Annotated in this window: 97 protein-coding genes, 1 tRNA gene and 1 pseudogene (2 of these 99 running past the window's edge); 24 read left to right on the top strand and 75 right to left on the bottom strand. The window is 38.7% G+C overall.

Going from position 1 to position 115,343, the window contains the following annotated elements; all coding sequences use genetic code 11:
• On the bottom strand, positions 1–3,633 hold the 5' portion of the coding sequence (locus AOB46_RS00765) for an N-6 DNA methylase (protein ID WP_062696141.1). 1,791 nt of this gene lie to the left of the window's left edge; 3,633 of the gene's 5,424 nt are visible here — the first part of the coding sequence; the start codon lies at positions 3,631–3,633; its stop codon lies beyond the left edge, outside the window.
• Positions 3,620–4,057, bottom strand: coding sequence for a DUF1896 domain-containing protein (locus AOB46_RS00770; RefSeq protein WP_062696142.1), 438 nt, complete (start codon positions 4,055–4,057; stop codon positions 3,620–3,622). Before AOB46_RS00770 ends, AOB46_RS00765 begins: the two co-directional genes overlap by 14 nt.
• A 227-nt stretch (positions 4,058–4,284) precedes the next feature.
• Between AOB46_RS00770 and AOB46_RS00775 the strand changes: the two genes are divergently transcribed.
• From AOB46_RS00775 to arsB (AOB46_RS00790), 4 genes are read left to right on the top strand one after another with little or no spacing between them, the layout of a single operon-like run.
• On the top strand, positions 4,285–4,614 hold the full coding sequence (locus AOB46_RS00775; protein ID WP_062696143.1) for an ArsR/SmtB family transcription factor: 330 nt from the start codon (positions 4,285–4,287) through the stop codon (positions 4,612–4,614).
• 58 nt (positions 4,615–4,672) lie between these two features.
• On the top strand, positions 4,673–5,137 hold the full coding sequence (locus tag AOB46_RS00780; protein WP_062696144.1) for a DUF6428 family protein: 465 nt from the start codon (positions 4,673–4,675) through the stop codon (positions 5,135–5,137).
• Positions 5,138–5,156: 19 nt separating this feature from the next.
• Positions 5,157–5,771: a protein-tyrosine-phosphatase gene (locus tag AOB46_RS00785; RefSeq protein ID WP_062696145.1), complete on the top strand. Its 615-nt coding sequence runs from the start codon at positions 5,157–5,159 to the stop codon at positions 5,769–5,771.
• 3 nt (positions 5,772–5,774) lie between these two features.
• The gene (gene arsB, locus AOB46_RS00790; protein WP_062696146.1) at positions 5,775–6,809 is read left to right on the top strand and encodes an ACR3 family arsenite efflux transporter; all 1,035 of its coding nucleotides are present in this window, start codon (positions 5,775–5,777) and stop codon (positions 6,807–6,809) included.
• A 51-nt stretch (positions 6,810–6,860) separates the two neighbouring features.
• Here the strand turns inward: arsB (AOB46_RS00790) and AOB46_RS00795 are convergent, their stop codons facing one another.
• The 32 genes from AOB46_RS00795 to AOB46_RS00955 all read right to left on the bottom strand — a co-directional run bounded on the left by AOB46_RS00795 (position 6,861) and on the right by AOB46_RS00955 (position 55,552).
• Positions 6,861–8,027 (bottom strand): YhcG family protein, encoded by a 1,167-nt coding sequence (locus AOB46_RS00795; protein ID WP_062696147.1) that lies wholly within the window; start codon positions 8,025–8,027, stop codon positions 6,861–6,863.
• 51 nt (positions 8,028–8,078) lie between these two features.
• Positions 8,079–10,166: a type IA DNA topoisomerase gene (locus tag AOB46_RS00800; protein WP_062696148.1), complete on the bottom strand. Its 2,088-nt coding sequence runs from the start codon at positions 10,164–10,166 to the stop codon at positions 8,079–8,081.
• Positions 10,167–10,172: 6 nt separating this feature from the next.
• Positions 10,173–11,642 carry a DUF3945 domain-containing protein gene (locus tag AOB46_RS00805; protein ID WP_062696149.1) on the bottom strand — a complete coding sequence of 490 codons (1,470 nt, stop codon included), beginning with the start codon at positions 11,640–11,642 and terminating at the stop codon, positions 10,173–10,175.
• A 96-nt stretch (positions 11,643–11,738) separates the two neighbouring features.
• The gene (locus AOB46_RS00810) at positions 11,739–12,029 is read right to left on the bottom strand and encodes a helix-turn-helix domain-containing protein (protein WP_062696150.1); all 291 of its coding nucleotides are present in this window, start codon (positions 12,027–12,029) and stop codon (positions 11,739–11,741) included.
• A 25-nt stretch (positions 12,030–12,054) separates the two neighbouring features.
• The gene (locus AOB46_RS00815) at positions 12,055–12,408 is read right to left on the bottom strand and encodes a helix-turn-helix domain-containing protein (protein ID WP_062696151.1); all 354 of its coding nucleotides are present in this window, start codon (positions 12,406–12,408) and stop codon (positions 12,055–12,057) included.
• A gap of 248 nt (positions 12,409–12,656) precedes the next feature.
• Complete coding sequence (locus AOB46_RS00820) at positions 12,657–13,502, bottom strand: RteC domain-containing protein (protein ID WP_062696152.1); 846 nt, start codon at positions 13,500–13,502, stop codon at positions 12,657–12,659.
• Between the two features lie 417 nt (positions 13,503–13,919).
• Positions 13,920–15,647 (bottom strand): sodium:solute symporter family transporter, encoded by a 1,728-nt coding sequence (locus AOB46_RS00825; protein WP_062696153.1) that lies wholly within the window; start codon positions 15,645–15,647, stop codon positions 13,920–13,922.
• 3 nt (positions 15,648–15,650) lie between these two features.
• A complete protein-coding gene (locus tag AOB46_RS00830; protein WP_062696154.1) occupies positions 15,651–16,808 on the bottom strand; it encodes an aldose epimerase family protein in 1,158 nt (385 codons plus the stop codon).
• 27 nt (positions 16,809–16,835) lie between these two features.
• Positions 16,836–18,332: an L-arabinose isomerase gene (gene araA / locus AOB46_RS00835; protein WP_062696155.1), complete on the bottom strand. Its 1,497-nt coding sequence runs from the start codon at positions 18,330–18,332 to the stop codon at positions 16,836–16,838.
• Positions 18,333–18,370: 38 nt separating this feature from the next.
• Positions 18,371–19,081: an L-ribulose-5-phosphate 4-epimerase gene (locus tag AOB46_RS00840; RefSeq protein ID WP_062696156.1), complete on the bottom strand. Its 711-nt coding sequence runs from the start codon at positions 19,079–19,081 to the stop codon at positions 18,371–18,373.
• A 33-nt stretch (positions 19,082–19,114) separates the two neighbouring features.
• Complete coding sequence (locus AOB46_RS00845) at positions 19,115–20,815, bottom strand: ribulokinase (RefSeq protein ID WP_062696157.1); 1,701 nt, start codon at positions 20,813–20,815, stop codon at positions 19,115–19,117.
• Positions 20,816–20,941: 126 nt separating this feature from the next.
• On the bottom strand, positions 20,942–22,933 hold the full coding sequence (locus AOB46_RS00850; protein WP_062696158.1) for an alpha-L-arabinofuranosidase C-terminal domain-containing protein: 1,992 nt from the start codon (positions 22,931–22,933) through the stop codon (positions 20,942–20,944).
• A gap of 84 nt (positions 22,934–23,017) precedes the next feature.
• Complete coding sequence (locus tag AOB46_RS00855) at positions 23,018–25,756, bottom strand: T9SS type A sorting domain-containing protein (RefSeq protein ID WP_062696159.1); 2,739 nt, start codon at positions 25,754–25,756, stop codon at positions 23,018–23,020.
• Positions 25,757–25,907: 151 nt separating this feature from the next.
• A complete protein-coding gene (locus AOB46_RS00860; RefSeq protein ID WP_062696160.1) occupies positions 25,908–28,430 on the bottom strand; it encodes a glycosyl hydrolase 115 family protein in 2,523 nt (840 codons plus the stop codon).
• Between the two features lie 17 nt (positions 28,431–28,447).
• The gene (locus AOB46_RS00865) at positions 28,448–29,668 is read right to left on the bottom strand and encodes an SGNH/GDSL hydrolase family protein (RefSeq protein ID WP_062696765.1); all 1,221 of its coding nucleotides are present in this window, start codon (positions 29,666–29,668) and stop codon (positions 28,448–28,450) included.
• Positions 29,669–29,716: 48 nt separating this feature from the next.
• A complete protein-coding gene (locus AOB46_RS00870) occupies positions 29,717–31,654 on the bottom strand; it encodes a glycoside hydrolase family 97 protein (RefSeq protein WP_062696161.1) in 1,938 nt (645 codons plus the stop codon).
• A complete protein-coding gene (locus AOB46_RS00875; RefSeq protein ID WP_062696162.1) occupies positions 31,651–33,033 on the bottom strand; it encodes a glycoside hydrolase family 43 protein in 1,383 nt (460 codons plus the stop codon). Before AOB46_RS00875 ends, AOB46_RS00870 begins: the two co-directional genes overlap by 4 nt.
• Before the next feature lie 248 nt (positions 33,034–33,281).
• A complete protein-coding gene (locus AOB46_RS00885; RefSeq protein WP_062696164.1) occupies positions 33,282–35,723 on the bottom strand; it encodes a TIM-barrel domain-containing protein in 2,442 nt (813 codons plus the stop codon).
• Positions 35,724–35,767: 44 nt separating this feature from the next.
• Positions 35,768–36,640, bottom strand: a complete 873-nt coding sequence (locus AOB46_RS00890) for an alpha/beta hydrolase (RefSeq protein WP_062696165.1) — start codon at positions 36,638–36,640, stop codon at positions 35,768–35,770.
• Positions 36,641–36,742: 102 nt separating this feature from the next.
• Positions 36,743–38,350: a glycoside hydrolase 43 family protein gene (locus tag AOB46_RS00895; RefSeq protein WP_062696166.1), complete on the bottom strand. Its 1,608-nt coding sequence runs from the start codon at positions 38,348–38,350 to the stop codon at positions 36,743–36,745.
• A gap of 142 nt (positions 38,351–38,492) precedes the next feature.
• Complete coding sequence (locus AOB46_RS00900) at positions 38,493–40,211, bottom strand: glycoside hydrolase family 43 protein (RefSeq protein WP_062696167.1); 1,719 nt, start codon at positions 40,209–40,211, stop codon at positions 38,493–38,495.
• 49 nt (positions 40,212–40,260) lie between these two features.
• Positions 40,261–41,535, bottom strand: coding sequence for an MFS transporter (locus AOB46_RS00905; protein ID WP_062696168.1), 1,275 nt, complete (start codon positions 41,533–41,535; stop codon positions 40,261–40,263).
• Positions 41,536–42,171: a bifunctional 4-hydroxy-2-oxoglutarate aldolase/2-dehydro-3-deoxy-phosphogluconate aldolase gene (locus AOB46_RS00910; RefSeq protein ID WP_062696169.1), complete on the bottom strand. Its 636-nt coding sequence runs from the start codon at positions 42,169–42,171 to the stop codon at positions 41,536–41,538.
• A complete protein-coding gene (locus AOB46_RS00915) occupies positions 42,168–43,166 on the bottom strand; it encodes a sugar kinase (protein ID WP_062696766.1) in 999 nt (332 codons plus the stop codon). The genes AOB46_RS00910 and AOB46_RS00915 overlap by 4 nt, the downstream gene beginning before the upstream one ends.
• Before the next feature lie 4 nt (positions 43,167–43,170).
• The gene (gene uxaC, locus AOB46_RS00920; protein WP_062696170.1) at positions 43,171–44,589 is read right to left on the bottom strand and encodes a glucuronate isomerase; all 1,419 of its coding nucleotides are present in this window, start codon (positions 44,587–44,589) and stop codon (positions 43,171–43,173) included.
• Positions 44,590–44,828: 239 nt separating this feature from the next.
• Entirely contained in the window at positions 44,829–45,644 is an 816-nt protein-coding gene (locus AOB46_RS00925) for an SDR family oxidoreductase (protein WP_062696171.1), read from the bottom strand.
• A gap of 32 nt (positions 45,645–45,676) precedes the next feature.
• Positions 45,677–46,852 (bottom strand): mannonate dehydratase, encoded by a 1,176-nt coding sequence (gene uxuA, locus AOB46_RS00930; RefSeq protein WP_062696172.1) that lies wholly within the window; start codon positions 46,850–46,852, stop codon positions 45,677–45,679.
• An 80-nt stretch (positions 46,853–46,932) separates the two neighbouring features.
• A complete protein-coding gene (locus AOB46_RS00935; RefSeq protein ID WP_062696173.1) occupies positions 46,933–48,891 on the bottom strand; it encodes a RagB/SusD family nutrient uptake outer membrane protein in 1,959 nt (652 codons plus the stop codon).
• Positions 48,892–48,904: 13 nt separating this feature from the next.
• The gene (locus tag AOB46_RS00940) at positions 48,905–51,799 is read right to left on the bottom strand and encodes a SusC/RagA family TonB-linked outer membrane protein (RefSeq protein ID WP_062696174.1); all 2,895 of its coding nucleotides are present in this window, start codon (positions 51,797–51,799) and stop codon (positions 48,905–48,907) included.
• Positions 51,800–51,891: 92 nt separating this feature from the next.
• Positions 51,892–53,220: a xylose isomerase gene (xylA, locus tag AOB46_RS00945; RefSeq protein WP_062696175.1), complete on the bottom strand. Its 1,329-nt coding sequence runs from the start codon at positions 53,218–53,220 to the stop codon at positions 51,892–51,894.
• A 106-nt stretch (positions 53,221–53,326) separates the two neighbouring features.
• Positions 53,327–54,811 (bottom strand): xylulokinase, encoded by a 1,485-nt coding sequence (locus tag AOB46_RS00950; protein WP_062696176.1) that lies wholly within the window; start codon positions 54,809–54,811, stop codon positions 53,327–53,329.
• Between the two features lie 15 nt (positions 54,812–54,826).
• Complete coding sequence (locus tag AOB46_RS00955) at positions 54,827–55,552, bottom strand: NUDIX hydrolase (RefSeq protein ID WP_062696177.1); 726 nt, start codon at positions 55,550–55,552, stop codon at positions 54,827–54,829.
• A gap of 674 nt (positions 55,553–56,226) precedes the next feature.
• On the opposite strand from AOB46_RS00955, the gene AOB46_RS00960 reads away from it, so the two are divergent.
• Genes AOB46_RS00960 through arsB (AOB46_RS00980) form a run of 5 tightly spaced genes read left to right on the top strand, consistent with a single transcriptional unit; the run spans position 56,227 to position 59,245 of the window.
• On the top strand, positions 56,227–56,553 hold the full coding sequence (locus tag AOB46_RS00960; RefSeq protein WP_062696178.1) for an ArsR/SmtB family transcription factor: 327 nt from the start codon (positions 56,227–56,229) through the stop codon (positions 56,551–56,553).
• A 58-nt stretch (positions 56,554–56,611) separates the two neighbouring features.
• On the top strand, positions 56,612–57,085 hold the full coding sequence (locus tag AOB46_RS00965; protein ID WP_062696179.1) for a DUF6428 family protein: 474 nt from the start codon (positions 56,612–56,614) through the stop codon (positions 57,083–57,085).
• A gap of 14 nt (positions 57,086–57,099) precedes the next feature.
• Positions 57,100–57,711, top strand: a complete 612-nt coding sequence (locus AOB46_RS00970) for a low molecular weight phosphatase family protein (protein ID WP_062696767.1) — start codon at positions 57,100–57,102, stop codon at positions 57,709–57,711.
• A 1-nt stretch (position 57,712) separates the two neighbouring features.
• Entirely contained in the window at positions 57,713–58,204 is a 492-nt protein-coding gene (locus AOB46_RS00975; protein ID WP_062696180.1) for a GNAT family N-acetyltransferase, read from the top strand.
• A gap of 9 nt (positions 58,205–58,213) precedes the next feature.
• Positions 58,214–59,245, top strand: coding sequence for an ACR3 family arsenite efflux transporter (gene arsB, locus AOB46_RS00980; RefSeq protein WP_062696181.1), 1,032 nt, complete (start codon positions 58,214–58,216; stop codon positions 59,243–59,245).
• A gap of 286 nt (positions 59,246–59,531) precedes the next feature.
• On the opposite strand, the gene AOB46_RS00985 is transcribed toward arsB (AOB46_RS00980), so the two are convergent.
• From AOB46_RS00985 to AOB46_RS00995, 3 genes are all read right to left on the bottom strand, one after another.
• A tRNA-Arg gene (locus AOB46_RS00985) sits at positions 59,532–59,603 on the bottom strand.
• Positions 59,604–59,876: 273 nt separating this feature from the next.
• Positions 59,877–61,646 carry a TonB-dependent receptor gene (locus AOB46_RS00990; protein ID WP_062696182.1) on the bottom strand — a complete coding sequence of 590 codons (1,770 nt, stop codon included), beginning with the start codon at positions 61,644–61,646 and terminating at the stop codon, positions 59,877–59,879.
• Positions 61,647–61,705: 59 nt separating this feature from the next.
• Positions 61,706–64,669 (bottom strand): tetratricopeptide repeat protein, encoded by a 2,964-nt coding sequence (locus AOB46_RS00995; protein ID WP_062696183.1) that lies wholly within the window; start codon positions 64,667–64,669, stop codon positions 61,706–61,708.
• A 175-nt stretch (positions 64,670–64,844) separates the two neighbouring features.
• Here AOB46_RS00995 and AOB46_RS01000 point away from each other — a divergent pair, with 175 nt between their 5' ends.
• Together AOB46_RS01000 and AOB46_RS01005 are read left to right on the top strand one after the other, a co-directional pair.
• Positions 64,845–66,521, top strand: a complete 1,677-nt coding sequence (locus AOB46_RS01000) for an APC family permease (protein ID WP_062696184.1) — start codon at positions 64,845–64,847, stop codon at positions 66,519–66,521.
• A 125-nt stretch (positions 66,522–66,646) separates the two neighbouring features.
• The gene (locus AOB46_RS01005) at positions 66,647–66,991 is read left to right on the top strand and encodes a DUF962 domain-containing protein (protein WP_062696185.1); all 345 of its coding nucleotides are present in this window, start codon (positions 66,647–66,649) and stop codon (positions 66,989–66,991) included.
• 165 nt (positions 66,992–67,156) lie between these two features.
• Here the strand turns inward: AOB46_RS01005 and AOB46_RS01010 are convergent, their stop codons facing one another.
• Positions 67,157–67,615, bottom strand: a complete 459-nt coding sequence (locus tag AOB46_RS01010; RefSeq protein WP_062696186.1) for a lipocalin family protein — start codon at positions 67,613–67,615, stop codon at positions 67,157–67,159.
• Positions 67,616–67,882: 267 nt separating this feature from the next.
• Between AOB46_RS01010 and AOB46_RS23775 the strand changes: the two genes are divergently transcribed.
• Entirely contained in the window at positions 67,883–68,494 is a 612-nt protein-coding gene (locus AOB46_RS23775; RefSeq protein ID WP_082376990.1) for a DUF4377 domain-containing protein, read from the top strand.
• Positions 68,495–68,618: 124 nt separating this feature from the next.
• Here the strand turns inward: AOB46_RS23775 and AOB46_RS01020 are convergent, their stop codons facing one another.
• Both AOB46_RS01020 and AOB46_RS01025 read right to left on the bottom strand, forming a co-directional pair.
• Positions 68,619–69,551 carry an SPFH domain-containing protein gene (locus AOB46_RS01020; protein ID WP_062696187.1) on the bottom strand — a complete coding sequence of 311 codons (933 nt, stop codon included), beginning with the start codon at positions 69,549–69,551 and terminating at the stop codon, positions 68,619–68,621.
• A gap of 261 nt (positions 69,552–69,812) precedes the next feature.
• Positions 69,813–71,168 (bottom strand): deoxyguanosinetriphosphate triphosphohydrolase, encoded by a 1,356-nt coding sequence (locus tag AOB46_RS01025; RefSeq protein ID WP_062696188.1) that lies wholly within the window; start codon positions 71,166–71,168, stop codon positions 69,813–69,815.
• A 70-nt stretch (positions 71,169–71,238) separates the two neighbouring features.
• Here AOB46_RS01025 and AOB46_RS01030 point away from each other — a divergent pair, with 70 nt between their 5' ends.
• Positions 71,239–71,976: a DNA-formamidopyrimidine glycosylase family protein gene (locus AOB46_RS01030; protein ID WP_062696768.1), complete on the top strand. Its 738-nt coding sequence runs from the start codon at positions 71,239–71,241 to the stop codon at positions 71,974–71,976.
• Positions 71,977–72,053: 77 nt separating this feature from the next.
• Here the strand turns inward: AOB46_RS01030 and AOB46_RS01035 are convergent, their stop codons facing one another.
• Together AOB46_RS01035 and AOB46_RS01040 are read right to left on the bottom strand one after the other, a co-directional pair.
• Positions 72,054–72,776, bottom strand: a complete 723-nt coding sequence (locus tag AOB46_RS01035; protein WP_062696189.1) for a LytR/AlgR family response regulator transcription factor — start codon at positions 72,774–72,776, stop codon at positions 72,054–72,056.
• Positions 72,773–73,849, bottom strand: a complete 1,077-nt coding sequence (locus AOB46_RS01040; protein WP_062696190.1) for a sensor histidine kinase — start codon at positions 73,847–73,849, stop codon at positions 72,773–72,775. The genes AOB46_RS01035 and AOB46_RS01040 overlap by 4 nt, the downstream gene beginning before the upstream one ends.
• Before the next feature lie 251 nt (positions 73,850–74,100).
• Between AOB46_RS01040 and AOB46_RS01045 the strand changes: the two genes are divergently transcribed.
• Entirely contained in the window at positions 74,101–74,472 is a 372-nt protein-coding gene (locus tag AOB46_RS01045) for a hypothetical protein (protein ID WP_241489140.1), read from the top strand.
• A gap of 157 nt (positions 74,473–74,629) precedes the next feature.
• Here the strand turns inward: AOB46_RS01045 and AOB46_RS01050 are convergent, their stop codons facing one another.
• A complete protein-coding gene (locus AOB46_RS01050; protein WP_062696191.1) occupies positions 74,630–74,965 on the bottom strand; it encodes a DMT family transporter in 336 nt (111 codons plus the stop codon).
• Between the two features lie 1,027 nt (positions 74,966–75,992).
• Between AOB46_RS01050 and AOB46_RS01055 the strand changes: the two genes are divergently transcribed.
• The 4 genes and pseudogenes from AOB46_RS01055 to AOB46_RS01070 all read left to right on the top strand — a co-directional run bounded on the left by AOB46_RS01055 (position 75,993) and on the right by AOB46_RS01070 (position 79,554).
• Complete coding sequence (locus AOB46_RS01055; RefSeq protein WP_062696192.1) at positions 75,993–76,712, top strand: AAA family ATPase; 720 nt, start codon at positions 75,993–75,995, stop codon at positions 76,710–76,712.
• Positions 76,709–77,434: pseudogene (locus AOB46_RS01060) on the top strand (YggS family pyridoxal phosphate-dependent enzyme); the annotation flags it as partial. The gene AOB46_RS01055 and the pseudogene AOB46_RS01060, both read left to right, overlap by 4 nt.
• An 892-nt stretch (positions 77,435–78,326) precedes the next feature.
• On the top strand, positions 78,327–78,506 hold the full coding sequence (locus AOB46_RS22840) for a hypothetical protein (protein ID WP_082376991.1): 180 nt from the start codon (positions 78,327–78,329) through the stop codon (positions 78,504–78,506).
• Between the two features lie 475 nt (positions 78,507–78,981).
• Complete coding sequence (locus AOB46_RS01070; protein ID WP_062696194.1) at positions 78,982–79,554, top strand: hypothetical protein; 573 nt, start codon at positions 78,982–78,984, stop codon at positions 79,552–79,554.
• Positions 79,555–79,645: 91 nt separating this feature from the next.
• Here AOB46_RS01070 and gcvP read toward each other — a convergent pair whose 3' ends face one another.
• From gcvP to tpx, 24 genes are all read right to left on the bottom strand, one after another.
• Positions 79,646–82,504: an aminomethyl-transferring glycine dehydrogenase gene (gcvP, locus tag AOB46_RS01075; protein WP_062696195.1), complete on the bottom strand. Its 2,859-nt coding sequence runs from the start codon at positions 82,502–82,504 to the stop codon at positions 79,646–79,648.
• Between the two features lie 665 nt (positions 82,505–83,169).
• Positions 83,170–83,817: a J domain-containing protein gene (locus AOB46_RS01080; RefSeq protein WP_062696196.1), complete on the bottom strand. Its 648-nt coding sequence runs from the start codon at positions 83,815–83,817 to the stop codon at positions 83,170–83,172.
• Positions 83,818–84,101: 284 nt separating this feature from the next.
• The gene (locus tag AOB46_RS01085) at positions 84,102–84,359 is read right to left on the bottom strand and encodes a hypothetical protein (RefSeq protein WP_062696197.1); all 258 of its coding nucleotides are present in this window, start codon (positions 84,357–84,359) and stop codon (positions 84,102–84,104) included.
• A 92-nt stretch (positions 84,360–84,451) separates the two neighbouring features.
• Positions 84,452–84,784 carry a hypothetical protein gene (locus tag AOB46_RS01090; protein ID WP_062696198.1) on the bottom strand — a complete coding sequence of 111 codons (333 nt, stop codon included), beginning with the start codon at positions 84,782–84,784 and terminating at the stop codon, positions 84,452–84,454.
• A 13-nt stretch (positions 84,785–84,797) separates the two neighbouring features.
• Positions 84,798–85,376, bottom strand: a complete 579-nt coding sequence (locus AOB46_RS01095; RefSeq protein ID WP_062696199.1) for an RNA polymerase sigma factor — start codon at positions 85,374–85,376, stop codon at positions 84,798–84,800.
• Between the two features lie 174 nt (positions 85,377–85,550).
• Positions 85,551–87,557 carry an alpha/beta hydrolase family protein gene (locus AOB46_RS01100; RefSeq protein WP_062696200.1) on the bottom strand — a complete coding sequence of 669 codons (2,007 nt, stop codon included), beginning with the start codon at positions 87,555–87,557 and terminating at the stop codon, positions 85,551–85,553.
• A 188-nt stretch (positions 87,558–87,745) separates the two neighbouring features.
• Positions 87,746–88,204, bottom strand: a complete 459-nt coding sequence (locus AOB46_RS01105; protein ID WP_062696770.1) for a DoxX family protein — start codon at positions 88,202–88,204, stop codon at positions 87,746–87,748.
• Between the two features lie 166 nt (positions 88,205–88,370).
• The gene (locus AOB46_RS01110) at positions 88,371–88,811 is read right to left on the bottom strand and encodes an SRPBCC family protein (protein WP_062696201.1); all 441 of its coding nucleotides are present in this window, start codon (positions 88,809–88,811) and stop codon (positions 88,371–88,373) included.
• A gap of 63 nt (positions 88,812–88,874) precedes the next feature.
• The gene (locus AOB46_RS01115; RefSeq protein ID WP_062696202.1) at positions 88,875–89,303 is read right to left on the bottom strand and encodes an SRPBCC domain-containing protein; all 429 of its coding nucleotides are present in this window, start codon (positions 89,301–89,303) and stop codon (positions 88,875–88,877) included.
• 70 nt (positions 89,304–89,373) lie between these two features.
• Entirely contained in the window at positions 89,374–90,207 is an 834-nt protein-coding gene (locus AOB46_RS01120) for an SDR family oxidoreductase (protein ID WP_062696203.1), read from the bottom strand.
• Positions 90,208–90,267: 60 nt separating this feature from the next.
• A complete protein-coding gene (locus AOB46_RS01125; RefSeq protein WP_062696204.1) occupies positions 90,268–91,134 on the bottom strand; it encodes a VOC family protein in 867 nt (288 codons plus the stop codon).
• 102 nt (positions 91,135–91,236) lie between these two features.
• Positions 91,237–91,485, bottom strand: a complete 249-nt coding sequence (locus AOB46_RS01130) for a DNA-directed RNA polymerase subunit alpha C-terminal domain-containing protein (RefSeq protein WP_241489141.1) — start codon at positions 91,483–91,485, stop codon at positions 91,237–91,239.
• 35 nt (positions 91,486–91,520) lie between these two features.
• Positions 91,521–91,934, bottom strand: coding sequence for an SRPBCC family protein (locus AOB46_RS01135; protein WP_062696206.1), 414 nt, complete (start codon positions 91,932–91,934; stop codon positions 91,521–91,523).
• A 76-nt stretch (positions 91,935–92,010) separates the two neighbouring features.
• Positions 92,011–92,442, bottom strand: a complete 432-nt coding sequence (locus AOB46_RS01140; RefSeq protein ID WP_062696207.1) for a VOC family protein — start codon at positions 92,440–92,442, stop codon at positions 92,011–92,013.
• Between the two features lie 75 nt (positions 92,443–92,517).
• Positions 92,518–93,294, bottom strand: a complete 777-nt coding sequence (locus tag AOB46_RS01145) for an alpha/beta fold hydrolase (RefSeq protein ID WP_062696208.1) — start codon at positions 93,292–93,294, stop codon at positions 92,518–92,520.
• Positions 93,295–93,297: 3 nt separating this feature from the next.
• Complete coding sequence (locus tag AOB46_RS01150) at positions 93,298–93,822, bottom strand: hypothetical protein (protein WP_062696209.1); 525 nt, start codon at positions 93,820–93,822, stop codon at positions 93,298–93,300.
• Positions 93,823–93,958: 136 nt separating this feature from the next.
• Positions 93,959–94,420 carry a DinB family protein gene (locus AOB46_RS01155; RefSeq protein WP_062696210.1) on the bottom strand — a complete coding sequence of 154 codons (462 nt, stop codon included), beginning with the start codon at positions 94,418–94,420 and terminating at the stop codon, positions 93,959–93,961.
• A 275-nt stretch (positions 94,421–94,695) separates the two neighbouring features.
• Positions 94,696–95,106 (bottom strand): VOC family protein, encoded by a 411-nt coding sequence (locus tag AOB46_RS01160; RefSeq protein WP_062696211.1) that lies wholly within the window; start codon positions 95,104–95,106, stop codon positions 94,696–94,698.
• Between the two features lie 45 nt (positions 95,107–95,151).
• The gene (locus AOB46_RS01165; RefSeq protein ID WP_062696212.1) at positions 95,152–95,559 is read right to left on the bottom strand and encodes a VOC family protein; all 408 of its coding nucleotides are present in this window, start codon (positions 95,557–95,559) and stop codon (positions 95,152–95,154) included.
• Positions 95,560–95,637: 78 nt separating this feature from the next.
• Entirely contained in the window at positions 95,638–96,228 is a 591-nt protein-coding gene (locus tag AOB46_RS01170) for a Crp/Fnr family transcriptional regulator (protein WP_062696213.1), read from the bottom strand.
• Between the two features lie 302 nt (positions 96,229–96,530).
• On the bottom strand, positions 96,531–97,742 hold the full coding sequence (locus AOB46_RS01175; protein WP_062696214.1) for a DUF763 domain-containing protein: 1,212 nt from the start codon (positions 97,740–97,742) through the stop codon (positions 96,531–96,533).
• Between the two features lie 177 nt (positions 97,743–97,919).
• Positions 97,920–98,324, bottom strand: a complete 405-nt coding sequence (locus AOB46_RS01180) for a glyoxalase superfamily protein (protein WP_062696215.1) — start codon at positions 98,322–98,324, stop codon at positions 97,920–97,922.
• Between the two features lie 31 nt (positions 98,325–98,355).
• Positions 98,356–98,709, bottom strand: coding sequence for a VOC family protein (locus tag AOB46_RS01185; protein WP_062696216.1), 354 nt, complete (start codon positions 98,707–98,709; stop codon positions 98,356–98,358).
• Positions 98,710–98,795: 86 nt separating this feature from the next.
• Positions 98,796–99,299: a thiol peroxidase gene (gene tpx, locus AOB46_RS01190; RefSeq protein ID WP_062696217.1), complete on the bottom strand. Its 504-nt coding sequence runs from the start codon at positions 99,297–99,299 to the stop codon at positions 98,796–98,798.
• A gap of 154 nt (positions 99,300–99,453) precedes the next feature.
• On the opposite strand from tpx, the gene AOB46_RS01195 reads away from it, so the two are divergent.
• The 3 genes from AOB46_RS01195 to AOB46_RS01205 all read left to right on the top strand — a co-directional run bounded on the left by AOB46_RS01195 (position 99,454) and on the right by AOB46_RS01205 (position 103,363).
• The gene (locus AOB46_RS01195) at positions 99,454–99,906 is read left to right on the top strand and encodes a T9SS type A sorting domain-containing protein (protein ID WP_062696218.1); all 453 of its coding nucleotides are present in this window, start codon (positions 99,454–99,456) and stop codon (positions 99,904–99,906) included.
• 15 nt (positions 99,907–99,921) lie between these two features.
• Positions 99,922–101,037, top strand: coding sequence for a hypothetical protein (locus tag AOB46_RS01200; protein WP_062696219.1), 1,116 nt, complete (start codon positions 99,922–99,924; stop codon positions 101,035–101,037).
• A gap of 106 nt (positions 101,038–101,143) precedes the next feature.
• The gene (locus AOB46_RS01205; protein ID WP_062696220.1) at positions 101,144–103,363 is read left to right on the top strand and encodes an NADP-dependent isocitrate dehydrogenase; all 2,220 of its coding nucleotides are present in this window, start codon (positions 101,144–101,146) and stop codon (positions 103,361–103,363) included.
• Positions 103,364–103,541: 178 nt separating this feature from the next.
• Here the strand turns inward: AOB46_RS01205 and AOB46_RS01210 are convergent, their stop codons facing one another.
• The 3 genes from AOB46_RS01210 to AOB46_RS01220 all read right to left on the bottom strand — a co-directional run bounded on the left by AOB46_RS01210 (position 103,542) and on the right by AOB46_RS01220 (position 106,055).
• Positions 103,542–104,543, bottom strand: a complete 1,002-nt coding sequence (locus tag AOB46_RS01210; RefSeq protein WP_062696221.1) for an aldo/keto reductase — start codon at positions 104,541–104,543, stop codon at positions 103,542–103,544.
• Positions 104,544–104,639: 96 nt separating this feature from the next.
• Positions 104,640–105,536 (bottom strand): helix-turn-helix domain-containing protein, encoded by an 897-nt coding sequence (locus AOB46_RS01215; protein WP_062696222.1) that lies wholly within the window; start codon positions 105,534–105,536, stop codon positions 104,640–104,642.
• Between the two features lie 93 nt (positions 105,537–105,629).
• A complete protein-coding gene (locus AOB46_RS01220) occupies positions 105,630–106,055 on the bottom strand; it encodes a hypothetical protein (RefSeq protein ID WP_062696223.1) in 426 nt (141 codons plus the stop codon).
• A gap of 154 nt (positions 106,056–106,209) precedes the next feature.
• On the opposite strand from AOB46_RS01220, the gene AOB46_RS01225 reads away from it, so the two are divergent.
• Together AOB46_RS01225 and AOB46_RS01230 are read left to right on the top strand one after the other, a co-directional pair.
• Positions 106,210–107,484 carry a hemolysin family protein gene (locus tag AOB46_RS01225; protein WP_062696224.1) on the top strand — a complete coding sequence of 425 codons (1,275 nt, stop codon included), beginning with the start codon at positions 106,210–106,212 and terminating at the stop codon, positions 107,482–107,484.
• Between the two features lie 150 nt (positions 107,485–107,634).
• Positions 107,635–107,922: a GNAT family N-acetyltransferase gene (locus tag AOB46_RS01230; protein WP_062696225.1), complete on the top strand. Its 288-nt coding sequence runs from the start codon at positions 107,635–107,637 to the stop codon at positions 107,920–107,922.
• Between the two features lies 1 nt (position 107,923).
• Here the strand turns inward: AOB46_RS01230 and AOB46_RS01235 are convergent, their stop codons facing one another.
• On the bottom strand, positions 107,924–109,042 hold the full coding sequence (locus tag AOB46_RS01235; protein ID WP_241489142.1) for an MBL fold metallo-hydrolase: 1,119 nt from the start codon (positions 109,040–109,042) through the stop codon (positions 107,924–107,926).
• Between the two features lie 149 nt (positions 109,043–109,191).
• Here AOB46_RS01235 and AOB46_RS01240 point away from each other — a divergent pair, with 149 nt between their 5' ends.
• Positions 109,192–110,730, top strand: a complete 1,539-nt coding sequence (locus AOB46_RS01240) for a S41 family peptidase (RefSeq protein WP_062696226.1) — start codon at positions 109,192–109,194, stop codon at positions 110,728–110,730.
• A gap of 120 nt (positions 110,731–110,850) precedes the next feature.
• On the opposite strand, the gene AOB46_RS01245 is transcribed toward AOB46_RS01240, so the two are convergent.
• The 4 genes from AOB46_RS01245 to AOB46_RS01260 all read right to left on the bottom strand — a co-directional run.
• Positions 110,851–112,842 carry a M4 family metallopeptidase gene (locus AOB46_RS01245; protein WP_062696227.1) on the bottom strand — a complete coding sequence of 664 codons (1,992 nt, stop codon included), beginning with the start codon at positions 112,840–112,842 and terminating at the stop codon, positions 110,851–110,853.
• 559 nt (positions 112,843–113,401) lie between these two features.
• Complete coding sequence (locus AOB46_RS01250) at positions 113,402–114,220, bottom strand: hypothetical protein (RefSeq protein ID WP_062696228.1); 819 nt, start codon at positions 114,218–114,220, stop codon at positions 113,402–113,404.
• A gap of 9 nt (positions 114,221–114,229) precedes the next feature.
• Entirely contained in the window at positions 114,230–114,736 is a 507-nt protein-coding gene (locus tag AOB46_RS01255; protein WP_062696229.1) for an RNA polymerase sigma factor, read from the bottom strand.
• 159 nt (positions 114,737–114,895) lie between these two features.
• Positions 114,896–115,343: the 3' end of an NADP-dependent glyceraldehyde-3-phosphate dehydrogenase gene (locus AOB46_RS01260; RefSeq protein ID WP_062696230.1), read on the bottom strand. Its footprint extends 1,181 nt past the window's final position; only the last 448 of its 1,629 coding nucleotides appear in the window; the start codon falls outside the window, past its right edge; the stop codon is at positions 114,896–114,898.

The raw sequence follows: 115,343 nt of genomic DNA on the forward strand, positions 1-115,343 counted from the left end.
ATCAAAAGAATGAATGCCCTGTTTTTCCAATGCCCGTGGTCGCAGGTATTTGAACAGCAGATACAGTTCTGTAAGCGAATTACTGATAGTTGTACCTGACAGAAAGGTAGCTCCCATATCCGCATTTGTTCGTTCCTGAATAGTACGGATTGCAAAGAGCAGGTTCAATGCTTTTTGGCTTCCGTCCACATTGCCCAATCCAGCTACCCTTGTATGCCTTGTGTTGAACATCAGGTTTTTGAATTGGTGGCTCTCATCAACGAACAAGTGGTCAATGCCCATCATCTTAAAATCCACCACATCATCTTTGCGGTTTTCAATATCGTGTTTCAGGGTTTTGAGCTTGACTTCGAGGTTTTCTTTCCGCTTGATTACTCCGGCAAGCATACCTCTGGTAACTTCCTTGCCTTGCGATTGCAGTGCATCGAGGTTACGTTCTACACTGTCTAATTCGATTTCGAGTATTTCCTTTTGTATTTCGGGCGATTGCGGTATCATTCCGAATTGGTCGTGCGTTAAGATGACAGCATCCCATTCGTTATTCTTAATATCCCCGAAAATCCGCAGGCGTTTTTGGGGCGTAAAATCTTCTTTACCCGGAAATAGGATTTTTGCGTGTGGGTAGGCTGTACGGTAGGCTTCGGCAATTTCGTGAACATTGCTTTTCAACCCAATAATCATCGGTTTATGGGCTAACCCCAACCGCTTCATTTCCTGTGCTGCGGTACACATTACCAACGTTTTTCCTGCACCTACTTCGTGGTCGCAAATTGCCCCGTTGTTCAGCTTTATCATCCAAACGGTGTCCTTTTGGCTGGAATACAGGTCTTCAATGCCCAATGCCTTACGGTCTAATCCCGGAAAGTCCTGATGGCTGCCGTCATAGTTCGGTCGAACGAAACAGTTAAAGGTATCGTTGTACTGGTTGGTCAGCCTGTTTTTAAACTCATCGTTTTGGGCGTGAAGCCAATCGGTAAAGGCGGTACGGATTTCGTCAATCTTGGTGTTTGCCATTTGTATGGCTTCCATATCCCGTACTTTGACCTCCTGGTCGCCAACCATCACTTTTTTGGTAATATCAGGCGTGGTATTGACAAGGGCGTGTTTGAGCAGGGCAATCCCGTCAAACGTCCGACTTTCTGCTTTGACAGCGTATTTTTCCCATATATGCAAATTCTTACGGTCGCACTTTACGGAAAAGTCATCGGAGCTTTCAGAGTAATGAACGAGTACATCTGTATCAAAAAGATGTGAAGCAAATCGGGCGTAAATACCTGTGGGCATCCAGCGTTCGCCCAAATTAAAATCGAGTTCCTCAAATTCGATACGTCTTGGTCTGGCTTCTTCCAAAACGGTAAGGCTTGCTTTGGCTTCGCTGTCATCGGGATTGCGTTCGAGGTAGGTTTTAACCTCTTGGGCTTTTTCCACTATGTTACCTGCAATCCAGCGTTCGGATATTTCATATTCCTTTTGCAGAGGATTGTAGTAAATGCGACCGTGTAAGGCTTTTTTCAAAGCATCATCGGTCATACCGCTTATTTCGGACATATAGTCCAAATCCACGCTTCCGTATTTATTCAGCGAAGCCGCTAATGCTTCTTCGGGATTATCCGTTGCTATAGTTATGGTAGAAAAACTAACAGGTCTGCTGAATATATCGGCTTTGTGTACCACGCCACCAATAACACGTTCCAAATAAGGGATTTCCTTACCGGAACTGTCGGTTTTAATCAATTTGGCATTATCGGCACTGTTAAGGTTGCCGTACTTTTTAACAAAAGCATCGTAAAGGCGATTAAGGTTTTCCCTTTCTTCCTTGTATTCAGTCTGATGCTGTGCCTCTTTATTGTAAAGCTGTTGGTAAACATCACGCACGCCGATATACGCTTCGGCTCTCGCTTTCTGTAAGGTCGGTAACTGTAAAGAGTGGAATACAGCCGTACCGTCTGACGTATCTACATCTTGCAGATGACCAACCCAACCATTATCCACCACAAGGCAATCGTTGCGGTGGAACGATTGCAGTTCGCGACTGTACGGAGCAGGTTCAGGAATGGTGTCGGGAGCGGCTGGCTTATCAGTTTGGCCATTCCCATTGATACTTGAAAACAGGTCACCGATAGCATCCTGTTTTTTGCCGTTGGCTGATGTATTTCCATTGGTAGCTCTATTAGTAATAGGAGATGTATAGGGCTGCTGCGTCGCACTGAACAGGTCTGTCTGGCGAGATATTGCACCTCTTTTTTTGTTGGTACTTTGTCTTTTAACTTGTGTTGTTCTTTTGGGCGGAGTAGCAACCATTACAGGCTCGTTCGCATTTTCAAACAAGTCGAAGATGCTTAGTTGCTTTAATTCCTGTAGGCTTTCCCGATGGTTTACAGGCGTGGGTACAGGTTGCGGTTTTGGCTGAATGCTTACAGGTTCGATAATCGGAGATGTAACCGTTGGCGTTATCGAAGTTTGTATAACAAGTTCATCGTTCCGTTCGCCTTTGTATAAATTCAAATTCAGGTGCTTGCCAAAATCTTCGGAAAGCATTTGTTTTAAATCTTTGGCAATTCCCTCAACGCCGCCTTTATGCGTATAGATTAATGCAGGTTGTCCGTATGGGTCGGTATCTAATTTGCGATCGGTATAAACAATCCTTGTGCTGTCTTGAAAGAGTGCATTACCAGGTGTATTGTATGCTGTTTGCCTGCTTTGGCAAAACAGATCTTCCCTTTCGGTCAGATTTTGTTTTGCCGTATTCCTTTGCAGGATAATCAGGTCGCTTCCGACTTCCGTACCTGCATATTCCGTAAACAGGTTGTTAGGTAAGCGAACAATTGAAATCAAATTATTATCCTGCATCAAAGCCCTGCGTATCGGTTCGTTCTTCGGACTGTTTAAAACGCCTTGTGAAGTAATGTAAGCCAACAAACCACCCTCACGAAGCATATCACCACCTTTCAGGAAAAAGTAATTGTGTATGCTTCGAGCTGCCTGTACTTTTGCACTGTCCTTGCTTCGAGAATAGGATAAATCAAAGACGGAAGTATCGCCGAATGGTATATTACTGGCGATTACATCATAGCTGTTTTGTTCCTTTTCGGGTATTTCCTCAAAACCACTTACACGGATATTGCTATCGGGATAAAGCTGTTTTAAAACCTTGCCTGTGAGCAAGTCTTTTTCATAAGCGGTAACACTTTGTTGGTTTTCCGAAAAGGATTGTATAAAAGAGCCGATACCTGCGGAGGGTTCAAGGAATTTATCAATGTTCAGGCCACTTTCACGCAAGGTTGTGGAAATCGCATCTATGACCTGTGGCGGTGTATAAAAAGCCGTAAGTACGGAGCTTTTCATACTGTCCACATACCTACGGTATTGCTTTTCGTCTTCGGAGTTTTCTTTGAGTAGTTGGTGTAGTTCCTGCGTAATTGGGAAAAGGTCGTGTTCCGTTTTTCTCCAATTATTGATGTCTATTTCATTTGCTATGGGGTTCAGAACGAATTTAAGACCGCCAAATCCGCTATAAAGCATCATTGACAGTCTTTCGCCTACGGTGGCTTGCCGTTTCTCCTTTTCCAGTTTAAAAGCAATTCGCAGGGCATCAATATTCTGTTGGAGATGTTGCTTCTTATTGAAGCCCATTTTCCTGTATCCATATTGCGATGGTTCCCGTTATTTCAGTATAGAGCATGTCGTACTCTGTGTTATAAGCGAAATCATCGGTTAGTTTATAGCCAGAGAAAACAGGCTCGCAAACAGGGAACATTTTTAAGGCGAAAGGTCGCAGTTCCTCATCTGCCATTATGGTATCAAATTCATTAAAGACCACCTGAAAAACGGTGTCGAATTTGGAGAAGTACAAGCCCTCAAAAAGTATATAATTGGCTATTTCGTTGCACTTTTCAATATCATTTCCCGAAATAAAAGCCCCCTCGTAAGCATTACCAGCCCACGAAGAACGTTGCTCAATAAATTTTTGATCGTTTGCTTTTTCGGGAAAACTTGTGTTGAGTAATTCCTGTAAACGCAATCTGAAATACGATAGGTCTTTTTGCTGTGTGCTCATACTATAATATTGTTTAGAATTTTATCTGAAACCTAAAATTATAGCAGTAAATAAGTGCTTTTGCAAAAGTGGCAGAGTTTTTCTTTGATAGGTAGTATTTGGCTATGTACAATAGAGAATTGGAATGATAATTTATACGGAATTGGTGCTTAGAGATATTTTTTTTCACAAACTCTTTTTTGGTTTAAATATTTATCGTAATATTGCGATATATTATTGCAGATAAGATGGGCGTAACAAAAACAGAAATATTTACAGAACAGCAAAACAGCTTAGCAACCACATTAAAGGCATTGGCTCATCCTGCCCGTATAGCTATCCTGCAATACATTGTTAAGCAGAATGCCTGTATTTGTAATGACTTAGTGGAAGAATTAGGATTGGCTCAGGCTACCATTTCACAACATTTAAAAGAGCTTAAAAACATTGGTATCATCAAAGGAAATATTGAGGGGACAAGTGTTTGTTACTGTATTAATGAAAATGTTTGGCAGCAGATTAAAAAGGAACTCAATACTTTTTTTATAGATAATGTAGGGGTTGATAAATGCTGTTAAGCATTTTTTTTAAGCACATTAATCGCAATAAAGCAATATAACAATTAAATAAAAAACAATGAAACTATCAAAAATCAAAGAAATTTTGCAGGCATTAGATAATGTTGAATTTCAATTAGAGAACGGAACCTTTGTACCCGAACACTTTCACGTTACGGAAGTAGGTGTTATCACAAAACATTTTATTGATTGTGGCGGAACCATAAGAAATGAAAAAGTTGTCAATTTCCAATTATGGAATGCCAACGATTTTGAACACCGGTTAAAACCAACCAAACTATTAAACATCATCAAACTATCCGAAGAAAAATTAGGTATTGAGGATGCAGAAATTGAAGTAGAATACCAAAGTGAAACGATTGGCAAATACGATTTGGATTTCAACGGAAACCATTTTGTACTGAAGAACAAACAAACCGCTTGCCTGGCCAGTGATGCCTGCGGTATTCCTGCTGAAAAACAGAAAGTGAAATTATCTGAGCTTAATAATGCTTGCTGTACACCAAATTCGGGATGTTGTTAATTACTAAAAACGAAATAAGATGTATCAAAAACTAATCGAAATCATTAACAACAAAATTGATGTTCACAGTATCAGCGAAGAACGTAAAACCATATTACAGCCGTTGATAGATTTTGTACAGCAAAAAGTAAACAACAGGCAGGATATAAATATCAATTTCATATGTACCCACAATTCCCGAAGAAGCCATTTATCACAGGTTTGGGCACAGGTAGCGTCAGCACATTTTAATATGCCAAATGTAAACTGTTATTCGGGTGGTACAGAAGAAACAGCACTATTCCCGAAAGTCGCAGAAACATTAACCAATCAGGGATTTAATATTTTCAAAATAGCAGACACCAACAACCCTGTATATGCTATAAAGTACAGCGACAATGCTTTGCCTGTAATTGGTTTTTCAAAAAAGTACGATAGTCCTTTTAACCCTGTATCAGCATTCTCAGCCATTATGACCTGTTCGCAGGCAGACGGAGGATGCCCGTTTATTGCGGGTGCAGAAAAAAGAATACCTATCACTTTTGAAGACCCAAAAATTTCGGACAACACACCAGAGCAATCACAGGTATATGCAGAAAGAAGTTTGCAGATAGCAACAGAAATGTTTTATGTCTTTTCAAAAATCATCAAATAGCCAATGCAACCAAAACTAAAATTCTTAGACAGATACCTAACCTTATGGATATTCCTTGCAATGGCAACAGGCATAGGGTTGGGACATTTCTTTCCGGGTATTTCAAAAATCACGGATAGCCTATCAGTAGGCGCTACAAACATTCCTTTGGCAATAGGTTTAATACTGATGATGTACCCGCCATTAGCAAAAGTAGATTACACATTATTGCCCCAAGCATTTAAAGATAAAAAAGTAATTGGCATATCCTTAATGCTGAATTGGGTTATCGGTACAGTATTGATGTTCGGATTAGCCGTTTTGTTTTTAAGAAATGAACCCGATTATATGACAGGCTTGATACTGATAGGATTGGCAAGATGTATCGCAATGATAATTGTATGGAGCGATTTGGCAAAAGCCAACAGAGAATACACCGCTATGTTGGTAGCTTTAAACAGCATCTTTCAGATAATAAGTTACAGCTTCCTTGTTTTGTTGTTCATTAATGTATTACCAAGCAAATTAGGCTTAGCCAATTTCAATGTAAGCGTATCAGTGAAAGACGTTACCGAAAGCGTATTGATATACTTAGGTATTCCATTCTTAGCAGGTTTTTTAAGCCGTTACTTCCTTATCAAATCAAAAGGTACAGAATGGTATAACCGAAAATTTGTACCCAAAATATCGCCCATTACATTATATGCTTTACTGCTTACAATCGTATTAATGTTTAGTCTGAAAGGCGATAAAATAGTAGAGTTGCCAATGGATGTGGTAAAAGTTGCCATACCGTTAATCATCTATTTTGTACTGATGTTTTTTGTGAGCTTCTTTATCAATAAATCCCTAAACATTCCTTACGACAAAAACGCATCCATCGCATTTACAGCCACAGGAAACAATTTTGAATTAGCCATAGCCGTAGCAATAGCGGTTTTTGGTATTCACTCACCACAAGCATTTGTAGGTGTTATCGGTCCGTTGGTAGAAGTTCCGGTACTGATATTATTAGTAAGGGCAAGTTTATGGTTAAAGAAGAAATATTATCCAAATTAATTCTAAGACCATTTTTAATGATAACCCCTCCGAACCTGGAGGGGTTATTGCTCATTTTGTGTTTCTTAATTCGTTATTGATAAAAGCTTCCAGTTTTGCTTTATCAGGTAGTTGCAATTGATATTTACTTACAAAAATATCGAGGTCGCTATCGGCAATTGCATATTCTACAAGTGCTTTGTTCTGATTGGTAACGAGCAATATCCCAACGGGTGGATTATCATTACTTTCCTGAATATTTTTTTTGTAATAGTTGAGATACGATTTCAGTTGCCCGATGTGTTCGTGTTTCGCATTTTCCGTTTTCAGTTCCACTAAAACGTGGCATTTCAAAATTCGATGATAAAAAACCAAATCAATAAAGTAGTATTCATCACCAATCAGTAATCGTTTTTGCCGGGCTTCAAAACAAAATCCATTTCCGAGTTCGATAATAAATTGTTGCAAATGCTCGATAAGACCTTGCTCCAGCTCACTTTCTTCTATTAAATGCGGTTGCCGAATATCAAGAAACTCAAAAAAGTAATGCGATTTCACCAAATCAGTAATCTGTTGTGGCTTTATTTTTTGCATTACTTCATCAAATGAACCTTTGTGGTCGCCCGACAATCCAACTCTTTCATAAGTTAGTGTATTGATTTGTCTTTTTAGCTCTTTAACAGAAGGTTGCGTTTGCAAAATTAGCAACTCGTAAAAATGTCTTTTCGTAGTATCATCTATTTTTATGAGTTCTACAAGATGTGTGAACGATGTAGAGAAGATAAATTTGTGGAGATGATTATCCTTATTTTGAGATTGGTCAGTCAGCAACTGACTAATCTCATATCCGGATCTTTGATCGTTGAATTCTTGGGTTGCCGACCCAACAATTGTATTTTGTTGATTTTCAAAAGAAAAGCCTTCAAATAAATTACCCGGAAAAAGGTTTTTGAAGTCTTGGGTTATCAACCCAATAATTTGAGGATAAGTGTTATAAAACTGGCGGCAACGGGACAGTTCCGGAGCTGAAAGTCCTCTGATGCTGATGTTTTTTGCAAGATTTTGGAGTAGTTTGGCTCCATATTGTGCCCGGTCGCTTCCGTTTTGCTCAAACTCCACAATGTAAAAACCGATAAGCCAGTTTCTGAGCGTAAGATTTATATTTACTGCTTTTACGGCATTTTGCTGTAAAAAATCATTGGTTTGCTGTATGCGAAAAGCTAATTTTTCAAAATTCATAACTCACTTATTCTTAATAGTTGTAAAGGTAATAAAACCGAAAAAGGAATATTATTTCTTCCTGGTTTTGCTTTTCTCAAACTCAAAAGAAGTACTGCAATCGGCATTCAAAACGATATACGCATCAAATTTCTTTCCGGCTTTGCTTTTCATTCCTTTGATAAGGCTGGTTTTCCCTTTGTTGACAAGGCTTTCAATATCGGCTATACCGATTTGTACACCACACACATTGCGAAACTGTACCCAACTACATGCTTCATTAGGACATTTTGCAATCTTTTCACGGATAGTTAACTCGTGACTTTTGCATTTAGGACAGACCAATTTAGGCAGGTTGCTTTGGACAATGGAAGTTTGAAGCAATTCGTTGGTTATAGATGAGGCATAATTTTCCATTTCCTTTTGAAACGCACCTGCATCAACTTCGTTGTTTTCGATTTTCTGCAAAGCCACTTCCCATTCAGCGGTCATGGCCACATCAGCAATTTTTCGGTCTTTGACCAATTCATATACCTGCAATCCTTTTTCGGTGGGGATTAAGGACTTCTTTTCTCGTTGGATGTAGTTACGGGTAAACAGGGTTTCAATGATTGATGCCCTTGTAGCCGGTGTTCCGATGCCGATATTTTGCAGGGCTTTCCGTTCGTCTTCATTTTCGATTTCCTTGCCTGCGGTTTCCATAGCCGACAAAAGGCCGGCTTCGGTATAAAGCACCGGCGGTTTGGTTTTCTTTTCGAGAACAGAAACTTCTTTTATTTTGAGCTCATCACCTTTTTTAAGTTCGGGCAAGTCCTGTACTTGCTCAGCTTCATCATCCGAAAAATTACCCCTTATAGACCGCCAACCTGCTTCCAGAATTTTACAGCCTTTTGCCGTAAAATCATAATGCAATGTCAGTAATGAAACATCGGTTATTTCTTTGATGCAGGATTGTGAAATGGCTTCGAGCAAGCGAAAGGCAATCATATCATAAACCGCATTTTCGTCTGCACTCAAAACAGACGGAATTTTGTCTGTAATCAATAATCCGTGATGATCTGTAACCCGCAAATCGTTTACAATACGTTTATTAAAACGACCCCATTTAATTTTTGACAAAGCATCTTCGCAGGCTTCCCTGTTTTGCAACGCCCTTACGAGATTTGGGATTTCGGTCCACACATCTTCGGGAATGTATTTGCTTCCGGTGCGTGGATAGGTGATGAATTTCTTTTCGTAAAGACTTTGGGCAATATTCAGTGTTTTTTCGGCAGACAGGTTCAATTTTTTATTGGCTTCCTTTTGCAAGCCTGTCAAATCAAATAACAAGGGTGGCTGCTCTGTTATGTTTTTACTTTCTACGGAAGTAACGATTACCGAATTGCCGCTTCTTTCGATAGACTTTAACGTATCTTCTGCCAGTGTTTTATCCTGCCATTTGGTATTAGAAATGCTTTTAAAATCAATCTGCTCTTTGTGGTGTAATAACTGAATTTGCCAGTATTTTTGTACCGAGAAATCCTTGTTGGCCAAATAGCGTTTACAGATTAAAGCGAGCGTTGGTGTTTGCACCCTGCCTAGCGAATAGATCCCATTGCCTGCGGCTATGGAAAGTGCCTGCGTAGCGTTGATGCCTACCAGCCAGTCGGCACGGCTTCTGCCTTGTGCTGCCTGATACAATCCGTCAAATTCCTCTCCGTTTTTTAGGTTGGCAAAGCCTTGTTTGATGGCTTTTTCGGTAAGCGAGCTTATCCAAAGGCGTTCAAAGGGTTTTCGGCATTTCAGATATTCATAAATGTATCTGAAGATGAGTTCGCCCTCACGTCCTGCATCAGTAGCAACAATAAGGCTTTCACTTTGATTAAACAGTTTTTGAATAATTTTTAACTGCTTTAACGCACCAGTATCGGTGGTGTATCCCTTGTCTTTTTTAACCTTACGAACGGTCAGCATAAATGGATTGGGCAATATCGGCAATGATGCCTTATCAAATCCCGTAACGCCGTAATCTTCGGGCATTCCCAATCCGATTAAATGACCGAATGCCCACGTAACAAAATAACCGTTACCTGTAAGATAGCCGTCCTTTTTATCGGATGCTCCCACAAGTCCGGCTATTTCTCTTGCTACGCTTGGTTTTTCTGCGATAATTGTTTTCATATTATTTTACACTTTTCTGCCTTTGGATTTTGCAGGTGCTTTCGGTTTTTCCTGTTGGTCCTGCTGTTGTTTGTTTTTAGGAGATTGCTGTCCTGATTTCAAAGGCTCGTTGATGTTCTTGGTCGCCTCATTGGTTTTTCCCTCAGAATTGACGGCAGCTTGTGTTTTATGGGCTTCGGTAGGTTTTGCCTGAGCCTTAACCTGGCTTGGAAACTGAAAATTGGTTTTTCCTGTTTCCGCATTGAATGTGATATAACCCTGATACGGTTGCCCTTTTTTGTCTTTCAATCCATCAATGTAAATGGTTTGCCCGGCTTTGAAATCCTTGTATTGCTCATCGGTCAGTTCCTTGCCTCTGAAAGTTTTAGGGGCTTCCTGCAACTGGCTTTGCTGATTACCCTGTTCGTTTTTTTGTTGGGTGTTTTGGGCTTGCTGATTGTTGTTGCTTCTGTCAAACAAAAATTCAACATATCTTTTGTCCGCATTAAACTGAACAGTCGCACTAAATTCATCACCCTTTTTTGAAATCATTCCCTCCAGGTAAAGAGGTTTGCCTTCCATTAAGGTTTGCTTTTGCTCATCGTTCAGTTTCACACCTTTAATTTCATCAGGAATTTTAATGAAATCAGTTCGCAGGGCAATAAGTTCATTGGTCAGCCTGTCCACACTGATAATGGAGGGCATCATTTCATCAGTTTTGGTGTTTTTCAATTCCACCACACGGCCCATATTGCCTGTTTCGAGCAGGTTTTTCTTGTCCTCATCCGTAAACTTATGACCGAAAAATTCAAAATTGAGGTTGGGTTCTTTTCTGATACCGTGTATCGCTGCCACTACGGTTCCGTCCGGTGTAGTCTGTAAAGACAAACGGGCATCGGTACGAACAATAGCACCGCCGAGATTTATACTTACAGGTACAAGGTCATTGGTTTTATAACCTCTTAATAACGGGTCTAAGAGGTTCATTTTTTCAAGGCGTTCCTTGCCTAATCCCAGATTGTTCATTGTTTCCCAATCAATCTGTTCCGGTTTAAAGCGGTATTCGCTTGTTTCCGGCGTAGTCTGTGTTGTTGCCATATCATTTTTATTTTCTTGTTGATGTTCATTTTTCGGTTCAGGTTTTACCTCATTCTTTTTCATTTCTTTCTTACCTTCCGGTGTAGGGTTATCTACCTGCTTTTGCATTTGCTTTGCCTTATCAATGGCTTCATCAGCAGGAACTTTGAAGAATGAAAACTGGGTAGGGTCTTTTAATTGCCTCCAAAAGTTGGAGAAGAAATTGGAGAAAAGATCACCATGCTTGTCCACACGCATAAACTGGCTTTGGTTTTCCTTAGTGGGGTCGGCAGTTTTCAATTTGCCATCTTCGTCAATCCCGGTAACAGCTTGGATTTTATTCTTCTGCTTGTCCAGTACCAGCAATATGTCCGACAGTTGTTCGGGAGCTTCCTGTTTATTTGCTGTTTCTTCGCTCATATCTTACTATTTTAAGTTCAGTGTCGAATGTAGTTGAAGCCTTTGTACTATTGTCCAATGTGGCAGTCAAAGGCAGTGTTTGTCATTTAGTGGCGTTCATTTTGAAGGCGGATTAAAGCTCTCCCGTATGAACTGATGTACATCAGATAGTTTGTAATACAGCTTTCCACTTATGGTATAATATGGCAATTTGCCGATAGAGCGATACCGTTGCAGGGAACGGTTGCTAATTTTCAGCATTTGCAATAGATCTTGATTGTCGAGCAATTCCTCTCCGTCAACACTGTTGCGTTTCTTTTGCAAATTGTCAATATTGTCGCCCAGCATATCGAGGCGTTCCATTAAGCGATCCATCCACGCCAAAAATTCCATTCTGTCAATATTCATAGAAATATGCTTTTACAGGTTTAACCTATTTTTTATCTGTCTTTAGCTTTCTGCCTTTTTCGATATAGCTTTTGCCTTTTGCCATAAGCTCCTGTATGTACTCATCACTGCTTTGCACTACATTGGCGTTGAGCAAATCTTTAATGGCTCCAATGGTGTAGAAATATTGCCCATAGATTTTTGAATAAGCTATTTCGCCTTTGGTACGCATCCGCCACAAAGTCTTTTCGCTGATGTGCAGATATTGGCATACCTCGTGATTGTTAAGCCACAAATCATCGTAGCTTGTATCGTTTAATCTTTTGAGGTAATCGGCAATTGCATTGATACGGCTGTTAAGCTGTATCCACGCATCCTCTTCAATAGTGATTATTTTCATTGCACAGCATTTAAAGTTCACTACGCAAAATTGCTAAGGGTGGCAGAGTTTGTCTGCCAATGCCAGCCAATTGGTTTGGCGGTTTTTTGAAAATTTTTGCAATTGGCAGAAACCCCTGTGTAATAAGGGTTTTAAAGAATTTTGAAGTGTTTGTTACATCATTTTGCACTCATTTGCCAATTGGCAGATATGGGCAAAAAAAAAACAGCACACGGTGTGTACTGCTTTCAACCAATAGTTGTGTATAGCTAAAGGTCTTTATCCATATATTCTTCCAAAGAAATTTTAAGCTGATCTAAAAATGCCGTTCGTGAGTCTGCACGGGTTTTCATTCTATGGAAAGCGTGGTGTATGTCTTTTAATGGAGTTCGGAACAGGATTTGAAAAATCAAAGCCAGTTTTCGGATGCCAATATTTCCGTGAGAGATGGCATTGGAAACATATAAAGCGTATATGAGTTCGATTAGGGCATTTTGTGAATTTGTCCAAACAATATCTTTGTTGACATCGCCATTCATTAAAACTATATCCGGGTTTTCTTCGGGGTTGATTTTATTAAGCAAATAAGTATAGAGTAATTCATTGGCGACAATATGGGCTATTTTATTATCGTAGTACGTTGAAAAACTAAGATCAATTTCAAAAACTCCGCTGTTTAAACCATCGTAATAATTGATTTTTCCGAGCATGAAATAGCTGTTGTCACGGTCAACTCTTCCTGCACGATAATACCTGTAAAAATAGGTGTCGCAAATACTTTCTTTGTATTCCGATTTAAGAGATTTCAATTCATTCTCATAATAGTTTAGGTGCATTTTACCAGTGTTAAACGGGCAGGTAGTTTCTATACGGAATACTTTGTTATAGTAAATGAGCTTTCCTAAAATCTGCGGTTTGATGTTCTTGAAAAAATCTATTTCCTGATGTTCATTTTCAAATCCGCTCTGTACAACTTTTGCTTTTACGTTTAACAGAATTTCGTTAAGGGATAAGGTCATTTGATAAGCCTCTTCCGCCGTTGGCATCAGTAGTGAAGAAATTTTATCTTCCTGATGCCTTATTTGCGATAATATTTTACTCAATAGGATTTCCATAGTACAATCGGTTTAAAATTATCATAACCTTTCTCCGAATACATCTATTGATGATTTGTCAAAATTTGGAAATAATACTGGAATAAATATCACAGGTTCCCCACAGTGGGGGGATTTTTTCGAGAACTGTTTTATACGGAAAGGATGAAAAAAAGGATAAAGCACCATCGTACTTTATCCTATATTTTTTATATTTGCAGTATTGATTTACAAGGTAATTCAGTGAAAGTAAGCGCAGTGAGCACCATTACTAAATCGTTACCGATTGGATTTTCAATTTTTGTAAACTACTCTTTATTAGCCACTTTGGGCTATATTAATCTTTTTTATAAAAAAATATAAAATTTTAAACAGCTTCAAAATAAAAATAGGATGCTAAAGACGGCATCCTATTTTTTTATTATTCATGGTTCACGTTTACCAAAACCTTACATACAAGGCAGTCAGCAAAAGCAGTGTCAGTACTATCAAAACTAAGGTTCTGTTATCTACTTTAAACATCGTTACATTAATGGCAAAGGCTTTAGGATTAACTTTCGGACCTGCCAGACTAATCAGTATCATGGCAATTATTGTGATAAAAAACGACCATCCCATATTAATCAGGAAAGGAATCTCCGTAATGGTATGCACCGCTCCATTCTCCAGCTTTTCATAGGTAAATGCCGTATACATCCACGTCTCTTTCCCGAAAATTTCTACAGCAAAACTGTTAAAGAATATCGCCAGGACAAAGCCTAAGATAACTCCTACCAAAGCGGCTGTTCCTGTTGTTCTTTTCCAGAACATTCCCAAAAGGAACATGGCAAAAACTCCAGGACTGATAAAGCCTGTATATTTCTGGATAAATGTGAAACCTCCTTCACCACCAATTCCCAAAACATCTGTCCAGGTAAAGGCCAATGCTGCCATCATTGCAATAATAATGACCCAGCGGCCTGTTCTCACCATCTGAATTTCGGTGGCATCTGTTTTAAGATATTTCTTATAAATATCCAGGGTAAAAATGGTTGAAATACTGTTCACTTTTCCTGCCAGTGAAGCTACAATCGCTGCTGTCAATGCTGCAATGGCTAATCCTTTCAGCCCTACAGGTAAGAATCCTAATATTGCAGAGTATGCTCCGTCTTTCACTCCGTTGAATCCCGGAAGGTGTCCTTTGGAATATAAAACATAAGCAGCGATTCCCGGAAGCATTACGATTACAGGCATGAATAATTTCAGGAAACCCGCAAACAGAATTCCTGTTCTTGCCGTTTTCAGATCTGCCCCTAAAGCTCTCTGGGTGATATACTGATTACAGCCCCAATAGTTCAGGTTAACAATCCACTGACCGGCAAAATACATGGCCAAGCCTGGCAACACGACATATTTCTGTACCTCAAGATTCTGAGACATCGCCAACGTAGTTGTGGTTGTTGTTGGTTTTTCAAGAATCAGCTTAAAGTGCTGCGGTGCCTCATTGATCAGGGTATTAAATCCTGCCAGCGCATTTCCTACAGCCGCTCCGTTGATTCTCTGGTCCACAATCTGCAAAGCCATATACACCGTTGCAAAGCCTCCGATAATAAGGACCGCTACCTGGATAACGTCTGTATATCCTATCACTTTCATCCCTCCAAGACCGATCAGAAGGGCCATAAGCAGAAGAGCGATCATAATCCCGTGAAGATGTTCTCCTCCCAGTAAAGTATCGATAGCAAGAGCACCCAGGTAAAGAATGGACGTAAGATTCACGATAACATACAGAAACAGCCAGAATACTGCCATAATCAGCGAAACAGATTTGTTATACCTTCTTTCCAGAAACTGAGGCATGGTATAGATCTTATTCTTAAGATAGATTGGTATAAACCATACTGCAATAACGATGAGTGCGACGGCAGCAATCCATTCGTAAGCGGCAACAGCGATTCCTACAAAGAAACCTTCACCACTCATTCCGATAAACTGCTCAGCGGAAATATTGGAGGCAATTAAGCTGGCTCCGATCGCCCACCAGGTTAAAGATCCTTCCGCAAGGAAATAGTCCTTACTTCCTGTGGATTCAGATTTTTTCTTTTTATAGATCCATAATCCGTAGGAAGCTACCACTACGAAATAGACCAGGAATATGATGATATCAATAGTTGCTAAATTTCCCATAGTTTAGTTTTTAACGGAGAATTTATAGATAGTTTTTGACTGGTATTTCTGTCCGGGCTTCAATTCTGTAGAAGGGAAAGAAGACTGATTTGGCGAATCCGGGAAATGCTGGGTCTCCAGACAAAATCCTGTTCTGAATTCATTTTTGCCCCCTGTTTTGGTATCAAACTTTCCGTCAAGAAAATTTCCGGAATAAAACTGCACACCAGGTTCATCGGTGAAGACTTCCATCAGTCTTCCTGTTCCCTGATGATAAACTTTAGCGATGCTTCTTAGTCCTTTTCCGTTCAGAATCCAGTTATGGTCATACCCTTTTCCTTTTTTCAGCTGATCGTCGTCTGCACCGATATCTTTTCCGATGGGTTTTGACACCGTGAAATCAAAGGGAGTATCTTTTACAGCTTTCTGTTCACCGGTAGGAATCAGGGTTTCATTCACCGGAAGAAAATGATCTGCGTTAATCTGCAACTCATGATCAGTAATGGTTTTCGTAAAATTTCCGGACAGGTTAAAATAAGAATGCTGGGTAAGGTTCACCACTGTAGGCTTATCGGTTTCTGCTTCATAGGAAATTTCCAGAGCATTATCGTCCGTAAGGGTGTAGAAAACAGTTGTTGTGAGCTTTCCCGGATATCCTTCTTCACCGTCTGCACTGGTATATGATAATTTCAGTGTCGGAAATCTTTTATCTTTTACTTCTTCAATATTCCAGAATCTGGTATGAAATCCTTCTTTTCCCCCGTGAAGGCTGTTGGGACCATCATTTTTATCAATTTCGTATGTTTTACCTTCCAGTGAAAATTTTGCATTGGCAATCCTGTTGCCGTATCTTCCGATCAAAGCACCAAAATAATAAGGATTGCCATCGAAATATCCTTCGGGTTTTGTAAAGCCAAGTACCACATCTCCGTATTTCCCGTTTCTGTCCGGGGCGGTTAAAGAAGTGATAATTCCACCGAAGTTGATGACCTCAACTTTCATCCCGTTTTTATTGGTCAATGTGTATTTTTTAATAGAATCGCCTTTTGGCGTAACTCCATAGTCTGACGTATGAATATGCTCCATTTTTCCTGAAATATCCTGTTTGTTATTTTCTTTTCCGCAGCCGAAAATAATTAAAAATAATAAAATAAAAATGCCGATATATGTTATTTTTCCCATAATTATTTACATATTTTTTAATATTATTTAACGATAATACATTTCATTCCAACGAAGTGTATTTTTAAAATCACGCATTCTGGTATCTTCATCAATGACTAATGATTCAATTCCTGCTATCTCAGCAAAATCTTCCAGCTGTTCTGCTGAAATATTTTCACTGTAACATGTATGGTGTGCACCTCCTGCCAGTATCCAGGCTTCTGCGGCCGTATATAAATCAGGAAGAGGTTTCCATAAAACTCTTGCTACCGGAAGCTTTGGCAGCTCTTCTGTGATTTGCAATGCTCTGGTTTTGTTGATGAGTAGTCTGAAATGGTTTCCAAAATCCATCAGGGCAGCGTTCAGGGAATCAATGTTTCCTCTGGAGTTAAAAACAAGGCGAACCGGATCTGCTTTTCCTCCGATTCCCAGGGGATGGATCTCACATGAAGGTTTCCCGGCAGCCAGCACAGGATCTACTTCCAGCATATGAGAGCCTAAAACAGAAGGATTGGAAGGGTCTAAATGATAGGTATAATCTTCCATAAAGGCGTTTCCACCTTCAAGGCCCTGCCCCATTGTTTTCATGGCACGTACGAGTGCTGCGGTTTTCCAGTCTCCTTCGCCTGCAAATCCGTATCCTTTCTGCATCAGGCGCTGTACGGCAATTCCAGGCAGCTGTTCCAGGCCGTGAAGATCTTCAAAAGTATCAGAGAATCCTTTAAATCCACCGTCTTTTAAAAACTTCTCAAGGCCCAATTCAATTTTTGCAGCGGTGTGCAGCGAACTTCTGTTGGCTCCTCCTTCCAAAAGAGAAGCTGCCATGTGATAAGAAGATTCATATTCTTCCATAAGGCTTTTTATTTCTCCCTCACTTACAGAATTGATAACGCCTACAAGATCACCGATTCCCCAGGTATTGACTGAAAAACCGAACTGTGTTTCAGCTTCCACTTTATCTCCTTCTGTAACGGCTACAAATCTCATATTATCTCCAAAGCGTGCAAATTTAGCTCCCTGCCAGTCATCCCATCCGGCAGCAACACGGCTCCAGTCACCGATCTGCTTCTGAACCCTTTCTTCTGACCAGTGCCCTACCACCACTTTTCTGTTCTTCCGCAACCGGCTTACCATAAAACCAAATTCACGGTCCCCGTGAGCGGCCTGGTTAAGATTCATAAAGTCCATATCCATGGCAGACCACGGAATATCTCTGTTGAATTGCGTATGCAGATGCAGAAGAGGTTTCTGTAAAATTTTTAATCCTCTGATCCACATTTTAGCGGGTGAAAAGGTGTGCATCCATGTGATTACCCCTATACAGTTTTCTGCATGATTGGCGGCTGCAATGGTTTCAAATATCTCTTCGGTAGTTTTTACTGTTGGCGTTACAATAATTTTTACCGGGATGAAAGAAGATTTTTCAAGTTCTTCCCCAATTTTTTTTGAGTGGTCTGCTACCTGAGCCAATGTTTCAGGTCCATATAAATGCTGACTTCCTGTGATGAACCAGATTTCTTTGGTATTGAGAGGTGTTAACATAATTTTCTGATCGTTAATAGTTGTTTGTTTTGAAATGTTTAGTGTTTAAATTCCTGTCCGTAATAGGCATTCTTGCCGTGCTTACGTTCATAGTGTTTTTTGATGAGAGAGTCTTTCAGACGTTCTGCATCAGGATTGATCTGTCTTGTGAGATAAGCCATTTCGGCAATGGTTTCCAGCACTTTACTGTTGTAGACTGCTTTTTCTGCATTTTTACCCCAGGTAAACGGGCCGTGATTGCCAATCAGAACCATTTCTACTTCTTCCGGGGAGAGCTGCTTTTCTTTAAAGCATTCGAGAATCTGGATTCCTGTATTGTATTCATAATTTCCCTGGATCAGCTCATCCCGCATGGGTGGAGCGCAGGGAATATCTGTCGTGAGATGGTCTGCATGGGTGGTTCCGAAAACAGGAATATCCATCTGTGCCTGTGCCCACGCTACAGAATAGATCGCATGAGTGTGGGAAATCCCGCCGATATTTTCCCAGTTTTTATACAGGTAAGCATGGGTCTTGGTATCGGAAGAGGGTCTGAGCCGGCCTTCAATGACATTGGCATCAAAGTCTAAAATCACCATGTCTTCCGGCTTTAAAATGTCATAGGGAACACCGCTTGGCTTAATGGCAAAAATGCCTTTATCACGGTCTACAGCACTTACATTCCCAAAGGTATAGACCACCAGCTTCAGGGCATCCAGCTGCATATTCGCTTCGTAACATTCTCTTTGGAGTTCTTTATAGGTATTCATTTTGAGTATCATTCAAAAGGTTAAAATGAAAAATCAGGAATTCTGAAGTTCTTTTCTGTTGTTTTTCAGTTTGGTATTGTATTCTACAAAATCAGCGAGCTTCTGGTATTGCTGCATTAATTCTCCGTAGTGCTGCACTTCTTCGGCTTTGGGTTGGTATTCCGCTTCAAATCCGGAGCCCATTTTCATGCTGGCTTCCTGTACGGTAGGATAAATTCCTGCTGATACGGCCGCATAAACAGCAGCACCCAATGCTGGCGTCTGGTCTGAAGCTGCTACTGCAATCGGCATATCCAGAACATTAGCGAGTGTCTGCATGATAAACGGTGATTTCCTTGCTACTCCTCCGATTCCGATCACTTTATTGATTTTCACACCTTCCTCTTCAAAACGGTCAACGATCTTTTTAGCTCCGAAGCAAATGGCATTGACCAAAGCCTTGAAAATATGAGGTGCTTTTGTTCCTAAAGAAAGATGGCTGACCGCTGCTTTAAGTTCCTGGTCTGCATCCGGTGTCCTTCTTCCGTTTACCCAGTCCAATGCAATCGGAACGCTATCTGAAAGAGGAATTTTTTCTGCTTCAAGGGTTAGTTTTCTGATAAGCTCTGCCTCCATTTCATCTGCCAGCCTGATCTTCTGCTCTTCTGAAATACTTCCGGAATGCATCATAATCTGTTGAACCGGCCACATGAGGATATCTTTATACCATGCCAGCACATCTCCAAAAGCAGACTGTCCTGCTTCAAGACCTATCAGTCCGGGAATTACGGAGCCGTCAACCTGCCCGCAGATTCCTTTTACGGTTGTACCTTCAATAGCTTCTTGTGAGGCCACCATAATATCGCAGGTAGAAGTTCCCATGATCCTGATCAGTGTATTTTCTTCCACCCTGGCTCCTACTGCGCCTGAATGGGCATCAAAAGTCCCTACCGTAATAATGGTTTGGGTTGTAAGACCGGTTTTTGCGGCCCATTCTTCATTCAGATAGCCGGCAATTTCATCAGAAGTATAAGTTTCTTTATATAATTTTGCTCTAAGCTCTCCCAGTGAAGGATCTAGCCTGTTGAGAAATTCTTCAGAAGGCAGGCCATTCCATGATTCATGCCACATGGCTTTATGACCGGCTGCACAGCGGCTTCTTTTGAAAGTGGACAAGTCCTGATGATCTGATAAAAGATAGGTCAGATAATCACAGTGCTCCATCCAGGTATAAGCAGCATTTTTTACCGCTTCATCCACTCTGGTGATGTGTAATATTTTGGCCCAAAACCATTCTGATGAATAAATACCGCCTTCATATTTTGTATAATCTTCCCCACCCCAGGTTCTTGCAAGGGTGTTGATTTCTTCAGCCTCCCGGATAGCGGTATGGTCTTTCCATAAAACCATCATGGCATTGGGATTCTCTTCAAATCCCGGAAGCAAGGCCAGGGCTGTTCCATCATTGGTTACTGGTAACGGTGAAGAGCCTGTAGTATCAATACAAATACTAACGATCTGCTCTGCTGGTATCCCACTTTCTCTTACTACTTCTGAAATGGTTTTCTCCAGACCTTCAATATGATCTGAAGGATGCTGCCTGAAACTGTTAGCTGAGGGATTACAATATCTGCCTTCTTTCCATCTCTGGTAATAACTGACCGAAGAAGTTATTTCGGATCCGTTTTCAGTATCGATAAGTACGGCCCGCACAGAATCTGTACCATAATCCAGCCCGATAACATATTTTTTCATGGTGATGAAACGTTTTTGATTATTGAGATTAATTTCTCCTGATGAGATAAAAACAAATATAAGATTCTATTTTAAATAAATGTAAAAAATACACTTATTTTTCATAATATACTAATTTACAGACAATTAAAGTAAATTAAGCTTTAAAATCACTAAAGAATTGGCAGGAATTTCAGTGGAGATTTTCCCATTTTTGAAGGCAGAAGTCTCTTCTTTAGGTTTCACAGGTTCGGCAGTGAAATTATTTTCACTGGAAAGCTGTGGTGCAGACAGAAATATCTGGGTAAATTTTTTGCCAACCTTCATATTTACAGGATTAATACTGATTTTTTTAGCCTGTAAATCAGTATTGACAATTTTAATAATGATTTCATTCTTATTTATATCCTTGACTGCCGTAGCAAATAAATTTTCCTGTCCTGAAAGAGCTTTTCCTTTATTTTCTATTGTCAGTAAATCTGTTCCTCTATTATTGGAGAATAATTTCTGAACATAATAATTAGGAGTGGCATAGGATTTCAGGTTATTGAACCAGATAAGGTCAGGTGTCCATTGCCAGCCTTCAGCGTGGGCAAAAAGTGGTGCATAAGAAGTCATGTAAACAACATCTGCATTTCTTTCAAGCCCGGTCATGAAAGCGGCTTCTGAAAGTGCTGTCAGCCAGTTATTTTTATTATCAGGCTTCACCACACCTACAGACTGGGCTGCATACTCCCCGGCAAAAACTTTTGGTCCGGAACGGTCGTAGTGGTCATATCTTGCAGCATTTTTCATAAACCAGTCGGGTGAATTGTAATAATGCTCGTCTACAATCTGTGCATTAAGCTGTTTCAGCTCTTTCCAGCCATATTCAAAGAATTCGCCATCAGGTGACGGCCCGCTTCCTGAGATGATCTTAATGTCAGGATATTTTGCATGGATAGCTTTTTCAAACACTTTATAACGTTCGATATAATCCGCTCCCCACTGCTCATTTCCTACTCCGATAAATTTTAAATTGAAAGGTTTGGCGTGTCCCATATCAGCGCGAAGCTTCCCCCATTTTGTTGTTGCTGAATCTCCGTTGGCAAACTCAATCAGGTCCAGGGCATCCTGAACGTACGGATCAAGGTCTTCCATTTTAACGAGTTCTGCCGTATTGAACTGGCATGCCATTCCGCAACTTAGAATAGGAACAGGTTCTGCACCCAGATCTTCGGAAAGCTGGAAATATTCAAAAAATCCTAACCCGAAAGACTGTCCGTAATCCGGTGTAAGTCTGTGCGGAAATCCTGTGCTCCATTTGTTGATGAGGTATCCACGGTCAGCCACATTTCCCACTGTTTTTTTCCACTGATATCTTTCTGCCAGCGTTCTTCCTTCAACAATGCATCCTCCCGGAAACCGTAAGAATCCCGGCTGTAAATCGTATAGTTTTTGCACCAGATCTTTGCGTAATCCTCCTTTTCTGCCTTTCCAGGTATCCTGAGGAAAAAGTGAGATCATATCCATATTCACAACGCCGTTTCCTGTAAACGTAATCTGCAGTCTCGCTTTTTCAACCGTTCGTGGAGATTGTAAAACAGTATTGTATTTTTGCCATCCTTTCTTTCTTATGATTGTGGAAACAGAAGAGATTTCTTTTCCGTTTTCATCAACAAGCCTCGCATTTACCGCTGCAATATTTCCTGAAACATTTTCCAGATCAAAACTGAAATCATACTGTTCTCCCAGATGAAGACCGATTCCCCTGAATCCTTCATTTTCCAGAATATAATTTTTATCATTCAGAACAGTAATTCGTGCATAATTTTTATTGGTTTTGGCAGGGTCGGAATAAAAGGTCAGAAATCCGGAATCAAGATTTTGGGAAAGCGTTTTTGTATGGGGTTGTTTCCATCCTGTAAAGGGTTCATCAAATTCAAAACTCCGGTTTTTAATCAGTTCAGCATATATTCCTCCGTCTGCTGCAAAATTGATATCTTCAAAGAAAATCCCATACATGGTGGGCTGTATTTTAATATTGGCAGGGTTTTCTTTCAGATCAAGATGATAGGTCCGGATGGCATTATTCTGCGCCGAAAAGAAAGCAGCACTGAGAGAAATAGCAATGGAGAATATTCTGTTTTTTGTAGCCATTAAAATTTATTTTATAAAATCATGATTATTTAAATAAGCGAAAGCCATCATAACCCATATTTTACGATGGCTTTATATTTAATTTTATTCTTTGACAAATTTTTGCTTTAGTACTGTATTATTTTTATAAGTAACCTCAACGAAGTAAATTCCGGCCGGAAAGTCTGCCACATTAATATGGTTTTTCCCTGAATTTATCTTCAGGCCGGATGCAATGACACTTCCTTTTCCATCAAAAATGGCCACAGAGGCTTCTGAAAAATCACAATCGATAAAAAGATCTGCTTTTAATGGATTCGGATATATTTTAACCTGCTCTTTTTTCGTCTCAACAAGAATATTCCTGGCGCTTAACGATCCAAAGTTTAAAGGAAGAACACTGGCAAAATATGCATTTTCTTCTGAAAGATAAGCTTTGAAAGAGGTAATTACAGGCTCACTTCCGGCAGTTACTTTATAAAAGCCTGTTACTCCGTTTTCGGTTTTGAGGATGTAGCCTCCGGCAGGAACTTTGATGCTCTGATAAACTCCGTTCATCTGGCCAACAGTGATTGCTTTGGGGGTGGAAACATTACCCGAACCGTTGAAAGTAATGTTCCCTGTAGCATTGATGAGTACCGGGGTATTCGCAGGAATGGTTCCGTTTGAAATTGCGTTACAGCTGATGCTGTTGGGTCCGGCAGACATCAGATAAGCAGTAACTCCTGACGGTATATTAGCCTGAAATGGCAGGATCAGCACATCATAACCATTGAATGTACGGCTGTAAGAAGCGTTACCGGCTGTAAAATTGAAAGGCACCTGAAAATCCATCCCCTGACCGGAAAGGACAAGATTTGAACATGCAGTTCCTGAGATCACATTACTGGCCGATGAATTTATATTTGAATTGATGTAATAAATACTGTTAGTATTGGCGCTCATAGGCTGCCAGTTATTAGAAGGGGTAATGCCGGCAGCATTTCTAAAGTCTACAGAGGTATAATAGCCGTTTTCCAGGGCATCCATCAGATAGCTGTCACTTGCGGAATAGGTTCCCCCGAATTTTGATGCATTTTCATTTCCTACATTGAAATAAACATCTCCGAGATTCAGGGTCAGTACAGAACTGTAATTGGAATTCCTCAATCCTAAAATTCCTTTGCATCCGTCTGTAAGCACCTGTCTTGAAATATCGAATGTCATATCAAAATTTCCTCCCTGGGGAAAATTGATTCTGCCATAATTATAAGATTTCGTTATCCCCTGACTATTGATATAGTATAAAGTTGTATTGTCCGAATAGCTTTGTCCCGCTGTAGTATAACTGTTTACATGCAGAATCAGCTTATTGTATCTGTCGTTAAGCTGAAGATATCCGTTAGCCTGATTCATATTATTACTGATGAGAGGGCTTGGATTGGAGAACGTTACGGTGGTATTGCTGATATTGAATCCTGTGCCAAATGCTGTACTGGTAGCTGTCTGGGTTTCAATTTTATTGTAATGAATATCACCACCTGTCATCAGAGAAGCAGGTCGGTCACCACTTTTATTAAAAACAAAGGTCATGATACTGGAAGGACTGATATCAGCAACAGGCCGGAATGTTGGTGAACTGAAAGAAACCGGTGTGCTGACCATATTGGATTGTGCATTGGTAAGGACTTTTGTACCTGAAGTAGTGTAAAAAGGGAGATCAACCTTTAAGCTATAGGCATTCTGAGAAGAATTAATGACCATAAGTACAACCTGATTTTCATCCTGGGAAATATAGGAGGAGCCTTGTAAAACTCCGCTTTTATCATCCCATATTGCCTCTATTCTCGTTTTTCCTGTTGTATATTTGGCATAATGTGAAAGGATATAGCCTCTTTTGGTCATGACACCTGCGGGAGTTCCATAAGTTCCGTCCCCCATTAAACCGTAATACCGTTTGGCTGAGTAATGAATCCAGGCATTGATATTTCCCAATAACGCATTGTTGACACTACCGGCAAAATTAAATGCATCGGCATTCCAGCTGAAATCACGGGCAGGCTGGGAAGATGAAGAATTCCAGTTGATCAGATATTCTGTCTGCCAGAGTTCTTTGTTGTAATTCTGGAATTGCTTGTACACAGACTGGATAAGACCATACTGATGTCCTCCATACACTTCAAAATTGGCCATTGCCGCAGGATCCAGCATAGCGCTGGCGAAATTATCCGTAAATCCCACGCTTTCCGGAGCAATAACCTTACAGTTGATTAGATGTCCATAATTTTTTACAAATGTGGTAATTTGAGCCGGTGTCCAGATGCATCCCTGGTACTGGGCCATCTCATCCGGTTCATTCTGAATGGAGATATAATCAAGATCTACTCCATTGTTCTGGAGATAGGTCACAAAGCTGTTAAGATAAAGGGCATAATCCTGGTAATTTTCCGGTTTTAAATATCCGATCTGCTGTACTCCGTTAGCATCAGTATACACTGCATTGACATGGTTATTGGTTTTCCAGGCTGCAGGCATTGTCCACGGTGAGGCGAAAATGGTAAGCCCCATAGATTTGGCAAGCTGTGCTGTAGCCAGTACTGAGCTCCAGTTGCTGCTGTTCTCGGGAATATACAATCTCATAATATTATACCCGCCTTCACTGGAAGGCCCCCAAAGGGTCTGAATCTCTGATGTAGACATATGATTATAGGCAAACTGAGGACTGCAGACAAATCCACCAAATCCTCTTATTTTCTGATAAGTAATATTCTTGTCAATTTTCACCGTAGTAAGCTGGGCCTGCAGCATACCACTGAACAACAAGCACATATAATAAATACTAAAAAGGCTTAAAAGTTTTTTCATAATGTTCCGGTTTTAATTTTTATGATTTTGGGTGTATGGAATAAGAGCATTAAGTTGTTTACCAATTATCTGCTCTTTATTTTGGAACTGTATTCAAGGATTAAGATTATTGTTTCATGATTAAAGTTGCCTGCTATTACTATTTGGTCATTCAATGAAGCATTTCACTTTGCGGAGCTCCCAGATAAGAAGGTTTTAAGCCTCCGGTATTAATCAGGAGTTTTTCCAGTACAATGCCCGGTTCGAGTACTCTGAAACGTAACGTATGTTTTCCTGCCTGCGGAACCGAATGTTTTGTAACGGATTTAATAATATGTTCAGACTGCCATCTTCCCAATTCTCCTTTGTAATGGCCATTGAAGTTGACAATTTGAGGAGTTTCGTTGTCAAAAGAAATTTCATAGCGGAGGCCTTTATTGTGGTTAAAATTTAAAGTAGGGGCTAATAATAATTGAACTTCAAACTCGCCTTTGGATTCGAAGTTTATATCATATTCCAGCCAGATATTTTCATCGCTTTTAGGATACGCATTCTGTGGAAAGGTTGTCACTCCGGATTTTGTTTTTCCGAAATCAGGAATCACTTCCCAATGGATCCGGTCAGATTTGCTCATTCTTGCAAAATTTTCTGCCTCAATGGAAACATACCCATTTTTTTCTTGAAATATCTTTTCTTTGGGAACCTCAGCATCAGAAATGTAAGTAACTTCAGGCATTATATTTTCTTTTCCGTCTGCCCAGCTTTTGTATCCAATCCTCATCTGATCCATCATATGCTTCCATTTTCCACCGGCAATCACATTATTGTATTGATTATCCAGATAAGTGTTTCTTTCAAAACATGCCTTCACTTTATCTGCGTAGAAATTGGCTCCCGGATCTTTTTTCGCTGCCAGTTCCCTGTTTTTTGCCACCGCATAATACATTTCGTACAAATTACTGCATGCATCAATCGGATACAGAACCAACTGATAATAGGCATCCTGATATTCTGCCGGAATCTGCTCTTTTAACCGTAAAGCTTCTACGGCCAATGCTCTGTAATCATTTAAAACCGTTTCAAATTCATGGTAATTTTCAAGGCTGTACGTTTTACTATCAAGTGTTTCAGGGGTTACTCTTCTGTTGTATTTGGCATACAGATTAATCATCCTCGCAATTTCCGTAGTGTGTTTTGCACCAAACTGCTGAGCAGCCCATTTCTCAGTATATTCCAAAAGGTTTTTAGCATTAAACTGCTTCGGATTCCAGGCCATTTCCAGGAAAAAACTGATGGGAAACTCCATAGGTTTTAAATCTCCTACATTCACGACCCAAAGCTTATCTACTTTATGTTCATAGGAAAGATTCATCTGTTCCCATACTCTCTGGATGGGACTTATGTTAATCCATTTGGAGTTTCTCGGGCCACCTACATAATCAAAATGGTAATAGATTCCATAGCCTCCTTTATGCAAAGGTTTTGAGAGGTCCGGAAGCTTTCTTACATTTCCCCAGTTATCATCACAGAACAGCAGGATCACATCATCCGGAACCCTCATTCCTTTATCATAATAGTCCTGAACTTCTTTATACAATGCCCAGACCTGAGGAGTTTTCTCTGCTTTTTTACCTGTAACATCAGCCATGATTTTACGCTGATCTTTTACAATTTTTTCCAGCAGGGAAATATTGGTTCCCTCTCCCATCGCTTCGTCACCATCACCACGCATTCCCACTGTTATGAGTTTTTCCCAGTTTTTGCTTCTCTCGAGTCCGGATTTCCAGAATTTTTGTAAAACCTCCGCATTTTTAGCATAATCCCAGACATTCGGAAGGTTATTTTTTTTGATATACCTGTGCCAGTCGGTTTGTGCCAAAGCCATAGGCTCATGGTGGGAAGTTCCCATCACAATACCCATTTCATTTGCTAAAGGCCCGCTCAGAGCATCATCGTCATAGAATGCTTTCCCCCACATTGCCGGCCAGATATAGTTTCCTTTAAGGCGCAGGATCAGTTCAAAAACTTTTTCGTAAAATTTAGAATTAATTCCGCCAAAAGTTGCTCTTGCCCAGCCTCCCAACGAAGGTTCTTCATCGTTAAGGAAAATACCGCGATACTCTACAGCGGGCTCGCCTTCTGTGTAAATTCCTTTTTTAAAGTATACATTATCTTTTTTCTCAACCGGAACGTCAGCCCAGTAATACCATGGTGAAACACCTATCTGCTGAGACATTTCATAAATTCCGTAAATCGTTCCCCTTTTATCGCTTCCTGCAATCACAATGGCTTCAGAAACGCCCGGAAAAGGATTGCTGACATTCTGAATGATATATTTTTCTTTTTTCCCTGCTAATGCTTTTCCATCCAGCTTTTTTTGCCGAATTAAATCATCAAGGGTTTTGCTTTTACCTGCTTCACCAATAATGATGATCATTCCGTTCAAGCCAGAGTTTTGAGAAATAAGATGAGGCTGAACACCGGTTACTTTTTGAAAATCGAATTGAAGATTCGCAACAGCGCGCAGAATTCCTTTGTCCGAATCACTGTCTGAAAACAGCATCAAACCTGAATTGTGCTCTTTCAATACCACCGAATTTTCTATCTTAGCAAAAGAAATAAAAGGTTCGGCTGCTTTTACAAAAAATATAAACAACAACGTAAGAAACAACGAAATGTTTTTTGTAAAATTCATACTATATCTTTTTGATTTTAATTTTTAAATAAGTTCAGATCCACAAATTCTCCCATTCTTCTGTAGCCGGCTTCATTAGGGTGAAGAAAATCATGATCGTGCCTATCGTTTAAGATGACTTCCGGATTTTCACTTTGCATTTGTTTTGCAAAATCGATGACGGCATCAAACTTTCCGCTGTTCCTGATCCAGTCGTTTACTTTTTTCCAGGCCTCGATACGGAAAGGTTTGTCATAAAATGACTTTCCGAAAGGAAGAATCGTTGCTCCGTAGACTTTGATTCCGTTAACATGTGCCTTATCAATCATCACCTGATATGCGGCAATCAGTTCTTCTGTTCTTTTGGAAGCGTCATCAGGATCTCTTGTTCCTCCCAGATCATTCACTCCTTCCAGAATGATCAGCCATTTTACGCCCTGCTGATTGAGGATGTTATAATCGAAACGGTCTAATGCCGTAGGGCCTAAACCACCGCGCACCACACAATTACCTCCAATCCCGAAATTAAGGACACTTACATTCCCGGTAGAAGGATTAGCCAATAACCGCTGCGAAAAAATATCCGGCCAGCGATTCTGCCTGTTGGTTCCCGATCCTCTTCCGTCGGTAATGGAATTCCCCATAATAGCCACCGCATACGAAGGTTCACCGGTCTTTACATCGATGTTAAAAAGCGAATACCAATGATCTGTTTTTACAGGATTTTTAAATACTGCAGCATTGGCCTGCTCACCTTTAACAATAAAAGAGGTTGTTCTTGAACCCGGATGCCCGGTGACAGATTGGGTTACTTTTGCGTAGGAAATTGTAATGGCCAGCAACGAATTAGGCTTCAGGTTAAAGTTCACTTCATCGGAATAAATATCAGATCCGGGAGCAATTTTAAAATTATTTTTCTTCTCAAACGTTAATGATCTGATGGTAGCTGCATCCACATTCCTGCTATCGGACGGCACTGCAATAGAAACGGCTTTTACTGCAAGGCTGTCTGCAGAGTACCTGTTGGAAAAACGTAACCGCAATTTTTTCCCACCCACAGATACACGCACAATCTGACGTATGGTGTTCCCCGAAAGTCCCGGTTCCGGTGGAAGGTTTTTAGGTTCCACCAATTGGGGAGCCGTTGCCCAGGTAGTGAGCCATTGGTCTTTGGAAGACTGCTTTTCCAGACTCTGTGAGGAAGAGCAGGAAACCAAAAATCCCGAAATGATAAAGATGTATAGGTTTATGAAGCGCATTTTTTCTGTTTTTCTTTTTCTCAAACTCTCTGAATACCCGATCAATCCTTAGTTTTTCAATACAAATCCTCCGTTCGGCTGAATTTCAATCGTAAAATCACCTTTTGCATTCACTTTTACTTCTTTCTCTGATGTGTTTCCTTTTGCATCATCATTGATAAGTTTTACGGTTTTTCCGGCGAACATCGGGAGCTTTATTTTCACCTTTTTAGATTGTTTTTCAGCATTCACACCAGCGGCATACCAGTGATCATCCTGTTTTCTCGCAATCACTGTATATTTACCGGGATAGCCGTCTATGAAGATGGTTTCATCCCAAAGTGTCGGAACTTCTTTCATAAAATCCAGCTGAAACTTCGGAGCATCGGTAAGATTGTTCGGCATTATAGCAAACATCTGAACAGGATTTTGAAACAGGACTGCTGTAGCCAGCTGAAATCCGTCCGTGGTATGCCTTTTATTTTTGTCTCTGTTGGATTCTGTTAAATATGTATTGAGGAAAGTGCCTCCGAATTCCATACTTCCCACTGTATTTCTGATGAAAGGATGAAGTGTGGCAAAAAAAGCTTCCTGTTTCCGTACATCTTCTGAGAAATAGAGCATTTCTGAGGCAAGAACGGCCTCGCTTCCTGCATAATTCGGGTACATTATTTCCCAGCCTCTCGGTAAAGTAGCTCCATGGAAAATAATGGTTAGTCCAAAATCATTGGCATCCGAAAGAATTTCTTCGTAAAGACGCATGGTTTCCTGTTTGTCTCCTCCGAAGAAATCCACTTTCAGTCCTTTTACACCTGCTTCTTTCAGCCATTTCATTTCTTTTTTCCGTTCAACGGATGAATTCATTTTGTTTCTAGGTCCCATCGGTGCGTCATTGGCTGCTCCGTTGGAATTATACCAAAGTAATACCCCGACATTTTTAGATTTTGCATATTGAATAAGCTCTTTCATGCGGTCTTTACCTATATTTTTATCCCAAAGCGCATCGATAAGAATAAACTGATATTTCAGTGCAGCAGCAAGGTCTATGAATTTCACCTGATCATCATAATTCATACTGTTATCCTGCCAAAGAATCCAGCTCCAGGTAGATTTTCCGAACTGATAATTTTGTGAAGGCTCATACATCGGATCTACCACATCAAAAGGAATCGTGGTCTCCACAATAGGTTTTAAAGAATTCCCCACTGTAATTGTTCTCCACGGTGTTTTTCCAGGAAGAGAAACAGCTGCTCCGGTACTTCCGAAGCCGTTATTTTCAGCAATATTCGGATACGCTACTTTGTAAAGATTTTTTTCTGCTGTGGTTTCAAGGTGTGAAGCACAATACGTACTGTTCACTCCTGTCTCGGAAAGCAATACCCACCCCTCATTTCCGATATGGAAAAGACCAGGGAAAACGTATCCATAATCGGATGGTATTCCCAGCTCAGCATCTGCTTTATAACCACTTTCATAACTTGGTGCTGTGCGGGCAAATCCCGTCATCGGCTTCATCATAGGTGAAAGAAAAGTAGTCGTCTGTGACGGGAACCTGTACCCTGTGGTTTCTGACTGTACCACAACGCTCAGCCGTTCTTTCATTGGTGGAATATTGTAGCGGAAAACAATATTATTGTTACTCACCTGAAATTCGATGCTGATCTGATGCTGGTCTGCATTGATGAAATGGACGGCTAATGTATTGGCGTTATACTCAATATTGGATTTTTTGATTTTTCTGTTCGTATATTTCTTAGAAACGATATCCTTTTTGCTGTCCACAAATTTCAGATCCTTTGAAAAATCGGGCTCGTTGGTTACCAGGCCCAGCGGGGATTTTTCAAGCATTGTTTTTCCCTGAAGGATAACATTATACGATGCTTTTCCCTCTTCTGAAAAAACTTGAAGCTTCAGGTGTCCGTCCGGACTTGAAATCTCTGCTACCTGTGCAAAGCTTTTGCTGATCAGGAACAGGCTGAATACGATATATAAAACTTTTTTTCTCATAACTCATTATTTTCAAGAAAGGTCCAGTAATCAAAGTACATAATATCTGTTGAAGCTTTTCCATTGAATACAAAATACAGGTCATGAATTCCGGTAATGTTTTCAGTAACCTGAACTTTTACTGTTTCCCAACGGTCATCTCCACCCGTCATCGGAACCTTTACCGTTGCGGCAACCGGTCCGTTCACAGCATCCAGATGAATGGTCATTGTGACGTCACTGTTATGGGTAGTTCCTACTCTTGCAGAAAAAGAACTAGCTCCTTTTTTCCGGAAATCTACATTCTTTACACTGGTATACGCCCCATTTTTCTTGGCTTTGATGAAAACACCAGCCTCTTTATTCTGATAGGATTTTACATTTTCCGACCATGCAATCATTTCAGCCTGATTGAACGAATAAGGATTAACTGCTGCGATAGCTTTTGTAATTCCGTTAGTCATTTTAAATGGCGAAATAGAACCGTCTTTATTGAATGTAAGCTCTTCCAGACTTACTGATCTTGTAAACCCGCTTCCACCTGGCAATGCACCATTGTGATAAAAGAAATAGGTTTTTCCTCGAAAGTCTATTACACCAGGGTGATTGGTGAATGATTTTCCTTCGGTAGGCATGATAATTCCTCCATATTTCCAGGGTCCCTGTGCTGTTTTACCTGTAGAATATCCTATGAATTCAGGAAGCGGACCACCCGGCCAGAAAAGATAATACAGGCTTTTCCTTTTGTACAGCCACGGGCCTTCCTCATATTTTGTGGGTCTTTCCGGGTTAGGTTTTCCGTCCCTTTTTCCAAATGACTCTTCGGTCATCGGAACTTCTGTAATATTCCCGGAATAGGAGATCATATCTTCATTCAGCTTTACGTATTTTAATTTAGGATTTCCCCAATACATATGAGCCTGTCCGTCATCATCCACAAAAACGGTGGGATCAATATCTCCCCATTCGCTCTGAACGAGAGGTTTTCCCAGCGGATCATGAAAAGGTCCAAGCGGACTATCGCCAACGGCAACCCCTATAGCGCCTTTGTTATTTGTTTTAGACCACATCGGAACGTATAAAAAAAACTTTCCGTTTCTTTCTACACATTGTGCGGCCCAGGCATCGCGTTTTGCCCAGTCGAAATCTTTATACGAAAGAATTGTTCCGTGGTCTGTCCAGTTGACCATATCATTGGTGGAATACACTTTCCAGTCGTTCATGGTAAACCAGGTGGAATCGTCTTCATCGTGTGTGGTATACACGTACAGCCTGTCATTGTACACCATTGGTGCCGGGTCTGCAGTATAACTGGTCTGAATAATAGGATTCTGCGCAGAAATACCAATCCCTGCCAACAGAAAAAAAAGTATACTATATTTTAAGTTTCGTTGATTCATATTATAATCTTATTATTTGAGTGAAATGAATTTATAAGAAGTGAATTAACTCCCGCCTTTCCGTGCCCTTCAGTTGCCATGCCTAAGTCAAGCTTCTCCAGCGAGACGACTGACCGGGCTTTGGAAGCAGTAAAGGAAAACAAGGTAATTCCTGCCATTAAAAATGTATTCTTCAACATGATTTTAAACCGATTTATTAAGCTTCATTCATCAAAAGACAAACATAAATTATAGTCAATATTTTAAGTTTATTTAAAAAGGATATCTGTTTTTTCCCCGGAATAACTCACTGTTTTCTGCCGGCCATCAGGGAGAATCAGATTAAAGCTTCTTGCCTCAATCATTCCTTTATATTTACCTTTTCGGGCATTTATCGTCAGGGTTTTTGATTTTTCGTTCCAGTGAAAAGGTATTTCTGTATAGGCTCCTTTTTCGTAATTATAATTATCGAATTCATCTTCATATAAAATGAAATTGGTATCGCTTCCCGGATAAATTTTTATGGTAAGATGGTCCCATTTTTTTTCAGTTGCATATTGTACATCAGGCCCCAACGGAATGATGCTTCCTGCTTTTACATACAAAGGAATACTCTGAAGATTAACAGATTTCTGAATTTCCTTCCCTCCGCTGTATTTTTCATTGGTCCAGAAATCAAACCAATCTGCTCCTTCCGGAAGGTAAACTTTCACGCTTTTGTTTTGGGTAAAATCTATATTTGAAACTGAATTATCTTTATTGCTTCCGGTTTCATTCCAGCCTTCATTTTCATTGGTTTTAACTGTCTTTTCAGGGGTATATTGGGCATTGAGAACCGGCACCACCAGCAATGATTTTCCAAAAAGATATTCGTTATTCATATCCCATGTTTTTCTGTCTGAAGGAAAGTCCATGGAAAGGGCTCTCATAAAGCTTGACCCATTTTTTGAAACATCATGGGAAACAGAATAGATATACGGTAACATACTGTAACGCAGCCTGATGAATTTTCCTATCGCATCATAAACAACGTCTCCTTTATTCCCAAACTGATAAATTTCTCTCGCAACATCGGTTCCATGTGAACGCATCATCGGAGTAAAGGTTCCGTATTGCAGCCATCGGACATACAATTCCTGGAACATTGGATTATTTGAGCCTCCATTTCTTTTATAAAAACCGGCAAAGAAACCGCCTATGTCAGAGTTGAAATTAGGATTTCCGGTAAGGCTGAAATTCAATCCTGCCGGTACCTGATTTCGCAATGACTCCCAGGAAGAATTGACATCTCCGGACCATGTATTGGCTGCATATCTCTGCTGGCCAGCAAACGCTGACCTTGTTAAGATAAAAACCCTTTTATCATTGGTGGTTTCACGCTGATGGTCATAAACACCGCCTACTGTCATCAGCGGATAAGCATTTCTTACTTTTCTGAATGAGCCAAGGTAGGTTTTAGTGTCCAGATCTTCCGCTTTCTGGCTGAGATGATCGGGTTCTGTTGAGTCCATCCACCAGGAATCCACTCCCAGACTGAAAATACCTTTGTTTAAGTATTTCCAGTATATATTTCTGGCTTCAGGATTGTACGCATCATAAACACGGACACCTGAAGGATAATTCATATCCGGAGGCCAGACATCACGGCCTGATTCAGGCCACGTGCTGATATTGAAAAGCATACCTTTTGAATCCATTTCACGGTACTGCTTGGTCATTGGCCCGAATGACGACCAGATGGAAACCGAAAGATGGGCATTCAAGCCATGGATCTCCTGTATCATTTTTTTAGCATCCGGAAAATCGGGACTGATGAAATCCATGGCGTTCCACTGGTAATTATTTCCCCAGTATTGCCAATCCTGTATGATTCCGTCTAAAGGAACTTTCAGGTCACGGTATTTTTTAACCACCTCTGTCAGCTCATTCTGGCTTTTATAACGTTCTTTGCTTTGCCAGTAGCCATATGTCCATAAAGGAAGCATGGGGACAGATCCTGTAAGATCACGCATACCGGCAACTACTCCATCTGCATTTTTACCGTAGATAAAATAATAATCAATACCGTCTCCCACTTCAGATGAGAAGGAGGTTTTCTGAGGTGTATCCGTAAATTGTGTCGGTGAATAGTTGTCCCAAAAGATGCCATATCCTTTTACAGACTGAAAAAAAGGTACAAAATCCCAGGTATTATTCTGAATCATTTTTATATCAATATTCCGCTGGGACATTTTCCCGTTTTGCAGAATCCCCAGTCCGTAAATAGGTTCGCCTTTTTCAAGCTGAAAATCCTGTCTTACAGAATAGGTCTGCGTTCCGGCATCATTAAATGGTTTGAAATCATTTGCGGTTTCTTTCAAAAGCTCTTTTCCGGATGGCAATGTATAAGTGATCGCTCCATTTTTAGTATTAATGGAAAGCAGAAGGTCATTTGTTTTTAATGAAATAACATTATTTTTTTCTGAAACTGAGAATTTGATTTTCTGCTCCTGTTTAATGACCGACAGACTATTTTTGACAAATAATCTGTCTGCGGGATATTTAATAACCCTAACTGTATTTTCTCCATACAATTTTATTTCAACAGCCATATTTCCTGCGGAAAAGCTTAATCCGGAATCTGTTTTCCTGTAGGACTGTGCATAGGTATTTCCCGCTAGTATTACGCCCGTGATGATGAATACTTTATTGGTTATTTTGTTGAAATTCATTGTTTATGGATTATGGTGAGATCAAGTTTTAAAGTAATTCGTATTTATTCTGATTTTAGAATAAGGTTAACTTCTTCTTGTTTTACTGGTTTGAAAAGCAGTTGTGAAAACAGGTACAGATCATTCTTCCAGACTTTGAAATCGTGACCGCCCGGCTCTACATAAAAAATATGTGGGATCTTGTTTTCTGTAAGATAGTCGCTTGTTCTTTTACTGAACGGCATCAGTCTGTCCTGGTCTCCGCATGAAATCCAGAGAAGCTTTAATTGTTTAGCTTTGGATGGATCAGGAAGAAGCTGTTGAGGCTCTTTGGTATTCGGAGCAGCAGAAAAGGCACCTACCCAGGCGAACCTGTCAGTATTTCCCAATCCGAAATTCAGTGTCTGTCCGCCTCCCATGGAAAGCCCGGCAATGGCTCTGTCATTTCTATCTTTTTTGACAGGGTATTTTTTTTCAATAAAGGGAATAAGATCATTCAACAGGTCTTTCTCAAATGTTGCAAAAGCCTCCACTTTATCTTTTGCCATGATATCGCCGGTTGCTCTATCATCTTTCATTGCCCTTCCGTTGGGCAGCACTACGATCATTGGAATAAGCTTTCCTTTGGCATACAGATTATCTAAAATAATTTGCGGGGTTCCGTTTCTTAACCATTCTTTTTCATCTCCGCCAATGCCGTGAAGAAGGTAAAGAACAGGATATTTTTCACTTTTTTTGAAACCCGGCGGTGTGTAAACCAAAACTTTTCTTGTTGTTCCAACAGTTTTTGACGGATATTGAATCGTGTCAATTTTTCCGTGGAAAATAGCAGAGTTTTCCACGTCGAAACCCTGCGGCGCCTGTTTGTCAAAAGTTTGTCCGGAAACAAATATTCCTGACAAAACAAGTCCTAAAGCCCATATAACTGATTTATTCATAATTTTTATTTGTATTTTTAACACTTATTATTTCAGATAAAAAAATAACAGCGTATTATTTTACTTAACTGTTTACAGCAGATTTTTCTCTGCTTTTGATTCTTATTTTCCAGCTTTACTGACTCTGAAAAAATCTACGTCTACGAAGCCTCCGATATTTTTAGTCGCATAATTAAAAACTGCGAATTTCGAACCCATAAAAAATCTCCGGTAATCAAAGATCATTTTGTAATCTTTAGCCATTTCCGTCCAGTTCTTCTGATCAGTACTATAATAAAAGTCTGCAAGATCTTTCCCGAGATTAAAATCGGCATCAATACGAAGGAAAACTCTATCAGAATTAAGAGGAATCCGTTTTTTTTCTTCTTTTTTAACTCCTGTAATGGCTTTTGTCTTATTGTCCAGACTCACTTCGTTGATTGAAAAAACAATGAATTTTTCTTTGCCTTCCTTCACCACTGACAAAATCCCGGAATCCCCGTTGAAGGCACTGAAACCTGTAACATCTCCATCTTTCATTCCTTTAAGATCCATTGCGACAACCGCTGAAGAAGTCGGACCTTCCATCCTCTGGGTCAAAGTGTTGGGTGCCGCGTACAGATTGTCTACTACCCTGCTGGTTTTCAGTCTCAGAAAACCTTTTCTTTCGGATAAAGACCAGGCTTCATTCACCGGATTATGATTCCATTGCCATTGAATTTTCATTTTTTTATCAGAGAACTCATCGCTTTCCACCAGATGATTTTTGGCTTTGAATGGCGGAAGCGGAACCTCTCCTTTCAAAGGAACTTTTCCGTTATCCCCCAACACCGGCCAGTCATTTTCCCATTGTACAGGAAGTAGCAGCGGAACACGTCCCACTCCGTTTCTGTCCTGGAAAATAAGGGAATACCAGTTTCCATTTTTATCATCGATTAAAGCACCCTGGCCAGCATAGGAAAATCCTAAAAAATTATCTTCCAGAATTACTTTTTTCTCATAAGGACCTGTCACTTTATCTGCCCTGTAGACTACCTGACGGCGTTTTCCGTTTTTTGGCCATGATATCATCATCATATAATATTTCCCGTTTCTTTTGATGATCTGATTACCTTCCAGAAGCCCGGTTTCCGAAGCATCTTTCTGAAATACCTCAGTTCCGTCCGGATTTCCGATCACTTCTTTAAAATCAGGACTCAGTCCAAAAACTTTGTTGGAAGTGAAAATGTATATCCTGTCATCATCATCAAAAAACAAAGACGCATCATGAAAATGCCGTGTTCTGGCGATGAGCTTCCATTTCCCTTTTTCGGGATCATCAGTCACATAGAAATACGATTTGAAAGGCTCATCATTCGGGGAAAATAAAACGTAGTAGTTCCCTTTGTGATAGCGGATTGAAGAAGCCCACTGCCCCCTGCCGTAAACGGTTCCGTTCAATAAATCATATTTTGAATTGTCATTCAGAGTATCAAAAACATACCCGGACATTTCCCAATGTACCAGATCTCTGGAATGCATTACCGGAGCTCCCGGCATCAGATGCATAGTGGTGCTGATCAGGTAAAAATCATTTCCGTTTCTGGTAATGGATAAATCCGGTGCATCTGCCCAAATGACGGGATTGATAAACACTGTCCCCGGTTTTCCGGAAGGATTTACCTGGGCTGAAAGAAGATTCAGCCCGATAAACCCCAATAAAGAAACGATATAAGTTTTTTTGATTTTCAAAATGTACTGTAAGTTTGGTTTACTCTTAGTTTTTCAATTTTTAAATACTTAATAGTTGTTACTAAGTATTTTTTCTCTACGGTCAGTAAAAGACAAGATTCTTCATTTCACTTCGTTCACTCAGAATAACAGGTCTTTCATACTACTGCGGTGCAATGTCATTGGAAGAGGTACTGTACAGCCCGATAAGGCTTCCTGTAAAACCTCCTGCTACATCAGTAGAAAGTATATCTCCGGAAACCGATCCTCCCAGGTTTTTATAGCTCTTGCCATCCAGCGAATAATTAAAGCTATACTCATCTTTATCGGCAACCACCTGTAATTTAACCGGTTTGGATAATGAGATCTTCTCACTGGTGATCAGCTTTGATTCCCCTTTTTCTGTTCTTTCCAATACAATATAGAAGTCTTTGTCCTTTTTTGTGATTCCGAAAACATAATTGAATTTTTCACTCTGATAGCAGGTAATTCCCGCCAGCTCTTTTTCGGATTTAGGTTTGAAATCAAGCGTTACCGAGGTTTCAAAATCTTCGTGCTGCAATCTGTGGAATAATGCCGAAACTGGTGCCAACGCTTTGATATTAGTCTCCATAGGATTTACTTTTACGCCATTTTTCGTGGCAGTAATGAAATTTTCACGCGGTCCGCGCATCGCAATCCATCGGAAATCAAGATTTTTATCGGTTAATTTATCGTTATAGGTAAAGTTTCCGTTCGGAAAAAATCCGTTTTGCCCGGTTTGATTCTGAACGCCTTGTGGCATTTTCAATTTTGGCTTCATCGGAACCAGGCCATTTTGAAACACAGGATACGTTCCGCTCCAGTCTACAGGAAGAATGAAAGTTTCACGGCCTTTGGTAACACGGTTATTTACATTCGGACGAATTGCTAAAAATACGCCATACCATTGTCCGTTCGGACCTTCCACCAAATCTGCGTGACCTGCCCAATCCACTTTTTCTTTTCGGTCTCTCGGAAAATATCTTTGCGTAAGAATTGGATTATTTTTAGCGGGAACAAACGGTCCTTTCGGAGAATCTGCCATAAAAATCACTTCGCTATGGTTGCCTCCGGTTCCACCTTCAGCACACATCAGGTAATATTTCCCTTTGTATTTATACAAATGCGGACCTTCAATCCAAATGGGTTTTTGAGAAAGGTCAACTCCACCATTTACAATAATTCTGTCTGAACCTGCGACAACCTGATCTTTTTCCAGATCGTAATCCCACATTTTAATAACACGGTGACCGTTGTATTGTTCGGTTCCTTTTGGTGGCGCATCGTTATGAACAATGTAAGCTTTTCCATCATCATCAAAGAAAATAGCAGGATCAATACCATCAAAATTCAGTTTCTGAACTTCGCTCCATCCTTTTGCCGGATCTTTGGTTTTTACAACCATATTTCCGATACCGCCCGCAATCTGGGTGGTGATCATATAAAAAGTGTCGTTGTGTTTATTATATTTGATATCCGGTGCATAAATTCCATGCGAAACACCTCCCTTTTCCACCTTAAGCTGAGAAGGCCTGTCGAGAACGTGCCCAACCTGCTTCCAATTGACCAAATCTTTGGAAGTGAAAATCGGAACGCCCGGAAACATTGAGAAAGAAGAGTTTACCAGGTAATAATCGTCTCCTTTTTTGGTGATGCTTGGGTCGGGATAACAGCCCTGTAAAATCGGGGAATAGAACTCGTCCGGTTGAAGAGGATTGTCATTGTATATTTTATCATTTCCCTGGTAAGTAAAGTCGGAAAATGTCTGGGCAGAAACAGTCGTCACAGAGAGCAAAGCTGCAGCAGCAAGGACATGGGTTTTATTCCTGAAAAAAGTTAAATTCATTATATTCTGTTTCATTGTTATTCTTTTTATAGTTTTTAATGTTTTATGATTTCTAAGTTTAATTCTAAACGGCTTTCTTACGGTTGATTATTTTGATCAATCCCCAGGCTGTAACATATGATATACCGGCTATGAAAAATATAATGTTATAGCCTCCGTTGATATTTCCTGATTTTTTAAAGGCATCGAGAACGATTCCGATAAAAAGCGGAAAAATAATCCCTGCTGCAGAGCCTAACATACCGCCGAATCCTATCACAGAGCTTACGTAATGGTTAGGCAGCTGATCTCCGACCGTGGTCATAAGATTGGCTCCCCAGCCCTGATGCGCCGCTGTGGCAAGGGCAATGATCAGGGTAATCATCCACATATTGTCTACATATTTTGAGAACATGACCGGAACTACCATAAGGGCAAACAATAGCATGGTAAAGCTTCTGGCTCTTCCAATCGTCCATCCTTTTTTGATGAGAAATGATGAGAGATAGCCTCCGCCAATGCTTCCTATCGTAGTTCCACTGTAAATAATAATCAAAGGAAGGGATGGTTTTGTTAAATCCATTTTGAATACATCCGAGAAATATGCCGGCAGCCAGAACATGAAGAAATACCAGATAGGATCTGTCAACATTTTACCAATGGCAAATGACCATGTTACTTTATATCTGAGTAATTCCGATAAAGGAATTTTGGTTTTCTCTTCTGTTTTTTCATCCTGATCACTTTTGATGTATTGCAGTTCTTCTTTGCTTAGATTTTTTGTTTTTTCCGGAATGGCATAAAATTTCCACCAAAGAACAATCCAAATCAGGCCTACAGCTCCTATCCACACAAAAGTCTGTCTCCAGCCGTAATGTCCGAGAATGAACGGAACCAATAGCGGCGCTAAAATAGCTCCTACCGTAGCTCCTGAATTAAAAATTCCCGTTGCCAGTGCTCTTTCTTTTTTAGGGAACCATTCAGCCACAGATTTGATGGCAGCAGGAAAGTTCCCCGCTTCACTGATGCCCAAGGTACTTCTCGCTATGATAAATCCTACTGTACTTTTGACAAACCCATGTCCTATAGAGGCTAGACTCCATACAATAAGGGAAACGGCATACCCTATTTTGGTTCCTACCCTGTCTATAAATCGTCCCATCGCCATGTAGCCGATAGCGTAAGTCGTGGTAAATGCCATGACGATATAACTATAATCTTTTTCGTCCCAGCTGAATTCTTTTTCCAGCACAGGTTTCAGCAAACCCATTACCTGACGGTCAAGATAATTGATCGTAGTGGCGAGAAAGACAAGGGACAGCATCCACCATCTTATATTGCGGTTTTGAGGAGCCTGCATTTATTTGTGATTAAGTTGTTGCAATAAATTCTTTGTTTTCAGAGTCAGTTCTTCTTCATTAAAGTCCTTTCCGATAAGAGAGCTTCCCAATCCTACCGCTATGGCACCTCTATTGAGCCATTCCGTAATATCTTCAGATTCCGCATGGATTCCTCCGGTGGGCATGAAATTCATTCCCGGGAAAACGGGCTGTATAGATTTGATGTAACTCTTACCTAAAGCGTCTGCCGGAAATATTTTAACCAATGCTAAACCGTTCTGATGTGCAATATTGACATCGGAAGGAGTAAAACAACCCGGGATCAGTAGGACATTTTTTTCAAGAGCATGTTTCACCAATGCTTCACTGATGACCGGTGTAATGATGAAATCTGCTTTTGCATGAGCATAATCATCCATTTCTTTTATGTTTTTCACCGTTCCGATTCCCAGCAGAAGGCCGGGAAATTCTGTATGGGAAATTTCTTTCAGCTTCGTGAAATTTTCCAGAGCCTGATGGCCGCGGTTGGTATATTCTATCACACGGATTCCTGCTTCGTATAAAGCTTTTATTATATTTTTTGAGACTTCAAACGATTCGTTATAAAACAACGGAACGATTTTCTGGTCTTTTATTTTTTGTACTATTTCACTCATAATGTTTCGATATTAATGCTTTCATTAATGGTATCTCCTTTTACAAAAAGCTTTTTAAAAGCAACTTTTGTAGCATCATTCAGGATCTGCTGTTCAGGATTTCCTTTTAAAATTCCATGAATTAAGGCGGCCATGAAAGAATCACCACTTCCTACCCTTTCTTCAATTTTATCTGAATTATATTTTTCTGAAACCAAAAGCTGTTCATCAGTAAATAAGGTGGCAAAATAATTGACCTTTTCTCCATTTGTAAAACGGAAGGTATTGGCTATCTTTTCCACATTCGGGAATTGTTTCTGGATTTGCAAAACCGTTTTTTCTGCCTGTTTCAGAAGGTTTTCATCATCGAAATTTCCGTTAAGCTTATATTCAATGGGAATATTCAGGAACTGCTCAACAGACCAGATATTTCCCATAAGAACGTTGACAAAAGGCATCAGCTCTCTAATTTTATGAGGATTCTGATTCTGCCAAAGTAACGCCCTGTAATTCAGGTCAAGAGAAACCGTAATATTTCTTGTTCCGGCCTCTTTCATGATATGTAAACATTTCCGGAACGCATTGTCACTCAAAGCCGGAGTGATGGTACTGATATGCAGCCATTTTGCCTCTGAAAATATTTCATCATCGCTGAATGTTTCAAAATCCGACTGGGTAAAAACAGACGGAAATCGGTCGTACACCACTGAAGCATTCTGCATATCTCCATCGGAAGACAGATAAAATGTTCCTATCCTTCCTTTATTTTTTTCAGCAAGAATTTCTATTGCTTTATTTTTAAGCTGAAATTCCAATTGATTTCCTACAAAATTCTCCGGTAAAGCAGTTAACAGTTTTACAGAATTCTTCCATTGGGAAAGCGCTGCTGCAACGTTGTATTCAGCTCCGCCAATATACATCTTCAGAGACTGCTCATTCAGCCAGTTTCCTTCGGAATCCGGGGCAAGGTGGAGAAGCAGTTCCCCGAAACATAGTATTTTCGCTGAATCCTTCATGGTATTAGATTTCAAAATAATTTTTTGTATTATGATAACAGATATCCTGAATGATTTTTCCTACCCATTTTTCATCATCGGGAAGAAGACCTCTTTCCATCTCATTTCCGAACAGATTGCATACAAGCCTTCTGAAATAATCATGTCTTGAGAACGACAGCAGGCTTCGGGAATCGGTAAGCATCCCTACAAAAGTGCTGATGAGACCTATATTGGAGAGCGTGTTCATCTGTTTTGTCATCCCGTCAAGCTGATCAAGAAACCACCAGGCTGCTCCAAACTGTACCCTGGATCTGACTCCTCCTTCGTTGAAGTTTCCGGCAAGGGATGCCAGAACTTCATTAAATGCCGGATTCAGATTGTAAATAATGGTTTTGGTCAACTTTCCTTCCGAATTCAGCTCATCCAGCAAAATGCTCATTCTCTGTGCATAATACGATTCTCCAATGGCATCATACCCTGTGTTGGCACCCATTTTCCTAAACATTTCTGAATTGTTGTTTCGGGTTGCCCCTACATGAAACTGCTGTACCCAGCCTTTTTCTGCGTACATTTTGCAAAGCTCTTTCAGCATATAACCGCATAATGCTTCCGGATCGGAAAATGTTGGGAGATTGCCTTTCAGAAATTCGGAGAACTCTTTTTCAAGGCTATGATTCCATTTCGTGGTATCCGGGAAATATTCAAAGCCATGATCGGCTACTTTTGCTCCTGCTTCCACAAAATAGCTGATTCTGGACTGAAGCGCATTCAACAGATCAGAAGCGGATGTTATTAAAAATCCGCAGACTTTTTCAAGCTTTTTAATTCCTGAAAGATAGTGTTCAGGATTCATCATATTGATATAGGCATCAGGGCGGAAAGCCGGAAGAACAGCTGTTTTAAATCCACCGTTTTTTAATGCTTTATGATGAGCCAGATCATCAGCAGGATCATCCGTAGTACACAACGCTTCTACCTTAAAATTTTCAATGATAGATTGTGGTAAAAAACCGGATGTCTGAAGACTTTCATTCATCTGATGATATACGGCATCTGCATTTTCCGGTGACAGGTATTCGCTAATCCCAAAAGGATTTTTGAGTTCCAGATGTGTCCAGTGAAATAGCGGATTACGAAGGGTATAAGGCACTACTTCTGCCCATTTCATGAATTTTTCGTGATCTGAAGTATTTCCGGAAATAAACTGTTCATCAATGCCAAAATTTCTCATGGCTCTCCATTTATAATGGTCACCATTCAGCCAGATACCCGTTGGCGAGCTGAAATTCCGGTTCGCAGAAATAATGTCCGGTTCAAGATGATTATGATAATCGATAACCGGCATGTCTTTAGCATAATCAAAATACAGGTTTTCTGCCTTTGCTGATTCAAGCAAAAACAATTCTCCGAAAACGTTTTTATTTTTAATGGAATTATTCATTATTTATTTTTACAATCCTGGATTTTAATTCTAAACTTGTACAACCACAAAAGTCACAAAAGCCTTATTTTAAAACACTTTTGCCCACCTAAGTAAGTTTAATATGATTCTTCAGAAAAGTTCACATAAGATGAAAATCAAAGATTTTCACAACACTTAGGTGTCTACATTTTAAAAACAAGACCTTGAATGAAACCATTAAGGTCCTGTTCCAATTGTTATATATGAAGAAATTAGTTTTATACTCCGCTGAATGCGCTGAAACCTCCATCGACAGGAATCAGTGCTCCTGTAATAAAACTTGCTGCATCTGAACACAGAAACTGTACAACACCATTCAGTTCCTCTACTTCTCCAAATCTCTGCATGGGTGTTTTGGCGATTACTTTTTTACTTCTATCGGTTAAGCTTCCATCCGGATTCAGAAGGATTGCGCGGTTCTGATCGCCAATGAAGAATCCCGGTGCCACGGCATTAACACGTATTTTATCTCCGAATTTTAATGCAAGGTCAGAGGCCAGCCATTGGGTAAAATTGGTGATTGCCGATTTGGCGGCAGAATATCCGGCCACTCTTGTTATCGCTGAATAAGCTGCCATGGAAGAAATATTAATAATGTTTCCGCTTCCCTGTTCAGCCATTATTTTTCCGAAAACATAGCTTGGATAAACAGTTCCGTTGATATTAAGATCGGTAACTTCTGTCCATCCTTTCATATCCAGATCAAAAAATGACTGTTCGGGAGATAAAGTTGCTGCCGGAATATTTCCACCAGCTATATTGAGCAGAATATCAATGCTTCCATACTTATCTTTTATTTTTACTGAAGCAGCTTCAAGGCTTTCAATATCCATCACATTGGCCTCTACGGCAAATGCATCGCCCCCCAGATCCGTAAGTTCTTTTACCCGGACATCCAGTGTTTTCTGGTTTCTTCCCAATGCCACAACTTTTGCTCCGGCCTCAATAAAACTTTTAGCCAGGCTGCCTCCTAAGACACCTGAAGCCCCTGTAATGACTGCGACTTTATTTTTAACACTAAACAGGTCTTTCATTTTACTTTTTACTATTTTATTACAAACACAGATTAATTTTTTTGTAATTCTGACTGAACTGCCGCCATTACCCCTTCAATCTGTCCCAATGCCAACATCCGTCCTAAAAATGAATAGCCTGGGTTATATCCTTTATCGATATCTTCTGTTAAAAGCCTTCCATGGTCAATTCTCATGGGCAGGTCAGGGGTTTCTTTTTCGAATACACGGATCACTTCAATGAGTTTTCCTCTTCCTCCTAAATGATGAGCCTCGATGAAATCCCCATTTTCAAAGACATCTGTACTTCTCAGGTGAACGAATTTGGTACGATGGGCAAATTTCTGAGCCAGCTTGGGAACATCATTCTGAAGGTTGGCACTTAAAGATCCGGTGCAAAACGTCAATCCATTGTGAGGGTTATCAACAGCATTCAGAATCCAGTCAATGTCTTCTTCATTGGTTACAATTCTCGGCAATCCCAGTAATGAAAACGGCGGATCATCAGGATGCACGCACATCCGGATATTCCATTTTTCACAGACAGGCATTATTTTTTCAAGGAAATATTTCATGTTCTCCCGCAGCTGGCGTTTATCTATACCATCGTACAATGCCAACAGGTTTTTGAAAATGGCCACCGGATTATCATCTCCTTCCTTGATATTTCCGTTCACGAATCCCTGTGTTTTTACAATAATTGAGTCTATCAGATCATTGTTATCCTGTTCTGTTAAGGTATTTTTTAATTCTTCCACTTTCTGAAGGACCTCCGGATTATATTCATTTTCAGCATCTTTCCTTTGAAGAATATGAATTTCGAAGTACGCAAACTTGGCCTTGTCAAAATAAAGTGATGAAGAACCGTCTTCCCATTCATGAAAGAGGTCTGTTCTTGCCCAATCCAGAACAGGCATAAAGTTGTAACAAACTGTTGTAATCCCTGCTTTACCCAGATTTCCAAGGCTTATGATATACTTTTCTATTAAAGAGTCACGGTCTTCACCTCCGTATTTGATCGCTTCGCTCACGGGAAGACTTTCCACAACAGACCAGCGAAGCCCGTGGCTTTCTATATAGTTTTTATAATCAATGATGGCCTCCGGACTCCAGATTTCTCCGTTTGGGATATCATGCAGAGCAGAAACAATTCCTTCTACTCCGATCTGACGGAGCGTGCTGAGTTTTATTTTGTCTTTTTTGCCAAACCAACGCCAGGTTTTTTCCATAATCTTTAAGTTTTAATTCAATTAAACAAAGCAGGTGCTTTCACACCTACTCTGTCTTTGATATGAATGTTAGAATACGATTAATTGTATCCGGGGTTCTGGTATTTAGCCTTAATATCTGCTGATACTTCCATAGCATCAATCTGATTCTGAGGAATCGGTCTCAGATAGTGAAAAGGGCTGATTGTTCTTGTAACTGTTTGCGGTGTATGATCTCCGTAAGAAGCTCCCCCAATCTGGTAGGTAGCCGCATATTCTCCCCATTTCTGTGTACGTACCAGATCATACCATCTGTAAAATTCTCCGTAATATTCACGGGATCTTTCTGCAAGGATATAATCTATGGTAATTACGGATGGTGTGGCAGCGATCATAGCAGCACTGTTATCTGCCACATAAGCGGCATTCTGTGCATTATTGAACTTCCATTTTCCGGCACGGGCACGGATGACATTGATAAGATCTCTGGCAGTCATAGCTCCTGAAGCTCCTTTTACGGCTGCTTCCGCGGCAATAAAATAGAATTCTGAAAATTTTGCAACGCTGAAAGGACGTGTTAATCCTGCATTGGGATATCCTAAACCATTTGGATCATCGGTACGGTAAGTTCCTATTTTCCATAGGCCAGGGTATACAATTCTGCTGATTCCGTTCGGTGCAATTACCCAGTCTGCTCTTCCTGACAGCGTACCTGCTCCCACACCGCTTTGTCCGGCTCCTGTAGGATAAGAAGGGGTCTGGCTGTCATCGTTGAGGAAGCTCAGGATAGCTCCTCCCGGCTGTACAGGCAGGTTATTTGCATTATAAAGCACAGGAACTGTTGTAAGACCTGTTCCGTTCTTGTTCCAGTTTCCTCTGTACGTGGTTACAAAGGTACCATCATAGCGGGAATCGTTGGTTTTATCTGCAAAAGTATTTTTAATAACTCCTAAAGTAGGACACATACGAACCCATGGTCTTCCCAGTGGCTGTGAAGCTTCTCTCTGTACTGAGCTTACAATGTCTGTTCCAAGCCATGCTGTTGTTCTGCTGCTTTTGATGGCAGTGTAATTCCAGGTCTGCATCCAAGCTGCGAAATTATCCGGTGCCCAGCCTGATCCAAATCCTACAGGGTCACTTTCATTATAGTATGTGCTGGATTGTGTATGGTCCGCATAGAGCATAGATTCTGTATTTCTGTCATTGGACCCTACATTGACGTCATAGAAGGTAGGCTGAAGCGCGTACATCCCGGGATTGTTGATTCCTTCCATCGCAATATCATAGGCCTGCTGGAAGTACCATTGGGCATTGTGCCCGTCGGGATCATTTCTTGCTGCTTCAGGATAAGTTGGAATACTGTTGGGATTCTGCAGCCACCACCCATAGGTAAGATAAGCTTTGGCAAGCATAAGTTTTGCTACGTTTTTAGTTACCCCACCAGTCACCCTTGGTGATGAAGGCAGATTCTCTATAGCTTTTCTGAGATCAGCAAAAACAGTTTTTGTGTATACTTCCGGAACGGTATTCCTTACTGAAGTTGTTGACGGAAGAGTGTTATATTTCAATTCTCCTGCACCTAAATCCAGCGGAACCCCTCCATAGGTCTGCACCAGCATGAAATAGTAAAATCCGCGGAAGAAACGGGCTTCAGAAATCATAGATTCTGCAATTCCGAATCCGGGTCCTTTTTCAATAATCCCGTTGGCTGTATTGATATACGGGAACACGGAGTTCCAAACCATGCTCGTAGGAAAAGTATTGGAATTGATAATCCCGTTTCCGGACATATCCAGTTCTTTAAAGTTACCATCTGCACTTTGTGCCCAGGTAGACTCGTCAGTTCCGTTCTGACAGTTACTCATAAAGTACCCATTACCGTACAATAACCGGAGTTGTCTGTATAAAGCGGTAAACCCCTGGTTAACTCCATCCGGTGTATTAAAATAATCAGCTGTGTATATTGATCTTGGCTGCTCATCCAGAATTTCGTTACACCCTGTAAATGTTAAGGATAAAAAGATTGCTCCCAATAGCAGTTTTTTGTTAAAATTTATCATGACAGTACAGTTTTTAAAAGGTTAAGTTAAATCCCATCAAGTAATTTCTTGTGGAAGGGTTATTGGTTCCTATAACAAGCTGCCGGCTTTGATATCCGCTTACCGCCTGATTTTCATTTCCGAAAGAGTTTGGTTCCGGATCCATTCCTGAAAATTTATGATAAGGAGAAAATAATACGACAGGATTGGTTACGGTAAAGTAAATTCTTAAGCCGGTGATTTTCAAATCCTTTAAAAAATCTTTATTAACGTTGTAGCCTAATGTAATGGTACGAAGCTTAAGATAAGAAGCATCAAACATGGCTAAAGTAGAAGAATACTTCGGATTATCGCCACTCAAATGACGTCCTGGACGAGGGAAATGGGCTCCTGTATTATCTTCTGTCCAGTAATCTACATCCACATTATTTCCTCTTCCTGTTAATCTGTTAAGATACCCCGCAGATCCGTAGATGGTACTTACCAGGATTCCTCCGTGCTGGAAAGCTCCTACTGTGCTTAGTTCAAAATTCTTGTAGGCAAAGCGCATATTAAATCCTCCCTGAAATTTCGGGGCTGTGTCGAAGATTTGTCTGTCATCCGGTCCTATTGCTCTTACCGGCGTTCCGTCTGCGTTGTAACCTCCGGTATAAAGGACTTTTATGGATCCTATAACATCCGCAGCAGTTCCCGGCTCCAGAATATTCTGGTAAGGGTCACCAGCCTGCCAAAGGCCTATATATTGATAATCATATAATGAATTGATATTATGCCCCACAAACCATAAGTTATTGATATCCCGTGTTGTTCCGGATGCAAGAGATAAAATTTTGTTTCTGTTGGTATAAAAATTAACTCCGGCCTCCCAGGTAAACCCATCCGGATTATCGAAAATGGCTCCGTTCAAAGAAACTTCCAGTCCTTTATTTTCGGTTTCCGCTACATTGGAAACAATTGATGACCAGCCGCTTGACGGCGGAAGGCTTTTCTGCGTCAACAGGTCAAATGTATGAGTTTTGTAATATTCCACGCTTCCTGTGATGCGGTTGTTCAAGATTCCGAAATCTACCCCGTAATTTTGTGTTTTTGAGTATTCCCATCCTAAATTCGGGTTAGGTGGTTGATTTCCGTATATTCCGGCACTTCCGGCGCTTCCAAAATTGTAAGGAGCTACATTAAATCTTCCCATAGTAGAGTATGGATCTACCGCCTGATTGGAAGTCTGCCCCCATCCAGCCCTGAATTTAAGAAGGTTAATAGCTTTGATATTCTGCATGAAGGATTCGTTGGTAACATTCCATCCTAATGATAATGCCGGATAGGTGTGCCATTTATTCCCCGGGGCCAGCCTGGAGGATCCATCGGCACGAAGTGTTGCTGTAACCATATACTTGTTATCATAAGTATACATGACTCTTCCCATTCCAGACAGCAAACCGGTTTTCCAATAGGTCTGGTCTTCAGGCCGTACTGTAATATCTGCCTGAGGTGACTGTCCCAGGTTATAATACTGGAAAAAGTCTGCAGGAACATTCTTTGCGCTCATGTATGAGCTTGTAAACTTATTTACCTCCGCGGAATATAATCCCACCGCATTAATCTTATGCTTGCCAAATGTACGATCATAGGTTAACAGGTTTTCCAATACCCAATGATAAGTCTGGTTATTCCCTCTTCCTGCAGCTGAGGGCCCCAGAGGATTGGTGTTAAATACCCCTACACCGGAATAGTTCCCGCTGTTTGAAGTACGGAAATCCAAACCAACATTTAACCTGTACTTCAATCCTTTGACAGGAAGGCTGACCTCCCCGTACAGATTGTTATAGGATGCAAAAGACTTGGTTTCATCAACATATTTGTCTCCCAGGTCTTTTAAGCTTCTTCTTGTGTAAATCCATGTCTGATCAATACCACCTGCCGTACTCATTACTCTTTTAGGGCTTCCGTCCGGATTATAGGGATCAGCAATGGGAGAATATCCCAGAACCGCTCCCGGATTTACGCCATTGCCCTCTGATATGGAATGGTTTGTATTGGTTGTAAAACCGAACTTAAAGATGGCACCTACCTGCTGGTCAATAGCCATTCGTAGGGCAAATCTTTCATAACTTTGAATAGGAACTAATGCATTTTGTTTGAAATATGACAGTCCAACATTATAATTGCCACCTTCTGTTCCGCCTGAAACACCGATATCGTGGCTGGTCATCATCGCCGGTTTATAGTACAGGCTCTGCCAGTCTGTATTGACATTGTTATTTTCATCAGCCCCGTTTGAATATAAAGGGGTTGTATTTCCCGCTGGAATTGCATAAGCACGCAGCTGTGAAAACTTAGGCCCGTCCATCATAGGATATTTTGAAAACAAAGTCTGAACCCCGGTAAAGGTATTGTAGGTAAATCTCGGCTTCTGTCCTTTTGTTCCCCTGTTGGTCGTAACGAGAATTACCCCGTTTGCTCCTCTGGACCCGTAGATGGCTGTAGCAGAAGCATCTTTCAGGATATCGATACTTTTGATATCACTGGTGCTTATATCTCCCAGTGAGCCTACAAAAGGAATACCATCCAATACAATCAATGGGTTATTATCCCCTGTCAGGGATCTTGTTCCCCTGATACGGATCTGCATTGCAGCACCCGGTTTTGTGGAGGTTTGTGAAATATCAACACCTGCCGTTCTTCCCTGTAATGACTGGGTAATATTGGCAGAAGGCACTTCACGCAGCGCATCTCCTTTTACAGTAGCTACAGAACCCGTCACAGCTTCTTTTCTCTGGGTTCCATATCCTATCACAACAACTTCATCTATTTTATTTTCTTTAGCTACTGTATCTTTTTTAACCTGTGAATATGCTATGCCGGAAGGCAATAAAGTCATTGCAAAAAATAATGCCGCTCTATTGCTTTTATTGAAGTAAAATCGGTTCATAATTATTATTTTTATATTGGTTGTTGAATAAAAGGCTGGTTAATAATTATAGTTTATACAATCCTTAGTGTTTATGAGCCTTTTATTTTTTATTATATATACATATTCACGATAGCTTCAAATAATTCCTGTTTTCCGCTTTTTGGCTGTGGTTCACCGATTTCGTGAGCTATTCTCTGAAGATCTTCCAGTGTAAGTGTACCATCCTCAAATGCTTTTCCGTTGCCGTTATCAAAAGAAGCATAGCGGTCTGTTCTCAATTTTTTGTAATCTGAATTTTCAAGAATGTCTGCTGCTGCAAGTAGACCTTTAGCAAAAACATCCATTCCTGAAATGTGGGAAATGAATAAGTCTTCAGCATCAATAGAGTTTCTTCTGATTTTAGCATCAAAGTTTACTCCTCCGGTTCCCAGACCTCCTGACGGAAGCAATACAAGCCATGCCTGAACCATGTCATAATAATCGATCGGGAACTGATCGGTATCCCAGCCGTTCTGGTAGTCTCCCCTGTTTGCATCAATACTTCCTAAAAGCCCTGCATCTACAGCAACCTGAAGCTCATGCTCGAATGTATGACCTGCCAATGTAGCGTGGTTAACTTCAATATTCAGCTTAAAATCTTTATCCAATCCGTAATGTCTCAGGAATCCTATTACCGTTTCAGAATCATAATCATACTGATGCTTGGTAGGCTCCATCGGTTTTGGTTCAATCAGGAAAGTACCTTTAAAGCCCTGCTGGCGTGCATAGTCTCTTGACATGGAAAGGAAGCGGGCGAGATGATCTTTTTCTCGCTTCATATCCGTATTTAACAGACTCATATATCCTTCTCTTCCACCCCAGAACACATAATTTTCGCCTCCCAACGCTATCGTAGCATCTATTGAATTTTTTACCTGAGTTCCTGCGCATGCCACAACGTCAAAATTAGGGTTCGTAGAAGCTCCGTTCATGTATCTTTCATGGGTAAAAACATTGGCTGTTCCCCATAAAAGCTTAATTCCTGTTTCCTGCTGCTTTTGTTTTGCATACTCTACAATAGTCTGCATATTCTTCTCATAATCTTTCCAGTTACGGGCCGGGTCTACAAGGTCAATATCATGGAAGCAGTAATAGTTGAAGCCCATTTTAGACATGAATTCAAAACCTGCGTCCATTTTGTGCATTGCTCTGGTCACAGGATCATTTCCGATATCCCAAGGATGATGGATGGTAGGACCTCCGAACGGATCGCTTCCGTTGGCACATAGGGTGTGCCACCATGCCATTGCAAATCTGGTCCAGTCTTTCATAGGTTTTCCCATTACGATCTTTTCAGCATCATAATAGCGGAATGCCAACGGGTTCCTGCTTTCCTTCCCCTCAAACTTAATTTTTCCAATACCTGTAAAAAACTCTTTTTTAGTTGTTAAAGTGTCCATATTTATCTGATTATTTTTAATTTGTTTTTTAATTTTTGCGTAGAGATTCTCTTCTCACTGATTCCCAAGAATCAGTAAGAGGATAAAAAATACTATTGTAATTGTTCTAGATTATTTCGTTAAGATGATGTTTCCATCTGCCATAGGCTTCTAAGTATTGTTCTTGTTTTTCATGTTCAGGCTCTATCACCGCTATTTTTTCAAGTGAGGAAAATGCTTCTCCGGAATCTGAATAAAACCCTATTCCCATTCCGGCAGCTCTTGCTGCTCCTACTGCTCCATCGGTATCATAAAGTTCAATGACCGCATTGCTTACACTGGCCAGCGACTGGCGAAAAATTGAACTTAAAAACATGTTGGCATTTCCTGCACGGATCACCTGGATATTCATTCCGATATTTCTCATGATATCCATTCCGTATTCGTAAGAGAATACAATACCTTCCTGCGCTGCACGCAGTATATCTCCCTTTGTATGTATATTGAAATTAATTCCGTGAATAGAACAGCTTGTATCTTTATTTTCCAGCACTCGTTCAGCTCCGTTTCCAAAGGGAATAATACTTAGTCCTTTGGAACCTATGGGTGAAAGTGAAGCCATATCATTCATATCACCGTAAGAGGAAAGTGATGTTGCAAAATTATGCTTTAGCCAGGAATTTAAGATTCCGGTTCCGTTGATACACAATAAAACTCCCAGCCTAATCTGTTCCGGTGTGTAATTAACATGGGCAAATGTATTTACCCTTGACAGCTTATCATATTCCAGCTGATCCAGAACGCCATATACCACTCCGGAAGTTCCTGCTGTAGAGGCAATTTCCCCGGGGTTAAAAACATTCAGGGAAAGGGCGTTATTAGGCTGATCTCCGGCCCTGTATGAGATAGGAGTGCCTTCTTTTAGTCCCAGCTCTTCAGCTGCTGTCTTAGAAACTGTTGCCTGGATACCGAACGTAGGTACAATTTCAGGAAAAAAACTTTCAGGAATCCCATAGTGGTTCAGGATATCTTCCGAAATACAGTTGTTCTTAAAATCCCAGAAGATTCCTTCCGATAATCCTTCAATCGTCATTCCTATCTGTCCTGAGAGCCTCATCGCTATATAATCTCCCGGGAGCATTATTTTGTCTATCTTTTCAAAAATTTCAGGTTCGTTTTCTTTTACCCATGCAAGCTTTGATGCTGTAAAATTTCCCGGCGAATTTAACAGATGAGTAAGACATCTTTCTTCTCCTATTGCCTTAAACGCTTTCTCACCATAAGGTACAGCACGGCTGTCACACCAGATAATTGACGGTCTTAAAAGGTTCTGATCTTTATCTACCAGAATCAAACCATGCATCTGCCAGGTAATTCCAATTCCTTTAATATCTTCAGCATGTACTCCGGATTCATGCATAACAGCTTCATGCGCCAATTTCAGATTGGTCCACCAGTCAACCGGGTTTTGCTCTGCCCATCCCGGATTTACAGCAGTGATTTTCATTTCTTTTTTGGGAGAAAATTCAGAAGCAATCACTTTTCCACTGGATGCCTCAATGAGACAAACTTTCACAGAAGAACTGCCAATGTCATAGCCTAGTAAGTACATAATTTTTTAGAAGGGTTATTTGATAAGTTTTGTATTGTTTTTCTTGTAAATTTTAGCATCAAATCTGTAATATCTTGCTGCGCGGTGTGATACATCTTTCTGAATTTCATCCAAAGGAACTATATAAGGGAATGAAGATATTTTTTTATGGAAATTCTTAATATCAATATTTTTTTCACTTAAAGCACTGTAGAGCTGATAGAGCTGTCTTATGGTAAATCTTTTTGGCAGCAGCTCAAAAATAATGGAGAAATCAGATTCAATCCATTTTCGGATCTCTATGAGAGATTCTGTGATAATTTTATTATGATCAAATGGCAGCACCGGAACCTCATCAATAGGATACCAGTCTACGGTATCATATTTTGTACTGTTAATTTTATGATCTATTTTACAAAGAGAAAGATAAGCCACTGTAATAATTCTGTCTATATGGTGCTTATATTCCTTATCCATCCATTTTATATCATGTACGTTGCTTGCCCTCATAGGGTCTGCAAAACACCGGAACTGTTTGAGAACCATTTTCTTTATTCCTGTAAGCTCGTGAAGCACTCTTTGTGCAGCATCATCTACATCTTCATCACTAAAAATTAAGCTTCCCGGCAATTTTCTCTGTTTTTCCAGCGGAATATCATCTACATGGCGTTGAACTAATAGTATATTCAACCGGTTTTCATGGTCAAATCCAAACACAACACAATCTACGGAGACATAGGTACGAATAAAGTTCTGATTCATTAGTTTGTTAACATTTTGGTAACATTACAAATATAAAAATTCATCTGAATAAAAAAAATAAATCCTTCATTATCTACTGCTTATCAACACATTACATATCGGTTTTTTATGATAAGAATTGTATAAAAAATATGATAAGGTTATCATTAGTTTTACACTTACCAATTTCATAAAATATGAATTTACAATCAATTGCATTATCAATTGTCCATATCAAAAAAATCAATTTTCAGGATAAATCTTATGATAAGAAAAATCAATTTTTTTTTCAATTAAAATGAAAAAAAAATGTAAAAGGCACACTTTTCATTGCCAAAAACCAAACAAAAACTCATTTTCTTTTACCAATTTTACTGCTCCGGCATTAAAATTTTGTAAATAACGAATATATAGATTAAGATTACGGGGCATAAAGTAAAAGAGCAGGCAGCTGCATTCGGTTATACAATATTATCAATTCAGTATAATAATTCTTTTTCGATATGCCCTAAGCAAATAAATTGAGAAAAGACTATAATTAAATGAAAATGATTTACCCTTTTAGATTGAAAGGTACGGGCACTATTTACAGCTTAATGGATGCTAAAAATTTTAGAGAGGAACCAAACTGATTAAAAAATTTTATTATTTAAATAATTAATCGTAATATTGCGATATATTAATTCTTTAAGAGTATGGGAGCCACCAAAACCGACTATTTTACAGATGAACAAAATAAAATTGCTATAATTGCGAAAGCATTAGGGCATCCCGCAAGAATTGCTATTATTGAGTATTTGTTGAAAGTAAATACTTGTATATGTGGTGATATTGTTAACGAATTGCCATTAGCACAGGCAACGGTTTCCCAACATTTAAAAGAATTAAAGAATGCAGGTCTTATAAAAGGTAACATTGAAGGAACTGCGATTTGCTACTGTATTGATGAAAATACTTTTGGAGTGCTAAAAGATTATTTTTCAAATATAATTCTGAAAACTACCACTCAGAAATGCTGTTAAAGCATTTTTTTACACAAATCTATCGCAATATTGCATTAAACCAATAAATAAAAATTTTATGAAACTATCTGAAATTAAAGAAATCCTATCAACATTAGATAATGTTGAGTTTCAATTAGAAAACGGAACATTTGTTCCTGAACACTTTCATGTAACAGAAGTAGGAACTGTAACAAAACATTTTATCGATTGTGGCGGAACTATTAGAAATGAAAAAGTAGTAAATTTTCAATTATGGAATGCTAACGATTTTGAACATCGCTTAAAACCTTCCAAACTTTTAAATATTATTAAGCTATCAGAAGAAAAACTTGGCATTGAAGACAACGAAATTGAAGTTGAATATCAAAATACAACAATAGGCCGATTTGATTTGGAATTTAACGGAAATAATTTCGTTCTTAAGAATAAAACAACAGCGTGTTTAGCTCAGGATGCCTGCGGAATTCCAACGGAAAAACAAAAAGTAAACTTATCTGAACTTTCCAATCATCAAACGTCTTGTTGTACTCCAGATTCCGGGTGCTGCTAAACTCAGATAAAGCTATGTATCCAAAACTATTAAAAACAATAGAGCTACTGAAAAACCAGGAAATCAGCGAAGATAGAAAAACTATTTTAGCACCACTGGTTGATTTTATTCAGAAAAGATTGGAAGAACAAAAAGAAGTAACCATTAACTTTATTTGCACCCATAATTCAAGGAGAAGCCATTTGTCACAAGTTTGGGCACAGGTTGCAAGTGCATATTATGATTTGCCGGAGGTAACTTGTTATTCCGGAGGTACAGAAGAAACAGCAATGTTTCCCAAAGTTGTAGAGACTTTGCAAGAGCAGGGACTTTCTATTGATAAAATTTCTGATACAGAAAATCCTGTATATGCCGTCAAGTATGATGAAGACAGACACCCAATTATTGGTTTTTCTAAAAGATATGACAGTTCATTTAATCCTACTCATGGTTTTGCTGCAATCATGACCTGTTCTCAGGCGGATGGCGGATGTCCTTTTATTGCAGGCGCAGATAAACGAATTCCAATAACTTTTGAAGATCCTAAAATTTCTGATAATACACCTGAACAAACAAAGGTTTACCATGAAAGAAGCCTGCAGATTGGTGCTGAAATGTTTTATGTGTTTTCACAGATAAAAAAATAAAATGGAAATAATTTCAATTAACAAACATCATTATCCAGATATTGCCAATATATATAAACAAGGTATTGAAACAGGTATTGCAACATTTGAAACCTCAGTACCAACGTGGGAAACCTGGAATGAAAGTAAACTATTACACAGCAGATTTGTAGCTGTTGATCATAATGTTGTCTTAGGCTGGGCTGCTTTATCAAAAGTTAGTAACCGTTGTGTATATGAAGGGGTAGCAGAAGTAAGTATCTATATTTCTGAACATCACAGGGGAAGAGGTGTTGGTAAAATTTTAATGGAAAATGTTATCAAAGAAAGTGAAGCTAATGGTATCTGGACTTTGCAGTCAGGAATGTTTGCGGAAAATGAAGCAACCATAGCATTGCATAAAGCAGTTGGGTTCAGAATCATAGGTTATCGGGAAAAGATAGGTAAAATTGGAGGGGTATGGAAAGATAATGTGATTATGGAAAGAAGAAGTAAAGTAGTTGGAATAGATTAAAAAAATAAAATGCAAACAAAATTAAAATTTCTTGATAGATTCCTTACTTTATGGATATTCCTGGCCATGTTTTTAGGAATAGGCTTAGGATATTTCTTTCCTAATATTTCTGAAGTTACCAATTCCTTATCCATAGGAACAACAAATATTCCGTTGGCAATTGGCTTAATCATTATGATGTACCCTCCGTTAGCAAAGGTTGATTATTCATTATTGCCTAAAGTGTTTCAAGACAAAAAGGCAATTGGAATTTCATTGTTACTGAATTGGATTATCGGTCCGGTTTTAATGTTTTTGTTAGCAATCATTTTCCTGAAAGATGAACCTAATTACATGATTGGTTTAATTCTTATTGGTTTGGCGAGATGCATTGCAATGGTACTTGTGTGGAATGACTTAGCAAAAGGTAATCGTGAGTATGGAGCATTGTTAGTAGCCCTGAACAGTATATTTCAGGTATTAAGTTACAGTTTTATGGTTTGGCTCTTTATCAATGTGTTACCTGAAAAATTAGGTGTGGCTAATTTTAACGTAACTGTATCCATGAAAGACGTTACCGAAAGTGTTTTGATATATTTAGGGATCCCTTTTCTGGCAGGTTTTTTAAGCCGTTATTTTTTAATTAAATCAAAAGGTTTAGAATGGTACAACAGGAAGTTTATTCCTAAAATATCTCCACTGACTTTATATGCGCTTTTATTTACGATTGTATTAATGTTCAGTCTCAAAGGAGATAAGATTTTAGAATTACCATTAGATGTTCTAAAAGTAGCTGTACCCTTAATAGTGTACTTTGTGCTAATGTTCTTTGTGAGTTTCTTTATCAATAAATCATTCAGTATTCCCTATGATAAAAATGCTTCAATAGCTTTTACAGCAACAGGAAATAATTTTGAACTGGCAATTGCAGTAGCGATTGCAGTATTTGGAATCCACTCTCAACAGGCATTTGTGGGAGTAATAGGACCATTGGTAGAAGTTCCTGTTTTAATTTTACTTGTTAGAATCAGTTTATGGTTAAAGAAGAAATATTATACTTAACTCAATACTGTAAATGAGAATTTAGTAACCTTAACCAACCTGCGTTAAGGTTTTTTGTTATGAAAAGATAGGGTAAATTATCTCGATGTTTTTTTCGGGGCGTGAAAATCATGTGATCAATATTGGAAAACATACTGCAAACTATGGTGATGCAAATGAATTTGATCAACGAAAAGAAAAATGAAGTACTATAAGATCATTTTAAAATAAGCAAGTCAATTATTAAAGTGACAAAAAGTAAAAGTGGGTGCAAGAATAAAAAAAGCCCCTAAACAGGGGCTAAAAGTGACCGCAGAAGGATTCGAACCCTCACTGTCGGAGCCGAAATCCGAAGTTCTATCCATTAAACTATGCAGCCAGATTCATGAGCAGTACGAAGGACTGAAAACAGCCTGCTGCTTATGATTTCGAGTGCGAAAATAATGATTTTTTTACAATTTTCCCTAATTATAGAGGCTTAATTCTAAAATCCTTTTTTCTCAGAGTAATTTACAGGTTCTTCACCGCCGTGCCATAACAAAATTACATTTCTTCAAACATTTATATATCAACAATTTACAAAATAAGGTTTCAAAAAAAGAACCTTACATCCGAAAATGTAAGGTTCCTATATTTTTAAATTCTTTAAAACTTAGAAGGTGATTTTCACCCCTCCCAGGATCTGTGCTCCCAATACCTTATAGCCTTTGTAAGTCTGATATTTAGAGCTCAGCAGGTTGTTTCCAAGCGCAAAAACACTGAAATTCTTATGGATTTTATATTCCGCAGACAGGTTCAGATCCGCATAACCGCCTACTTTATCATTCCTGTTTTCTGTAGACTGGAATACCATTCCCGATGGGGCTCCTACCCCTTCAAAAGCAAATGAATTGGTCGTCCGGTCACTTGCGAAGATTCCTTTGAATCCGAGAAGAAGTTTTTTGTCCAGCATCGTATACTTAGCCCCGATGCTTGCGTTTACTAACGGAACGTTGTAAATATCCTCATAGTTTTTCAGGTCATATTTGGTAAATCGTACTTCTCCGTCAAGGATAAGGTTTTCAAGCGGGAAATACTGCACACTTCCTTTGATATCGCTTACATTTCCGTCATCATATACGGCAGAGAATGTATTGGCAAAATCATAGGCAGATCGGTTCAGCGAATATGTATTATTGAAAAGGCTGTTCGCCTGGAAGAACATAATATCCCTCATCTTTCCGTAACCTGCTGAGAAGTCGTATTTGAACGTTTCATCAATATCCCCTCTCAATCCTACATAAAAATGATATTTCGTCTCTGTTGGCTTTAAAAACTGGTCAGAAAGGATGAATGGGTTTGCCTGCAGCATGTCACCATATGTATTCAGCTTCAGACCCCCGTCTACCCCTCCGTAGAATTTAAACTCTTTCGCAGCGGCAAACTGAAACTCAGCCTGCGGGAACCAGTAGCTTTTATTATTTTTCTGCTGGGCAAAAAAATCGTTTGAATTTTTGGAATTCAGGAAGGCAAATGAAGATCCTAACATCAAATAAGAATCTCCTTTTCTGAAGGTTACTTTCGGAAGTAAATTGGTATTCACAAAATTGGATGAATTCTTATCTTCAATACCAAAATCCGTTTTCACGGCTTCAAGCCCTACGCCAAGATCAGCATTCAGATTAATTCCTGATTTTCCGATCTCCACCGCATGCTTGGAAAGGTTAGCCAAAATAGACACCTGGTTTTCCTGAGCGTCAAAATGGTCTTTCAGGAAGGATGATTTTACCCTGATGTCATTCAGGATTTCATTGGAATAAAAATCGTAGTACCCGTTTACTTTGAACTGGTTGACTTTCTGCTTCAGATCAACTCCTGCATCCGGCTGAAGCGCGTAAATACCGTAATAGTTATAATTATTCAGGCCATATTCCGCATTAATATTGAATTTCCCTTTTTCCCCGTAAGAATTAAGGAACGCTCCCAATGTTGCTGAACTCTGCTTGGATTTCCAGTCGTACTCTTTCTTCAGCCCGTTGGTAGAAAGAACATGCACATCCGCCCCGATCTCAATCTTATTCTCCAGCGTTTTGGAAATGTTCGCATCCGCAAGAATCTTTCCGTAATTCCCCATTCCAAACTGGAAATAGTTGTTCTGGGCCGTTCCTTCAAATTTCGGAGCCACATCTTCCCCCTGAATTGTAGAAGTTTTAAAATCTGAAACCGCAGGCACATCCGTAATCGTATATTTTACAGGATTCTGGGATTTCTCTTCAGGCGGATAATTCTTAATGGTTTCTACAGAAGTTTTCTTCTTCTCAATCTTCTTCACTTCCGGCTCTCTTTTCTTATTAAGAATCAGTTTTTCTTCTTTGATCTGGGAGAACGCGAATTGCGAAACTCCTAAGAATAATATGGATAATAATTGAATTTTTCTGTTCATTACTATGAGTGTATTTATGTGTTCACGTAAAATGTTTACATGAACAGGATACTGCATTTTTACTTTTTAATCTGCTTTTTAACCTCTTTTGCTTCTGCTACAATCTCAGGGAAATCTTTATAGTTTTCAATGATCTGATCGCAGGTATAACTTGCCTGGTAATTATCTTTCAGTCCGATATAATTTTTCGCCATCAGTACCAGCGCTTTGGCTCCCCAGTAATCTTCTGAAGCATAGTTATTAGCCAGCTTAAAGATTGTTTCATTGGAAGATTTATAAGCTTTCCCTTTATTCTGATAATATGCTTTTGCATACAGTGCTTCCGCTGCTACAGAGGTATTGGAAGATTTTTCAAGCGAAGCATATGAAGTCTGGGCATCTTTATCTTTCCCTGAATTCATCAGGCTTCTTGCTTTAATTACCTTGGCGGTTTCAATTACTGCCGCAGAGTTTTTCGTATTGGCAATAACCGCATCAGCCAGTTTTTCAGCCTGGGAGAAATTTTTCTCATCTGCATACAGCTTCATCAGCTCTACATTCGCATAGTTTCTGATGCTGATATTGGACGAGTTTTTGATATTTTCGAGATACTTTTTCGCTTCATTATTATTACCCTGCGCGATAAAGATCTGAGCTAAACGAGTTTGTGCATCATCCTGGTAATCGTTCTGAACCCCAGCTACTTCCTGTAAAACAAGTAAAGCTTTAGTTGAATTATTGGTCTGGTAATAACTTTCCCCTAATTCATACTTTGCCTGGTACAGTCCCTCACCTGTAGGATTTTGGGTCAGATACTTCTCGTAATAAGAAATTGCATTTTTATAGTCTTTCTTCGTGAAATACTGTTTTCCTGTAGAAAGGTTGATTTCATCAATTTCAGAAGCGTCCACATTTACACCAATATTTCGGGCAAAATTCTCATATCCTGAAACGTCTCCGTTTTTCGTAAAAATAGGTTTAGCCGCCTGAACAATCTTGCCGGCGTAAGCAGTATTTTTATATTGCTCTCCCAGTGATTTCAGTTCAGAAAGTGCTTTATCATTCTGATTCTGGTCAATGTAATTCTGGGCTCTGTATATAGAAGCATTAGCAATAAGATCCTTATCAGAAGAGGTTTTAATCACCTTTCCGAAATAATCGTTGGAATTGGCATAATCATCCTGTGCTGCATAAGCCGTTCCAATTTCGTACTGGGCATCATCGTAATATTCAGAACCCGGATATTTGGATAAAAGGGTTTTCATATTGGTGATCTTAGCCTGAGTATCGCCTTTAAACCCTAAGGCCATAGCCTTCTGATACAAAGTATAATCTGTAGCATCTTCGTTCTTATCATAAATAGCGATTGCTTCATTCAGGTCATTGTTGGCATAATGAATATCTGCCAGACGAAGCTCTGCATCATTTTTGAATTCCGGCTTCGGATTGCTCAGATACTGTTTGAAATAAGTCGCTGCCTGATCAAATTTCTTGGATTTGAAATAAGCATATCCCAAATCATAAGATAACTGCTGTTTTTCAGGGAAATTTTCATTAAGCAGTTTTTCATAGCGCACAATGGCAGACGGATAATTTCCTTTCTGATAATACACCTGACCCAGCCAGTATAGTGCTCTGTTATAAAATTCTTTATTGATGCTGAATCCTAAACTTCTTAGGAAATATTTTTCAGCCTCATCATAGTTTCCTTTGTTGAATTCTTCCGTTCCCAAAAGATAAGAAACCTCCTGATCCACTTTATTGATTTCCGGAGTAGAGCTCTGTAGTTTATCAATAGCATTCAGGGTTTCCTGATAGTTTCCGGAATACAGATAAGATTTTACCAGAAGTGATCTCATTTCCGGAGCATTGGCATCATTCTGGTTGTTATTGATATAGCTTTGAATAACTGCTGAAGGACTTTCAAACGGGTTTCCGATATCGTAGCTAAGCTTGGCATACTGCTCGTGAGCCAGCTTTTTAACTTTCGCATCATAATCCATCTGGTAAGAGGAACGGAATGCAGAAAGGGCTTCCTGTTTTTTATCTACCGCCAGATAAGCATTTCCCAGCTGATAGTAAGCATTCTGGGCCAAAGCTGAATTACTGTTAAGGAGCTGATTGTAATAAGAAACCGCTTCATCGTACTTTTTCAGCTGAGCTGCCACGAACCCCATCTCATACAGGTCATTTTCAGACGGATTCTGCTGTACATTCAAATAATCTTTAAGATGCGGATAAGCCGAAGTATAATCATTTTTCATGAAATAGCTTTCCCCGATGATCTTGTGAACCTCTGCTTTATACGACTCGGAAATATTTTCGTTAAGCAATGCATTTCCTTCTGTAATAGCCTGATCGTAATTCTTATCATTATAATACATCTGTACATAATAAGGACGGACAAGCTTTGAGAATTTCGGGTCATCTTTCACTGAATCAAAATACTGGAAAGCGCGGTCATTCTGCCTGTTGGAATAATAAAGATGTCCCAGCATATAGGCAATATCCCCTTTTTGTGACTGATCAGCCGTTTTATAGGCTTCTTCCAGGGCATCGGTAGCCCCTTTAGAGTCGCCGGTCATGAATTTAGCATATCCCAGCTTCAGAATATACTGTGTATTTTCTTCTTTTGAAAGCTGGTACTGATTGACCTTTTTCAGGGTTTCCAGCGCTTTGTCAAAATCTTTTTTGGCCAGATAATAATCCGCCAGCGGAAGATTGGCCTGGGCAAAATAAGCAGAATTCGGATATTCTTTCATGAAAGCCGTTAATCCTTCTTCGGCATGATTCTTCTGAAGGATAACCCCGATCACATTATCAAAAAACTGCGCTGCCTCTTTTTTTGAGCGTGACAAATTCTGATTATAGAAGTACTGTCTTGCATATTCATACTGGGAAGCATTATATATTTTGGTCTGATAAAGATTTTCAGCTAAATTGAACCTGTAATTTTCTTTCTGTGTAAAATATTGAGACTGTTGAGCATCGGAAATTCCGAAATAAATGACCGCAGCCGCTAAAAGTATTTTTTTTGATTTCATTCTTTTTTGAATAAAAAAATTAGTCTATTATATCAACGAAAGTATTGAAAACTTATTGCTTAAACAAGTCTGCGGCGGGAGTTTAAGGAAAAATATGGAAAATTTAGCTATTTTTTAACATACTTTTATAATTATCATTACTTTTGTTTTTTTTCAAATCAAATATAGTTATTGAATGAATCAACTTTTCAGAAGAAAAATCTACTCAGATACAGACACATCAACGGGTCTTTTAAGGGTATTGGGAGTATGGGACATTGTTTTTTTTGGTATTGCGGCCATCATAGGTGCAGGAAGTTTCAGCAGCTTGGGTGAAGCCGTTTTCCGAGGAGGTCCCGGTGTTATCCTGCTATATTTGATATGTGGATTTGCCTGCGGATTTACAGCGTTATGCTATGCTGAATTTGCCAGCAGAATCCCTACAGCTGGTTCGGCCTATACCTATGCTTATGCCAGCTTCGGAGAACTTATTGCCTGGATTATCGGCTGGGCACTGATTATGGAATATTCTTTCGGAAATATTTATGTAGCCTTTTCCTGGTCTGATTATTTTACCAGCTTTTTGGAACGCCTGGGCATGCATATTCCTGATTATCTTACCTGCAGCTATACGGAAGCCAGAAAAGCCATTCAGAATGGCTCTGAAAACAAAGAGCTGCTTAATGCCTGGAAAACCGCACCACTGATCGGAAGCCTTAAATTTATTGTGGACGTTCCTGCCTTAGTGATCAATGGCCTGATTACATGGCTTTGCTATGTAGGCGTAAAGGAAAGTAAAAATTTCAATAATTCTCTTGTTATCTTAAAACTGGCTGTTATTGTATTGGTAATCCTTGTTGGAGCTTCTTACGTAAGTATTGAAAACTGGACACCTGTAAGTCCAGCTACAGGAACTCCGTCCATCATGCCTAACGGATTTGCCGGAGTGATGAGTGCCGTTTCCGGAGTATTTTTCGCTTACATCGGCTTTGATGCTTTAAGCGTACTTTCCGAAGAAACCAAAGATCCGCAAAAGACATTACCCAAGGGAATGATCATCTCTCTTGTTCTGTGTACTTTTATTTATATCGCCCTCACCCTTGTTCTTACAGGAATGGTAGATTACAGAAAGTTTGACGGAGTTGGGGACCCTCTTTCATTCATATTTGAAAAAACAAACGCTAATGTAGCATGGATGGAGCTTATCGTTTCATTTGTGGCTATTGTTGCAATTACAACTGTACTTTTGGTATTCCAGATGGGACAGCCGAGGATCTGGTACGCTATGAGCCGTGACGGGCTGATGCCCCAGAGATTCCAGAAGGTACATCCTAAATACAAAACACCTTCTTACGCTACTATCATAACGGGAGTTGTGGTTGGAATTCCCATTTTATTTACTGATAAAACATTTATCCTGGATTTTACCAGCATAGGAACTATTTTCGCGTTTGTACTGGTTTGTGCCGGAGTACTTCTTCTTCCTGCTAAAGAAAAAATCAAAGGAAGATTTCACCTTCCCTATCTAAACGGAAAAATTATTTTCCCTGTTATTTTCATCGGTGGATTAGTAGCTTTCTATTACTGGCAGCCGGAATTTTTCCATAATCTTATGGACTGGAAAGATCCTAAGGAAGGTGAATTCAGAGCCTCTATATTTTTCTTTATCCTGATCAACCTTATCCTGTGTATTGTAACATTCATCAAGAATCTCTCCCTGATCCCCCTGATCGGTTTAAGCTCATGTCTGTATCTTCTTACCGGAATGAGCCATGACAACTGGTTCTGGTTCGGATTATGGTTCGCTATAGGAATGGTAATTTACTTCGGGTATGGCTATAGAAACAGTAAACTTGGCCAAGAAATAAAATAAACAATTTATAGAAAGAGCAAAAGGGCGAAAAGGCAGATCAGCAGTTTCGCCCTTTTACTTTTATATTAAACAAAATCGGCAGAATTATTGCTTTAGCTTACTGAGCAACATCAAACTACATCACCATGTCAGAAAGAATAAAAACTTACAGAGAATTTTATCAGTTCTACCTTACTGAGCACAGTAAAATGGGAACCCGGATTTTTCATTTTATAGGAACCCTTCTTGTCTTTGTTGTTATCTGGTATGTTATCAGTTCCGGAAAAGAGCGGTTTTTATGGTATATTCCTATCTTTGGATATGGTTTTGCATGGTTCAGTCATGCTGTTATTGAAAAAAATAAGCCCGCTACGTTCAGATATCCATTGTGGTCTTTAATTTCAGATTTCCGGCTGTTTTTTGAGCTTTTGATTGGAAAGCAGAAATTCACAGGCATTGAAACCCAGCCTGAAGATTCACAGAAATTATAACCTCACTGAATTTTGAAGGAGTCTGCTATTTTTTGAAACGTAAAATTAATTTAACAGGATAATGATTAAATTCCTTTGCGTGGTTGCGCCAAACCACAAAAAATTGGTCTTATCTTCAAATAGCTAACTGTACCGTTATTCATCCTTACAAAATTTAACGTTTATTCAATATTGTTTTTCAAGAATATCATAGTGAACAGTGTTCATTACTTTTTCTGCCAAGGCGTCTCCATCAACTTTAACACGATTAGGAATGTAGGAGGACAATGTGATTGTTTTATCCTGATTTAAAGTAACAACGGATTCTTCAAGAATCTGATCACCCACGTAAAACAGAATTCTGTCTTCAGTTATTTTCCAGAAAGAAAGTCTTGGTTCACCAGGTGTACAATTTCCGGAACTTCCTTCTATACGGTTATAAACTGCAAACCCGTCTTCCCTGATGGAGTAATTCCTCATCAGGCGGCAGTCATCAAAATCTTTAACCACCTTTTTACCATTTTCATAAAATCCGGCTTCTTTCAGCTTCCAGAATCCGATGACATCTTCTTTTTTTATTTTTTGTGCATTACACAGAAAAACCGCTGTAAAAAACAATATCCCTGCCCCAATTCTATTCGTCATTGATCTTTTTTATTTCGAGAAACGAAGATACAATAATATTAATATCTTATCAGGCAGGAACATCCAAATTATAAGAAAGCCTTCAGCAATACATTTTAATTTCTTCACTCCATGTTCAGGTTAATATTATTTAATTCTGCACAATTATCATTTTGCGTTAAAACATCAGGAATATTCAAATTAAATTATTAAAAATTTATAAATCAGAGAAAATCCATAGAAAAAATTTCGGCATGGTAATTGTCAATTAGGCTAAAAAATAAGTTTATGAAAAGTATCACAACCATTCTAAAAGGAACTTTTCCTGCACTGGCACTATTTGCCATGACGCAATGCACAACAGCCAACGCAGCAGGAGCTGATGAAAAAACCTTTATCGTAGGACCGGAAACGGCCGACTGTACCGGAGTAGCTCCGATGAAATGCCTTCAGGTAAAAGAAAAAGCTTCTGAAAACTGGACCAACTTCTACACCAACATTGAAGGATTCACTTATGAACCCGGATATGAATATGTTCTGAAAGTAAAAACTGAAAAGATCGCCAACCCTCCGGCTGACGGATCTTCTATAAAATACACATTGGTAAAACAGGTTTCCAAAACGAAAAAAAATACGGCTAATACCGGTGAAAAAACGTTAATCGTAGGATCTCAAACTGTAGACTGTTCTGCAGGTGCGGGGCGTATGAAGTGCATGCAGGTAAAAGAGGATGCTTCAGGAAGCTGGACTAATTTCTATTCTCAGATTGAAGGATTCACATATGAGCCCGGATACGAATATGTTCTGAAAGTAAAGACAGAGAAAATCGCCAATCCTCCGGCGGATGCTTCTTCTATAAAATATACCCTGATAGAACAGGTTTCTAAAACGAAAAAATAATCAAAAAACGCCCGGCTTCGCCGGGCGTTTTTTGATTAAAACCGGAAGAAGCCGGATGTAAGTTTTTATTTTTTCAGTTCTACAGTAACTTTTCTCTTCCGCTTCCCTCTCTTTATTTCCTGGATTAAGAATTTTTCTGAGGCGGTTCCGGATATTTTCCTTTAGTTGCTTCTCCTACTGTATTGGCAGTTGTCATTGCCACCACCAGATCATTAAGCATATTGCTTGCCGCAGTTGGTGAATTGGGGAGAAGGACCAGATTACTCCGGTTGCTTGCTCCTACAGCATGTAAAGTATCGTAGTGCTGTGTAACTACAATCAGCGCTGAAGCTTCATGAGAATTGATGTTCACATTATTCAGCATACGCACGGATTCTTCAAGACCTTTCGCGATTTCCCGTCTCTGGTCTGCAATTCCCTGTCCCTGAAGTTTCTTGGATTCAGCTTCTGCTTTAGCTACCGCCACAATTCTGATTCTTTGGGCTTCAGATTCATACTCTGCTGCCGTCTTCTCTCTTTCTGCGGCATTGATCCTGTTCATAGCATGCTTTACCTGCTCGTCCGGATCAATATCGGTGACCAAAGCTTTGATAATATCGTATCCGTAACTGTTCATCGCTTCCTGAAGCTCGCTTTTCACCGCTACTGCAATATCATCTTTTCTGACAAAAACATCATCCAGCTTCAGCTTGGGAACTTCAGCACGAACTACATCAAATACAAAAGAGGTAATCTGGTTTTCAGGATTTTCCAGACGATAATAAGCGTCTCCTACCTGGTTTCTGATGACCTGGTACTGAACTGATATTTTCATTTTGATGAATACGTTATCCAGTGTTTTGGTATCGATCATAACGTCCAGCTGCTGAATTCTCAGATTCAGTCTTTTGGCGATCTGGTCAATAATCGGAAGCTTGAGATGCAGCCCGGAATGTCTCACAGTCTGAAATTTCCCGAAACGTTCAATAATAGCCGCCGTCTCCTGCTTAACCACAAAAAAGGAAGCGAATAAAATAATCAGTCCGAAAAAAATAATGGGTGCTAAGTAAAGACTCATAATTTAATTTTTAAGTATTAGTTCTGATAAAGATAGAATAATTTAGTTTTAAATCTGCTATATTTACAAGCAATGACCTTATAGTATATCATGAAAACTATTCTATTACGATCACTGCCAACAATTTCCTGTTTAAAGACACAGGAATTCCAGCTATAAAAAGCCTACTGATTAAGGTCTGTTTTTTTTAAATTCATCAACAATGGATATACAGAATCCAGGAGTGCAATTCTTATTCTGAAAATACCTGTTGCGCTTTAATTAAACAGTCATTCCGATATCAATCCCTTTGATTTTCCTGTAAAGATCAGTAGCAAAATTATCGGTCATTCCTGAAACAAAATCAATTACCCCGAGAACTTTCTGGTAATCAGTTCCCTCTTCGTATACAAACTGTCTCGGAAGAAGTTTCAGTGCTTTTTTATCATAAGATTTCCTCTCGTCTTCCGGTTTCAGGATTGATGGTATGAAATGGTCAAGAAGCTCATACATAACGTTGTAGCCGGCATTTTCAATTTCCACTACCGCTTTATGGTTGTAAATCTTTTCAATGGAAAATGATTCAATGTCGTGTAATGCCCTGTTTTCAGCTTTGTAAACATCAAGAAGGGCTTTGTCCAGATTTCCATTAAGAATCGTTTCAAAATTATTCCTGTAAATTTCAAGTGACTTATTAATCAAAGCATTAATCGCTTTCGCTCTCAGGTAGGAAATCTTTTCATTTTCATTAGAAATGGAGGCCAGTTTGTTTTTTACGCGTTCTATATCGTTACTTTCTGATTTTACCAGCTCAAAAAACAGATTTTCACAGTCAGCCGTTGATACAATTCCCAGCCTGTGGGCATCTTCCATATCAATAATATTGTAGCAGATATCATCTGCTGCTTCTACCAGCCATACAAAAGGATGTCTTTTGAAAATATACGGTTCAGTGCTTTCTGTAATCAGGTTGGTTCCCCTGGCAATCTCTAAGAACAGATCTTTTTCATTCTGGAAAAATCCGAATTTCTTCCGATGTATAATTCCTTTTTTCTTAGCCACAGCCTCACAGGGATATTTGGCAATACTGGCCAATGTAGAAAACGTCAGCTGAATTCCTCCGTCGTCTTTTCCCTGCTGGCGTTGGGCCAGAACTCTTATGGCGTTGGCGTTTCCTTCAAAATTTACCAGATCTGCCCATTCTTTTTCGTTGAATTTCGGTTTCAGGTCCTTTTCATTTCTTTCAAAATAGCTTGCAATGGCATCTTCACCTGAGTGCCCAAATGCAGGGTTTCCCACATCATGACATAAACAGGCAGCCGCAATTACGTTTCCTAAATTATGGAGATAAAAATTTCTTGAATCTTCTGTAAGCTCGTTTCTGTAGGTTTCTGAAATAAATTCACCGATGATGCTTCCTAAACTTCTTCCTACCGATGATACTTCTAGCGAGTGGGTCAGCCTGTTGTGTACAAAGACACTTCCGGGAAGAGGGAAAACCTGGGTTTTATTCTGTAACCTTCTGAAGGCAGAAGAGAAAATAATTCGGTCGAAATCTCTCTGAAAATCAGTTCTTGAAGCTTTAGTATGCGGATTGTTCCCTGTACGCTGATTGGTAAAAATCTGGTTTAAGTTCATCATTTTTCAAAATTACTCCAAATTTTATTTTTACGGAATAGTATTTGAACTTTTATTAAAAAGCAAAATTATGCCTGAAGGTCCATCTATACTTATCATGAAAGAAAGCCTGCAGCATTTTACCGGCAAAACGGTGACAGAAGCTTCAGGCAATGCCCAATTCGACAAAAATCCTCTGATTGGCCAGACTCTTCTGGAAATCCGTACTTTCGGGAAGCAGACTTATCTTATTTTCGGGGAACATGCTATTCGTATTCATTTGCTGATGTTCGGCTCATACAGTATTGATGAACAGACGAAACCGGACCAAAGCCTCCGCCTGTCACTGCATTTCCGGTCAGAAAGCATGTATTTTTACACCTGTTCCGTGAAGCTCGTTGATTCTGAATTTCTGTCTTCCATTGACTGGGAAGCCGATGTCATGAGTGAACAGTGGAATCCGGAAAAAGCAGAGCTGAAACTGAAAGCTAAACCGGAAATGATGGTTTGTGATGCTTTAATGAATCAGGATATTTTTTCCGGAGTGGGCAATATTATCAAAAACGAGGTTCTGTTCAGAATCGGAATACAGCCGGAAAGCCTTGTAGGAAAACTGCCTGCTAAAAAGCAGAAAGAACTTATTGCCGAAGCCCGGAACTACAGTTTTGACTTTCTGAAATGGAAAAAGGAGTTTGTCCTGAAAAAGCACTGGCTGGTTCACACGAAAACAATCTGTCCGAAATGCGGATTAAAACTGATAAAAAAACAGACCGGCTTAGGAAAAAGACGAAGTTTTTACTGTGAAAAAGACCAGAAACTTTATTCATAATACTACTGTTAAGTTAAATGCGGATTAAAGAGAGCAGAAAATTTTTGTAATTTTTTCTGCTGCCCATTCACGAATTGCTAATCAGAATTCAGGAATCCGCCTGCATATTTTGTAAAGAATTCAGATCTGTAGACCTCTCCTATGGGAATTTCAGATTCATCGATATAGATATTATGATTATCGAATGAATCAATAAAATCTATGTTCACCACATATGATTTACTGACCCTCAGAAAGGTATTCCAGGAAATTTTCTGATGAATGGTTTTCAGATTCATGGCTGTAATAAGCTTTTGCTGGCGGGTATGGATTACAACATAATCTTTCAGGCCTTCAATAAATTTAATATCTGAAAAGCTGATCTTATAGAACCGGCGGTCTGCTTTTATAAACAGGAAATCTGCAGTATTGGATTCTACGGTATTTTTTATGGTATCCTTAGATAAAAGTTCGGTATACAGGATGGCTTTATCTATTGCTTTTTGAAGCCGTTCAGGGTTAACAGGCTTCAGGAGATAGTCTACTGCTTCCAGCTCATAACTTTTCAGTGCGTATTGGGAATATGCTGTTGTAAAGATAACCAGTGATCCTTCGGGCAGCATTCCGGCGAATTCAAGGCCGGTAACCATGGGCATCTCAATATCCAGAAAAATAAGGTCTGTTTCATGGGTTTTAAGAAAATCCAATGCTGCCGGTGCATTAGAAAACTCCCCGAGAATATCCACTTTTGAAATTTCACTGATCAATGAGCGCATTTCAGCCCTTGCCAGCGGTTCATCATCTACTATAATACAATTCATACAGGAATTTTTAAGTTTACGGTATATTCTTTTTCTCCGGAATCAATTTTCAGGTCAAATGTACTGCCATATAATAGTTCCAGTCTTCTTTTACTATTGGCAAGCCCCAGTCCGCTGTACTTTTCGTTGGATATCATAAATTTTGGATCTCTGGAATTGATACAGGTAAAGAACAATTCTTTATTGTCGACTCTGATGATAATCCTGATATAAGAACCTTTTCCGCTGATATCAGCACTGTGTTTTACAGCATTTTCAACAAAAGTAGTGAATAGATTGGGAGGAATAAAAATATTCTTTGAAGCTCTGTTTTCTGTATCAGCTTCAATATCAAAGGAAAAATTTTCTCTTCTTATCTTTTCGAGAGCAAGAAAGTTGGAAAGGAAATCAATCTCTGAGGCCAGCAGCGTCTTTTCTTCACTGTTTTCGTAAAGCTGATATCTAAGGAATTCTGACAGCTTAACGATCACTGTGGATGCTTTTTCCGGATCTGTCCGGGTAAGTGCTTTCACATTATTCAGCATATTGAACAGAAAATGCGGATTGATCTGATTACGGAGTTCATTCAGTTCCATCTGAAGGGTAAGATTACTGAGTTCCATAATCCTTTTGTTGTCATGAATCCATTTCTGTAAAAGCTTTACGGTAGTAGTGGTAAGAATAATGGGTACACACATCAGAACTCCTTCATAGATACTTCCCTTTTCGCCTTCTTTTTTTATGTTGATAATTCTAAAATCGGAGAATAGTGTTTTAAATCCATACCCGATAATATTCAGCCCTATTACTCCCATTAAAACCAACAGTATAAGATACGTAATATATTTTGCCCTAAAAAAGAACCTGGGTACGAGAACATAGATATTAATGTAAACCATTGTAATCAGCATTATATACACAAAAAAGAGAATGTAATACTGATATATACCGGAATACCAATGCCAGAACCGGGCACTGTAAAGCAGGAGAAAAAAGAAAACCAAAAACAGCAGGTGCCTGGAAAGTCTGAACCGGTCTTCCGTAAGAAAGTCCATAACAAGTGTTTCTTTGAATCTGTAGCTGCTCAATTTCATATTTTCCGGAGTAATAAATACAGGAACAAAAATAGAGAATACCGCAAACTATTCATATAATATTATACCAACCCTGAATTTTATTATACCAATTTTCCTCTTTTCTGATTTTGTATAATATAAATGCGGTTTCGTATAAAAATCTCCGGCAGCATATTTATTCTTTATTTCTTTGCCCCGTTCAAATTATGCTTATGGAATTAGCCGTTTTTCAGGAATTAACAAAGGAAATAACTTCAAAATGTTCTTATATGACAGAATCCCAACAGGAAGAAAAAGTAATACAGCTTATTGATCTTCATCATTTTGCAGAATGCTATCATCAGCCCCTCAAAATCCTGAACTATATTCAGCATCCTATTAATATTATAGAAGAAAAAGGTATCCGGAAAGGTATTTTATTTTATGATATGAAACATTCCACGCCATTTGACTGGAATGCGTTTGAGGAATTCAAAAGGCATAATGAACTCAAAGAGCTCTGGTTTGTTTTTGTAGAAGAGGATCTGACCACCGACAGCACCCGCTATACCGATTTCATCATCGAAAACAGCATTGAAATATTTTATGACAGAATATTCAGGTTCAACTTTTTCCAGTCTGCCATCCAACAATTAAAATAACATCATGAAAACATCGGGAACAGCTCGTCCTCTTTTTTAATGAAAATCGCCTGACTTTTATATTAAGCCGGACCATCCTGCCAATAAACTTAACCACCTTATCTATCATCTATAAAAACACCCCATCCTCCCCCTTTTCTCATCCACCCTTCCAAATTTAGTGCGTTCCCATCTTTGAGAACACATTAATAACAATTACTCCAATAACAATCAGGGCAATACCAATTATTGCAGGAAGGTCCGGGACCTGTTTAAAAGCCACCACACCAATAAGGGTGATAAAAACAATGCCCACTCCGGACCAGATGGCATAAGTTATCCCAACCGGAATCTGCCGGAGGGTAATGCTCAGAAAATAAAATGCAGCAGCATATCCTATCACCGTAATAACAGAGGGCCATAGTTTCGAAAATTCTTCTGATTTTTTCAGAAAGCTGGTTGCAATAATCTCGAATATAATGGCTAAGGCAAGGAAAACATAACTACGTCCCATACGGATGATTTTATACAAAAATAATGAAAACTGTTTCTTTCCCAGCAATCAAAAGGGTTTGAAGAAGCACTTATCTATGATGAAATACATAATTTATTTCATTCTGCTGACAGGAAACAGGGAATTTATCCTTTAAAGGCCACTTAAAATACTGACAGTCTGCCAGCAATATGACATTATTTCAAGCACCTGTGATAATATCTCAGAAAAATGATGTCATAAAAACTGCCACTAATAAGAATTTAGAATAATAAATTCCGGAGACAAGAATAAGTTTTCTTAACATAAAAAATCACCATCCGATGAAATTCTCCTGCTTACGATCTTCATTACACAATGGTATTATGCATCGCATTTCTTATTTTTTGTTTTATCAACTTCAATATAGAAGCATTCAAAGCGTTATCATTTTTATAAAATTTTACAGATAAGACAATAAATATATTAATAAATTCTCAATAACATATTAATTTACCGTAAACAAAAATTCACTAAAAATTAAGAATATATGAATATAACACACTGATATACATCATGATTATTTGCTTTGGCACGTGATTTGAAAGTTGTAATATTGCAATTGTAAAATTGATAAAATAAAGTCAAATAATTAAAAATAAAACAAAATGATAACTTACATCGGTATCGCAACATGTTTAGTAGTTTTTTCTTCTTATTTCGCAACTGTAAAGAGAGAAGAAAGAAACTAAGTTCTAATAAAGCAGAAAGCCTATAGAACAACTATATTAATTGTATTGTTTATGTTTTTAATCTGATTATATCAGATCCCGCTCTTTTACTCATTGGAGTAAAAGGGCCCAAAAACATAACTTCACACTGAACTTCATAACAAATTTATATATCCCAATAGTCTGGCCGTACTTCTGTACGGCTTTTCTTATTTTCCAGGGTTTATTTAACTTATATTTCTCCTCTGGACTACTCTTTTATTCTTTTTCAGGACCTGTACCTCATTTAATAAAGCGCTATCTTTGTCTTTAGTAAAAATCTTTTTTTTCAAATCAGCATGAATCTGTATAACCTTATTATTCAGGACAAAGAACAGGTGGGCCTTAATGATGTATTTCTTGATGCTCAAAACCGGGAACAGCTTGTACAGCTTATCAAGGAACATACGTACGTGAAAGAACTTCAGGAATACGGCCTGCCTGTGAATAACAAAATTCTGCTGCAGGGCAGTTCCGGATGCGGAAAGACGATGACAGCCAAAGCTATAGCCAATGCTTTAGGTAAAAATATCATCATTCTGAATCTCAGCAATATTGTTTCATCCCGTATTGGGGAAACCTCCCAGAATATTAAAATGATATTTGATAAAGCAGCAAGAGAACGATCGGTTCTTTTTCTGGACGAACTGGACCAGATTGGTAAAGCCCGGGGAAGCGACGACAAAGATGTAGGGGAAATGAGAAGACTGGTGAATACATTGATCCAGCTGATTGATTATTATCCTGAAAACGCCCTTCTCCTGTGCGCAACCAATCATCCTGAAATCATTGATACGGCTTTGTTACGACGTTTTCAGCTAAAGATCAATTATACAATGCCATCCGCAGAATTTCTGGATACTTTTTATGATGATCTTCTGTCTAAATTTCCGGAAGAATTCCAGAATATTGAGCGGAAATATGAGATTTCTTTTGCTGAAGCCAAGGACTACGCACTAACTTCTGTAAAATCTGCGCTGATCAAAAAACTAGAAAGTCAGAAAATCTCCCAATCATGAAAGAAGATATCCTTCACAACATCGGTGTCATTAATGACAGGATAAGAAAAGCGTGTGAAAAAGCAGGCAGAGATCCTAAAGAAGTGAGGCTACTTCTGGCAACAAAAACGGTTTCTGCAGACCGTATTAAAGTTGCTTTGGAGAATGGCCAGACTTTAATTGCCGAAAATAAAGTACAGGAACTGAAGGAAAAATACGAAGATCTTAAAGATATTCCTCATGAAAATCATTTCATCGGACATTTGCAGACCAATAAAATTAAAGATATTCTGAAGCATGATGTCATTTGTGTACAGTCTCTTGACCGTCTGGATCTAGCTGAGAAACTTCATCAAAGGCTTTTATCTGAAGGAAAAACCATTGAAATACTAATTCAGGTGAATACTTCGCAGGAGGAAAGCAAGTTCGGCGTTCATCCTGATGAAGCTTTGGAACTGACCAGAAAAGTTGCAGAATTCAGTACTTTAAAAATCAAAGGGCTGATGACGATCGGTTTATTCAGTGCGGAAACAGAGAAAGTAAGGAATTGTTTTAAAATCCTTAAAAATCTTCAACAGGAAATAATTTCCTGGAATATTCCTAATGTGGAAATGAAAGAGCTTTCTATGGGCATGAGCGGAGACCTGGAGACCGCCATTGAAGAAGGCTCCACAATTGTACGGTTGGGAACTGCCGTTTTTGGAGCAAGAGCATATCCGGACAGCTACTATTGGAATGAAAAGACAGGCTCTGATGAATCAATATTCAACTTTGATGCTCAGAAAAGCCTAGCTGACTATTTTATGGATGATCATGATGATGAATCCGCTAAAGAAGATCAGTCTGTAAAAGATATATACTGGCATGAAACCGGTCATTTAATCGGGAAAATAATCTGTAAAGAACTAGGGTTTGATTTTGGGAAAACAACAGGTTTATTTTTTGACAAAAAGAATCCTAAAATAACCTATGACCCTAAAAATAATCCTTTTCATCTAATTTATTATGGGAAAAGTAAAGATTATTATAACGAAGACAATAATGACATACAAATATATGATGAAAGATATAAAAATCTTGAAAAAGGCAACTTTAATAAATCAAATTTTCTATCATTTATTACCTATATCTTATTAGGTGGGTTCTGTAATATCTATTCTCACCGCTCCGGAATTATTGAAAATATTGATTCTGATCTGGATGAAATATTTCAAAATCTGGAAGGCGACGTTGATTATTCCCAACTTCCCGGATGCGGAGGTGATGACTGGAATAAAATAAAAAACCTTCTAGGCATTTTTAAAATTGATCTTAACAAGATTAAAGAATTCAGAAGAAATTTGTTTGATGTATTTATGAAATACGATTTTTTCTCTTTTTTTACAGATGAGATCAATCCACTATTCGAACAGGAAATTAAAGAGTTAAAAAATGAAGAATTAGCAGCTTATGAAGAACTCATAACCAGAAAACTTCTGAGTTTTCCTGAAAAAAAGGCTTTATTAGATGAGCTTACCCTAATATTTGAAGAATTTAAAACCCATCTGAAAAATACAAAATAACTCCTTTATATTCGTTCCAAAAATCCGGTACATTTTTTGCTCATAATTTATTAGTAACCAAACAAATACACTTATGACAAAAAAACTACTCTTTGGATGCCTTCTGATGACGGCATTATTCTTTTTTTCATGTGACAGGCCAGCTCCTTCACCAATGAACAGAAGTGAAGCTTCCATTGAAACCGTTTCAATGATCACCTTTCTCGCTATGGGAATTGCTATTTTTATAGCGTACAGCTATAAAAAAAGGTAAAATAACAGAACTCAATCAATTCATATCACCTTTCAATCCATGAAAGGTGATTTTTTATGAGCTATACAATAAGAAATATTTTACCGTAATATTCAATTATATAACAAATATTTATTTTAATTCGGGGTTAAAAGAAAAATATTTGTTTATTTTTGGAGCCTGCACATTTTTTAATACAAATGTTGCATAATAACCCTGTTAAAACTCAAAAACCAATTATTACATGAGTACATTATGGAGAATGACAGTCATGGAAAAAAGAATAGCTACATTGATCTACTTGTTAATTCGGCCATCCCTCTGCAGGACCGTTTCCCGAAGATAAAAATTATGCCTTACAGCTCTTTACTTTATGAAGCCTCGACTACTTAAATGAAATTAAAAATGAAATTAAAAATGATAATAAATAGTAAAATCCCGAATTTAACCAACATTATATTTACAATTTAATACTAAAACCGTTTAAACTAAAACCATGGCTATCAATTTTATATCGGAAGAAGAAAAAAATGATTTCTGGACACTTTCAAACACTATTCAAGCCGGAAATTATGAAGAAGCTTTACAACTTTCCAAAGCTTTACTGGAAAAGTTTCCTAACAACAAAGCAATCTATCACAACCAGATCGGCGCAATGATTTACCTCTCTAAACGTGATTACTGGGGTGCTACCCATCATTATTCCAAGGCATTAGAATATGGATTTGATGCTGATGTATGTGAAGACAACATCTGGGAATCCGCAGTAGATTCTTACAAATCTCTTATTGACTGTGAAGCCGGTTTCTGTAAAATTATGATTACAGCTACTCAGGAATTTATTCCTGCCAATGATCTAGTGGAGAAATATGAAAATCTCTTCCCATCCGGGAAATATGTTGAGGAAGCTAAAGAGCTTAATTATATCTTTAATTTAACAAAAGAGCTTCAGGATAACAACAACTATACTTCTTCAGCCTTAAACCAGAATTATTCAGGCAAATATCCGAACGGAAAACATCATGAAGTTGTGACCGCCCTGGCTGGAATTATTGACAATAATTCATAATTCTATACCAGAAGATATATTGCTTCGTTTTCAATAACAAAAAATCCCTCTCATTACTGAAAGGGATTTTGTTATATCTAAAAAACTGAGATTACATATAAGCTTCAATCGGCTCACAAGTACATACTAAGTTTCTGTCTCCGTAAGCTTCGTCTACTCTGGATACAGAAGCAAAGAATTTGTGGTCTCTTACCCATTCCAGCGGATATGCTGCTTTTTCTCTGCTGTATGGTTTGTCCCATGAATCAGAAACAACCACCTGCTCAGTGTGAGGAGCGTTTTTCAGTACGTTGTTAACCTGGTCTGCTTCTCCGTTAGCGATTTCATCAATTTCTTTTTTGATGGAAATCAGCGCTTCTGCGAAACGGTCAATTTCTGCTTTGCTTTCAGATTCTGTAGGCTCAATCATCAGGGTTCCTGCAACCGGGAATGAAACAGTAGGAGCATGGAACCCATAGTCCATTAGTCTCTTCGCTACATCAGCCACTTCAATTCCCAGAGATTTGAACTGACGGAAATCTACGATACATTCGTGAGCTACTCTTCCGTTTTCGTTTGAATATAGGATCGGGAAGTGCTCTGCTAATACTTCTTTCAGGTAGTTTGCGTTCAGGATAGCGTGTCCTGTTGCTTTTTTCAGACCTTCAGTACCCAGCATTTTGATGTAAGCATAAGAAATGTTAAGGATCAATCCTGAACCGTAAGGCGCTGCAGAAATACCATCGATGGCTTCTTTAGCTCCGATTCTGATATTCGCATTGGAAGGAAGGAAAGGTACAAGATGCTTAGCTACGCAGATTGGACCCACTCCAGGACCTCCTCCCCCGTGAGGAATTGCGAAAGTTTTGTGTAAGTTAAGGTGACAAACATCTGCTCCGATGTTTCCGGGACTTGTAAATCCAACCTGAGCATTCATGTTGGCTCCATCCATATATACCTGTCCGCCGTGCTCGTGGATCAGGCTTGTAATTTCTTTAATGTTGGCATCGAAGAATCCGTACGTAGAAGGATATGTGATCATTACACATGATAAGTTTTCAGAATGCAATTCTGTCTTAGCTTTAAGATCTTCGAAATCAATTTCTCCGTTCTCAAGATTCTTCACTACAACAATCTTCATTCCGGCCATTGCTGCAGAGGCAGGGTTGGTTCCGTGTGCAGACTGAGGGATCAGCACTACATTTCGGTGTCCTTCTCCTCTGGAGATATGATATTCCCTGATTACCATTAATCCTGCATACTCTCCCTGAGCTCCTGAATTTGGCTGAAGAGATGTTCCTGCAAAACCTGTAATCTGTGCAAGGTCTTTTTCTAGTTCACGGATCATTTCCTGGTAACCGCCAGCCTGATCTACCGGTACAAACGGGTGAACGCTTCCCCAGTTATCCCATGACAGCGGAAGCATTTCTGTAGCTGCATTCAGCTTCATGGTACAAGAACCAAGAGAGATCATAGAATGTGTTAACGAAAGGTCTTTTCTTTCAAGGCGTTTGATATAACGCATTAATTCTGTCTCCGTGTGATATTTGTTGAATACCTGTTCTGTAAGGATCTCGTCTTTTCTTAAGTTCTCTTCAGGAATGCTGTATCCTTCTTTAATTTCCAGTTTAAAGGTCTGCTTATCTTTGAACTGAGCGAAAGAAGCCATTAAATAATTCAATTTATCCAATGTTGTACTTTCATTAATTGCAATACTTACTACACCTTCAGTGAAGTAATTCAGGTTCAGTCTGTGGTCAAGCATCATTCTCATCAGCCTTCCTTTTTCATCTTCACTTAAAAGGATTTTCACAGTATCAAAGATTGGCTCTTCTACAGTCTGATATCCTAATGCTTTAAGACCGTTTTTCAAAGCATTGGCTTTAAAATGGATCTGATCAGCGATATAATTCAAACCTTTTGGACCGTGATAAACGGCATACATTCCGGCCATAACAGCTAAAAGAACCTGAGCTGTACAAATATTTGAAGTAGCTCTTTCTCTTTTGATATGCTGCTCTCTGGTCTGTAAAGCCATTCTTAATGCACGTCTTCCGTACATATCCTGAGAAACCCCAATGATTCTTCCCGGAATATCTCTTTTATAATCATCTTTACAAGCAAAGAATGCGGCGTGAGGTCCTCCGTATCCCAACGGAATACCAAATCTCTGTGTAGTTCCCACAGCACAGTCCGCTCCCATGGAAGCAGGCGATTTTAATTTAACCAAGGCCATCGGATCACAAGCCACAACCACCTGTAAATCCAGTTTCTTATATTCTGCAATATCTTCTGTATAGTCTAAAACAATACCGTTTTTGCCCGGGTATTGTAATAAAACGCCATAATAAGAAGCGTCAAATGCATGGGTTTTATGGTCACCCACTACTATTTCTATACCCAGTCCTTCTGCTTTTGTTTTTAATACAGAAACGGTCTGAGGAAGAACAAGTTCTGAAATGAAGAATTTATTAGCTTCTGCTTTTTTCTGATCCTTTGTTCTGTTGTTAAAGAACATATGCATGGCTTCAGCGGCAGCTGTTGACTCGTCTAAAAGAGAAGCATTAGCGAGTGTAAACCCGGTAAGGTCGCATACTACAGTCTGGAAGTTCAGAAGAGCTTCTAGTCTTCCCTGTGCAATTTCTGCCTGGTATGGAGTATAAGCCGTATACCAGCTTGGGTTTTCAAAGATATTTCTCTGAATGGCTGACGGCAAAAGCGTATTATGGTACCCAAAACCAATGTAGCTTGTATAATCAGTATTCTTTGATGCCAATTCTTTTGAATGGTTCAGCATCTCATATTCTGAAAGTGGTTCCGAGATCTCCAGATCTTTCTCTAAACGGATAGAAGAAGGAATAGTCTGAGAAATTAACTCTTCAATACTTGAAACGCCCAATTTTTCCAACATCGCCTGTTTATCGGCTTCATTAAGGGAAATGTGACGGTTCACAAACTGTTCTGTATTCATTTTTATTTATTAGATTTTGTTGTAAAAAAGATTCGTAAAATTACAATTTTTTACAGGATTGTACAATAATCCAAAATTGATGATATTTCAACAAAAACAAAATATGAATTTCAAAATAAACAGGTTAACATTATTTTATTAAACAAAATTCAAAAACCTCTTTTACTGAGTTTCCAAAGGAGGGGTATTCCATATGCAGAACATATTATTATGTTCATCATGTGATTGTTCTGAAGCATCCTTGTAATTTTTCAATCTTTCCTGACACTGAAGATTCAACGTAATCAAAAAGGTATAAATCAAAAACAAGGCATTCTCTGTAAAGATTTTTATTCAGTCCCAAGCTTTTACGCATGATCGGCTATTTTCCGGGAAATTTACAGGAACAGAAAAGAGGTTTTTGCATGAAAATCCAACTATGATTCCACTGGAAAACATGCTGATAATCAGGTTTTGTCAGATTTATGAATTTTTATTAATTATATTTATTCTAAATTAATATATTTGTACCATGAATATGATAGTCCCATTTAAAGTACCGCCTTTATCTCCTGTATACGCATTCCATAATGAAGATATGTTCTGTGAAAAGAAATCCTGCTGTAAAAAATTCAAGAAAGGGAAAAGATGTAAGAAATGTCCCGGCAGAAAAAAGATGGCTTAATTTAAATTAAGTTATTGAAAAGTACATAGGCAGCGATTATTAAAAGAATAATCCCCCAGATCAGCATTACAATTTTCGGTTGGCCGTATCTGTTTGCCACTGTTCTGGGCTGAGGCTTAAACATTTCCTCTACCGTATTTTTGAATTTTTCAGTATCATTATCAAAGGCTTCTGTAATGGTAATTCCCTGTACAACCGTTTTATGAAGCAGTGAATTGGTGGCATGAAGCAGCAGCTGAAATTTTCCGTCTTTAAATTCTGTGATCTTAAATATTCTCTCGCCATAAGGTTTTTCCAGACCGAAAGGCAATACTTTCACCACATCTGCATTGCTTGTCTGCCAGCTGATGATAATCTCCTCCCCCTTTTTAGCATGAATTTTATTCGCTGTAAACGTTTTGATAGCAGGCGGAATATTATATCTGAAGCTTTTCTGATGACTCTCTAAATTCTGATCATACGCTTTTCTTCTGGCCGGATCGCTCAATGTTTCATAGGCTTCCTGAATTTCGCGGAAACGGTCTGCAAAGAAATCATCATTTTCGTTTTTATCCGGATGGTATTTTAAAGAAAGTTTTCTATAAACCTTTTTGATGTCTTCTTCCGAAGCATCCTGAGAAATCCCGAGAAAATAGTAGTAATCTTTCATTGAACTATGCAAAAATAAGGATTAAGTTTTTATTCTCCGCAGATTTTGCCGGAGACACAGATTTTTTTTTAGGATATTTTATTGAACCCAGGTTATGGCTCATTAATTAAACCCTAACAGACCTCAAAAAACTGTCAGGTTATAGTTGATATCGGATATCCGGTTTTGAGATTAATCCGTAACTATCGCTCATACAGACAGATTCTTATAACAAAAAATCCGGGCGCGGGAAGCTTTGCTTCCCGCGCCCGGATTAAACAATTTCAATTTAGTATTTTACTTTTTTATGCTTCAAAGCTCTGGTCTTTTCTGCAGCATCCTGATGCAAATTCTTTTTTGAATTTTCCTTTCAGTTCCTGATACTGCTCATCATTCATTTCTCTGATCTTATCTGCCAGTCCGAAAGGGGATCTTTCCCTGATTCCGTATTCATTAAAAATACCTTTAATAAATCTTTTTCTTTGCACTGCTTTTTTAGCAATTAATGCTACGCCCACAACAGCTAATGCTCCAAGAGCTCCTTTTAATGCTGAATTTTTCATTTTTTCAAAATTTTAAATTTTACTACTTCTTGTTGTTTTATATAGACGAATGAATTTTAATTTTACTTTACTACTTCTATAAAATTTTTAAATTATTCGTTGTTTCTGTTGAAGAATCCACCTGAGCATCTGTTTCTCCAGACTTCTTTGAACTTCTCTCTTTCTTCAGGCGAAAGTCCTTCCATTTTTTCTCTCATTTTTCTTTCTTTGAAATCTTTCATCCCTTTTCCGAAATGAAAACCTCCGAAAAGAATTTTACTCAGGATCAGGATTCCCATTGCCTGCCAGAATGTAATGGATTTCACCCCCAGAATTTCAGGAAGAAGACAGTTCCAGAGCAGCATAACAATCCAGGTAACGGCTAATAGGATCAGCGGCGGACATAACAATAAAAAAATCCAGCCTTTTTTGTGTTTATGATTCATAATTTCTTTTTTACTAACTTTTTAAATCTTCGTATAATTTTCTCAGCCTGTTTCTTAAGTGTTTTACGGCATAGTTTTTACGGCTGATGATGGTTTTGATATTTTCTCCCTGTTCATCAGCGATTTCCTGAAGCGTTTTATCATTCAGCTCATTTTCTACGTAGACCAGTCTTTGTTTTTCGGGAAGTTCGTCAAGGGCCTCAAATAACTTTTTCCAGATCTCATCCTGAAACATTTTAATCTCAGGACCGGCACTGTCATCCATCAGCAGGATATCTTTAATGGAAAATTCTCCGTCTTCATCTTCATAAACAAAGTCTTCCAGATTTTCTGTCTTCTTTTTACGGTAACGGTCCGTGATTTTATTAGCTGTTACCCTGTACAGCCATCCTCCGACGTTGACAATCTCTGACAGATTGGTCAGACTGCTGAACTGGTACCACACTTCCTGCAGAATATCTTCCGCATCTTCTGTGTTTTTCACTTTAGGACGAATATAAGACATCAGCTTTCCTCCGTACTTTGAAACGGTCTGTGAGATGATGCTTTCCTTATCCTTCTGTGGCATTGATATTTCTTCGACAACCTCCATACTGATATGACGGACTGCCTTTTGGTTTTACTTTAATAAATTTAAAAAAATTTTATGAGGAATGACAAAACTGCTTATTCACCGGCATTTTCATCATTATAATTTCATCATACCGGCAAAAAGAAAACGGAAAGTATTGATACCTTCCGCTTTCAACATTATAAAAATTTCTGCTTATTTTTTATTGAAATTTTTGGCAAAAAAGCCCAGCATATATTTATACAGCTCAATTCTGTTCTGCTCTTTTCCGAATCCATGGCCTTCATCATATTTTACCATGTAAGGAACCTCATAGCCTTTAGCACGCATTCCTTTTACAATCTGGTCAGATTCATTAATATTTACTCTTGGATCATTAGCTCCCTGTACCACAAATAATGGTTTCTTGATCTTATCAATCTGAAATACCGGAGATACTTCTTTAGCAATTTTCGCTTCTTCAGGATTGTCAAGATCATACCAGATCTCTTTTACCATTTCTTTGTAAGGTTTCCAGTATTCCGGGAAAGAATCAAAGAAAGTGAAGATATTGGAAACGCCTACGTAGTCTACCCCACACACATACAGATCAGGAGTTTTGATCAGTCCCATTAATGTTGCATATCCTCCGTGGCTACCTCCATAGATGGCAATTTTATCTTTATCTGCCCAGCCCTGCGAAATCGCATATTTTACTCCGTCTTCCACATCATCCATTGCTTTTCTTCCGATCTGCTTGTACCCTGCTTTCTGGAATTCTTTTCCATATCCGCCCGAAATCCTGAAGTTTACCTGAAGGGTTGCATATCCCCTGCTGGCAAAAAGCTGTGCTTCAGGATTGAATTCCCATTCATCTCTGACTCCCTGCGGACCTCCGTGAGGGTTGACAATCATTGGTACTTTTTTACCTTCAAGAGCTGCTTTGGGAAGGGTAATATAACCGTGAATCGTTAAGCCGTCCCTACTTTTGAATTCAATAGGCCTCATTTCTGCCATATCAGCTTCTTTCAGCATCGGCATCAGATCGTAAAGCAGCTTTGTCTTTTTGGTTTTGGTATCATATTCATAATAGGTTCCGTATAGCTTATCGCTGCTTACAATCACCAGAAGCTTCTCATTATTATCATCTGATGAAACAACTTCGAATTCTTTATCTCCAAACTCTTTTTTCAGCTGATCATCTATTTCCTTATAAAACTTACTTACAGGAATGGTTTCACTCTTCACTCCACTGTAGCTGATGTAATCCAGTTCATAATTCCTGTTTTTTCCTGCTACTCTTATAGAGCCTACATCATATACCGGGTTGGAATAAACTTCTTTAATAACAGTATTTTTCTTAAGATCATACAATACAATTCTTGCCTTATCACTGTCCAGATTTGTGTAAACATATGCCTCATCCTTATTTTTAGAATTATTATTAAAGCGGATGATGCTGAAACTGTCTTTCCAGTCTGTAGATTTTATAAGATTGAATTTTCCGGTCTGAAGATCTTTATAATAGTTTTTTGTTGTTAATCCTCCTTCAAGAACTGAGTACCCTCTCAGGTTTCCGTCCTTATCAAAGAGATAGCCGTCAATAGGGTTATTTACATCTTTGTTTTCATAAAGCTGCGTCATTTCACCAGTATTGAAATTAATCCTGTACGGTTCAAAGATCTGTTTGTTATTTTTATTCATGCATACCACAACATACTCTGTATCTTTGATCAGTGTTATATCATTTAATGTAATTCCTTCAAACGGGGTAAGGTCTTTAAGGTTTTTCCCGTCAATGTCAGCAGCATATAAATGGATATTTTCATCCCCTCCTTTATCCTGGGTATAGAACAGGCGCTTTTTATCCAGCCAGCCATAGCTATCAATCAGATCGTCTTTTTCTGCAATAGCTTTAGTAATCTTTCCGGTTTTAAGATTTTTAACGTAAACATGATTTTTACTGTCCTTATCCTTTTCTTTATAGGAAAGATACTGTCCGTCCGGAGACAATTTAAACTGTGAAGCTTTTGGTCTTGCAAAATAATCTTCCACTTTATATTTAAAATTTCCTTTATCATAGGAAACCAGCTTTTCAAGGGTAGCTTTATCAGACGGAAGTGTGGGATCACCCGGCAGCTTAGCCGTTGAAGTCTGTGCATTCATCATCATAGCAGATAGTACGATCTGTGCCGCACCGAAAATTTTAGTATTGAAATTCATAACTTGTGTTTTAAGTTAAACTATATTTACCATTTACACTTTTTAATCAATAAAAGAATAAACATTTCTTATTAGTTAGACTCTTCACACTATCAAAATGTTACATGACTTATCCCTAATTTATGAAAAAAAATGAATAAGGGTTGAAAAACTGGTCTTTAAAGGGGGCAAAATTTTCGGAGCATTTTTTAATTCAGGTGTATTCCGAAGTACCATGTCCAGGCAATCAGGATCAGCTGCATCGGAATCCTCTGGGTATAAAGATATTTCATTCCCGGCCCGGTGTGATCTGCTTTAAAAATATTGATCTGTTTTCTGGATGAATGAATATTGGCTATAAAAACCAGAATATAGAAGCAGATCAGCGAAACAGCTGTAAATTCACGAAGAGGCGGAATCATCAGCCCTATTCCGGCGGCAATTTCAATAATCCCTGTAAAATATACCCAGAAGAGTTTCCCGGGAATATAATCAGGAATCATCATAACCATTCCTTTCTGAAATTTAAAATGGGAAAGTCCGGTAAAAATAATAAAGACAGCCATTGCAAGGTTTCCTGAAAATACAAGGTCTGCTTTTTCCCGGAATATTAACGTTACCAGAAGACCAAAGATAAAAGTTGCAAAAAGAATGACTAATAGCTTCATAAAATTTCCTTTATATCTGATTGTGAAGATACTGCTAAAATTTAATTTGTATTTTTCTTTTTTACCCAATAAAGAACAGATTGGGCATTCAAACTTTTAAGAGAAAACAAAAAACCTCACAGACTTTGATGGCTGCAAGGTCAATATTGTATTAAATATTCTGTTATTATTTTTCGGCAAGGTTTTTTACTACTTCAAGTCCTTTTATAAATCCTGTATTCAGATGGTCTCTCCATTCCTTTTCTACCTGCACTTCCGCATGAAGCTTTGTTTTTCCGTCAAAGTCTGTCAGAAGATACTTTTCGAAGCAACCGCTCCACTCCATTACTTCTTTGCTTTGTGTATCCTCATTTCCTTCTTTATCAACCATACCCAGATGCTTGAAAATAATTTGATTAGGCTTATCTATGCTGTCAATGGTTGACACCATGCCTTCTCCTTCTGCGTTAAGGAAATAGGTTTTCCCGCCCACTTTCCAATCTGAATTCATTTTAGAATCCGGACTGAAATACTTTGTCCATTCACTGTAAGTATCCTGATTCCAAAGAACATCCCAGACTTTCTGCTTGGGAGCATTGATTACTGTTTCGTACGATAAGGTTTCCATATTTTAAATTTTTGTGGTTTGATATATAATAACTGTAAAGATCAGAACGGTCCTCTTTATTTTTTAAAGCTGATTTTCCGAAAGATGCTTAACAATTTGCATGGCATCCGGAAATTTCTCTTCAAAAAAACTTTTAAATTCTTCCGGAGCCTGAATTTCAGCTTTTAGTTCAGTCCCGTCCTCTGTTTCTTCTAGCAGATAAGTTTCTGTAGCGTCTCCCCAGTTCTGAGGAACTTCTATTCCGTTATAAATTTCTCCCAGATGCAGAAATTTCATTTCCTTATGAGGAATATTCTGTTCCACGCGGCTGTACATTCCGTTTTGATGCGGGTCGAAGAATTTTACAATACTTCCTTTTTCCAGGGTTCCTTCATAAAAGGAGCCTTCTGTGAAAGCGGTTGTCCACTGCCGGTAGGTAATTTCACCCCACAGCACATTCCATACTTTTTCGGGTGGTGCTTCAATCTGTATTTTAAATGATAGTTTTTCCATTGAAATTTTTAAATTTTTTAAATCATACTTTTCAGAGTACTAAATAAAAAGCCGGTCTGTTTCCGGATTCTCATCCTCCTACAAAATCACCTCCATTAATATGAATAACTTCTCCCGTGATGTAATCTGCATCTCTTGAAGCAAGAAAAACATATGCCGGCGCCACTTCCGAAGGCTGTCCTGCCCTTTTCAGAGGGGTATCTTTCCCAAATTCAGAAAGATCATCAAAAGCTTCTTTTACCAGCGGAGTCCATATTGGTCCGGGAGCGATCCCGTTAACCAGAATTTTCTTTTCTGCCAGATTGGCGGCCAATGACCTGATAAAGGAAAGAATCGCTCCTTTTGTCGCAGCATAATCAATCAGGTGGTCGCTTCCGCGATAAGCCGTAACAGACGTTGTGCAGATGATTCTTCCTCCTTCTCTCATCATCGGCAAAAAAAGCCTTGTAAGGGAGATCATGGAGATAATATTGGTTTCAAAGGTTTCCTGTATCTGTTCATCCTTAACCTTTTCAAGGGAGTCTTTTGAGGTATGAATTCCTGCATTATTAACCAGGATATCCAAATTTCCCCATAAGCTCTTTATTTTTTCCGCACATTTTTCCCGGAATGCTTTCCGGGTAAGATCTCCTTTAATCAGAGTACATTTCCGGCCTTCGTTTTCTACCAGTTTTTTGGTTTCTTTCGCGTCATCATCACTTTCTTTGTAAATGATGGCAACATCTGCGCCTTCTCTTGCAAAGTGAACGGCTACGGCTTGTCCTATTCCGCTGTCTCCACCGGAAATAACAGCTTTTTTATCTGCCAGCTTCCTGCTTCCCAGATAATCATTCCTGATAATCTCCGGAAACAGTCCTTCCTTAGGAACTTTAGATTTAGATTGTGACTTGTTCTGTGTTTTCATAAGCAAATCTTTACGTTAAATGCATCAAACAACAAGCCGAAAGGGAAATTTATTTTTTTCTTAAGAGTTATAAGCGTTTTCCAGATCCTGTATGACAATTTTCTGCATTTTCATCATCGCCTGAACGACTTTCTGGGCTTTTGCCTGATCCGGATCACTCATCAGCTGGATAAGTTTTTTAGGAACAATCTGCCAGCTCATTCCGTATCGGTCTTTCAGCCATCCGCACATACTTTCTCTTCCTCCTTCTGAAGTAAGGGTATTCCAGAAATGATCGGTCTGTTCCTGATCATCAGTCATTACGACCATAGAAATACCTTCATTAAAATCGAACTGGTGGTCGTAGGAATTATCCATACAGAAAAAGCTGTATCCATCAATGGTAAAATGGGCATGCTGCACATTTTCCGCAGGCTCCGGAATTGGATGACCTTCTCCTCCATCACCGTATTTCAGAATATTTCCTATGCCTGAATCAGGGAAGGTTTTAGTGTAAAACTCCATGGCTTCCATTGCCTTTCCGTTATTCTGATGGATGAACATTAAGGTAGGAATTATCTTCTGCTCTGTTGGCTTATCTCCAAGGAATATCTGCCAGGTTACTCCGTATTTATCCTGAACCCAGCCGTATTTGCTGCTCCATGAATAAGCATCCAGAGGCATCAGTGCTATTCCTCCTTCCATAAGTTTATCCCAGTATTGCTGTACTTCATCTTCGGTACTGCAAATTACCATAAAGGAAATGGAAGGATTTTTTTTGAAATGTGGTCCACCATTCAGCAGCATCAGTTTCTGTCCGAAAAGTTCAATATTCAGGACAACAGGAGTATCTGCTGTGATCTTTCCGTTAAATACTTTGCAATAAAATTCAGCGGATTCTTTTGCCTCTCCGTCATACCAGAGGCATGGAAAAATATCGTTATTCATAAGTTAAATTTAAGGGGAATGATATAAGTTTATCTGTCATGCCATTGAAATCATTAAACATAATTGAGCGGCATGATTATTTTATTCATATTTAATAATGGTTCAGGTATAGATATCTCTAAAAGAGATCTGGTGCTCTTTCATATAATTCTTCAGCTTATCCATAGCATTTTTACCAAAACCATGCAGTTTCCGGATATCTTCTTCAGAATAATCCGAAAGCTTTTCCAAAGAGTCTATTTTTTCTTTTTGCAAAGCTCTTCTTGCAGGTGCGGCAAGGACACCCTGCAGGAAATGATCATTTTTAACAACATGACTAACGGCACAAACCGAGCTTAAACATTGGGCCATTATAACTAAGTTTATCATGATTGCAAACAGGTATTTTAGTGATTTTCAACATATTTGTGGAAATTATTGAGAATGGCATACCAACCTTCCCGCTGCATTTCCACGGAGTTTTGTTTCTCGGGGTCAAAAATTTCAGTGACCTTGGTTGTATTTCCATCTATTTTCTCAAAAATAACTTCTACCTTCCGGCCGTCTTCCATATGGTACTTGATATTTTCATTGGGAATAACCTCATCATAGGTTCCTTCAAAATCAAATCCGAAACTTTTGTCTTTCGCTTCCATCCTGTTTTTGAATGTTCCTCCTACTCTCAAATCATTAACTGAACTTGGACACTGCCAGCTTTCATGGGCAAAATTCCATTTTGTTATATGTTTTGGTTCGTTAAAATAATCCCAGACCTTATCTACCGGGGCTAAAATTGTGATGTCTATTTTAATCGGGTCCATAGTTCTAATTTTTTAATGTTTAGGAAAGGACGGCCCGGTATGAACCGTCCCTTGATAATTTAAGTTAAATATAAGATTATTTTGAATATTCTTCATTATAGTTCACCATCCAATGAACACCATACTTATCCTGAAAACTTCCGAAATAGTCTCCCCAAAACTGATCTTCAATAGGCATTTCTATGTTTCCGCCTTCAGAAAGTCCTTTGAACAGTCTGTCTGCTTCTTCTCTGGAGTCCGGGAAGATAGATACATAGTTATTATTTCCAACGGTAAGCGTCTGCCCGAATCCGGGAACAATATCAGAAGCCATCAGCAGGTCGTTACCAATTGGCAGCGCAATGTGCATTACCCTGTTTTTTTCTTCTTCAGAAAGGTTCTCTGTTCCGGGAGCATTTCCCATTTTGTGAACTTCTCCCAGGAATTCTCCACCGAAAACAGATTTATAAAAAGTAAACGCTTCTTCTGCTTTCCCATCAAAATTTAAGTACGGATTTAATTTTGCCATAATTTCTAAGTTTTAAAATTGTTATTGATTTTTTTTAGTTCCAACAGGACAAAATAACTGTGCTGCCGGCTGTTTTTAAGAGTTTAAAAATTTTTCTATTTCATGTACGGTAAGATCTATAAGCCCGGAATCTGTATTGCCTTCAAAGTCTGCCATCATATATGAACCATGCCCTGCAGGCAGAATCATCAGTTGAGAGCCCTTTACCAAGCGCCACATTTCCACAACATGCTCGGGCTTCATCACGTCCTGATCTCCACTGATAAATAATACTGGAACTTCTATATCTGTGAGAATCTTTTCATTCCAGTCTTCAAAAGTCTGCATTCTTTTGCTGTCTTTATCAAACATGTTTTCAAGCTTAGAAAAATCAGGATTCAGGTTCAGAAAGTTGATTTTCAAAGGCTCCGGCATCGATTCCAGGGTGGCTTCTGCCATACTCTCGAAGAAACCATCCATCATACCGCTTTTTTTGAAAAAAGATGAGGCTACAATAAGCTTTTCTGTGATTTCAGGATAAAGATGACCAATCTGCATTACGGTATTCCCACCATTGCTGAATCCCCAGAACGAAGCTTTTTCAATTTGAAGCTCTTTCAGTACGGCAACAACATCGCGGGCATCCTGCTCGAAGGTTTCGGGGATATCACGATGATCACTCATACCATGATTCTGCAAATCAATTCCTATCAGCTGAAATCTCCCGTTCAGTCTTGCGATAACTTCTTTAAAGTCAAATAAAATAGAAGAACCTCCTCCATGAATCAGTACAACAGGTTTTCCGGTACCGTAGACCTCATAATGTATACGGATTCCATTGACCTTTTTATATCCTTTTTCGTTAGGCTCCATCGATCAGTATTTTAGATTCTCATCCACATCGTATTTCATTCCCGGATAATCCAGAATTCTTCTCATCAATCCAATCTGTCCGCACAGATAATCTTCACGTCCGATGCACATTCCTGCAAAATTGAACTTGGTTTCCTTGATAAACGGAACATTCATTCCGATTTCAAAGATTTCATCCAGCTCTTCATCCGATACTTCCCACAATTTCTGGTAGACTTTCGGAGAAATTTCATGAAAGCTCTTTTTCAGATCAGCCAGGCTCGGATAGTTAAAGCTTTCATCCAATGTTTTGCCCTGAAAAAAAAGCTCATTGTAAGGATCTTCATCACGAAGTCCCAGAACCCAGCCCAGACCGTACCGCATGTTGACAAAGTTTCCTGCCATCCAGACGATATGATTGGTTTTTCCTTCAATTCTTTTCAAAGCATCTTCTTCCGAAATGCCGTCCAGAACATTCACAAAACTCTGCGAATGCATCCTGTAGGCAGGAATAACGAGCTCCATTTTTTTTGATTTTGGGGTATCCATTTCTTTATTTTTTAGTGTTAACAATAACGTATTCTGTTTCTGTTCTTCTTAACAGATAAAGTCCTTTTCGTCTTCCACAGATATCAAAGATTTTTTGTGGAGAGTTTTTTCACTAACAGATTGAGCAGTTTTTACTCTATTTTATTGCCCCGGGTTTTCCCAGGATTCTTCTGAGATAACCAAGCTGTCCGCCGTGATAAATTTCATGGAGTGATAAAGTTGCAATATCATTAACAGATTCGGGTATGAAGCTTTCTGTAGTATCAAGAGCCTTTTCCAGTCTGCTCTGGGTTTCCTGAAAATACGATTTCAGTTCTTCAAAAGTGACGAATTCACCTTTCCTGTCCAAAGGATTTTCTCCTCTGTTATAGCATGAGAATTTTTCACTATCCCAAACTGATTCTTCACCTAATAAGTTTAAAAAAGCATTTCTTATATAAATCAGGTGCCCTAAAATCCAGTTCATACAGTTGGCTTCACCATTGGGAAAAATCATGGATTCTTCTTCAGATATTCCTTCCGTATTCAGAGAGACTATCCTGTAAGTAGCGGATGTCTGTCTTTTTATAATTTCGATATCGTTTGACTTTGTTTCCATACCTGATATTTTTGCTTTTGGTAGATGTGATTATTTTTTCTTTTGTAACTGAAAAAATCTTTCGAATTGCTGTGGTATAAATAGTTTTACACCATGGACCCCACTAATGATTTTGAAAACCCCTGATTTTCCTGCGCATTATTTTGTTTCCCGCAGATCTCTCAGGTGTTCTCAGATCTTTGTGGTGACTTTATTTTATAGCAGATTAGGCAGATTTCTATTATTACTGATATTGCGGATGTTTTGATTCTGAAAAAAGGGTTATATATATTAAATTATTCCGCAGGCATCTGGGAAACATCTCCATGTGTTATCTCCCACTGATGTCCGTCTATATCAGCAAAAGCACTCTGATACATCCATCCGTAATCCTGTGGTTCGCTGTATTTTGAGCCTCCGTTTTCAAGGGCTGTGCTCACTATGCGGTCTACTTCTTCACGGCTGTCTACGCCTACAGCAAGAAGCACCTGTGTGGTATCTCCTTTTGCGAAAGGCCTGTTGGTAAATGTCTGAAAAAATTCTTCTTTCAGAAACATGGTGTATATATGGTCCTCTTTCATCACAACACACACCGCTTTATCATCTGAAAATTGTTCGTTGATGGAAAAACCTAGCTTCGTCCAGAATGCTCTGGTTTTCTGTACATCTTTTACGGGTAAATTGACATAGATCTGACTGATTTTCATTTTGTAATTTTTAGTGTTAAACTTTGAGTAATACAATTTTCTTAATTATTCTGAAGGCATTTGAGACATGTCGGCAAAGGTCATATTCCATCCATGCCCGTCAGGATCCCAGAAAGAATTCTGGTACATCCATCCGTAATCCTGTGGTTCTTCATGCTGGGTAGCTCCGTTTTCCAAAGCAATGTTTACGATACGGTCTACCTCTTCACGACTGTTCAGTCCAAAGGCTAATAACACCTCAGCTGTATCTCCTTTTGGAACCGGCTTATTTGAGAAAGTCTGGAAATAGTCATCTTTTAAGAACATGATATACATGTCTTCTTTTATAATAACGCATACTGCCTTATCATCAGAAAAAGGCTCGTTGATGGAAAAACCAAGCTTCGTCCAGAATGTTCTGGTTTTCTGCACGTCCTTTACCGGAAGGTTTACATAGGTTTGGCTGACTTTCATTTTTGTAATTTTTAAGTGTTTAACTTTTAACCAAAATTACCAAGCTTCTATGAAAGTCAACTTGCCATAAGACAAGATTTAATTTTTCTTGGGATGGGAGACAATTTCTTTTCGGATTCTGCTTAGGGAAGTGTCTGTAACTCCCAGATAGGAAGCGATCTGTTTCAGGGGAGCATACTGCACAACGAGTGGCTTCTGTTCCAGCAGATTGAGGTAACGCCTGGTAGCAGACAGGGTAAACATTTCCACGGAACGCTGTTTATAGGTAAAGAGTTCTTTAGACATCCATGCTCTTCCCCATTCTCTGAGATTGGGTATTTTATGGAAAAGCTCCTGAAAGGTTTCGTAATCGAATTTCCAGCATTCACAGTCGGTGATGCAGACGATATTTTCCTGGGACGGAATTCTCTGAAATAATGAAAGTACTTCAATGATGATCTCGTTATCTGCAAAGAAATGGGTAGTCACTTCATTTCCGTTAAAATCATTCACAAATGAGCGGGCCAGCCCTTTTTCAAGGATATAATATTCATTGGATGTTTTACCTTCCGTAAGGATGTTTTCTCCTTTCTGAAAGGATACTTTTTCATGAGCCTGAAATATTTCTTCAAGTTCTTCCTGCATAAAAAAGGGAAAATCATAGCAGATTTCTAAGGCTTTACTGGTCATTGGTGCGATATTTTTTTTAAGTCTTTAAAAATAGGATTTTTAATTGAACCTGAAATGTGAAAAATTAAACAATTTAACAAAATCTCAACATAAATTATTTTAACCAACTCATGTACAATAGTATAAATTATTATATCTTCCGTCAAATAATTAAACAAAGCCACTACCACCTGTTTAAATTATACCGGGGAACGGTTAAAACAAAGTTTAATAAACTAATTTAAATTGAAATAAAGTGCTTAGAACAAAGACTTTTGAGTCTAAAGGCATCCGTCATTTTTATGAGATATGCCATTCTCCTGTTAAAATAATGAAAGCTGGATCGGTTTAGGACTCTGTGGCTTTTGGGCATCCCCAAAAACTGTTTTTCCTCCGAATCTCCATGAATTCTGTCTTTCTTTTTCAATAACCTGCTGAATATCGAAATCAGGGATGAAATCTTTTTCTGTCTCTGCAACAATGTGGTGAAGCTTGTTTAAGGTATTCAGCTTATCGGAATTTCCAAGCTTTGATTTTTCAATTCCTTTTCTGAGGATATTAATGCTTTCGTCATAGATTTTCGTAGGAACCGGAAACGGATGTCCGTCTTTTCCTCCGTGTGCAAAGGAGAATCTGGCGGGATCTGCAAATCTTGAGGGTGCACCATGAATTACTTCACTTACTAATGCTAAAGACTGCATGGTTCTTGGTCCTACACCTTCCAGCATCAGAAGATCTTCAAAGTTTTGGGGCTGCTGTTCGCGCGTTATGTATAAAAGGGCACCGAGGCGCTTCAAATCAACATCTGAAGCCTGTACATCATGATGTGCCGGAAGTATAAGCCTGGAAAAATCTTTCATTACCTCCACAGAATCGGTATGGGAAATATCCAGAATTCCTTTTCTGTTTCCTGAAGCCTCCGCATCTGTAAGGTTAAGAATCTTTCCTCTTGATATTCCGTTAATTCCTGTATGTGGCTCTTCTACAAATGATTTTACATTTTCCGAATGCCAGTGGTAGCGTCTTGCTGTTCCGTCTGATTCATGCATTCCCTGCTGAACAACACTCCAGCTTCCGTTATCAGCCAGAATAAAGTTATGCAAATACAGCTGATAGCCGTCCTGAATGGCAGTATTATCTACTTTAGCGGAAAGCTTGCTGGCTTTAACGAGCTCATGCCCGTTTAGTCCTGTTTTATAAGCAATCTGAATTAATTCAGACGGAGTTTCTTTTGAAAATTTTCCTTTTCCTCCGCAAATATACAGCCCTAACGACTGTGAATTGGGATTAATGGAACGCTTCAACGCTCCCATCACGGATGTAGTAATTCCTGAAGAGTGCCAGTCCATTCCCATCACTGCACCAAAGCTCTGGAACCAGAACGGATCTGCCAGGCGGCGGAGCACCTCATCTTTACCATAATCCATCAGGATTACTTCTATGATAGAAAGCCCCAGAACAGACATCCTTTCATACAGCCATGGCGGTACTTTGCCATAGTGTAAAGGTAAATCTGCTGTTCCTGAACGTTTCATTTTCAATTTTAAAATTCAAAGTTAGCTTTAATATTCGGGATTTTTCATGATTGAGGTCAGTTTTAAATGAAGAAAGAATCTAAAAAAAGGATAACCTCTCTGGTCGGGGACAGCAATTATCTTGGTATACATTTAGAATGGAAGTTTAAAAATTAATTTCCGCGACCTAAGGTTCTGTTAGCCGGCTGAATAGAACTCCAGATCTTTATGTTTTTGTTCATCATATTCTTCCTCAAAGGTGATTTTATTTCCGGAAGGATCGATAACTGTGAAAGATACCGCGTTATAGAATGTTTTTTCAAGAGCCGGACGGTTATATTTATATTTTTTATCCATCAGCTCTTTGTGGTAGGCAGGGACTCCTTCTCCCCATACAGCCACTCTCACTCCGGGAGAACCGTCACCATGATGCTCACTTAAATGGAAAATAATATTTTCTCTTTTCACCTGCATATAAACGGGTGTATTTTCAGCGAAATAATGCTCCCAGACAATCTCGAATCCAAGCCAGTCAACGTAAAACTCTACTGCTTTTTTATAATCGAAGATTCTTAGGATAGGAATAATCTGTGCTGCTCTCATTTTATTGTATAAATATTAAATTGTATAAATATTAATAGATTTTATGTTGAAGGATATTGACTAATTTTCCAAACGGATCTTTAACAAAGAAGCGGCGCACTCCCCAATCTTCATCCGTCATATCATACATGATTTCAAAACCGGACATTATCATTTTATGGTAAACCTCATCAATGTTATCCACTTCAATGGAAAGATCCGGAACCTCCGTATCATTGCCTCCCTGAGTGGCAAAACTGATCTGAACCGTTGGCTCTTCTTTGCTTCCGAAGGTTTTAATCCAGCCATGATCCATCAACACCTCAAGTCCTAAAATATCCTGATAAAAAAGACCAGCTTTTGAAAGGTCATGTGTTTTTATATTGGCTACAATTCTTTTTACCATTTCAGTTGGTTTTGGAGATTAACAAGGTCAAAAAAAGCCCTGCTGAAAGTAAGCTTCAGCAAGGCTTTTTATAAAGTTTTTTTCTATTATTGGTTCAATGCCGCCAGCGCTGCATCATAATCAGGTTCATTAGCAATTTCTGAAACCTGTTCTGTGTAAACCACTTTGTTGTTTTCGTCTGTAACGATTACTGCACGGCTTAATAATCCTTTTAAAGGAGAATCTGTAATGGTTACTTCATAATCATCACCAAAGCTGCTTCTGAAGTCTGAAAGGGTTTCAACATTATTCAGTCCTTCTGCAGCACAGAATCTTCCTAATGCAAACGGAAGATCCTTGGAAACATTGATAATCAATGTATTATCCAGTTTTGAAGCTTCTTCATTGAACTTTCTGGTGGAAGCCGCACAGGTTGGCGTATCGATACTCGGGAAAATATTGAATACTTTTTTCTTTCCTTCAAAAGTCTCCAGCGTTTTTACATTCAGCGCGGAATCAACCAAAGCGAAGTCTCTAACAGTGCTTCCCACTGATGGTAATGTTCCGATTGTGTGTACTTCGTTTCCTTTTAAAGTGATTGTCGTTGACATAATATTTATTTTTTAGTTTCCTCAAATTTACTCAAAATGAATAACTCTTCTCCTCCAATAAAGGTTAAATAATTCTTAAAGTAAAATTGGTGTTCAGGTTTATTTTTCGGATCTAATTTTTAACTATATTCGCATTCTGAAAAAATTAATAATCATGCGAAAAAAAATTACATTCCTTCTCTTTGGAGTGCCGGTCTTTGGTTTCGCCCAGTCAGTCATCGGCAGTATCAATTCCGGTGCCATTTCTGAAGCCGGATTTTCCCATTCTGTAGGAGAAATTTACGTCATCCCGGATGACCCGAACCAGAGCAGTTCCGGCACAATGGGAATGCTGTACCAAACTTCTCTGCAGGTTCTGGGTATCTCGGAGATTGAAAAAGAAAGTATTAAGATCTACCCCAATCCAACCACAGATTTTGTTCACGTTACATTAAGTTCCAATTCAAAGATTGAAGATGCCGAAGTATATGACACAGCAGGAAGACTTGTTCTGAAAGCAAAGCCTGAAAACGGAAAGCTCGATCTTCGCAGTCTGAATCCCGGAATTTACATGATCTCTTTCAGAAATCCGGACATCAAACCTATTAAAATCATTAAAAAACCTTAAAAACTATCTGACCCCATGAGAAAACTTTACGCTACAATAGGATTATTTGTCGCTTCTTTATTAAGCGCACAGGTTCCACAGGCTTTCAGCTACCAGACCATTGCTTTCAACGCTTCCGGAGCCCCCATTTCCAACGGAAATGTTTCTTTAAGAGTAAGCATTTTAGAAAACTCGGCTACTGGAAACGTCCTGTATACTGAAACCCATAATAAAACAACGAACGCTAAAGGCCTTGTTAATTTAAATATAGGACAGGGAACAGCATCTACAGGGAATTTTGGAGGAATTAACTGGGGAACGAATGCCAAATTCGTTAAAGTGGAAATGGATCCACAGGGTGGTTCGAATTACACGAACGTTGGAGTAAACCAGCTGATGAGCGTTCCATATGCACAGGTAAGTAAAACAGTTGTTACGGGTCCTGGCCAGGGCATTACCCTTGTCTCCCCGAACGGAACCAATTACACATTAAGCGTAAGTGATTCCGGCACATTAAACCTTCCTACGAATACGGGTTCATCGGGTAATACATTACCGTCCAACTTATATGTATACGGGTCATATAATTCCTTTACTCCTTCCTCTGCTGAATTACTTCGTGGAAATGGCAGTACGAAAGTGGGTTATAAATACCTTCAGGCCAATACACAGATTAAATTCATAGCTTCACCAGGTAACGGCGCACAGGTTTACGGTTCAGACTCCAACGGATACGTTACGGCTAACGGAAGTACTTATAATGTTTCTTCCAATGGATATTACCAGATCCTTATAGCTCCTAATGGCCCACAAATGAGGGCAGGTTTCTTCAACTTTGTTCCTAAGATCCAGTTTACTTCATCTTCGGGCACCATGCCTGTAACTTCTGTCACCTATAATACTACTACAGGAAAATTTACAGCCATTATCAATGGGGTTACAACCAGTACCGGAGGTTCTTTTTACATCAGACTTGCTTCAGAGAGTATAGAGTTTGAAGATTTAGGAGATAACCTGGGCGATGGGGCTTTTGATGTAGAAGGAGATCCTATTACCTTTCCAAATATTTCTTCCACCACTCCTAAAAACTACAAAGTTGAATTCAGCCTCAATTTTGATGGTACCGGAAGTTATACAGTTACACAGATATAAAATTTAAAGAGGCCAGAGCCTCTTTTTTTATGTAAAATACTTCATAAAAGAATCATATTTAGTAAATTTGTGTGTCTTAAAAAATCAAATAATAAATAACAGTATAATGTCAGACAAATCAAAAATCTATTACACTTTAACGGATGAGGCTCCAATGCTGGCTACACATTCTTTTTTACCGATTGTGAAAGCGTTTACAAAATCAGCAGCTATTGAGATTGCAGTTCCGGATATTTCTTTAGCAGGAAGAATTTTAGCGAACTTCCCTGAATACCTGAAAGACGATCAGAAGATTGGTGATGCTTTGGCAGAATTAGGAGAACTGGCTACAAAACCGGAAGCCAATATCATTAAATTACCTAATATTTCTGCTTCCGTGCCTCAATTAGATGCAGCAATTGCTGAACTTCAGTCTAAAGGGTTTGCTGTTCCGAATTATCCTGCAGAGCCTAAAAATGATGAGGAAAAAGCAATCAAAGCCAAATATGCCAAAGTATTGGGAAGTGCTGTAAACCCTGTATTGAGAGAAGGAAACTCTGACAGACGTGCTCCAAAAGCTGTTAAAAACTACGCAAAAGCCAACCCTCACAGAATGGGTAACTGGGCTTCTGACAGCAAAACTGATGTTGCCCATATGAATAACGGCGATTTCTACGGAACTGAAACTTCAACAACCTTAGAAAACGCTACGAAATACAGAATTGTATTCAAAGGAAATGACGGTTCTGAAAATGTATTGAAAGATTTTGCAGGTCTTCAGGCCGGTGAGGTAATTGACTCTTCCGTAATGAACCTTAATGCTCTGAAAGCATTTGTTCAGGAAGCTATTGAAGAGGCAAAGAAAAGAAATGTACTTCTTTCTGCCCACCTTAAAGCTACGATGATGAAAATTTCTGATCCTATCATTTTCGGGGCTATCGTAGAAACTTTCTTCAAAGAGGTATTTACTAAATATGCTGAGACTTTCAAGTCTTTAGACATCAATCCGAACAATGGTCTTGCTGATCTTTTTGAAAAAATCAAAGGAAATGCTCAGGAAGCTGACATCAAAGCTGATATTGAAAAAGCACTTGCTGAAGGACCAAGAGTGGCTATGGTAAATTCTGACAAAGGAATCACCAACTTCCACGTACCTTCTGACATCATTGTAGACGCATCTATGGCTGCCCTTGTAAGAGGAGGAGGTAAAATGTGGAACAAAGACGGAAATGAAGAAGATACTGTATGCATCATTCCTGATCGTTCTTACGCAGGTTTCTATCAGTCTGTAATTGATGATATGAAAGCTCACGGAAAACTGGATCCTACAACAATGGGTTCTGTTCCAAACGTAGGTTTAATGGCCCAGAAAGCTGAAGAGTATGGTTCTCACGATAAAACCTTCCAATTATCTGCAAACGGAACTGTAGAAGTTCAGGACGAAAACGGAAATGTTCTTCTTTCTCAAAAGGTAGAAAAAGATGATATTTTCAGAATGTGCCAGACTAAAGATGCTCCTATTCAGGACTGGGTGAAATTAGCCGTAAACAGATCAAGATTATCTGATACTCCTGCTATTTTCTGGTTAGATAAAGGAAGAGCTCACGACAGAGAAATCATCAAAAAAGTAGAAAAATATCTTGCTGATCACGATACTTCGGGGCTTGACATCAGAATTCTTGATGTAAAAGATGCAATGACTGAAACGCTTAAAAGAGCAAGAGAAGGTAAAGATACAATCTCTGTTTCAGGAAACGTATTAAGAGATTATTTAACAGACCTTTTCCCTATCCTTGAATTGGGTACTTCTGCAAAAATGCTTTCTATTGTTCCATTAATGAACGGTGGCGGCCTTTTCGAAACAGGTGCCGGAGGTTCTGCCCCTAAGCACGTTGAACAGTTCCTTGAAGAAGGCTATTTAAGATGGGATTCATTAGGTGAATTCCTGGCGCTTCAGGCTTCTTTAGAACACTTAGCACAAACTCAGGGCAACACAAAAGCACAGGTATTAGCTGATGCATTAGACGAAGCCAATGCTAAATTCTTAGCGACTGACAAATCTCCTGCAAGAAAAGTTGGACAGATTGATAACAGAGGTTCCCACTTCTATTTAGCCATGTATTGGGCTGAAGCTCTGGCCAACCAGACTGCTAATGCTGAATTAGCGGCTCACTTTGCTCCGGTAGCAGCTGCAATGCAGGAAAATGAAGCTGTAATCAACGCTGAATTGATTGGTGCTCAGGGTAAACCTCAGAACATTGACGGTTATTACAAAACTGATACATACAAAACGTATGCAGCGATGAGACCAAGCACTGTTTTAAATGAAATTATTGACGGAATCTAATTTCAGGTTCGTTTGAAATACAAAAAGCTCCTTTTTAAAGGGGCTTTTTTGTTGATTATTTCCTAGGGCTATTTTAAATATTAATCCGGAATAAAGCCAATTATATGGAATATGAAGGTCATTAAAAAATCCGGATTCCTGTTTAATATACAGGAACCCGGATCTTATGAAAAACAGCTTAGTTATTAACCAATTTCATAGAGCCTTCGTTGTATCTCTCCCCTACATTCGGATATTTTTTGAGTAGCGAATCGATCGTTTCAAGGTCTGAAGCGCTCAAATCAATGTTTACCGCTTCGATATTTTCTTCAAGGTATCTGATGCGTTTGGTTCCCGGAATCGGAATGATATCTTCCCCCTGATTCAGTACCCAGGCAAGGGCCATCTGCGTTCCCTTTACTCCTTTAGACTGGGCAAATTCGTTAAATTCTCTGGCTAAATTTCTGTTATTTTCCAGATATTCTGCCTGATAACGCGGCAATGATTTTCTAAAATCTTCATCACCAAAATTCTGAACTTCATTGATATTCGCAAAAAGGCCTCTTGCCAGAGGAGAATAAGGAACAAGCGTAATTCCCAGCTCCCTGATTGTAGAAAGTATTTCTTTTTCTACATCTCTGGTAAGAATTGAATATTCAGACTGCAGGGCCGTAATCGGGTGAATTGCATTTGCTTTTCTGATAGATTCAGCGGAAGCTTCTGAAAGTCCCAGATATTTTACTTTTCCTTCTTTAACCAGATCTGCCATGGCTCCTACTGTCTCTTCTACCGGAACATTGGGATCAATCCTATGGGCATAATACAGATCAATCGTATCTATTTTCAGTCTTTGAAGGCTCATATCCACGGCTTGCCTGATCCATTCCGGCGAACCATCGAAATAAGTTCCCGGAGCTCCGCTGTGGCTTGCTTTTCCATCTTTAAATCTGAATCCGAATTTGGTAGCGATAAAGATCTTATCACGATTCGGAACTAAAACCTTTGAAATCAGTTTTTCATTTTCCCCATTCGCATACATGTCTGCGGTATCCCAGAAGTTCACCCCCAGATCAAGAGCTTTATGAAGTGTGCTGATGCTTTCCTGCTCATCAACAGGACCGTAAGCAAAACTCATTCCCATACATCCCAGCCCTATTGCTGAAAGCTGTTCTCCTGTGTTTCCTAATTTTCTAAATTTCATGATTGCTGTGATTTTATATTAACAGGACAAAATTAGAACAACAATCGAATGACTGTCATATAGAATTCAAACGAAGAATTATAAAATTCAAACAGCTTAAATTCTTACCGCATTGGGTGTCATTCCGGTCTGTCTTTTAAAGTAATTGGTAAAATAAGCAGGTTCCTCAAATCCTAATCCGTAGGCAATTTCTGAGATATTCCAGTCGGTGTGTTTCAGTAATGCATTGGCTTCCTGAATGATCCTTGAAGTGATCTGCTGGCTTGTTGTTCTGCCTGTAATTTCTTTTACGGAACGGTTCAGGGAATTGACATGAATGGAAAGGTTCTGTGCAAAATCGTTAGGCGTTTTCAACTTCAGATACGCTTCTGGGCTATCAATAGGAAATTGTCTCTCCAGCAGCTCCATAAATAATGACGCTACCCTTTGTGAAGCATTCTGGTACGGCTGAAAAGTTTCCGCAGGATGCATTTTCATCGTTTCATGAATCAAAAGATGGAGATAAGCCCGCAGCATATCATATTTATGAATATAATCTGTCCGGATCTCAGTCATCATTTTAATATAAAGTTCCGAAACGGTTTTCTGCTGTTCTTCACTGATGAAAAAAACAGGAGTACTTCCGATTCTGAACAGCGGCGAATCCTGAAGGTTTCCGATACGGCTTCCATTCTGAAGAAATTCTTCGGTAAACAGGCAAAACCAGCCTGCCTGATTTTCATCATCGGCTTCCCACGAGTAAGGAACCATTGGGTTGGAAAACAAAATGGCCGGCTGATCTATATGAATCCATTTATCTGCATAATGAAGTTTTCCTTTTCCTATAATCAGTGAGATTTTATAATAATCTCTCCTGCTGTATGGGGTTACCAACGAACAGCTGTCACGGGAAAATACGTTGAAATGGCCAATTCCCGGAGTTATCATACATCGGGGCTCTTTGGAAAGCTCGTTCCGTTCATAAAACCCTTTTAATGTTTCTTTAGATTCCATCCATCAAAATTATAAAATTCAAACAAATTAAAAAATAAAAAATGACCGACTAAAAGCCGGCCATCAAAATTGAATGTATAGTTGATTGTTGATTTAATGATGATTGTGATGATCATATTTTTTGTCCATTTTATACATTTTGGACTTATTTTTTTTGTATTTCTTGTCGTTATTTTTGTTTCGGTTGTATACCGCTATAGGATTCTGCCCTTTGTAATATTTTTTCTTAAATTTCAGATATTTTTCACGGCCCAGAATCCTTTCTATTTCGTAATACCGGTCTTCTCTCCATCGGTCCGGATGACTTACATAAACCCGGTTCCATGAATCATAATCATCATACCTGTTATTTAATGCATTGAGCTGGTTGGCCTGTGCAACAGAAAGCAAAAGATCTGCCGCTACAGTCTGCCAGTTGATATCGGTAATGCTTCTGCGGTAGTCATTATAATAATCGGATTGTGCATAGCTCAGGCTGAAGGTTCCTGTAAGAAGTATAGCTATTATTATTTTTTTCATTTTACTTCATTTTTAAAATTAAACTGTTTTTTATTTTCCAATTAAAATGCCAAGTCTTCAAAATGAATTCACAATATTTGTTAAATACAGTATAAATCATTGATAATCTTTCAGATATTTTCTATATTTATAAACAATAATTAGGATTCCTTTTATGGAGATCATCATTATCATACTGCTTATTCTGCTGAATGGAATTTTCTCCATGTCCGAAATGGCTTTGGTCTCTTCTAAAGGTTTCAGATTAAAAAAAGAAAAGAAAAAAGGAAGTACAAACGCCCAAACAGCCATCAGGCTTTCAGAAAATCCTAATCAATTTTTGTCTGCCGTACAGATTGGCATTACCTTAATCGGAATTCTTCTGGGTATTTTTTCAGGCGACCGGCTTACTTCAGATCTGGCGGCCTATATTGCTCAGTTTGAAATGTTCTCCGAATATTCGGGAGGCATTGCTTCTTTTATCATTGTAGCGATTATTACTTTTCTCTCTATTGTCTTTGGTGAACTGATTCCCAAGAGAATCGGCATGAAGTTTCCGGAAAAAACAGCCATTATTATAGCCAAGCCCATGTACTGGCTTTCTGTGATTGCTTCTCCTTTTATCTGGCTGCTTACTGTTACCAACGAAGGAATTCTGAAGCTTCTCGGAATTAAAAGCCATGAAAAAGAACTGATTACGGAAGAGGAAATTAAATCCATTATCCGGGAAGGAAAAGAGGGTGGCATTATTGAAGAAAAAGAGCATGATGTTTTAAGAAATGCTTTTGAACTGGGTGACCGTAAAGTAAGTTCCGCAGCTACCCACCGCTCAAAAATAATTTCAGTAGATGCTGATGATGATTATGAAACGGTAAAAGCAAAGATCAGAAACAGTTCGTTCTCCGCTTATCCGGTGACTGACAACAACAACCTGGATCATATTATAGGCGTTGTTAAAATGCGGGATTTATTTGATCTTGATCCACTTTGCTTCAATCTCCGGGAGCATATCAGAAAAACAGTTTTTGTAAGTGAAAAATCTTTCATTTACCCTATGATGGAAGTTTTCCAGAACAGCCGTTCCCATATTGCCGTTGTTATTGATGAATATGGAACAACAAAGGGGATAATTACCCTGAATGACATTCTGGATGGCCTTGTGGGAAATATTCCTGATGAATCTGATGACAGGGATATCATCAGACGGAATGAAAACTCATGGCTGATTGACGGAAAATGTCCGCTGTATGATTTTAAAAAGTACTTCAGAGTTGATCTGGATGAGGAAATAGAGAGACATTTCATCAGTGTTTCAGGGCTTTTTATTTATGGAAAGGACACTCTCCCGAAAACCGGAGAGAAAATACAGATTGGCGATCTTATTCTGGAGATTGTAGATAAGGATGGAAACAGGATCGATAAGATTATGGCTACAAAAGAGATAGTCTGAAAAAGTTGAATCCCGAATTCCTTTATTCCTAAAATTTCGTTAAGATTCTTAAAACTTTTCTTTCATATTATTTTAATTTGTAATTTTAATGGAAAAGAATGCAGAAAAAGTATTCAAAATCATTTATTAATCCAATATAATCTTTACATTATGGAAAATATAAAGTTTGAAATATCTCCATACCAGGATGAACTGCAGCTATTGATTGACGGGAATAAAGCAGGATATATGTCAATTGAAGTTGACGGAAGGCTGCTGATTGTTTATTATACTAAACTTGATGAAGAACGTGAAGGACAGGGATATGCCAAAATGCTTCTGGATGAGCTGGTTCGTTATGCCGAGGAAAAAGACCTTCTGGTAGATCCTGAATGTGATTTTGTGCGCCAGCAGTTTGAAAACCACCCTACAAGATACAAAGATATCTGGCATGCCTGATTCACTCTTCCCACCAGACGCTGAACTGATTATCATCCCGGTTTAAATCTACAACTTCTCCGATCATCGGAGTAAGGATGGAAATTCCTTTTTCTTTTCCTAAACGCGTTACCATCTGCAGGGGTTCATTCCAGGGATGAAGTGCTAATGCAAATTTTGAAGAATGAACAGGAATACTGTTTTTCGCCTGTAAATCAATAGCTGCCTGGATCACATCCTCCGGAAGGGCATGAATATATTTCCATGCTTTGTCATACTGTCCGTTTTCAAGAACAACAAAATCAAAAGGTCCGAACTGATCACCAATTTCTTTAAAATGAGTATCATAACCGCTGTCTCCGCCTAAAAAAATCTTTTTTGACGGGGTTTCCAGGACATAAGAAGTCCATAGGGTATTATTCTGCCTTATTTTTCTTCCGGAAAAATGTCTGGCAGGAGTAAACGTAATTTTAATATCATTTTTAAGCATAACTCCGACACCCCACTCTTCTTCTATCAGTTTATTTTCACCATACCCCCAACGTTCAAGATGAGCACCTGCCCCTAAAGGAACAATAGCCATACCTGTACGGTCTTTAATAGATTTTACAGTGGGATAATCAAGATGGTCAAAGTGATCATGCGTAATCACCAGATAATCCAGTTCCGGAATATCTTCAGGTTTAAAAATATCCGAACCTTTAAATGCCTTGTTAAAATATTTGAATGGTGAACCGTATAAACTTAATACAGGATCTACCAAAAAAGAAACTCCATCCGTTTGCAGGTAATAAGATGAATGTCCCAGCCAGATGAACACATCCTGATCTTTCGGAATACTTTTAAGATCTGTATATAGGGAAGGAATCGCTTGTAAGGGCTTTAGCAGCGGATCTTTTTTTCCAAAGAAAAAATCATAGGTTACCTGCAGGGTTCCATACCCTTCTGCAACGGCCGGGGTATAATTTTTATTGTGAAATCTGCCTTTTTTATATAGCTTTGACTGCTGTATACGCCGTAGCCTTCTCCCTTTCGGCGCTGTCCCGAATGCAGGCCTATTCATTACTATAAAATAAACTGCTGTTACAATAAGCGCTGTAATAACCCAATACATCATCTTGCTCTGTAAAATAAATGCCAAAGGTATTAACTTTTATCTTTACATGAAAAATGCGGATAACGAACCATTTTTAACTTAATTTATAAGGTATTCTGAATAATTTAGTATTAATTTAAACAAGAATAATGAGAAACTTTCTAAATTAGCAGATTGAAAAAATTCCAAACACATTGAAAAATTATTCGATCTTATTTGCAGCTTTAATCATGTCATCATGTGCTTCTATCCGAAGACATAATGAACAAAGAGCAACCTGCATTCCTCCGGAAAAACTTAAAGAGGATGTAGATTATGCTTATTCGAAGCTTCAAAAAATGCATCCTCAATTATATTGGTATATCTCTAAACAGGAACTCGATCATAAATTTGACAGCCTTAAACAGACCTTCGACCAGCCTTTAACTCCGCTTCAGTTTTACTTTAAGCTGCAGCCTGTTATTGCAGATGTACGTGAAGGACACCTATCTTTGAGAATTCCCAGAAAAAAATTCACAAAAAAAGAGATAAAAAGGCTGGAACATAAAAAAGGGATGTTCAGCCGCTTTGAATATTACGTGAAAGGAGACCGCTTATTTATTATTGAAAACAAAGATTCTATAGAAGGCATACAGCCGGGTAGCGAAGTTTTGTCCATCAATCATATCCCGGTTTCTGAATATCTGAAAAAATACAGAGATCTGATCAGCAGCGACGGATACAACACAACTTTTCAGCCTTATTTCTTAAAGGACGTATTTTTCAATTTTTACACGGCAGAATACGGATTTACCGACAGCGCAACAATAGAAACTCTTTATAACGGTCAAAAGCACATTTACACGCTACATAGGGAATCTAAAACTAAAAATGATCTGGAAAAAGATAAGGAACAGGAAAAACGCACTTCTGAAAAGAAAGTCAATGACTATGTAGCTTTCAGTAATTCTTACAACCGAAATTTTAAATTTCTGGATAAAGACAGCACGACAGCTTACCTGAAAGTAAAGAGTTTTTCCCGTGATCATTCGGACCAGTTTTATAAGGAAACCTTTACCAAAATTAAAAATGCTAAGGCTAAATACCTAATTATTGACGTGCGTAACAATTACGGAGGTTCACTGCACGAGATTAATAACCTGTATTCCTATCTCGCAGCAGAACCGTTTGTTCTCATTAAACCTTCACAGCTTACCTCAAGACTCAGCCCACTGAAAACCAATTATTTCAGAAAAAGCAATGCGCTTCAATATGCCTTCAAAAGCCTTGCTTATCCTACTTATGTATTTTCCCAGACCTTCAGCACCTATAAGAAAGACGGGAAAATATATTATAAAATGAAAGCGGATAAACCTACCCAACCTAATAAAAATGCTTTTCAGGGAAAGGTTTTTGTCCTGATCAACGGAGGAAGCTTTTCGGCATCATCAATCATTACCGCTAAACTTAAATATGATAAAAGAGCTGTTCTTGTAGGTGAAGAAACGGGAGGAGCCAATGACGGAACGGTTGCCGGATTCTATTCTTACCAAAAGCTTCCCAATTCAAAAATCAATCTTCCCATCGGTCTTCTCCTGGTACAGCCGAATATTGATTTCCTGAATACCAAAAAAGGGGTTGTTCCGGATGTTGTTATTCCGGAAAGCATGCAGGATATTATCAATAAGAAAGATCCTCAGCTGGAATGGATAAAAAATGAAATTGCGAAGGAGCAAGAAATAGCTGATCAATAAACATTTTCGGCGGGCTTTCAGCCCGCCGAAAATGTTTTCAGAGTATTTTGATGCATGTGTATTTTTCAATAAAAATCCGGCAGAAAATTTCTGCCGGACTGCACTAGTCTTTAATAAAAATTATTCTACTATTATTTTCTTTGTAACAGCAGCGCTTCCATCAGCACTGATTTTTACCAGATAAACTCCTTTTTTAGCTCCGTCAATATTCACCTTATTTGTTCCTTTATCTAATTTCTGAGCTGATTTAATCAGTCTTCCTGAAATATCATAGATTTCAACAGAGGTATTATTTTTATTATTTTCTATGGTAAATACTCCGTTTTTAACAGGATTAGGATAAATGCGGAACTGGTCGTCAGCTTTCGTTATTTCTTTCGTTGAAAGTACTCCATTTCCTATTCCCACACCATACCATGCTTTTACATTCTGCTGCTGCTCGTTGCTGGAAGCACCATAAAGATCAGTTACAGCCTGTTTGGTTGCATTATAAGCATCCAGATAAGTTGTATTTGGAGTCATATATTGATGGAGTGCTCTGTAGATAATTTTTTCTGCTTTTTCAATGGTAATTCCGGTTACGTTATAGGCGTTACCAATATCGTTGGTTCCCGAACCTCCCTGTGAAAGAAGATAAAACCAATAGTTTCCTACTCCACTGTTGGTATGAACCCCTCCATAATCATTATTTTCATCAGGATTGGCTGTGTTTGCCCAATGTGTTCCATTATAGGTATCCGGCTGTGGCCCCGGGTTTACATTATTAGGGTCTGACAAACTTCTCATATAAGGACTTGGAGATGGATTAAATATAGAAGCAGTGGTAATTCCTTCGCCTATGGTCCAATTTGGGTTATTTCCTGAATAAAATTCAATTGCTGTTCCCAGCATATCAGCAATAGACTCATTGATAGCTCCGGACTCTCCCTGATAGTTTAACCCACCTAAGCCATTTCTGCTGACAATCAGGTGAGAATATTCATGTCCGGCTACGTCTATTCCTACAACAGGGTTCATATAGGTAATCAGTCCGTTAAAAATTTTACCGTTTCCATAAAGCATACATACAATTCCTCCATACAAAGGTGTATCCAGTGCAGCAGCATTAGCACCTCCTGCCATTCCTCCGAAATCAAAATTATAATAATTCTCAATTTTAGATCCGTTTCCGTCATAACTGTTTCTGTTATGGCGGGTCATATAGTAATCATAAGCATTTTTCATAGCCCAGTGAACTTCCACCGGAGGTTTTGTTCCGTCTTCGGTATAATTGGCCGTAGGACTGATATATTCTTCCACACTGATAATTCCTCCGTTTACGGTATCTACATCAAGATTGGTTCCGTTCCTTGTATGGATATTCCGGGTATTGTCTTTCAGACGGTATTGCCCGTTATAAGAATCTACAGTAATAGATTGAGTACCCTTATAATACGTTGAGCTTTGAGATGGAGTATCTACATCATGAATTCTGGAATTTTTCTTCACAATAGTTCCTGATTCATTGTCAATATAGTATGTAAAGGCTTTCAAAGGCTTCAGAGACAAAGCTTCTACTTTTGAGGTGTGATAAACAGCAGCAGATCTCCCTTTATTTACTTTTGTAATGACTTCTTCTATATTGGAAACAGTAATCTTACCCTGAGCATTCAGATCAGAGATGATAATAGCTCTCATCTTCTGTAAAGTTGGCTGCTGTTTAGGAGATAAATTGATGTCAGAAATAATCTCTCCGTTTACATAAATTAACTTTCCTTCTTTTTCATGAAGCATCACCATGTCATCCATTACCTTTACTCCCTTATAATAATGTTCATATACAGAGTGTGTAATTCCCAACTCATCTTTATTTTTTTTAACAAGCCTGTAAGAGTGGTCAGTTCCGGTTCCCAGCCATTCTCCCAAATGATTCACCAGAAAATCCGGAGTAATATCTCTTCCGCTGAAATTCGCATTAAAGTTTCCCATTACTGAAGTAAACGAAATTTTAGGGAAGTCTTTAATTGAATTTTCAGAACCTTGTCTGTTTTGTGCGTGTACTGAAGTAAAAGGAGTAAGACCTGCAGTCAGAGCAAAAGCCAGGACCTTGGCAAGAGTAGTCATTTTTTTCATTGATATTACATTTATTTATAATTAGTATTTCACAGTTAGTAGGAGAAATACATAAATGTTACATAATTTTTAACATTCAAATACTTTAATAAAGAGAATAACACTAAAATACCGTAGAAAACCTTATTATAAATAAAAAACCCGACAGAAAATATTCTGCCGGATCTCATTATGTGTTTTTTTAAGGTTTTTGCTCTTCAGCATCCTCTGAAAAGGACATCGTACGAAATAATCTTTTTAATAAGTTAAATTAATTTTCTGAACCTATATTTATCTCTTAAAATTTAAATAGATACCGTTAAAAATAAAGAGTACATATCTCTATATCAACAAAACTATTTTTAATTTTCATAGTTAGTAGAGAAAAAGCAAAATTGTTACACTTTCTTAGGAAAAAAATACCTGCTTTTTTACAGAATGTCCTTTCTTAAAGTCTTCTTCCATAAAAAAAGAATAACATAAGTGCCCAAATCTCCTAAAAGATCCGGGCACTAAAATGATTTAATTTTTTACAGGTAGAGGGAAAAATTAAAAATTGTTACGAGTAGGCTATTTTTTTTCAGTTTAATCTGTTCAGTGCTTTCTGAAGTTCATTCAGGTCAATAAAATGAAGAAAGGCTCCCGCAAGAATAAAAATAAGGAGAACAATCGTTAAAAATGCAAGAATAAAAATATAAGCTGACACAAACCATAAAACGGTGTTCAGAATATTCCCCCTGATTCCGAATTTATTGATGAAAAATTTTTGAGATCGTTCAAACCATGAAACTTTATTCCGTAGCGGGCTTTGTTTTGCTTCAACTCCGTTAAGTTCATCTACCAGCCGGACAACATCATTAATATATCTTCCGTACATATAATACATCCAATATTTGATAACGAACCACACCAGCAATAATGTAATCATAAAACTGATTCCAAAAATAGCGAGGTTGTATTTCATTTCGAAATGAAAATTGATGGTAATCAGTGATAAAAGAAAAGCAAGAGGAATATAGGATATATAATAGGAAATGTAGATTTCTTTCGATATTAAAAGCTGTGTTTTAAGGTTAAACAAGTCATAATTTGTATTGATGCTTTTGCGGCAGAGCATTTTATAAAGCTTAAGGAACCGGGAATAAAAATAAATGATAAGAGCAAGGGTAAGTACAACCACAAAGGCCGATATAATCTTGATATTAGCATCTCCGGAAGCAAACGGGAACCCAATCATCAGCATGGGCAGGGTAACGACCATAAGCCAAAACTCTGTTTCCATATTAATTTTAAGCATCTGCAGCGGCGAGTGTATCTCGTTCTGCTTTTCCAGAGAAACCTCAGGCAGGTCGTCTCTGGTATCTTTATTCCAAAGTTCTTTAAAATTTTCTAACTCCATTGTATGTGTTTAAATCTGTGTTTTTTTCTTCTCAATGATCTCTTTCAACTTTGTTTTAGCCCTGTTCATCTTCACTCTTGCATTGACTTCGGTTATTCCCAGCTGCCGGGCAATCTCTTTACCCGGAAAATCCTGCAAAAAGTAAAAAATGAGCGCTTTGTCAATCGGACTGAGCTGCTGGATTGCTTCATACATCAACTTCATATTTCTATCATCCGTATCATTATAGGGTTCCTGCTGGATGGCAATATTTTCCACCCGTTGATTTTGTATAAAACTACGTTTTTTTTCGCTTCGGAGAAAGACTATGGCGGTATTTAGTGCAGTTCTGTAGAGCCAGGTAGAAAAGTCGCTCCTTCTTTGGAAATCACTGTATGATTTCCAGGCCTGATAAATGATCTCCTGATAAAGATCATTCTGATCATCCTGATTGTCCATATACATCTTAGAAATCTTGAATATAACACCTTTATGTTTTTCAATTTTTTCTAAAAATTCATTTTCCATTGAAGACATGGTAAAAATTCTACACCTTTAACAGCAATTCACACAATAGCTATCTTATTTTATTAAAAATAACCATAAAATTCAAGCTTTAATGTACAAAATCCTCAAAAAATGCGAAAATTTTTTAAGGATTTTTATTTTATGTTAAATTGAATTAAAAAAGAAATATCAGAAAATATAGTCTGTACTTAGAAAATGAGAATCATGATTTCTAACGATTGTATTGAGTAATTTTTTATTGGAATCGGTGAGTTTTGCCGCCACCAGAGATCTTATTGAAAATGAACGGAGCGCATCAAAAACAGAAAGTGTTCCTTCTGCACTGTCTTTTCTTCCGGTAAAAGGAAAAACATCCGGTCCACGCTGTGCCTGACAATTGATATTTACCCGACTTACGAGATTAACAAAAGGATCAATCAGCCTTCCTACTTCCTCCGGATCTTCACTGAATATACTCACCTGCATACCATGGGAGGCATTAATCTGGTATTCTACAGGTTCTTCAATATCATCAAAAGGAACTACGGGAATTACAGGACCAAACTGTTCTTCATGATAAAGCTTCATCCGGCTGTCAACGGGATAAACCACTGCCGGATAGACAAAAGAAGCCTCG

The organism is Chryseobacterium indologenes, from assembly GCF_001295265.1.
Classification (GTDB): Bacteria; Bacteroidota; Bacteroidia; order Flavobacteriales; family Weeksellaceae; genus Chryseobacterium; species Chryseobacterium indologenes_A.

Coding starts and splice junctions, on each gene's coding strand:
- AOB46_RS00770 (WP_062696142.1), bottom strand. CDS start 4,057: ATGAGCACACAGCAAAAAGACCTATCGTATTTCAGATTGCGTTTACAG.
- AOB46_RS00775 (WP_062696143.1), top strand. CDS start 4,285: ATGGGCGTAACAAAAACAGAAATATTTACAGAACAGCAAAACAGCTTA.
- AOB46_RS00780 (WP_062696144.1), top strand. CDS start 4,673: ATGAAACTATCAAAAATCAAAGAAATTTTGCAGGCATTAGATAATGTT.
- AOB46_RS00785 (WP_062696145.1), top strand. CDS start 5,157: ATGTATCAAAAACTAATCGAAATCATTAACAACAAAATTGATGTTCAC.
- arsB (WP_062696146.1), top strand. CDS start 5,775: ATGCAACCAAAACTAAAATTCTTAGACAGATACCTAACCTTATGGATA.
- AOB46_RS00795 (WP_062696147.1), bottom strand. CDS start 8,027: ATGAATTTTGAAAAATTAGCTTTTCGCATACAGCAAACCAATGATTTT.
- AOB46_RS00800 (WP_062696148.1), bottom strand. CDS start 10,166: ATGAAAACAATTATCGCAGAAAAACCAAGCGTAGCAAGAGAAATAGCC.
- AOB46_RS00805 (WP_062696149.1), bottom strand. CDS start 11,642: ATGAGCGAAGAAACAGCAAATAAACAGGAAGCTCCCGAACAACTGTCG.
- AOB46_RS00810 (WP_062696150.1), bottom strand. CDS start 12,029: ATGAATATTGACAGAATGGAATTTTTGGCGTGGATGGATCGCTTAATG.
- AOB46_RS00815 (WP_062696151.1), bottom strand. CDS start 12,408: ATGAAAATAATCACTATTGAAGAGGATGCGTGGATACAGCTTAACAGC.
- AOB46_RS00820 (WP_062696152.1), bottom strand. CDS start 13,502: ATGGAAATCCTATTGAGTAAAATATTATCGCAAATAAGGCATCAGGAA.
- AOB46_RS00825 (WP_062696153.1), bottom strand. CDS start 15,647: ATGGGAAATTTAGCAACTATTGATATCATCATATTCCTGGTCTATTTC.
- AOB46_RS00830 (WP_062696154.1), bottom strand. CDS start 16,808: ATGGGAAAAATAACATATATCGGCATTTTTATTTTATTATTTTTAATT.
- araA (WP_062696155.1), bottom strand. CDS start 18,332: ATGTTAACACCTCTCAATACCAAAGAAATCTGGTTCATCACAGGAAGT.
- AOB46_RS00840 (WP_062696156.1), bottom strand. CDS start 19,081: ATGAATACCTATAAAGAACTCCAAAGAGAATGTTACGAAGCGAATATG.
- AOB46_RS00845 (WP_062696157.1), bottom strand. CDS start 20,815: ATGAAAAAATATGTTATCGGGCTGGATTATGGTACAGATTCTGTGCGG.
- AOB46_RS00850 (WP_062696158.1), bottom strand. CDS start 22,933: ATGGCTACAAAAAACAGAATATTCTCCATTGCTATTTCTCTCAGTGCT.
- AOB46_RS00855 (WP_062696159.1), bottom strand. CDS start 25,756: ATGAAAAAACTTTTAAGCCTTTTTAGTATTTATTATATGTGCTTGTTG.
- AOB46_RS00860 (WP_062696160.1), bottom strand. CDS start 28,430: ATGAATTTTACAAAAAACATTTCGTTGTTTCTTACGTTGTTGTTTATA.
- AOB46_RS00865 (WP_062696765.1), bottom strand. CDS start 29,668: ATGCGCTTCATAAACCTATACATCTTTATCATTTCGGGATTTTTGGTT.
- AOB46_RS00870 (WP_062696161.1), bottom strand. CDS start 31,654: ATGAGAAAAAAAGTTTTATATATCGTATTCAGCCTGTTCCTGATCAGC.
- AOB46_RS00875 (WP_062696162.1), bottom strand. CDS start 33,033: ATGAATCAACGAAACTTAAAATATAGTATACTTTTTTTTCTGTTGGCA.
- AOB46_RS00885 (WP_062696164.1), bottom strand. CDS start 35,723: ATGAATTTCAACAAAATAACCAATAAAGTATTCATCATCACGGGCGTA.
- AOB46_RS00890 (WP_062696165.1), bottom strand. CDS start 36,640: ATGAATAAATCAGTTATATGGGCTTTAGGACTTGTTTTGTCAGGAATA.
- AOB46_RS00900 (WP_062696167.1), bottom strand. CDS start 40,211: ATGAAACAGAATATAATGAATTTAACTTTTTTCAGGAATAAAACCCAT.
- AOB46_RS00905 (WP_062696168.1), bottom strand. CDS start 41,535: ATGCAGGCTCCTCAAAACCGCAATATAAGATGGTGGATGCTGTCCCTT.
- AOB46_RS00910 (WP_062696169.1), bottom strand. CDS start 42,171: ATGAGTGAAATAGTACAAAAAATAAAAGACCAGAAAATCGTTCCGTTG.
- AOB46_RS00915 (WP_062696766.1), bottom strand. CDS start 43,166: ATGAAGGATTCAGCGAAAATACTATGTTTCGGGGAACTGCTTCTCCAC.
- uxaC (WP_062696170.1), bottom strand. CDS start 44,589: ATGAATAATTCCATTAAAAATAAAAACGTTTTCGGAGAATTGTTTTTG.
- AOB46_RS00925 (WP_062696171.1), bottom strand. CDS start 45,644: ATGAAAGACCTGTTTAGTGTTAAAAATAAAGTCGCAGTCATTACAGGG.
- uxuA (WP_062696172.1), bottom strand. CDS start 46,852: ATGGAAAAAACCTGGCGTTGGTTTGGCAAAAAAGACAAAATAAAACTC.
- AOB46_RS00935 (WP_062696173.1), bottom strand. CDS start 48,891: ATGATAAATTTTAACAAAAAACTGCTATTGGGAGCAATCTTTTTATCC.
- AOB46_RS00940 (WP_062696174.1), bottom strand. CDS start 51,799: ATGAACCGATTTTACTTCAATAAAAGCAATAGAGCGGCATTATTTTTT.
- xylA (WP_062696175.1), bottom strand. CDS start 53,220: ATGGACACTTTAACAACTAAAAAAGAGTTTTTTACAGGTATTGGAAAA.
- AOB46_RS00950 (WP_062696176.1), bottom strand. CDS start 54,811: ATGTACTTACTAGGCTATGACATTGGCAGTTCTTCTGTGAAAGTTTGT.
- AOB46_RS00955 (WP_062696177.1), bottom strand. CDS start 55,552: ATGAATCAGAACTTTATTCGTACCTATGTCTCCGTAGATTGTGTTGTG.
- AOB46_RS00960 (WP_062696178.1), top strand. CDS start 56,227: ATGGGAGCCACCAAAACCGACTATTTTACAGATGAACAAAATAAAATT.
- AOB46_RS00965 (WP_062696179.1), top strand. CDS start 56,612: ATGAAACTATCTGAAATTAAAGAAATCCTATCAACATTAGATAATGTT.
- AOB46_RS00970 (WP_062696767.1), top strand. CDS start 57,100: ATGTATCCAAAACTATTAAAAACAATAGAGCTACTGAAAAACCAGGAA.
- AOB46_RS00975 (WP_062696180.1), top strand. CDS start 57,713: ATGGAAATAATTTCAATTAACAAACATCATTATCCAGATATTGCCAAT.
- arsB (WP_062696181.1), top strand. CDS start 58,214: ATGCAAACAAAATTAAAATTTCTTGATAGATTCCTTACTTTATGGATA.
- AOB46_RS00990 (WP_062696182.1), bottom strand. CDS start 61,646: ATGAACAGAAAAATTCAATTATTATCCATATTATTCTTAGGAGTTTCG.
- AOB46_RS00995 (WP_062696183.1), bottom strand. CDS start 64,669: ATGAAATCAAAAAAAATACTTTTAGCGGCTGCGGTCATTTATTTCGGA.
- AOB46_RS01000 (WP_062696184.1), top strand. CDS start 64,845: ATGAATCAACTTTTCAGAAGAAAAATCTACTCAGATACAGACACATCA.
- AOB46_RS01005 (WP_062696185.1), top strand. CDS start 66,647: ATGTCAGAAAGAATAAAAACTTACAGAGAATTTTATCAGTTCTACCTT.
- AOB46_RS01010 (WP_062696186.1), bottom strand. CDS start 67,615: ATGACGAATAGAATTGGGGCAGGGATATTGTTTTTTACAGCGGTTTTT.
- AOB46_RS23775 (WP_082376990.1), top strand. CDS start 67,883: ATGAAAAGTATCACAACCATTCTAAAAGGAACTTTTCCTGCACTGGCA.
- AOB46_RS01020 (WP_062696187.1), bottom strand. CDS start 69,551: ATGAGTCTTTACTTAGCACCCATTATTTTTTTCGGACTGATTATTTTA.
- AOB46_RS01025 (WP_062696188.1), bottom strand. CDS start 71,168: ATGAACTTAAACCAGATTTTTACCAATCAGCGTACAGGGAACAATCCG.
- AOB46_RS01030 (WP_062696768.1), top strand. CDS start 71,239: ATGCCTGAAGGTCCATCTATACTTATCATGAAAGAAAGCCTGCAGCAT.
- AOB46_RS01035 (WP_062696189.1), bottom strand. CDS start 72,776: ATGAATTGTATTATAGTAGATGATGAACCGCTGGCAAGGGCTGAAATG.
- AOB46_RS01040 (WP_062696190.1), bottom strand. CDS start 73,849: ATGAAATTGAGCAGCTACAGATTCAAAGAAACACTTGTTATGGACTTT.
- AOB46_RS01045 (WP_241489140.1), top strand. CDS start 74,101: ATGACAGAATCCCAACAGGAAGAAAAAGTAATACAGCTTATTGATCTT.
- AOB46_RS01050 (WP_062696191.1), bottom strand. CDS start 74,965: ATGGGACGTAGTTATGTTTTCCTTGCCTTAGCCATTATATTCGAGATT.
- AOB46_RS01055 (WP_062696192.1), top strand. CDS start 75,993: ATGAATCTGTATAACCTTATTATTCAGGACAAAGAACAGGTGGGCCTT.
- AOB46_RS22840 (WP_082376991.1), top strand. CDS start 78,327: ATGACAAAAAAACTACTCTTTGGATGCCTTCTGATGACGGCATTATTC.
- AOB46_RS01070 (WP_062696194.1), top strand. CDS start 78,982: ATGGCTATCAATTTTATATCGGAAGAAGAAAAAAATGATTTCTGGACA.
- gcvP (WP_062696195.1), bottom strand. CDS start 82,504: ATGAATACAGAACAGTTTGTGAACCGTCACATTTCCCTTAATGAAGCC.
- AOB46_RS01080 (WP_062696196.1), bottom strand. CDS start 83,817: ATGAAAGATTACTACTATTTTCTCGGGATTTCTCAGGATGCTTCGGAA.
- AOB46_RS01085 (WP_062696197.1), bottom strand. CDS start 84,359: ATGAAAAATTCAGCATTAAAAGGAGCTCTTGGAGCATTAGCTGTTGTG.
- AOB46_RS01090 (WP_062696198.1), bottom strand. CDS start 84,784: ATGAATCATAAACACAAAAAAGGCTGGATTTTTTTATTGTTATGTCCG.
- AOB46_RS01095 (WP_062696199.1), bottom strand. CDS start 85,376: ATGGAGGTTGTCGAAGAAATATCAATGCCACAGAAGGATAAGGAAAGC.
- AOB46_RS01100 (WP_062696200.1), bottom strand. CDS start 87,557: ATGAATTTCAATACTAAAATTTTCGGTGCGGCACAGATCGTACTATCT.
- AOB46_RS01105 (WP_062696770.1), bottom strand. CDS start 88,204: ATGAAGCTATTAGTCATTCTTTTTGCAACTTTTATCTTTGGTCTTCTG.
- AOB46_RS01110 (WP_062696201.1), bottom strand. CDS start 88,811: ATGGAAACCTTATCGTACGAAACAGTAATCAATGCTCCCAAGCAGAAA.
- AOB46_RS01115 (WP_062696202.1), bottom strand. CDS start 89,303: ATGGAAAAACTATCATTTAAAATACAGATTGAAGCACCACCCGAAAAA.
- AOB46_RS01120 (WP_062696203.1), bottom strand. CDS start 90,207: ATGAAAACACAGAACAAGTCACAATCTAAATCTAAAGTTCCTAAGGAA.
- AOB46_RS01125 (WP_062696204.1), bottom strand. CDS start 91,134: ATGAATAACGATATTTTTCCATGCCTCTGGTATGACGGAGAGGCAAAA.
- AOB46_RS01130 (WP_241489141.1), bottom strand. CDS start 91,485: ATGGCCCAATGTTTAAGCTCGGTTTGTGCCGTTAGTCATGTTGTTAAA.
- AOB46_RS01135 (WP_062696206.1), bottom strand. CDS start 91,934: ATGGACCCGATTAAAATAGACATCACAATTTTAGCCCCGGTAGATAAG.
- AOB46_RS01140 (WP_062696207.1), bottom strand. CDS start 92,442: ATGGCAAAATTAAATCCGTACTTAAATTTTGATGGGAAAGCAGAAGAA.
- AOB46_RS01145 (WP_062696208.1), bottom strand. CDS start 93,294: ATGGAGCCTAACGAAAAAGGATATAAAAAGGTCAATGGAATCCGTATA.
- AOB46_RS01150 (WP_062696209.1), bottom strand. CDS start 93,822: ATGGATACCCCAAAATCAAAAAAAATGGAGCTCGTTATTCCTGCCTAC.
- AOB46_RS01155 (WP_062696210.1), bottom strand. CDS start 94,420: ATGGAAACAAAGTCAAACGATATCGAAATTATAAAAAGACAGACATCC.
- AOB46_RS01160 (WP_062696211.1), bottom strand. CDS start 95,106: ATGAAAATCAGTCAGATCTATGTCAATTTACCCGTAAAAGATGTACAG.
- AOB46_RS01165 (WP_062696212.1), bottom strand. CDS start 95,559: ATGAAAGTCAGCCAAACCTATGTAAACCTTCCGGTAAAGGACGTGCAG.
- AOB46_RS01170 (WP_062696213.1), bottom strand. CDS start 96,228: ATGACCAGTAAAGCCTTAGAAATCTGCTATGATTTTCCCTTTTTTATG.
- AOB46_RS01175 (WP_062696214.1), bottom strand. CDS start 97,742: ATGAAACGTTCAGGAACAGCAGATTTACCTTTACACTATGGCAAAGTA.
- AOB46_RS01180 (WP_062696215.1), bottom strand. CDS start 98,324: ATGAGAGCAGCACAGATTATTCCTATCCTAAGAATCTTCGATTATAAA.
- AOB46_RS01185 (WP_062696216.1), bottom strand. CDS start 98,709: ATGGTAAAAAGAATTGTAGCCAATATAAAAACACATGACCTTTCAAAA.
- tpx (WP_062696217.1), bottom strand. CDS start 99,299: ATGTCAACGACAATCACTTTAAAAGGAAACGAAGTACACACAATCGGA.
- AOB46_RS01195 (WP_062696218.1), top strand. CDS start 99,454: ATGCGAAAAAAAATTACATTCCTTCTCTTTGGAGTGCCGGTCTTTGGT.
- AOB46_RS01200 (WP_062696219.1), top strand. CDS start 99,922: ATGAGAAAACTTTACGCTACAATAGGATTATTTGTCGCTTCTTTATTA.
- AOB46_RS01205 (WP_062696220.1), top strand. CDS start 101,144: ATGTCAGACAAATCAAAAATCTATTACACTTTAACGGATGAGGCTCCA.
- AOB46_RS01210 (WP_062696221.1), bottom strand. CDS start 104,543: ATGAAATTTAGAAAATTAGGAAACACAGGAGAACAGCTTTCAGCAATA.
- AOB46_RS01215 (WP_062696222.1), bottom strand. CDS start 105,536: ATGGAATCTAAAGAAACATTAAAAGGGTTTTATGAACGGAACGAGCTT.
- AOB46_RS01220 (WP_062696223.1), bottom strand. CDS start 106,055: ATGAAAAAAATAATAATAGCTATACTTCTTACAGGAACCTTCAGCCTG.
- AOB46_RS01225 (WP_062696224.1), top strand. CDS start 106,210: ATGGAGATCATCATTATCATACTGCTTATTCTGCTGAATGGAATTTTC.
- AOB46_RS01230 (WP_062696225.1), top strand. CDS start 107,635: ATGGAAAATATAAAGTTTGAAATATCTCCATACCAGGATGAACTGCAG.
- AOB46_RS01245 (WP_062696227.1), bottom strand. CDS start 112,842: ATGAAAAAAATGACTACTCTTGCCAAGGTCCTGGCTTTTGCTCTGACT.
- AOB46_RS01250 (WP_062696228.1), bottom strand. CDS start 114,220: ATGGAGTTAGAAAATTTTAAAGAACTTTGGAATAAAGATACCAGAGAC.
- AOB46_RS01255 (WP_062696229.1), bottom strand. CDS start 114,736: ATGTCTTCAATGGAAAATGAATTTTTAGAAAAAATTGAAAAACATAAA.